103 protein-coding genes (1 of these 103 cut by a window edge) are annotated in these 115,343 nt (G+C 44.2%); 34 read left to right on the top strand and 69 right to left on the bottom strand.

The features are described 5' to 3' along the window. Positions 1-303: the final stretch of an apolipoprotein N-acyltransferase gene (lnt, locus tag AC0VYG_RS08395; protein ID WP_475431860.1), read on the top strand. It extends 1,266 nt beyond the left edge of the window; 303 of the gene's 1,569 nt are visible here — the last part of the coding sequence; the start codon falls outside the window, past its left edge; it ends in the stop codon at positions 301-303. 128 nt (positions 304-431) lie between these two features. On the opposite strand, the gene AC0VYG_RS08390 is transcribed toward lnt, so the two are convergent. After that, positions 432-869: a hypothetical protein gene (locus tag AC0VYG_RS08390; protein ID WP_139063128.1), complete on the bottom strand. Its 438-nt coding sequence runs from the start codon at positions 867-869 to the stop codon at positions 432-434. 176 nt (positions 870-1,045) lie between these two features. Between AC0VYG_RS08390 and leuS the strand changes: the two genes are divergently transcribed. The 3 genes from leuS (at position 1,046) to holA (ending at position 5,146) form a co-directional block, all read left to right on the top strand. Further along, positions 1,046-3,493, top strand: a complete 2,448-nt coding sequence (gene leuS, locus AC0VYG_RS08385; protein WP_475431859.1) for a leucine--tRNA ligase — start codon at positions 1,046-1,048, stop codon at positions 3,491-3,493. A gap of 66 nt (positions 3,494-3,559) precedes the next feature. Beyond that, entirely contained in the window at positions 3,560-4,078 is a 519-nt protein-coding gene (locus AC0VYG_RS08380) for an LPS-assembly lipoprotein LptE (RefSeq protein ID WP_475431858.1), read from the top strand. Positions 4,079-4,111: 33 nt separating this feature from the next. Beyond that, positions 4,112-5,146 carry a DNA polymerase III subunit delta gene (gene holA / locus AC0VYG_RS08375; RefSeq protein WP_475431857.1) on the top strand — a complete coding sequence of 345 codons (1,035 nt, stop codon included), beginning with the start codon at positions 4,112-4,114 and terminating at the stop codon, positions 5,144-5,146. 41 nt (positions 5,147-5,187) lie between these two features. Here holA and AC0VYG_RS08370 read toward each other — a convergent pair whose 3' ends face one another. Beyond that, positions 5,188-6,612, bottom strand: a complete 1,425-nt coding sequence (locus AC0VYG_RS08370; protein ID WP_475431856.1) for an MFS transporter — start codon at positions 6,610-6,612, stop codon at positions 5,188-5,190. Positions 6,613-6,775: 163 nt separating this feature from the next. Here AC0VYG_RS08370 and AC0VYG_RS08365 point away from each other — a divergent pair, with 163 nt between their 5' ends. Then, the gene (locus AC0VYG_RS08365; protein WP_475431855.1) at positions 6,776-7,705 is read left to right on the top strand and encodes a LysR family transcriptional regulator; all 930 of its coding nucleotides are present in this window, start codon (positions 6,776-6,778) and stop codon (positions 7,703-7,705) included. Between the two features lie 237 nt (positions 7,706-7,942). Continuing rightward, positions 7,943-8,599 carry a TIGR02466 family protein gene (locus AC0VYG_RS08360; protein WP_475431854.1) on the top strand — a complete coding sequence of 219 codons (657 nt, stop codon included), beginning with the start codon at positions 7,943-7,945 and terminating at the stop codon, positions 8,597-8,599. Positions 8,600-8,645: 46 nt separating this feature from the next. On the opposite strand, the gene AC0VYG_RS08355 is transcribed toward AC0VYG_RS08360, so the two are convergent. The 3 genes from AC0VYG_RS08355 to AC0VYG_RS08345 all read right to left on the bottom strand — a co-directional run bounded on the left by AC0VYG_RS08355 (position 8,646) and on the right by AC0VYG_RS08345 (position 13,428). After that, positions 8,646-10,166, bottom strand: coding sequence for a SpoVR family protein (locus AC0VYG_RS08355; RefSeq protein ID WP_475431853.1), 1,521 nt, complete (start codon positions 10,164-10,166; stop codon positions 8,646-8,648). Beyond that, positions 10,147-11,439 carry a YeaH/YhbH family protein gene (locus AC0VYG_RS08350; RefSeq protein WP_475431852.1) on the bottom strand — a complete coding sequence of 431 codons (1,293 nt, stop codon included), beginning with the start codon at positions 11,437-11,439 and terminating at the stop codon, positions 10,147-10,149. The genes AC0VYG_RS08355 and AC0VYG_RS08350 overlap by 20 nt, the downstream gene beginning before the upstream one ends. A 66-nt stretch (positions 11,440-11,505) precedes the next feature. Next, positions 11,506-13,428: a PrkA family serine protein kinase gene (locus AC0VYG_RS08345; RefSeq protein ID WP_475431851.1), complete on the bottom strand. Its 1,923-nt coding sequence runs from the start codon at positions 13,426-13,428 to the stop codon at positions 11,506-11,508. 612 nt (positions 13,429-14,040) lie between these two features. On the opposite strand from AC0VYG_RS08345, the gene AC0VYG_RS08340 reads away from it, so the two are divergent. The 3 genes from AC0VYG_RS08340 to AC0VYG_RS08330 all read left to right on the top strand — a co-directional run bounded on the left by AC0VYG_RS08340 (position 14,041) and on the right by AC0VYG_RS08330 (position 18,355). Further along, positions 14,041-14,649: a flavin reductase family protein gene (locus AC0VYG_RS08340; protein WP_475431850.1), complete on the top strand. Its 609-nt coding sequence runs from the start codon at positions 14,041-14,043 to the stop codon at positions 14,647-14,649. Positions 14,650-14,674: 25 nt separating this feature from the next. Further along, the gene (locus AC0VYG_RS08335) at positions 14,675-17,287 is read left to right on the top strand and encodes a GDSL-type esterase/lipase family protein (RefSeq protein WP_475431849.1); all 2,613 of its coding nucleotides are present in this window, start codon (positions 14,675-14,677) and stop codon (positions 17,285-17,287) included. A gap of 135 nt (positions 17,288-17,422) precedes the next feature. Further along, positions 17,423-18,355 (top strand): exopolyphosphatase, encoded by a 933-nt coding sequence (locus AC0VYG_RS08330; protein WP_475431848.1) that lies wholly within the window; start codon positions 17,423-17,425, stop codon positions 18,353-18,355. A gap of 82 nt (positions 18,356-18,437) precedes the next feature. Here the strand turns inward: AC0VYG_RS08330 and AC0VYG_RS08325 are convergent, their stop codons facing one another. Together AC0VYG_RS08325 and AC0VYG_RS08320 are read right to left on the bottom strand one after the other, a co-directional pair. Continuing rightward, entirely contained in the window at positions 18,438-19,049 is a 612-nt protein-coding gene (locus tag AC0VYG_RS08325) for a LysE family translocator (protein WP_475431847.1), read from the bottom strand. Between the two features lie 53 nt (positions 19,050-19,102). Next, the gene (locus AC0VYG_RS08320) at positions 19,103-21,727 is read right to left on the bottom strand and encodes a sensor domain-containing protein (protein ID WP_475431846.1); all 2,625 of its coding nucleotides are present in this window, start codon (positions 21,725-21,727) and stop codon (positions 19,103-19,105) included. A 434-nt stretch (positions 21,728-22,161) separates the two neighbouring features. Between AC0VYG_RS08320 and dapA the strand changes: the two genes are divergently transcribed. Next, a complete protein-coding gene (gene dapA / locus AC0VYG_RS08315; RefSeq protein ID WP_475431845.1) occupies positions 22,162-23,034 on the top strand; it encodes a 4-hydroxy-tetrahydrodipicolinate synthase in 873 nt (290 codons plus the stop codon). Positions 23,035-23,259: 225 nt separating this feature from the next. Next, positions 23,260-23,943, top strand: coding sequence for a P-loop NTPase family protein (locus AC0VYG_RS08310; RefSeq protein WP_475431844.1), 684 nt, complete (start codon positions 23,260-23,262; stop codon positions 23,941-23,943). Between the two features lie 279 nt (positions 23,944-24,222). Here AC0VYG_RS08310 and AC0VYG_RS08305 read toward each other — a convergent pair whose 3' ends face one another. The 9 genes from AC0VYG_RS08305 to AC0VYG_RS08265 form a co-directional block, all read right to left on the bottom strand. Beyond that, positions 24,223-25,818 (bottom strand): APC family permease, encoded by a 1,596-nt coding sequence (locus tag AC0VYG_RS08305; protein WP_475431843.1) that lies wholly within the window; start codon positions 25,816-25,818, stop codon positions 24,223-24,225. Positions 25,819-26,415: 597 nt separating this feature from the next. Continuing rightward, entirely contained in the window at positions 26,416-27,423 is a 1,008-nt protein-coding gene (locus tag AC0VYG_RS08300) for a TIGR03842 family LLM class F420-dependent oxidoreductase (protein ID WP_475431842.1), read from the bottom strand. A 191-nt stretch (positions 27,424-27,614) separates the two neighbouring features. After that, complete coding sequence (npdG, locus tag AC0VYG_RS08295) at positions 27,615-28,349, bottom strand: NADPH-dependent F420 reductase (protein WP_475431841.1); 735 nt, start codon at positions 28,347-28,349, stop codon at positions 27,615-27,617. Further along, positions 28,346-29,176, bottom strand: a complete 831-nt coding sequence (gene cofE, locus AC0VYG_RS08290; RefSeq protein ID WP_475431840.1) for a coenzyme F420-0:L-glutamate ligase — start codon at positions 29,174-29,176, stop codon at positions 28,346-28,348. Before cofE ends, npdG begins: the two co-directional genes overlap by 4 nt. Then, positions 29,169-29,834, bottom strand: a complete 666-nt coding sequence (cofC, locus tag AC0VYG_RS08285) for a 2-phospho-L-lactate guanylyltransferase (RefSeq protein WP_475431839.1) — start codon at positions 29,832-29,834, stop codon at positions 29,169-29,171. The genes cofE and cofC overlap by 8 nt, the downstream gene beginning before the upstream one ends. Next, entirely contained in the window at positions 29,834-30,793 is a 960-nt protein-coding gene (cofD, locus tag AC0VYG_RS08280; protein WP_475431838.1) for a 2-phospho-L-lactate transferase, read from the bottom strand. Before cofD ends, cofC begins: the two co-directional genes overlap by 1 nt. Then, positions 30,793-32,013 carry a 5-amino-6-(D-ribitylamino)uracil--L-tyrosine 4-hydroxyphenyl transferase CofH gene (gene cofH / locus AC0VYG_RS08275; protein WP_475431837.1) on the bottom strand — a complete coding sequence of 407 codons (1,221 nt, stop codon included), beginning with the start codon at positions 32,011-32,013 and terminating at the stop codon, positions 30,793-30,795. The genes cofD and cofH overlap by 1 nt, the downstream gene beginning before the upstream one ends. Next, the gene (gene cofG, locus AC0VYG_RS08270) at positions 32,010-33,152 is read right to left on the bottom strand and encodes a 7,8-didemethyl-8-hydroxy-5-deazariboflavin synthase CofG (RefSeq protein ID WP_475431836.1); all 1,143 of its coding nucleotides are present in this window, start codon (positions 33,150-33,152) and stop codon (positions 32,010-32,012) included. Before cofG ends, cofH begins: the two co-directional genes overlap by 4 nt. 260 nt (positions 33,153-33,412) lie before the next feature. Next, complete coding sequence (locus AC0VYG_RS08265; protein WP_475431835.1) at positions 33,413-34,060, bottom strand: TetR family transcriptional regulator C-terminal domain-containing protein; 648 nt, start codon at positions 34,058-34,060, stop codon at positions 33,413-33,415. 288 nt (positions 34,061-34,348) lie between these two features. On the opposite strand from AC0VYG_RS08265, the gene AC0VYG_RS08260 reads away from it, so the two are divergent. From AC0VYG_RS08260 to hydA, 3 genes are all read left to right on the top strand, one after another. Further along, positions 34,349-35,587 carry an allantoate amidohydrolase gene (locus AC0VYG_RS08260; RefSeq protein ID WP_475431834.1) on the top strand — a complete coding sequence of 413 codons (1,239 nt, stop codon included), beginning with the start codon at positions 34,349-34,351 and terminating at the stop codon, positions 35,585-35,587. A gap of 66 nt (positions 35,588-35,653) precedes the next feature. Continuing rightward, on the top strand, positions 35,654-37,138 hold the full coding sequence (locus tag AC0VYG_RS08255) for an NCS1 family nucleobase:cation symporter-1 (protein ID WP_475431833.1): 1,485 nt from the start codon (positions 35,654-35,656) through the stop codon (positions 37,136-37,138). A gap of 186 nt (positions 37,139-37,324) precedes the next feature. Next, entirely contained in the window at positions 37,325-38,764 is a 1,440-nt protein-coding gene (hydA, locus tag AC0VYG_RS08250) for a dihydropyrimidinase (RefSeq protein ID WP_475431832.1), read from the top strand. Positions 38,765-38,865: 101 nt separating this feature from the next. Here the strand turns inward: hydA and AC0VYG_RS08245 are convergent, their stop codons facing one another. From AC0VYG_RS08245 to AC0VYG_RS08215, 7 genes are all read right to left on the bottom strand, one after another. Then, positions 38,866-39,591: an aspartate/glutamate racemase family protein gene (locus AC0VYG_RS08245; protein WP_475431831.1), complete on the bottom strand. Its 726-nt coding sequence runs from the start codon at positions 39,589-39,591 to the stop codon at positions 38,866-38,868. Between the two features lie 290 nt (positions 39,592-39,881). Further along, entirely contained in the window at positions 39,882-41,171 is a 1,290-nt protein-coding gene (gene guaD / locus AC0VYG_RS08240) for a guanine deaminase (RefSeq protein WP_475431830.1), read from the bottom strand. Positions 41,172-41,174: 3 nt separating this feature from the next. Continuing rightward, a complete protein-coding gene (locus tag AC0VYG_RS08235; protein ID WP_475431829.1) occupies positions 41,175-41,978 on the bottom strand; it encodes an ABC transporter permease in 804 nt (267 codons plus the stop codon). Beyond that, positions 41,975-42,877, bottom strand: coding sequence for an ABC transporter ATP-binding protein (locus AC0VYG_RS08230; RefSeq protein WP_475431828.1), 903 nt, complete (start codon positions 42,875-42,877; stop codon positions 41,975-41,977). Before AC0VYG_RS08230 ends, AC0VYG_RS08235 begins: the two co-directional genes overlap by 4 nt. 64 nt (positions 42,878-42,941) lie before the next feature. Further along, positions 42,942-43,940 carry an ABC transporter substrate-binding protein gene (locus tag AC0VYG_RS08225; RefSeq protein ID WP_475431827.1) on the bottom strand — a complete coding sequence of 333 codons (999 nt, stop codon included), beginning with the start codon at positions 43,938-43,940 and terminating at the stop codon, positions 42,942-42,944. 92 nt (positions 43,941-44,032) lie between these two features. Continuing rightward, positions 44,033-44,689, bottom strand: a complete 657-nt coding sequence (wrbA, locus tag AC0VYG_RS08220; protein ID WP_475431826.1) for an NAD(P)H:quinone oxidoreductase — start codon at positions 44,687-44,689, stop codon at positions 44,033-44,035. Between the two features lie 81 nt (positions 44,690-44,770). Then, positions 44,771-45,769 carry an isopenicillin N synthase family dioxygenase gene (locus AC0VYG_RS08215; protein ID WP_475431825.1) on the bottom strand — a complete coding sequence of 333 codons (999 nt, stop codon included), beginning with the start codon at positions 45,767-45,769 and terminating at the stop codon, positions 44,771-44,773. 614 nt (positions 45,770-46,383) lie between these two features. Between AC0VYG_RS08215 and AC0VYG_RS08210 the strand changes: the two genes are divergently transcribed. Further along, positions 46,384-47,739, top strand: coding sequence for an amidohydrolase family protein (locus tag AC0VYG_RS08210; protein ID WP_475431824.1), 1,356 nt, complete (start codon positions 46,384-46,386; stop codon positions 47,737-47,739). A gap of 54 nt (positions 47,740-47,793) precedes the next feature. On the opposite strand, the gene AC0VYG_RS08205 is transcribed toward AC0VYG_RS08210, so the two are convergent. From AC0VYG_RS08205 to AC0VYG_RS08180, 6 genes are all read right to left on the bottom strand, one after another. Beyond that, positions 47,794-48,618 (bottom strand): phosphodiesterase, encoded by an 825-nt coding sequence (locus tag AC0VYG_RS08205; RefSeq protein WP_475431823.1) that lies wholly within the window; start codon positions 48,616-48,618, stop codon positions 47,794-47,796. A 5-nt stretch (positions 48,619-48,623) separates the two neighbouring features. Beyond that, positions 48,624-49,706: an ABC transporter ATP-binding protein gene (locus AC0VYG_RS08200; RefSeq protein ID WP_475431822.1), complete on the bottom strand. Its 1,083-nt coding sequence runs from the start codon at positions 49,704-49,706 to the stop codon at positions 48,624-48,626. Between the two features lie 44 nt (positions 49,707-49,750). Continuing rightward, positions 49,751-50,539, bottom strand: a complete 789-nt coding sequence (locus AC0VYG_RS08195; protein WP_475431821.1) for an ABC transporter permease — start codon at positions 50,537-50,539, stop codon at positions 49,751-49,753. A gap of 1 nt (position 50,540) precedes the next feature. Then, a complete protein-coding gene (locus tag AC0VYG_RS08190) occupies positions 50,541-51,353 on the bottom strand; it encodes an ABC transporter permease (RefSeq protein ID WP_067342553.1) in 813 nt (270 codons plus the stop codon). 102 nt (positions 51,354-51,455) lie between these two features. Continuing rightward, positions 51,456-52,463: an ABC transporter substrate-binding protein gene (locus AC0VYG_RS08185; protein ID WP_475431820.1), complete on the bottom strand. Its 1,008-nt coding sequence runs from the start codon at positions 52,461-52,463 to the stop codon at positions 51,456-51,458. Between the two features lie 32 nt (positions 52,464-52,495). Continuing rightward, a complete protein-coding gene (locus tag AC0VYG_RS08180) occupies positions 52,496-53,518 on the bottom strand; it encodes a substrate-binding domain-containing protein (RefSeq protein ID WP_475431819.1) in 1,023 nt (340 codons plus the stop codon). A gap of 388 nt (positions 53,519-53,906) precedes the next feature. On the opposite strand from AC0VYG_RS08180, the gene AC0VYG_RS08175 reads away from it, so the two are divergent. Beyond that, a complete protein-coding gene (locus AC0VYG_RS08175) occupies positions 53,907-55,937 on the top strand; it encodes a methyl-accepting chemotaxis protein (RefSeq protein ID WP_475431818.1) in 2,031 nt (676 codons plus the stop codon). A gap of 130 nt (positions 55,938-56,067) precedes the next feature. Here the strand turns inward: AC0VYG_RS08175 and AC0VYG_RS08170 are convergent, their stop codons facing one another. From AC0VYG_RS08170 to AC0VYG_RS08160, 3 genes are all read right to left on the bottom strand, one after another. Further along, positions 56,068-56,931 (bottom strand): isocitrate lyase/PEP mutase family protein, encoded by an 864-nt coding sequence (locus AC0VYG_RS08170; RefSeq protein ID WP_475431817.1) that lies wholly within the window; start codon positions 56,929-56,931, stop codon positions 56,068-56,070. A gap of 475 nt (positions 56,932-57,406) precedes the next feature. Beyond that, complete coding sequence (locus AC0VYG_RS08165) at positions 57,407-58,237, bottom strand: SPOR domain-containing protein (protein WP_475431816.1); 831 nt, start codon at positions 58,235-58,237, stop codon at positions 57,407-57,409. A 9-nt stretch (positions 58,238-58,246) separates the two neighbouring features. Then, a complete protein-coding gene (locus tag AC0VYG_RS08160; protein WP_475431815.1) occupies positions 58,247-58,678 on the bottom strand; it encodes a YqaA family protein in 432 nt (143 codons plus the stop codon). A 139-nt stretch (positions 58,679-58,817) separates the two neighbouring features. Between AC0VYG_RS08160 and AC0VYG_RS08155 the strand changes: the two genes are divergently transcribed. The 4 genes from AC0VYG_RS08155 to glgX all read left to right on the top strand — a co-directional run bounded on the left by AC0VYG_RS08155 (position 58,818) and on the right by glgX (position 68,239). Next, positions 58,818-60,416, top strand: coding sequence for a methyl-accepting chemotaxis protein (locus AC0VYG_RS08155; protein WP_475431814.1), 1,599 nt, complete (start codon positions 58,818-58,820; stop codon positions 60,414-60,416). 392 nt (positions 60,417-60,808) lie between these two features. Then, positions 60,809-63,952: a phosphorylase b kinase regulatory subunit alpha/beta gene (locus AC0VYG_RS08150; protein ID WP_475431813.1), complete on the top strand. Its 3,144-nt coding sequence runs from the start codon at positions 60,809-60,811 to the stop codon at positions 63,950-63,952. 41 nt (positions 63,953-63,993) lie between these two features. Continuing rightward, entirely contained in the window at positions 63,994-66,201 is a 2,208-nt protein-coding gene (gene glgB / locus AC0VYG_RS08145) for a 1,4-alpha-glucan branching protein GlgB (RefSeq protein WP_475431812.1), read from the top strand. A 13-nt stretch (positions 66,202-66,214) separates the two neighbouring features. After that, positions 66,215-68,239: a glycogen debranching protein GlgX gene (gene glgX / locus AC0VYG_RS08140; RefSeq protein WP_475431811.1), complete on the top strand. Its 2,025-nt coding sequence runs from the start codon at positions 66,215-66,217 to the stop codon at positions 68,237-68,239. A gap of 28 nt (positions 68,240-68,267) precedes the next feature. On the opposite strand, the gene AC0VYG_RS08135 is transcribed toward glgX, so the two are convergent. Then, positions 68,268-68,720: a protein tyrosine phosphatase family protein gene (locus tag AC0VYG_RS08135; RefSeq protein WP_475431810.1), complete on the bottom strand. Its 453-nt coding sequence runs from the start codon at positions 68,718-68,720 to the stop codon at positions 68,268-68,270. A 227-nt stretch (positions 68,721-68,947) separates the two neighbouring features. On the opposite strand from AC0VYG_RS08135, the gene AC0VYG_RS08130 reads away from it, so the two are divergent. The 6 genes from AC0VYG_RS08130 to AC0VYG_RS08105 all read left to right on the top strand — a co-directional run bounded on the left by AC0VYG_RS08130 (position 68,948) and on the right by AC0VYG_RS08105 (position 75,778). After that, positions 68,948-70,777, top strand: a complete 1,830-nt coding sequence (locus tag AC0VYG_RS08130; protein WP_475431809.1) for an ABC transporter permease — start codon at positions 68,948-68,950, stop codon at positions 70,775-70,777. A 1-nt stretch (position 70,778) separates the two neighbouring features. After that, positions 70,779-71,969, top strand: coding sequence for an ABC transporter ATP-binding protein (locus tag AC0VYG_RS08125; RefSeq protein WP_475431808.1), 1,191 nt, complete (start codon positions 70,779-70,781; stop codon positions 71,967-71,969). Between the two features lie 29 nt (positions 71,970-71,998). Then, the gene (locus tag AC0VYG_RS08120; RefSeq protein WP_475431807.1) at positions 71,999-73,117 is read left to right on the top strand and encodes an ABC transporter substrate-binding protein; all 1,119 of its coding nucleotides are present in this window, start codon (positions 71,999-72,001) and stop codon (positions 73,115-73,117) included. Positions 73,118-73,184: 67 nt separating this feature from the next. After that, positions 73,185-73,982, top strand: a complete 798-nt coding sequence (locus AC0VYG_RS08115; protein WP_475431806.1) for an inositol monophosphatase family protein — start codon at positions 73,185-73,187, stop codon at positions 73,980-73,982. A gap of 71 nt (positions 73,983-74,053) precedes the next feature. Next, positions 74,054-74,704: a dual specificity protein phosphatase family protein gene (locus AC0VYG_RS08110; protein WP_475431805.1), complete on the top strand. Its 651-nt coding sequence runs from the start codon at positions 74,054-74,056 to the stop codon at positions 74,702-74,704. A 42-nt stretch (positions 74,705-74,746) separates the two neighbouring features. Next, on the top strand, positions 74,747-75,778 hold the full coding sequence (locus AC0VYG_RS08105) for a LacI family DNA-binding transcriptional regulator (RefSeq protein ID WP_475431804.1): 1,032 nt from the start codon (positions 74,747-74,749) through the stop codon (positions 75,776-75,778). Between the two features lie 100 nt (positions 75,779-75,878). Here the strand turns inward: AC0VYG_RS08105 and AC0VYG_RS08100 are convergent, their stop codons facing one another. Then, positions 75,879-76,619, bottom strand: coding sequence for a class I SAM-dependent methyltransferase (locus AC0VYG_RS08100; protein WP_475431803.1), 741 nt, complete (start codon positions 76,617-76,619; stop codon positions 75,879-75,881). A gap of 96 nt (positions 76,620-76,715) precedes the next feature. After that, on the bottom strand, positions 76,716-77,342 hold the full coding sequence (locus AC0VYG_RS08095; RefSeq protein ID WP_475449903.1) for an HAD family hydrolase: 627 nt from the start codon (positions 77,340-77,342) through the stop codon (positions 76,716-76,718). A 134-nt stretch (positions 77,343-77,476) separates the two neighbouring features. Here AC0VYG_RS08095 and AC0VYG_RS08090 point away from each other — a divergent pair, with 134 nt between their 5' ends. The 3 genes from AC0VYG_RS08090 to AC0VYG_RS08080 all read left to right on the top strand — a co-directional run bounded on the left by AC0VYG_RS08090 (position 77,477) and on the right by AC0VYG_RS08080 (position 81,821). Next, the gene (locus tag AC0VYG_RS08090) at positions 77,477-78,502 is read left to right on the top strand and encodes a TAXI family TRAP transporter solute-binding subunit (RefSeq protein ID WP_475431802.1); all 1,026 of its coding nucleotides are present in this window, start codon (positions 77,477-77,479) and stop codon (positions 78,500-78,502) included. Positions 78,503-78,674: 172 nt separating this feature from the next. Beyond that, complete coding sequence (locus tag AC0VYG_RS08085; RefSeq protein WP_475431801.1) at positions 78,675-80,822, top strand: TRAP transporter permease; 2,148 nt, start codon at positions 78,675-78,677, stop codon at positions 80,820-80,822. Positions 80,823-81,125: 303 nt separating this feature from the next. Continuing rightward, positions 81,126-81,821: a 2'-5' RNA ligase family protein gene (locus tag AC0VYG_RS08080; protein WP_475431800.1), complete on the top strand. Its 696-nt coding sequence runs from the start codon at positions 81,126-81,128 to the stop codon at positions 81,819-81,821. 143 nt (positions 81,822-81,964) lie between these two features. On the opposite strand, the gene AC0VYG_RS08075 is transcribed toward AC0VYG_RS08080, so the two are convergent. From AC0VYG_RS08075 to AC0VYG_RS08060, 4 genes are all read right to left on the bottom strand, one after another. Continuing rightward, positions 81,965-82,714 carry a carbon-nitrogen hydrolase family protein gene (locus AC0VYG_RS08075; protein WP_475431799.1) on the bottom strand — a complete coding sequence of 250 codons (750 nt, stop codon included), beginning with the start codon at positions 82,712-82,714 and terminating at the stop codon, positions 81,965-81,967. Positions 82,715-82,723: 9 nt separating this feature from the next. Then, positions 82,724-83,725 carry a porphobilinogen synthase gene (gene hemB / locus AC0VYG_RS08070; protein ID WP_475431798.1) on the bottom strand — a complete coding sequence of 334 codons (1,002 nt, stop codon included), beginning with the start codon at positions 83,723-83,725 and terminating at the stop codon, positions 82,724-82,726. Between the two features lie 115 nt (positions 83,726-83,840). Then, positions 83,841-84,557, bottom strand: a complete 717-nt coding sequence (locus AC0VYG_RS08065; protein ID WP_475431797.1) for an SDR family oxidoreductase — start codon at positions 84,555-84,557, stop codon at positions 83,841-83,843. A 26-nt stretch (positions 84,558-84,583) separates the two neighbouring features. Beyond that, the gene (locus AC0VYG_RS08060; RefSeq protein ID WP_475431796.1) at positions 84,584-85,243 is read right to left on the bottom strand and encodes an NADPH-dependent FMN reductase; all 660 of its coding nucleotides are present in this window, start codon (positions 85,241-85,243) and stop codon (positions 84,584-84,586) included. A 229-nt stretch (positions 85,244-85,472) separates the two neighbouring features. Here AC0VYG_RS08060 and AC0VYG_RS08055 point away from each other — a divergent pair, with 229 nt between their 5' ends. Next, positions 85,473-86,534, top strand: coding sequence for a TQO small subunit DoxD (locus AC0VYG_RS08055; RefSeq protein WP_475431795.1), 1,062 nt, complete (start codon positions 85,473-85,475; stop codon positions 86,532-86,534). 30 nt (positions 86,535-86,564) lie between these two features. On the opposite strand, the gene AC0VYG_RS08050 is transcribed toward AC0VYG_RS08055, so the two are convergent. The 3 genes from AC0VYG_RS08050 to AC0VYG_RS08040 are packed head-to-tail and all read right to left on the bottom strand — an operon-like array spanning position 86,565 to position 89,299. Continuing rightward, on the bottom strand, positions 86,565-87,023 hold the full coding sequence (locus AC0VYG_RS08050) for an N-acetyltransferase family protein (RefSeq protein WP_475431794.1): 459 nt from the start codon (positions 87,021-87,023) through the stop codon (positions 86,565-86,567). A gap of 7 nt (positions 87,024-87,030) precedes the next feature. Further along, a complete protein-coding gene (locus AC0VYG_RS08045) occupies positions 87,031-87,318 on the bottom strand; it encodes a GNAT family N-acetyltransferase (RefSeq protein WP_475431793.1) in 288 nt (95 codons plus the stop codon). Between the two features lie 7 nt (positions 87,319-87,325). After that, positions 87,326-89,299 carry a sigma-54-dependent Fis family transcriptional regulator gene (locus tag AC0VYG_RS08040; RefSeq protein WP_475431792.1) on the bottom strand — a complete coding sequence of 658 codons (1,974 nt, stop codon included), beginning with the start codon at positions 89,297-89,299 and terminating at the stop codon, positions 87,326-87,328. Between the two features lie 414 nt (positions 89,300-89,713). Here AC0VYG_RS08040 and AC0VYG_RS08035 point away from each other — a divergent pair, with 414 nt between their 5' ends. Continuing rightward, positions 89,714-91,531, top strand: coding sequence for a flavin-containing monooxygenase (locus tag AC0VYG_RS08035; protein WP_475431791.1), 1,818 nt, complete (start codon positions 89,714-89,716; stop codon positions 91,529-91,531). A 238-nt stretch (positions 91,532-91,769) separates the two neighbouring features. On the opposite strand, the gene AC0VYG_RS08030 is transcribed toward AC0VYG_RS08035, so the two are convergent. From AC0VYG_RS08030 to AC0VYG_RS08020, 3 genes are all read right to left on the bottom strand, one after another. Beyond that, entirely contained in the window at positions 91,770-92,240 is a 471-nt protein-coding gene (locus AC0VYG_RS08030; protein WP_199477222.1) for a Dps family protein, read from the bottom strand. A gap of 234 nt (positions 92,241-92,474) precedes the next feature. Further along, positions 92,475-92,870 carry a DUF3465 domain-containing protein gene (locus tag AC0VYG_RS08025; RefSeq protein ID WP_475431790.1) on the bottom strand — a complete coding sequence of 132 codons (396 nt, stop codon included), beginning with the start codon at positions 92,868-92,870 and terminating at the stop codon, positions 92,475-92,477. 102 nt (positions 92,871-92,972) lie between these two features. After that, a complete protein-coding gene (locus tag AC0VYG_RS08020) occupies positions 92,973-93,164 on the bottom strand; it encodes a DUF3185 family protein (protein WP_199477220.1) in 192 nt (63 codons plus the stop codon). A gap of 175 nt (positions 93,165-93,339) precedes the next feature. Here AC0VYG_RS08020 and AC0VYG_RS08015 point away from each other — a divergent pair, with 175 nt between their 5' ends. Further along, positions 93,340-93,711, top strand: coding sequence for a glutathione S-transferase N-terminal domain-containing protein (locus tag AC0VYG_RS08015; protein ID WP_475431789.1), 372 nt, complete (start codon positions 93,340-93,342; stop codon positions 93,709-93,711). Positions 93,712-93,782: 71 nt separating this feature from the next. On the opposite strand, the gene AC0VYG_RS08010 is transcribed toward AC0VYG_RS08015, so the two are convergent. The 14 genes from AC0VYG_RS08010 to AC0VYG_RS07945 form a co-directional block, all read right to left on the bottom strand. Further along, positions 93,783-94,691 carry an NAD-dependent epimerase/dehydratase family protein gene (locus AC0VYG_RS08010; protein WP_475431788.1) on the bottom strand — a complete coding sequence of 303 codons (909 nt, stop codon included), beginning with the start codon at positions 94,689-94,691 and terminating at the stop codon, positions 93,783-93,785. A 19-nt stretch (positions 94,692-94,710) separates the two neighbouring features. Further along, positions 94,711-95,415 (bottom strand): pseudouridine synthase, encoded by a 705-nt coding sequence (locus tag AC0VYG_RS08005; RefSeq protein WP_475431787.1) that lies wholly within the window; start codon positions 95,413-95,415, stop codon positions 94,711-94,713. A 288-nt stretch (positions 95,416-95,703) separates the two neighbouring features. After that, positions 95,704-96,297, bottom strand: coding sequence for a hypothetical protein (locus AC0VYG_RS08000; protein WP_475449902.1), 594 nt, complete (start codon positions 96,295-96,297; stop codon positions 95,704-95,706). Between the two features lie 93 nt (positions 96,298-96,390). Next, positions 96,391-97,395 carry a S66 family peptidase gene (locus tag AC0VYG_RS07995; protein ID WP_475431785.1) on the bottom strand — a complete coding sequence of 335 codons (1,005 nt, stop codon included), beginning with the start codon at positions 97,393-97,395 and terminating at the stop codon, positions 96,391-96,393. Positions 97,396-97,868: 473 nt separating this feature from the next. Beyond that, positions 97,869-98,471 carry an HAD family hydrolase gene (locus AC0VYG_RS07990; protein WP_475431784.1) on the bottom strand — a complete coding sequence of 201 codons (603 nt, stop codon included), beginning with the start codon at positions 98,469-98,471 and terminating at the stop codon, positions 97,869-97,871. Between the two features lie 134 nt (positions 98,472-98,605). Then, a complete protein-coding gene (locus AC0VYG_RS07985; protein ID WP_475431783.1) occupies positions 98,606-99,124 on the bottom strand; it encodes a GNAT family N-acetyltransferase in 519 nt (172 codons plus the stop codon). An 88-nt stretch (positions 99,125-99,212) separates the two neighbouring features. Further along, positions 99,213-99,734, bottom strand: coding sequence for a DUF3916 domain-containing protein (locus AC0VYG_RS07980; RefSeq protein ID WP_475431782.1), 522 nt, complete (start codon positions 99,732-99,734; stop codon positions 99,213-99,215). A gap of 123 nt (positions 99,735-99,857) precedes the next feature. Further along, positions 99,858-100,415, bottom strand: a complete 558-nt coding sequence (locus AC0VYG_RS07975; RefSeq protein WP_475431781.1) for a hypothetical protein — start codon at positions 100,413-100,415, stop codon at positions 99,858-99,860. A 516-nt stretch (positions 100,416-100,931) separates the two neighbouring features. Beyond that, the gene (locus tag AC0VYG_RS07970) at positions 100,932-101,465 is read right to left on the bottom strand and encodes a hypothetical protein (protein WP_475431780.1); all 534 of its coding nucleotides are present in this window, start codon (positions 101,463-101,465) and stop codon (positions 100,932-100,934) included. A gap of 54 nt (positions 101,466-101,519) precedes the next feature. After that, on the bottom strand, positions 101,520-102,011 hold the full coding sequence (locus tag AC0VYG_RS07965) for a GNAT family N-acetyltransferase (RefSeq protein WP_475431779.1): 492 nt from the start codon (positions 102,009-102,011) through the stop codon (positions 101,520-101,522). A gap of 81 nt (positions 102,012-102,092) precedes the next feature. Continuing rightward, entirely contained in the window at positions 102,093-102,641 is a 549-nt protein-coding gene (locus AC0VYG_RS07960; RefSeq protein ID WP_475431778.1) for a DUF6624 domain-containing protein, read from the bottom strand. 96 nt (positions 102,642-102,737) lie between these two features. Beyond that, a complete protein-coding gene (locus AC0VYG_RS07955; RefSeq protein WP_475431777.1) occupies positions 102,738-103,193 on the bottom strand; it encodes a hypothetical protein in 456 nt (151 codons plus the stop codon). Positions 103,194-103,319: 126 nt separating this feature from the next. Further along, positions 103,320-103,838 (bottom strand): GNAT family N-acetyltransferase, encoded by a 519-nt coding sequence (locus AC0VYG_RS07950; RefSeq protein ID WP_475431776.1) that lies wholly within the window; start codon positions 103,836-103,838, stop codon positions 103,320-103,322. 65 nt (positions 103,839-103,903) lie between these two features. Beyond that, positions 103,904-104,446, bottom strand: a complete 543-nt coding sequence (locus AC0VYG_RS07945) for a GNAT family N-acetyltransferase (RefSeq protein ID WP_475431775.1) — start codon at positions 104,444-104,446, stop codon at positions 103,904-103,906. A 477-nt stretch (positions 104,447-104,923) separates the two neighbouring features. Between AC0VYG_RS07945 and AC0VYG_RS07940 the strand changes: the two genes are divergently transcribed. Continuing rightward, on the top strand, positions 104,924-107,215 hold the full coding sequence (locus tag AC0VYG_RS07940) for a methyl-accepting chemotaxis protein (protein WP_475431774.1): 2,292 nt from the start codon (positions 104,924-104,926) through the stop codon (positions 107,213-107,215). A gap of 65 nt (positions 107,216-107,280) precedes the next feature. On the opposite strand, the gene AC0VYG_RS07935 is transcribed toward AC0VYG_RS07940, so the two are convergent. Further along, positions 107,281-107,385, bottom strand: a complete 105-nt coding sequence (locus AC0VYG_RS07935; protein WP_475432531.1) for a hypothetical protein — start codon at positions 107,383-107,385, stop codon at positions 107,281-107,283. 496 nt (positions 107,386-107,881) lie between these two features. Then, on the bottom strand, positions 107,882-108,160 hold the full coding sequence (locus tag AC0VYG_RS07930) for a hypothetical protein (protein ID WP_475431773.1): 279 nt from the start codon (positions 108,158-108,160) through the stop codon (positions 107,882-107,884). A 367-nt stretch (positions 108,161-108,527) separates the two neighbouring features. Here AC0VYG_RS07930 and AC0VYG_RS07925 point away from each other — a divergent pair, with 367 nt between their 5' ends. Beyond that, positions 108,528-110,507, top strand: coding sequence for a putative bifunctional diguanylate cyclase/phosphodiesterase (locus AC0VYG_RS07925; protein ID WP_475431772.1), 1,980 nt, complete (start codon positions 108,528-108,530; stop codon positions 110,505-110,507). A gap of 246 nt (positions 110,508-110,753) precedes the next feature. Here AC0VYG_RS07925 and AC0VYG_RS07920 read toward each other — a convergent pair whose 3' ends face one another. The 8 genes from AC0VYG_RS07920 to AC0VYG_RS07885 all read right to left on the bottom strand — a co-directional run bounded on the left by AC0VYG_RS07920 (position 110,754) and on the right by AC0VYG_RS07885 (position 115,186). Continuing rightward, a complete protein-coding gene (locus tag AC0VYG_RS07920) occupies positions 110,754-111,131 on the bottom strand; it encodes a hypothetical protein (protein ID WP_475431771.1) in 378 nt (125 codons plus the stop codon). Between the two features lie 113 nt (positions 111,132-111,244). Continuing rightward, entirely contained in the window at positions 111,245-111,625 is a 381-nt protein-coding gene (locus tag AC0VYG_RS07915) for a nuclear transport factor 2 family protein (protein ID WP_475431770.1), read from the bottom strand. Positions 111,626-111,651: 26 nt separating this feature from the next. Beyond that, positions 111,652-112,311, bottom strand: coding sequence for a hypothetical protein (locus AC0VYG_RS07910; RefSeq protein WP_475431769.1), 660 nt, complete (start codon positions 112,309-112,311; stop codon positions 111,652-111,654). Between the two features lie 67 nt (positions 112,312-112,378). Next, positions 112,379-113,023 (bottom strand): hypothetical protein, encoded by a 645-nt coding sequence (locus AC0VYG_RS07905; protein WP_475431768.1) that lies wholly within the window; start codon positions 113,021-113,023, stop codon positions 112,379-112,381. Between the two features lie 89 nt (positions 113,024-113,112). Further along, positions 113,113-113,508 (bottom strand): DUF2750 domain-containing protein, encoded by a 396-nt coding sequence (locus tag AC0VYG_RS07900; protein WP_475431767.1) that lies wholly within the window; start codon positions 113,506-113,508, stop codon positions 113,113-113,115. Between the two features lie 70 nt (positions 113,509-113,578). Next, a complete protein-coding gene (locus tag AC0VYG_RS07895; RefSeq protein WP_475431766.1) occupies positions 113,579-114,298 on the bottom strand; it encodes a class I SAM-dependent methyltransferase in 720 nt (239 codons plus the stop codon). Between the two features lie 21 nt (positions 114,299-114,319). Then, entirely contained in the window at positions 114,320-114,739 is a 420-nt protein-coding gene (locus AC0VYG_RS07890) for a GNAT family N-acetyltransferase (protein WP_475431765.1), read from the bottom strand. Positions 114,740-114,847: 108 nt separating this feature from the next. Further along, complete coding sequence (locus AC0VYG_RS07885) at positions 114,848-115,186, bottom strand: NIPSNAP family protein (protein ID WP_475431764.1); 339 nt, start codon at positions 115,184-115,186, stop codon at positions 114,848-114,850. Positions 115,187-115,343 lie beyond the last annotated feature (157 nt).

The raw sequence follows: 115,343 nt of genomic DNA, 5'->3' as shown, positions 1-115,343 counted from the left end.
TTTGGCGCTTCTATCGGTCCATGGCAACACTTGCAAATAGCCCAGTTTAGAGCAAAAGAAACGGGGCGCTATTTAGTTCGCGCGACGAACACAGGGCTCACCGTGGTGGTAAATGAAAATGGAAAAATCACCGATGAAGCGCCGCAATTTAAGCGTACTACCATGACGACAACGGTAAAAACCTTTAGTGGATCAACACCCTATGTCAAATGGGGAGAATGGCCCGTTGTACTATTAATGATCCTCTGCTTGGTATTATCTTACGGTATAAATCGAGGCTCTAAGCCGTCGGATAAGCGATAAATAGCCAAACGAAAAAAGCCACGTTATTTAACATCCCGTGGCTTTTTTCATTATGCTGCCCACCCCTCTTAACAAAACACAGGAATTAGAACATCAGAGCAAGACGAGTATAGAGAGCCTCCCCTGCTCTAGTCGTCTTTTTCTTGGTGAGTCGACATCAAACCGTAGTGGCACACTTCACAGGGTTCCAGAGTGCCGTCTTCTGCTTTGATGTTATCGTGCCCACATGCCATACAGTGATAAACACCCGCTTTGGCTTCTTGGCCAGCGACATGACATTCTTCTAAAGGGACGGGATTATTATTGGCATGGTTAATCAGCCATAATAATGCGGCATCTTCTTTTGCATCCAACTCTTTGGTCAGTTCTTCCCCTTCTTCTAGAACCAAATGCCAATTGGCATCAATCCAAGCTTCGGTGTATCCCATTTTATCGTGCCAGTAAGCTTTCATTAAAGATACGTCGTCTAGAAACCAATCCTTCGCCCCTTTTAAAATTTGGCGCGCTTCTTCGACAAGATCGGTGTTGTTTTGTTCATTTATCGGATCTTTTTTCATTGATTTCATAACTCCTCTTCTATGTGCCTTCTCATTAGAGCCTCATCTCTATAAAATAGCGAATATTCTTAGTTTCTGTTGGGCTCTACACAAGTTTCCTGTCGATTCAGCTATGTTTCCTCACTTGGGTGGCTTTTTGTGTAGTTCAATCCAACCTAACGCCTATTATGGGATCATTAAACATCATGCAAGAACAATACAATCCTCAGCAGATTGAACAAGCAGCTCAGTTATTTTGGGATGAAAACAAAGTATTTAAAGCCGTAGCAGACGCCAGCAAAGAAAAATTCTACTGCCTCTCTATGTTCCCTTACCCAAGTGGCCGTTTACACATGGGGCATGTGCGTAACTATACCATTGGTGACGTTATTTCCCGTTACCAGCGTATGCAAGGCAAAAATGTCATGCAACCCATGGGATGGGATGCCTTTGGCTTACCAGCAGAAAACGCCGCCATCAAAAATAAAACGGCCCCCGCAAAATGGACCCATGAAAACATTGCCTACATGAAAGGCCAGTTAAAAGAATTGGGCTTTGCTTATGACTGGGACCGTGAAATTGCCACTTGTACCCCCGAATACTACAAATGGGAACAATGGTTCTTTACTCAATTAGTCGAAAAAGGTTTAGCTTACAAAAAAACCTCTGCGGTTAACTGGTGCCCTAATGACCAAACCGTGTTAGCGAACGAACAAGTAGAAGACGGTGGCTGCTGGCGCTGTGGCACGACCGTTGAGAAAAAAGAAATCCCTCAATGGTTCATCCGCATCACGGCCTATGCAGAAGAATTGCTTAACGATCTTGATCAACTTGATGGCTGGCCCGAAAAAGTGAAAGCCATGCAGCGTAACTGGATTGGCCGCTCTGAAGGCTTAGAATTCAGCTTCTCAGTGGCAGACAAAGAGGAGCGTCTATCTGTTTACACCACGCGCCCTGATACGATTATGGGAGTCACTTACGTTGCCGTTGCTACGCAACATCCTCTGTCTTTGGAAGCCGCCCAAAACAATGCCAAGCTTGCTGAATTCATCGAAGAAAGCAAGAAAATGTCGACCACCGAAGCGGACATGGCAATGGTTGACAAAAAAGGCATCGACACCGGTTTCAAAGCCATTCACCCCATTACAGGGGACGCTGTCCCTATTTATGCGGCTAACTTCGTGTTGATGGATTACGGCTCCGGTGCGGTGATGTCGGTTCCCGCTCACGACCAGCGCGATTTTGAATTCGCGAAAAAGTATTCACTGCCCATCAAACAAGTGGTGAAACCTGCAGGTGATGAAAGCATCGATCTAGAAAAAGAAGCCTTCACCGAAAAAGGGATACTCTGCAACTCTGGTGAGTTTGATGGACTGTCTTTTAAAGACGCCTTCGATACCATTTCTGCGTGGATGGTTGATCGCAACTTAGGCGAAATAAAAGTCAATTACCGCCTAAGAGACTGGGGCGTCAGCCGCCAACGCTATTGGGGGACTCCAATCCCAACGATCAATTTAAAAGATGGCTCCGTCGTACCCGTTCCAAAAGATCAATTACCCGTTGAATTACCCACGGATGTTATTATGGATGGCGTCAACTCGCCCATCAAAAACAACCCTGGCTTCTCTACAATCACTTACAACGGGGAAGAAGCAGAACGTGAAACCGATACCTTTGATACCTTTATGGAATCTTCTTGGTACTTTGCACGTTACTGTTGTCCAGACGCAACGGATACCATGCTAACCGAAGAAGCAAACTACTGGCTTCCTGTTGACCAATACGTGGGGGGCGTTGAACACGCTATACTTCACCTTTTGTACTCACGTTTTTTCCACAAACTGTTACGTGATGCGGGTCTTGTTAACTCTGACGAACCGTTCAAACGTCTATTAACCCAAGGGATGGTGAACAAAGACGGTACGAAAATGTCTAAATCCAAGGGTAACACCGTTGACCCTCAGGAAATGATTGAGCGTTATGGCGCAGATACGGTTCGTCTATTCGTCATGTTCACTGCGCCACCAGAGCAATCTCTTGAGTGGAATGATGCGGGTGTTGATGGTGCCTCTCGCTTCCTACGTCGACTTTGGTCGTTAGCGTATCGTCATACAGAAGCCGGCGTGCCTAGCGAGCTAATGATTGATGAGTTAAATGGTGAACAAAAGTCGCTACGTCGTAAAACGCACGAAACCATCCAAAAAGTGACTGATGATATTGAGCGTCGTCAAACCTTCAACACCGCCATTGCTGCAGTCATGGAGCTGTGTAATGAAATCAGCAAGTTTGAAGACCAATCCCCCCTTGGTTTGGCTGTTGAACATGAAGCATTAGAAGCAGCGATACTCCTTCTATCACCCATCGTTCCGCACATTGCCCATCAACTGTGGATTGAGCTTGGCCATGCGGATAACGTTGTGAATACCCCTTGGCCCGTCCTTGATGAAGCCGCTCTTGTGAAGGATGAATTAACCATTGTGGTTCAAGTACTAGGTAAAAAACGTGCAGAAGTCATTGTTTCTGCTAATGCGGATAATAAAACCATCGAAGCGGCGGCACTTGCTCATCCGAACGTGACGAAATTCCTTGAAGGGAAAACCGTCCGTAAAGTGATTGTCGTACCAGGTCGATTGGTCAATATCGTCGCGAACTAACGTGCCAAATTAGGGATGGCCAAGTGGCCTCCCTAATTTTCTTTTATCGCTTTAGAGATCATGGATATGATAATACCATTGAATAAAACAGCCCGCTTTTTGTTACTCATTGTCCTATCGTTTAGTGTCGTCGCTTGTGGTTTCCATCTACGTGGACAAGTCGCCATTCCCGAAAGCTTAAAACGATTGGTATTAACCTCTGATTCTGGCTCTCCGACCTTTGATACCGCATTACGCATTGCGTTAACACGCGCTGGCGTTAAAGTTGTGGACTCAAAAAATGCGGGTGATGATGTACTTGAGTTAAAAGTTAACCACCTTAAAACGTCCGATACGGTCCTTGCTCGCAATAGCTCAAACGATGTGACTCAAATACAGCGTGAATTAAGTGGTGTTTACTTTATTCGCCAAAAAGATGGTAAATCCATCTATGGCCCTCGCAACTTCAGTACGACCCAAGTTCTGTCGAATCAAAATGCGGAAGAAAGCACAAAATCAGCGTATAACCAAACAGAAATGCAATCAATGGCAAATGATCTTGCCAATCAGCTGGTTTCTGATCTTGCTTATGCGCCCGTTAAATAGCGGCCTTAATAACGCATTGATAATAAGATTGCTATGAAAGTTAGAGCAGATCAACTGCCACAACAGCTCAACAAAACCCTCGCCCCCATTTATATTATCTCTGGGGACGAGGTGTTATTGTGCCAAGAAGCCGCTGACAGTGTGCGCAAAGCGGTATTCAACAATGGCATTAACGAACGTTTACGCTATGTAGCAGATGCTCAATTTGATTGGCAAGATGTGATTAATGAAAACCAAAGCCTGTCGCTTTTCTCTAATCAGCGATTGTTTGATATTCAAATAGACAAAATGGGGGAAAAACATACCAAGGCACTGGCACAATTATCTCAGTCATTAAGTGATGATAATGTTATCTTGCTGACCTTACCTAAAATAGATGCTCGCTCACAAAAAGCGAAATGGTTTTCTCAGCTTGAGAGCAAAGGAGTCTTTGTTCAAATCTGGCCAATCGATGCTAATCGCTTACCGGCTTGGGTTCAACAACGGGCCCAAGCTCTTGATCTTTCACTAAGTCGAGATGCGGCCAGCATGATTTGTGAACGCGGCGAAGGTAACTTACTCGCTCTTTCACAAGAACTGGAAAAACTGGCATTGCTACATGGTGCAGGCAGTAAAATTGATGCAGAAAAAGTCGCTGATTCGGTAGCTGACAGTAGTCGCTATTCCATTTACGATTTAAGTGATCGATTACTGATGGGCAAAACCAAAGAAGCCATGCATTGCTTAAACCAGTTAGTAGGAGAAGGGGTAGAATCCAGCATTATTCTCTGGCTGTTTAACCGCGAAATACAGACACTTAGTTCGCTTTTTAAAGCCATGCAATCGTCCGGTCTAAGACAAGCCTGTCAGTCTCAAAAAATTTGGGATAAGCGAATCCCCTTTTATGAAAGTGCTCTAAGCCGACATAACCACATCACTCTTCCCTACTTGCAAAACTATCTGGCATTGATGGACAAGCGCATCAAAGGGCTAGAAGGACCTGACATAGACACGGGGTTTCGCAATCTCGTGATGATGTTTTGTGGCTTCAAACCCGTGGCCACAGAACTGGATCTGCCAGTCCACTAAAATAATGCCATAGCAAAAAGTCAGACCCACCCCAGTCTCTTCTAAGCCTGCCCTCGCTGCTGACGACTGACACTAATGAAGATAGCCAATACGGCTGTGACAGCAGCAACCCAGAGACTTACCTGGATACCTTGGTCTTCTAATAAAGTATTACTTCCTGATTGTCCATAAAAGGATAAAACCACGCCAACCAGAGCAGCGCCCAAACACTGCCCAAACGTTCGAACAATCGCCAATACACCCGAGGCATAGCCACTTTTCTCTCGGGAAACGTTCGATAGCATTTCGCGATTATTAGGACTCTGAAAACAACCAAAACCAATACCACACAACAAACTGCGCAAACAAATATCCCATACAGAAGGCTGATCAGGCAGTAAGGCGAGTAGTATGACTCCCAAAGCAAATAAACAGGAGCCTATAACCGAGATGACGGCAGCGGAATAACGGTCTGACAGTTTGCCAGCATTTGATGCGGCTAAAATAATGCCTATGGGCCAAGGCGTAAAAAGCAGTGCCGAGTCAAACACACTGTATCCATAAACGGTTTGGAATAAAAATGGCAATGCAATAAACACGATCCCTTGACTGATAAAAGACGCTAAAGACGTCAAGGCCGCAAGCGAAAATCGCATAGACAAAAAGATCTCCAGAGGTAACAACGGCTTGGGAGCAACACGCTGACGCTTAATAAATAGCCACCCAGCCACAATCGCCGCCACACCATAGGTTGTGGCGATGATGAGCGTTTCAGAATAAAGGGCACCGTGACTGAGTTGAGAGAAGGTATTCGCCGTCATAATCAACGACCCTAACATCACAGCGGATAACAACCCACCAAGAATATCAAACGGTTCACGACGGATACTGTCAATACGAGGAACCGCCCGCAACGTAAACAGAACCGCCATGATACCCAATGGAATGTTGATGGCAAATAACCATTGCCACCCCAAAGTCGACAACAAGGTTCCACCAAAAATGGGGGCCACCGCCGTAATAGAGCCTATCAACAAAGCATTCAAGCCTAATATTCGCCCCAATAATCGATTAGGAAAAACGGAACGTAAAATCGCTGGTGAAATGCTCAACGTAGCGGCACCACCAATGCCTTGCAATAAACGCATTAAAATAAGCATTTCAAGCGACGATGACAAAGCACAACCTAAAGACGCCAAGGTAAAAACCACCAAGCCAATGGTGAACTGCAGGCGAAAACCAATGCGTGTCGCCAGTGCTGAAAATATCGCCAACGTCATGGCAGCCGTTAACAAATAACCATTAGACACCCATACTGCGTGACTCGCTGACACTCCTAGTGTTTGAGCGATTTTGGGCAACGCAATGTTTACCATGGAGCCATCAAAGACGGCCATGGTCGTTGCTGTCATCGTGGCCACCATTGCTAAACGACGTTCGGATCCTACCAATCCATCGTCACCTGGCTCATCGGAAAATAATATCATGTAATAAAGATACCTCTTATGTAATAAAGACTCTTTGACATAGAGAACTCGCAAAGTATAGGCTTGCTGTTAACATAGCGGAAGGCGCATCAATGATACTTATAAACTGCACATAACGCCTCATCTATTACCAATCACATTATCAACTAGGTAATTACACTGTATGGCTGAACCAGACCTAAATCTATTAGTTGCACTTGATGCCCTACTGACGGAAGAGAGTGTTGCAGGTGCCGCAAGACGGCTTAAACTAAGTCCTTCAGCAATGAGCCGAACCCTGAACAGGCTTCGAGTTGCCACGAAAGACCCATTACTAGTAAGAGCCGGACGTCATATGGTATTAACCCCTTATGCGCAAGAGATACGAAATCGTACTCGCGATGCGGTCTTCGAAGCTCGTAATATACTCAATCCCCTTTCATCCCCTCTCAATTTATCGACATTAAAGCGAACCTTTACCATTCGAGCGAATGATGGCTTTATTGAAGCGTTTGCCGCATCACTTATCTCGACAGTCGCCGTATCCGCACCACTCGTTCGCTTACGCTTTGCCTCCAAATCAGAGAAAAACGTCAAATATCTTAGAGAGGGGCAAGCGGATCTTGAAATAGGAGTACTAGACGACACAATGGGGCCAGAAATACGCTTACAAGCCCTGTTTAGAGACAGATTTAGTGGTGTGGTCAGAAAAAACCACCCACTCTACAAAACAGACAGCATAACACCTGAACAATATGTATCTTACAGCCATGTCATTGCTTCACGTCGTGGCCTGACAAAAGGCCCTGTGGACGATGCCCTGACGGCACTAGGTCTAGAACGAAACATAGCGGCTATTGTTCCAAGCTTTCCCGCCGTCCTTACGGTCATACAGACTTCTGACCTAGTTGGACTAGTGCCAGACTCATTTTTAAACAATCACAAAAAGCTGAATGACCATGAAATGAGCCCTTTTCATACCTTTGAACTCCCTGTAAAAACGGACGCCATCACCATATCCCAAATGTGGCACCCTCGGCTAGATAAAGATCTCGCTCATCGTTGGTTACGCACATTAGTACTGGATGTTTGTCAGCAGAAAATGCCAAATTAACCTGTCAATCAAACCATTACCGAGATGGCAAACCGAGTCTCTGAGATAGATAAAGAAGTCAGCGAGATTGAACGCCTTAAATTAGCCAATAATTTATCGTTCATCATCTAGCCCAGCCGCCTGACATCCATATAAAAAAACACGACCTTTTATTGATAAGCCTTTTTTTCTGTTGTCAGGCTGGTACTATCTCGGCGAGTATATTCACCTTCTATTTTAGCGCCAGGTTGTACCTTGATGAATAACACCACTAGCATTGAAGAAATGAGCGTTTGGACAACACCAATATTTAGTGCCCAACTGCCTGACCATGAATTTCTAAAAGACGCCCTTCTTGATATCGTCTATCAACAAAAAGCAGCCCAATCCACAGCCATCGAAAGCCTGATCGCACCATCGGCAAAACATGCTCTGCACGAAAGCACACTGGACTTCTTAGACCTACAAGACGCCACCATTATGGAGGTCAAACGCACCTTAGAAGAGCTGATTTTAGAAGTGGTCAGTAGCTTAAACCTAGCCTATTGGCCCGAACACACTCAAGCTGAAGCCCATATTATTGAGTCTTGGTATCACGTAACGCAAACGGGTGGCTATCATGACACACACTCCCATCCAAACTGTTCTTGGTGCGGAATTTATTATTTAGAACCAGGTGACGCGGCCACAAAAGGCAAGGGAGGAGTCAACCGTTTTTACGACCCAAGAGTCAATGCAGAACACTATTCTGACCCTGGCACAGCCTACTTGTCGAATCAAGGGGTATGGGATTTCTTACCAACAGAAGGGCAAGTGGTGGTTTTTCCGTCTTATTTAAAACACTCGGCCCTACCCTATTTTGGAGAGAAAGACCGAGTGGTTATCGCATTTAACAGTGCTATTGATCTGTATTAATTGCAATGGTATTTAGGTGGTCGCCTTCATCTTTGTGCTGCTATGATTATTCATCAGGAGCACAAGTGTAAGTTTGTACCAACCCATTTTTCCCCCAAGACTCCAAGCGCACATCAAACCCCCATAAACGCCTAAAGTGCTTAATCACTTCAACGGTATCATCATTGAGAGGTCGGTCACCATCCATAACATGACGCAACACTAAACTACGATCACCGTTAATGTTTACCTTCTGCACCTGAATATTGGGTTCACGATAACTAAGATTGTATTGCTGCGACAAACGCTCCCTAAGTTTTTGAAAACCTTCGTCATTGTGGATCTCTTTAATTTCGACAAAAGGGTCTAGTACATCATTTTCCATACCGAAAAACCGGAAATCACGCATCAACTTAGGCGACAAATATTGCAGGATAAAACTTTCATCTTTGAAGTTACGCATAGCGAAATCCAGCACTTCTACCCAAGGCTTACCAACAATATCAGGAAACCATTCTCTGTCTTCTTGAGTTGGGTTTTCACACATGCGCTTGATGTCTGAATACATTGCAAAACCCAAAGCATAGGGGTTTATTCCTGAGTAATAGGGTGAGTCAAAGCTTGGTTGATACACCACATTCGTGTGGGATTGCAAAAATTCTAAAATAAACCCATCATCCACTTTACCCTTATCGTACAAGGTGTTCATTAAGGTGTAGTGCCAAAATGATGCCCACCCTTCGTTCATCACTTGAGTTTGGCGTTGTGGGTAAAAATACTGTGCCATTTTACGCACAATACGAATCAGCTCTCGCTGCCAAGGACGCAATAATGGCGCATGTTTCTCTAAAAAATAGAGTAAATTCTCCTGCGGCTCCGAGGGGAAAACACGTTCTTTCTTGGCCGCTTCTTCATCCTTTTCGGTAACTGGAATGGTCCGCCATAAGTCATTTACCTGTTGCTGAAGAATTTGCTCGCGCTCATCTTGGCGAAACTGTTCTTCTTGAGCTGAAAGCGGTACAGGACGCTTATAACGATCCACCCCAAAGTTCATCAAAGCGTGACAAGAATCCAGCGTTAATTCCACTTCCTCCACGCCGTATTTCTCTTCGCACTCTTGTACGTATTTCTTGGCGAAAACCAGATAATCAATAATCGCCGTCGCATCCGTCCACGTTTTGAATAAATAATTGCCTTTAAAGAAGGAGTTATGACCATAACAAGCATGGGCAATAACCAACGCCTGCATCATCATATTGTTCTCTTCCATCAGATAAGCAATACACGGTGAGGAGTTAATCACAATTTCATAAGCCAAGCCCATGCGGCCACGCTTATAATTTTGCTCTACTTCTAGAAATTGCTTTCCGTAGGACCAGTGATGATAACCCAACGGCATGCCAACAGACGCGTAAGCATCCATCATCTGTTCAGAACTGATGATTTCAATTTGATTCGGGTAAGTATCTAACCCATATTCCCTGGCAATTTTACCAATCTCTTCATCGTATTTTTGAATCAACTCGAATGACCACTCAGGCCCTTCGGACAAAAACTGACGCTTCTTCTTACTGGCCACTTGACTCATTTTGCCTCCTTTGGAACAAGTCCCGGAAAACAGGATAAATATCGCCGACATCCGTGATATGCCGCATCGAAAAATACCTTGGATGGGCTGCTTGAACCTGCTCGTAGGAATACCACAGACTTTGGTGATCGCGAGGAGTGATCTCGATGTAGGTAAAGTATTGAACCTTATCGACAATGTCTTCTTCAAGAATCTTCCGACAGATCATTGAGTCATCATCCCAGTTATCGCCATCAGAAGCTTGTGCCGCGTAAATATTCCAAGAATCAGACGGGTAACGTTCCTCAATAATTTTATTCATTAATTTTAAGGCACTGGAAACAATGGTCCCCCCGGTCTCCCGTGAATAGAAGAACTCTTCTTCCGACACTTCCTTAGCACTGGTATGGTGGCGAATGAAAATGACGTCGATCTTTTCGTAGTTACGGCGCAAGAATAAATACAGCAAAATAAAAAACCGCTTTGCGATGTTTTTGGTCTCTTGTGTCATAGAACCCGATACATCCATTACACAAAACATAACCGCCTGTGAACTGGGTTTGGGCTCCTTCACATGGTGGTTATAACGTAAATCGTATGTATCTAAAAACGGTGTACTGCTAATTTTTTGCTCTAGTAGCGCCTTCTGCTCCTCCAATTCAGCAAGACGATGATCGTCCCTAAGCACCGAGTCTTGAGCCAATAAACGCGCGATTTCCGCTTCAACCTCCTTAAGCTGACGTCGCGAACCACCACTCATCACCATACGGCGCGCATAGGCATTGCGCATAGAACGCACGATATTTAATTTAGAGGGTGTGCCATCGCTTACCACACCAGCATGGCGTAAGCTAAACTCTTTAATTTCTTTCAGTTCTTTTTTGAGTAAATTAGGCAACGCAAGGTCTTCAAAGACATAGTCGAGAAACTCTTCTTGAGAAATCTGAAACACAAAATCGTCTTCCCCTTCTCCTGAATCACTCGCATCACCATTGCCAGAGCCACTACCCGATCCCCCTTTCGGTTTGGGTATACGGTCTCCAGTTATAAATTCCTTATTACCAGGGTGGACAATGGAGCCAGTCCCACCCTGTCCATGTCCAAAGCTGGGCTCATGAATGTCTTTTTGAGGTATGGTAATTCGTTCACCACGATCTAAGTCTTTGATACTCCTTTCATTGACCGCTTCTTCAACGGCTTTTCGAATATGTTCACGATAGCGACGTAAAAATCGCTGGCGATTCACGCTGCTCTTATGTTTACCGTTTAGGCGGCGGTCAACTATGTATGACATACCCACCTCCTTTTACTGATCAGACAAAACAACCTAGTCTTACTCATAGACGCTTACTCCAATACGCTATTGAGACTTACGCACTCGTAAGTACCACTCAGACAGCAAGCGAACTTGTTTTTCGGTATAGCCACGCTCCACCATGCGTTTTACAAATTCATTGTGCTTCTTCTTATCTTCACTGGACGATTTCGCACTGAAAGAGATAACCGGAAGCAAGTCCTCAGTGTTAGAGAACATTTTTCGCTCAATCACTACACGAAGTTTTTCATAGCTTAACCAGCTAGGATTTTTACCATTATTGTTGGCTTTCGCACGCAGTACGAAATTCACCACCTCATTACGGAAGTCTTTAGGATTGCTGATGCCGGCGGGTTTTTCGATTTTTTCCAACTCATCATTGATAGAAGAGCGATCCAAAATATCACCGGTTTCAGGATCACGATATTCTTGATCTTGAATCCAAAAATCTGCGTAGGTCACATAACGGTCAAAGATATTCTGCCCGTATTCAGAGTATGACTCTAAATACGCCGTCTGAATCTCTTTACCAATAAATTCCACATAGCGAGGCGCTAAGTATTCTTTCAAAATCCGTAGATATCGGTCATGACGGTCTTGATCAAACTGTTCCTGCTCAATTTGTTGTTCAAGTACATACATAAGATGTACAGGGTTAGCCGCAACTTCTGTTGGATCAAAGTTAAACACCCGCGATAAGATCTTAAAGGCAAAACGCGTTGATAACCCGTCCATGCCTTCATTCACGCCCGCAGCATCTTTATACTCCTGAAGCGACTTCGCTTTTGGATCCACATCTTTTAGTGATTCCCCATCGTAAATGCGCATTTTCGAGAACAAACTGGAGTTTTCTGGCTCTTTCAAGCGAGATAAGACGGAAAACTGGGCGAGCATTTTTAATGTATCTGGCGCACAAGGCGCGTGGTTCAATGAACTGTGCTCCAACAGCTTCTGATAAATAGAAATTTCTTCTGTCACACGAGTACAATAAGGCACTTTCACGGTGTAAACACGGTCAATAAAGGCTTCATTGGTTTTGTTGTTTTTGAACGTTTGCCACTCTGATTCGTTTGAGTGAGCAAGAATCAAGCCATCAAATGGAATACCGCCAAGCCCCTCGGTTCCATTGTAGTTCCCCTCTTGAGTTGCGGTTAACAAAGGATGCAATACTTTGATTGGCGCTTTGAACATTTCCACAAACTCCATGATGCCTCGGTTACCCCGACATAAGCCGCCAGAATAACTGTAGGCATCCGCATCATTTTGTTCAAAAAATTCAAGCTTACGAATATCCACCTTACCCACCAAGGCGGAAATATCTTGGTTATTTTCATCGCCCGGTTCGGTTTTCGAAATCGCCACTTGATTGAGAGCTGACGGATAAACTTTTACCACACGAAATTCTTCAATATTCCCATTGAACTCCTTCAGGCGTTTGGTGGCCCAAGGCGACATGGACGTTTTTAAATAACGTTTTGGAATGCCATATTCTTCTTCTAAGATGTCACCATCTTCGGCGATATCAAACAAGGATAAAGGAGACTCAAAAACTGGTGACCCTTTAATCGCGTAGAACGGCACGGATTGCATCAACTCTTTGAGCTTTTCCGCCAAGGACGATTTACCGCCACCAACAGGTCCTAGGAGATAAAGAACTTGTTTCGACTCCTCCAAACCTTGGGAGGCATGGGTCAAAAAAGCTACAATTCTTTCGATCGCCTCTTCCATGCCATAAAAGTGCTCAAACGATGGATAGCGTTTGATTAATTTATTCGAAAAAATACGACTCATCCGTGTGTCTTTAGAAGTATCTATAACCTCTGGGTCACCAATGGCCATAAGGAGGCGCTCTGCCGGAGACGCATAAGCAGACTTATCTTGTTTACATAAAGTTAGATACTCATCGAGAGACATTTCTTCGTCTTTTTGAGCGTCATAGCGAGATTGGACATGATCAAAAATACTCATTTACAGCATCCTCTCAAAATCAGTGTGGCTAGGCTTGTAGCAAAAATGACCCATAGATTTTTTGGTCAAATCACCAGAAAAATTTATCAGGTTCACTCTTTATATTTAGCATAGTCTGGCTGGTACTCAAGCCTGATAACGTAAAATAAAAAAGTTAAGGGCACATACAATATGCCCAACAAAACAACAAATTAGAAGAATAAGTGACTGAAAAGTAAGCGCTTTAAGGAGTATATTCACCCTCCTTATAAACAAGAAAAATTCACATTTAGATACAAAAATACTCTTTTTCTGTTCAAAAAACACTCACTCTTTATAGATATATTTTCATTAAGAAAAAATAAAGACGTCTATTCCCCTGCTATACATTACCAATAATTACCACAAGTTCTTCATAAGGCATTCACAATCTATTGATATATGTAGTAATTTAGGTAGTAATTTACCAACGAGGTACATAACCTAGGTACATTATCGAAGAAAGACACAGGCAGATTGCTTGTCTCGGCAATCGCGTTTACATTGCTCTATGGGCCTACGTAGACATCCGAGGTGTAACAAATGTCTTCCTCTCTTTCTTAAGCCTTTTCAACGTCATCAACAGGTAATCATATGATTTTTGATTTTCAGCAAACGAATCCATTAGACCGTTACCACCTCATGACACAGACAGTGACTCCCAGGCCCATTGCGTGGATCTTGACCAAGAACGACAATAAAACGTATAACTTGGCTCCCTTTTCTTTTTTCTCCGTTATTTCTCCTGATCCCGCTTTACTGGTTGTGTCCATCGGCAACAAATCCGATAGTATTCAGAAAGACACTAAGAACAATCTTATCCGTGAACAGGAATGTGTCTTGCATATTCCAAGTTTGGAACAGATTCATGCGGTCAATGATAGCGCTGCCACTATGGAGTACGGTGTATCTGAACTGGAGAATGCAGCGTTGAGCCTAACGTCTTTCGCGCCATCGCTGCCACGCCTAAAAGAAGCCAAAGTGGCCATGTATTGTCGTTTATTTGAGTTGCATAACGTTGGAAACTCGCCCTTTGGTGCGTGCTACCTAGAGATACTCAGTCTGCACGTGGATGATGACATCATCAAACAAGAAGGTGACCGAAATATTATTAATAACGCACAACTCAACCCAATTAGCCGACTGGGCGGAAGTGATTATGCCGTTATTGGAAAAACACTGACGATCAAACGCCCCAATTAAGGGCATACAGAATCGAGGTAATAAAATGGATGTCATAAAACACGTAGATGCCCTTCCATTTATGGAAAACGTGGACGACGAATTGCGTCAGTCATTAATCGAATTGTTCAGCATCAGAACACTCGACGCAGGTGATATACTCGCGAAACAGTTTGAAATTGGTCAATATCTATACTTTTTACTGGACGGTGAAATCGCCATCTCTATTCCTTTACGAGAGCAAGGAAAAACCTACAATGTGGGGCTAATTAATAGTTTATTTGCCCCTATTGGTTGGTCAGCATTTCGCCAGCCTTCTCGTTATGCCACCACCTTTACAGCGACCAAATCAACGAGCTTGCTTGCTTTACCGATTGTTGAGTTGCAAAAACACCTAAACGCCAATTTAGCCTTTGCCAATTGCTTTTTGCAGTTTGTGTATGAAGAGTCTTTGCCCGTTCTGACAACCATTCAAAACCAAACTCGTCCCTTCTTTTCCAATGAGTCTTTGGCATTTGAAACCACTCGACCACTGTTGAACCCAGATACCCAAGTACAATCATTAAAAGATTCTATTGAGTTACTCAATTATGCTCAGTTCTGCCAAACCTTTACCCAAGCGGAAATCCACACCTTAGCGAAACAGGCATCCATCCTCCTCGCTCACCAAGGTGATATTATCAGTCAACAGGATCAAGACCCCGATGGTCTGTATTTTCTGGTGAAAGGTAAAGCGATCATGAGCTACCAGACTGACAATGGTGAGCTCATTACTACACGCTCTATTTCTCGCGCGGGTACTGTTTTATCTTGGTGCACACCAGACAGTCGCTTACGTAATCGAGCTTCTATTATCTCTTCACGAGATAGCAGTATTTTATTCATTCCAAAAGAAGCACTAGCAACCGTGTTTGAGGAATCACCAAAATTTGCCATCAAATATCGGTATCGGTTAATTTGGTTGGTCGGCACGCATTTACTCTCCGCCCGTATGCGTTATTTATCACAAATATCAAATGATGAAGCGTTAGCGGTTAATAATGTCATTGAGCAAAATGCGGCCATTCTTCCCGTCAGTTCGCCTCTTTACAAAGTAGCCGAATTACTGAAAAGCGTCATCACGACAGACGAAGCGTTCGGTGTATTGTATAAATGTCTCCACTTTGGTGCTCCCCTAGAACGTACTATTTCAGGTATGTGTTTAGACATACTAAAAGACCTACAACGGGAAAATGCCTTTTATCGTCACTTGCAAACAACCTATGACACCATCAATAGCCTTCCTAAAGACACCCCAGCTCTTGATGCAAGACGATTTGGCACTGAACAATTTAAACAAGCCTTTAAGCAAGTTCCCTACGTGATTAAAGGGCTAGAGAATTTACCCAAAAAAGCAGGCAGTCTTTTTATCTACAATCACCTTCTAGGCTCGCAAACCAATCGTCTGCCTAATGGCTTTCGTTTCTCAGTCGATGCGCAATTCATCAGCGCCATGATCATTGATAAAGAGTATGGCATTTCCGGGCAACGAGTTGTTCGCCGCAGCGCGGAGAGTGAATATTGGCGTGATGACTACTACGAACGCTTTGGCAATATTTTTGTGAGTAGTTGGGAAAATCTAGGTAAAAACCCCGCAGAACACGATGCTTTTATCAAAGAATCTCAAGAGACTTTACGTCAAAATTTTCCACTGATGATCTCGCCAGAAGGCATGAGTTACTCGACACAAGACTCGCCCGGTAAGTTCCTACCTTATGCATTCGAACTGGCCCGCTCGATGGAACAAGATGAACCCTGGATCGTTCCCATTGTCGCGGTCAACTTCGATCAAAGGGCGGATCATAATCTCTATACCGTTGTCATCAAACCGGCCTTTAAACTATCCGATCGAGTTGATTCGGACGACCCGAGTGCCTTGCAGACTTTCTTAGTTGACTATCAAGAAGAATATCGTGGGTATGTGGCTGAAGCGATTGAGCTGGCCCGTGAAATTCGACAGTACCCTATATTAAGTGGTCGAAATGGCTACCGCTCAAATGTCATGAGTTTAAATCAGCTGGATGTGGAGTTTGAATCCGATGTTCGGGAACTGGAGTTCCGTCTCGCCAGCCGCCACAGTAAAAAGCGCCCAGTCGCTTTTTACGGCTCTTCCACTATGCGCTTATGGGAAGACATTGATGACAAATTATCCCATAAAGACGCGATCAATCTTGGCTTTGGTGGCGCCACCCTTGAAGCTTGTGTTTATTACTTTGAGCGTATTGTACTACCCTATAATCCGCGTTCTTTAGTCGTTTATGCCGGTGACAACGACGTTGGAAATCATAAGGACAGCAACAAAGTCATTGAGCTCTATATCGACCTTTTGCAGAAAATTGACCAGCACTTGCCCGGTATTCCTGTGACATTAATCAGCATAAAATGCAGTCCAGCGCGATCAAGCATGCGAAAAACCATCGAAGAAGCTAACTTTCAAATTGAACGTTTAGCCAAAACCCGACCCAATACACAATATATTGATCTATTCTCAGGGCTAATCGACAAAAATGGTGCCATTAAGGACACCCTCTTTGAAGGAGACAAACTACACTTAAACAAAAAAGGCTATGACATTTGGTTAAAAAGCTTATTAGAGTTAGAAGAGTTTATTTTTCCTTAATAGCACTCAATGCCCATAATGATAGACAACGAAATGCATTGTCATCTCTCTATCATTATGGGGTGGCATATTGGTAGACATTTCACACTCTGTGACTCGTCGTATGTACTGTATTTTGAATGGATATAGAGAAACATGACTGATAGTAAATTTCGTCTAGTAACAAGAAGTGACTTCGATGGATTGGTCTGCGCCGTTTTACTGAAATACCTTGATGTCATCGATGATATCGTATTTGTGCATCCCAAAGATATGCAAGATGGCAAAATTGATATCGGCCCCAAAGACATAACAACCAACCTTCCGTATGTCTCAGGTTGTCACATGGCCTTTGATCATCATTTGAGCGAAACCGTTCGTAATAAGGGCAATATTAAGAACCATATTATTGACCCTGAAGCCCCTTCTGCCGCTCGTGTTGTCTATGATTATTACGGTGGAGCCCGTAAATTTCTCAATATCTCCAGTGAAATGATGGACGCCGTCGACAAAGCCGACTCTGCTCAATTTAGCAAGGAAGACATCCTCAATCCGAAGCGCTGGGTTTTGTTAAGCTTCATTATGGATGCGCGAACAGGCTTAGGACGCTTTCGAAACTTTCGCATTTCAAACTATCAACTCATGATGAAATTAATTGACTACTGTCGCAATCACTCAATTGATGAGATTCTCGCTTTAGAAGATGTCCAAGAACGGGTCACGATTTACCAAGAACATGATGAACTGGCTAAAAAACAAATCCAGCGATGCGCAACCGTCCACGACAATCTTGTGGTGTTGGATCTTATGAATGAAGATTTAATCTATGCCACAAACCGCTTTGTTATCTATGCGCTGTTCCCCGAATGCAACATTTCTATTCATAAAATGTGGGGGCTTAAAAAGCAAAATACGGTCTTCGCTGTCGGTAAGTCTATTCTCGACCGATCCTCACAAACGAATATTGGCGAACTATGTTTACGCTATGGCGGTGGCGGTCACCTAAACGCTGGCACCTGCCAGGTAACGAATGATCAAGCAGAACGAGTACTGGACGAGTTAATTGAATCGATTAATCAAGATGGCTAAGGAAAGGGGTGAATAACGCCTTATCATGAGAACTCTTTCTAAAATATTTAGCCTCTTACTCGCCCAAAAGCGTGTTAAGGGGCTAGCGTAAAAAGATACTTAACCCCAAACCGATTAATAAACACCCCATCATACGGTCTACCCACACTCTATTACGTTTTAACCAACGCAATAAAGGGCCACCGGCCAGCAACAAGGCAACTAATAAATACCAAACCGTATCGATGGCAAACACCATGCCCCAAAGTTGCATTTTTAAAACCGCCCCCATATTGCTGTTAATATATTGACTGAACAAAGCGAGAAAAAATAATGCCGCTTTTGGGTTCATCAAAGCAATAGCCAACCCATCACGAGCCGATTGCCAATAGGACACACTTGTAACAACGCTCTGCTCTTGGCTGCCCTGGCCTGCAAAGCGCAAAGCCTTAATCCCTAGCCAAGCAAGATATAAACCACCAAGCATTGCTATAACATGAAAAGCAGAAGGATAATGAACCATTAAAATGGCCAAACCCTGCATGGTAAATAGTGCCCACAAACCAATGCCAAAACCATGAGCAAGTGCGGCAACCGCACCATGGTAGGAGGATTGGGAAAGTGTCACCCTAAGAATAACCGCCAGACTTGGGCCAGGAGAAATCGCGCCCATCACACAAATTGTCGCAAGGGAAAAAAACGTAGCAGTATCCATATTGTTATTATTTATCCTTTATCAAGAAACAGAGCATTAGAGGGATTTCAACACTATGATAGAATGGAAGATTCTTGCAAACGATGCTTCAAAATATGCGTCATGCACGCGACGGTTAATGGTCTCGAAAAATAAAACCCCTGTAGATACTGACAGCCAAATTCACGCAATAAATCCCATTGCGCCTTGGTTTCGATGCCTTCCGCCACCACTTCCATTGACATGCTATTAGCCAAAGCAATGATGGCTTTGGCCACATCGCGATCATAGAAATCCGTCGTAATTCCATTGATAAAGCTACGATCTATTTTTAAGGTATTGGCATTCAATTTCTTTAAATAGCCAAGCGATGTGTAGCCGGAGCCAAAGTCATCTACCGAGGATTTCACCCCCATTTCCAATAAACTGTTTAAAGACAAGGTTGCTTGATCTGGGTTCGCCATAATGGCGGTTTCAGTCAGTTCAATTTCCATATAATTAGCAAGATACGGATGCAGTGCTAATATGTCTGCAAACAGCGTGACCAATTCATGACGACTAGCGTGAGTAGCAGAGACATTAATCGAAACGGGTAACAATTCAAAGCCCGCCGCTCGCCATTCGGCCTGTTGTTGTGCGACAGCACGAATCACCCACCGATCCAACTCAATAATCAAGTTGGTTTCTTCCGCAATGGAAATGAATTGATCAGGATAAAGCAATCCCAATCTCGGATGTTGCCATCGTACCAGGGCCTCTAGACCACAGTGCTGTCCTGTCTCCGCCTCTACTTTTGGCTGATAATGAAGCTCTAACTCTCCATTCTCGATCCCTTTGCGAAGTTCAGATTCTAAACGCATTCTTTCCGGCGCCACATCAGTCAAATATTCACTTTGCCAGAAACGATAGCACCCTTTACCAGCACTTTTCGCCTTATACAGGGAAATGTCCGCGTAACGCATGGCAGTTACCATATCAGAAGTATGTTTGGGCAACTCGACAACCCCCAAACTGGCACCGACATAGACAGGGTTATCGTCAATCATAAAAACACTAGACAGAGCACTGACAATTGTTTCGCAACGTTGGGTAATTCCATTATGATTCAAATGACCCGACAGGATTAATACAAACTCATCGCCCCCCTGACGAGCAATCATCAACGCATCAGGAACACTTTCACGAAGCCGCTCTCCAACCAAAGTTAATAAAGCATCTCCGGCGTGATGACCTAACGAATCATTCACATATTTGAAGCGATCTAAATCCAAGTAGATCAGCGCTAATGGCTCTTTCGTAAAAGCCATTGAGCGCAATTTTTGACTTAAAAAACGTTCAAACTGAAGACGGTTGGGTAGCCTAGTTTGAGAATCAAAATACGCAATCTGATGAAGTTTTTCTTGTGTCTTTTTCGATTCTGTAATGTCGTTAACAATCGCAATAAAATTGACAATTTTGCCATGGCTATTTTTATGCGCTTCGAGCGATAACCATAATATTTTGTCTGATAGATCTGAACTTGAGAAGTATACCTCTCCCGACCAGCTACCGTGCTCAATAACATAACTCCACATACCTGAAACAGACATATTAGCGGTCCAAGCACTTCTCAAGCACGACATAATGCCAGAAGCAAACTCACTACGTTCTAAATGAAAAATCTCGCAAGCCACATCATTAAAATCAATGATATTACGCCGACGATCCAACAGGATATTGCCCTGCAAAGATGACTGAAAAAAGCGTGACGACAACTTTATCTGCTCAGAAGTATGGTAGCTATCGGAAACGTCCTGCAACACCCCCAATAAACAAGTACATGAGTCACTCTGCTTAAAGCCGCCACGAATCACAACATGTCGTTCTTCTTCATCCGCTAAATAAAAGATTGTCTCGATTTTAAAAGACTGCTTATTGGATGCAGCATCACTAAATAGCTGCATGATCTTAACTTTGTCTTGAGGAGACACTAAGCTGAAAAACGTATTAGAAGAAATTCGTGCCTTATCACATGACATGTCAAGCAAGGTCAATAATTCTGCAGACAAGCGAAACTCTTGACGATCAATATCGTATGTCCACGCGCCCATTTTGGCTAATCGGTGGGCTAATCTTAAATCATGAGCAGAGGCCTCTAAGGCTTTTTTATCCAGCTTACGCTCAGTAATGTCCGTCATCATCCACAAACGACCAATATGATTACCAAGCTGCTCGCTAATGCGGCATTCATACTCTATATAGCGGCCATCTTTTAGTTGGATTTCACCCACTACATCCTGGTCATTATGGATAATGGCATTAAAGATATGTTGGAAAGTATCAAGATCGTCAAACGCTGGCTGCATGAATTGTTGCAAACTGGATGGAGTAATTTCATAACCATAAGAAGCAGGCAAACGCCACATACTGGCAAATAATTGATTATAGCGAATACAATTATCATCGTTCTGAGCGATGATAAGCATGGCATCTTTTGCCGCGTGGAAGGTCGCATCAAACAGCTCTTGACTCATATTAAGGTAATCACGACCTTGATATAACTCATTGGAAGCAAGCTCTAAAGAACGTTCTAACAACTGAATTTGCTGTTGCTGTTGCTGCATTGCTTGAGAAATCTCTTCAATGAAAGAAGCAACATCAGAGTCTAATGTGCGCCCTTTCAAATGTCGTTCCATCAGTGTATGAAGCATATCCAGCATAGTTTTCTCACACAATTACCCCCCGACCAGACACACCTTTTGGGCATTTGGCTCCATGGAAATCGGAAGGTTTTTTTATTTGGGAATATGTTAACAAGGCCATACTAATTAATAGCTTGGACGAATATTAACCGATTGCTGAGGTAATTACTAACAAGTTTCAGCGCTTTTTGACTATTGACCTTTATGAATAAAACAGTCAGCATACAGAGATATTGATAAGCATAGATTAATAACATGATATTTTTGTTCTTAACTCCTGCAAAAAAACGCCACGGTGATAAACGTAAGGTAAAAACACCTTGTGTTGCTGACGTGCGGATTTAAGAAAACGTTTCCCCGGCAGCTTCATCGCTGACGGGCTCATATACTCCTCAGCGACAAGCCTCCGGTTACTTTAGTCAAATATAAATAACAACCATTGAGGTAATAGTATGTTCCATGGTGCCATCACCGCATTAATCACCCCATTTCGTGACGGACAGCTTGATGAAGTCGCATTGCGTAATATTGTTCGTTGGCAAATAGATCAAGGCATCAACGGGCTGGTTCCAGTGGGTACCACAGGGGAATCCCCTACCTTAAGCGAAGCGGAACATAAGCGTGTCATTGAGATCACAGTGGAAGAAACCAATAAAGCGGTGCCCATCCTCGCTGGAGCAGGTTCTAATAATCCGGTGGAAGCCGTTACCTATTCAGACTATGCCTACAAAGCGGGAGCCGATGCCACGTTACATGTCGCCGGTTACTACAATCGCCCCAATCAAGCGGGCTTGTATCAGCATTACAAACATGTCCATGACAACACCCAACTCCCGATCATCATCTATAACATTCCACCGAGAAGTATTGTCGGTGTAGAGGTTAATACACTCGCCCAATTAGCCGAATTGCCTCGCATTATTGGTGTCAAAGACTCCACTGGGGACCTCACGCGCCCTATTCGTGAACGCGCGCTCATCCATAAACCTTTTTGCTTCTTAAGTGGTGATGATGTTAACAGCGTCGCCTACAACGTTGGCGGAGGAAATGGCTGTATTTCGGTTTCGTCCAACGTTGCACCAAAACAAATTGTCGAACTGCAGCAGCTCTGCGCAGAAGGTAAATTCACCGATGCTATGCATCTACAAGACAAGCTGTTTGCCCTTCACAGTGCATTATTTCTGGAACCCAATCCCGCAGGTGCCAAGTACGCTATGTCATTGCTAGGTTTATGTAGCGATGAGTGCCGTCTGCCGATTACCGCATTGCAGGACAGTAGCAAAGCAGCCATCCGCCACGCTATGGAATCACTAGGTTTATTATAAGTTTTATTTATCTTAAAACCACCTGCCAGCTAACTTGATGGAACGACAAGCCAACTGTTTTAATAATTGGCTTGTCTTTTCAGATAAAAATAATTATTTGTCATGTTTTATTGCTACAGTAGAAACCCTAAATCCTTTTTTCTTTTGTCTATGTTAGATACTGGAACAAAAGAAAAAGACACGATCAATCTGAACACTTAAACCTCCAGTCATAGGGAGATATCAATGGCTAAAGTACATTTTGTTGGTGGTGAAAAAGGCGGTGTGGGTAAGTCCATGACGGCTCGAGTATTAGCACAATTTTATATTGATAATGAGAAACCCTTTTTAGGTTTTGACTGTGATGCTTCTCATGCTACTTTTTCTCGTTTTTACAGTGATTTCGCTTCGCCCATTATTGTGGGCGAAGAAGACAGCTTAGATGGTATGCTTGCCGCCATAGAAGAGTACCCAGAGCGTGATTTAATTGTTGATTTAGCGGCACAAACAGCCGAACCACTAGGAAAGTGGATAGAAGAAACTGATGTCTTTGGTCTGCTTGATGAAATGGGCTACCAAGTCTGTCTTTGGCATGTCATGGACGATGGAGCCGATACCATTACCCTACTTGATCAACTCCTAGAGCGCTATCCACAAGAGTCGGTGGACTTTGTCATCGTACAAAACTATGGCCGAGGCAATGACTTCTCTCGTTTCCAAAAGTCTGACACCTATAAAAAGGCAGTAGAACGCGATGCATTGATCATTGAGCTGCCTAGATTGCAAACGAAGTTAACACAGAAGATCGACTTTAATAACAGCAGTTTCTGGGCTGTCGCCAATGACCGTAGCATCATGAATATTGCCGAACGCCAGCGTATGAAAGTCTGGTTACGCAATACTTATGAGCAGCTAAATCAGCTTGGTTAACCTTTTTACCGTTACAGCAGAATAAAGCAATATTATAACGCCAAGGCCGATTCCACTTATGAATCAAAGCCTTGGCTTTTTTATGGGAGCCATAAAGACACTTAGGCCTGGAGAGAATATTTTATGTCTTAATCCCCGCTATCAGCGTCCAGATAAAGGTTTCTTAATTCAACGCATCTTAAGGTTTTTCGATCACTAAATAAAAATGCCCCTCTAACACAGCAGCTGTGTTAGAGGGGCATTTAGACGCTAATAATAGCGAATAATTACACTATCATGTTAAGCCGTTTTTGCTTCCGCCCCTTCATGATATTCAACCTGATGTTCATCGTCTTCATCAGGAATAACGGGAGTTTCATAGCTAGAGGCGATACCCCAGAAATAAGTCACCAGAGCAATTATCACAAGAATAATGATATCCACGGGTGAACTAATGTAGTCTTTACCACCGAAGCTACCAACGTAGGATAAGATGAAAAGAGCGACGTAATAAGCAAGCAACCAAACGGCACGTTTAACATCACCTTGACCTTGATCGTTCTTAGCAAATAAAGCATACCCTACCCACGCTATCATCAGCACAGGTAGTAGCAATTCATTGACTCCCCAACTACTCCAGTAAATCAACAAAGTACTCGCAATAAAGGCCAATGGACTAATAATCGCAAAAGCAGGTAATAAAAACGGACGCTTCAAATTTGGAAGACGCTTACGGAAAACCGCTGCACTGACAGGACCAGGCATATAAGTTAACACGTTAGCCGATGTCACCGCCGCAATCAAACCACCCCAAACTTGGAATTCAGAAGGTAGCGTCCAAGCAATGGCTAAGATCAAAGATAACCATAATGCACCACGAGGTACACCAGACTTCTCATCAACCTTACCCAGCGATTTAAACAAACGACCATTTTTTGCCCAAGCAAACAAGATACGACTTGCACCCGCCAAATAAATATTCCCCGTACCTGCTGGCGAAATAACCGCATCCACAAGAATTAAGTTAATCAACCAAGCAAGTCCTAGTGAGCGAGCCAAATCCGCGTAAGGCGAATTAAACACATTCTCAAGGCCATGCCAGCCATGGGCTTTCAATAAATCTGATGGCACGGCTCCCATAAATGAGAACTGCAACAGAATATAGATAATAAAACTGGCACCTAGCGCCAACATAATGGCAATTGGAATATTTCGTTGTGGGTTCTTCGCCTCACCCGCAAAGTCCACTGCTTGGCGAAAACCAAGGTAAGCGAAAACAATCCCGGCTCCAGTTAACGAGGCAAACACCCCATGCACTCCACCTGGGTGAGTTGCAGGAACCTGCAGGTTCGCACTTTTGAAGTAACCAAAAAAGGTAACAATAGCCACTAAAGGGACAATGAACTTAATCGCCGTAACAATCGTATTGATACGACCAAAAACATTCACACTCCAATAGTTTAATGCGAAGAAAAATACCAATAAGAGGATCTGCATAAAGAAGCCAAGATCTGTTGGACTGCCGTCAGGCTGACCCAACGCAGGCCACCAATACATGGCATATTGACGAACCGCCTCCACTTCAACACCTGCTGTACTGGTATAAGCCAATAACGCACTGATACCAATAACAAAACCAACAAGATTACCATGCGTGAAATTTGGATAACGAACAAACCCACCAGCACGTGGCACACTTGCCCCTAATTCGGCGAACACCAAGCCAATAAACAGCACCATAATGGCACCTAACGCCCAGGCATAGCCGGACCACGCACCTGCAAAACCGGAGCTTCTTAGCGCGGCATAAAGCCAGCCAGAGCCGATCATGGAACCGATCCCGAGCAGCGTTAAATCTAACAACCCTAATTTTTTCTTAAGTTTACCATTAGCCATAGCCGTTCCCCTACGAAAGCAAAAGGTTAGAAAAGTGAACTATATTATTATTTTCATTTAAAGATGCTTATTTCTTTAAATCATTAGGTACTGATTTATCACTATTTTTCTAAAATGTGTCAACTATTTGAAAAGGATGAGCTTATTGATTTAAAACAGCAAAACCAAACTCAAGGCAAATTAGCAAAAAACCGCCAAGGTAAACGAAAGTGAAGAGAAAATTTGTTTTTTATAAATGTAAGATATTGTTTTTAATGTGATTTTTATCGATTTCGGAACATGTTTATTAATTGAACATGCATAAAAAAGACAAATAAATGCCAATTAGCGACATTCAAACCTCCCCCATTATGAAAATAAAAATCAAATATGGTGCAAAAATATAGACCATATAAAAATTTAAATGACTTTTTTGAAAAGGAAAATGATTTGTAAAAATAGTGAAATAAATACAACCCACACAAAAAATAACCAACCCTATACATTATTGCTAGAGTTCATTCACATTAACGTTTCTTAACAGTAGACAAAAATGAAAGCCAGCGTTCAAATAATGAACACTGGCTTTCTATTGTTATGAAAAAGCGCATATCATGATTAAGATTGTTTAAATACTGGGATGATATGTTGGCCGTAGTTAGCGATGATTTCTTCCTCATCCCCGCTGTCTAAATAGATATTGAACTGAGTTGTACCCGCTTCTTCGAGTGCCTTCACCTTGCTAATGTGATCCTCAACGGTTCCCAGCACACAAAAGCTTTTCACTATGTCTTCGGTAATAAAGTCTAAGTAGGGATTATCACTTTGACCGTGCTTTGAGTAATCATAGCCACGGCGTTTTTCAATGTAGTCCGTCAAGCTTTTGGGTACCAAACCGGAGTCACTACCGTATTTTTCAACGATATCTGCCACATGGTTACCCACCATCGCTGGAAACCATTTGGTATGTTCAATACAGTAATCCATATCGCCAAAATAAGCAGGAGCAGCCGCTTGTATCTTAAAGTTAGACATATCACGCCCAGCTTCTTGACCCGCACTAATGGCTTGATCCTTAAACCAAGTCACCAAACTGGGATCACCAATTTGTAAAATCAAACCATCGCCCACTTGCCCTGCCGTAGCCAATGCCTTTGGTCCATACGCACCAATCCAAACAGGTAGCTCATATCCCACTGACCATGGCAATTTAACTGGTTCTGGGCATTCTCCATATTCCACCTCTTCACCGCGCACCATGGCTTTCACTTTCGTGGTGAATTCAGCAAGGCGTGCCAAGGTGGCAGGTTTTTTCCCCATCACTCGCATGGAAGAATCCCCACGACCAAGGCCAATGTCAAAACGACCATTACTTTGCAATGCAAGGCTGGCGTATAAGCTTGCCGATAATGACCAATCACGGATATTAGGATTCGTCACACAAGGGCCAAAACGCATGGTTTTGGTATGCTCCATGCACATGGCCATGGCAACGAATGACTCGCGCCATAAAATGTGTGAGTCATAGAACCAACAATAATCAAACCCAGCCTCTTCCGCTTGACGCACCAAACGACGTGCTCGGTCAGGGCTCACAAAGCCTTTAAACGTAATACCAAATTCCATAATATGTTCCTCTTGTGATTATGCTTTTTTAATATTTTTCAAAGTTTGAATCTGTTCTAAACAACTTTCCACGATGTACTGAGCAAAACCAAGACGAGGCAAAAACAGACGAAAAAGAGGAGTCTATAAGTTATAAATGAGCATTTTGAGTCTGTTTTTAACAAAGTATTGGTGAGTTAAGTAATCGAAACCTAATGATCTGGTGGACAAATGCGAACCCCGGCATGGCTAAAAGGCACGTCTTTTGAGATATTCAAACGGATCAAAATGGGCGTCAGCGCCTCTATACAACGAGCACTTTCGGCTAATCCTGCGTTATAAGCCTTGGTACCCATCCTTTCGATAAGCGACATCACGCTTTTTTTCGCCGCTAAATCATTACCACATACGAGAATATCGCAGTTGATGGAGCGCGATAGATCATTCAGCGTGACAGCTGACACATTATGCAACGCACCAACAACGGCAATACTTTCTCCCAGCAATGCCTGTGCCGATTCGGTAACCGAACCCACTTCAGGCATAACAACGGCTTTAGGGTTACCCGGCGCGAGAGGCACTACAATGTCGATTAATATTTTGCCTTCCAATAAAGGCTTTAATGTCGCCAAGGTGGCATCATGTCCGCTGTATGGCACGGACAACACCACCATTTGATCGGCAGCCTTGGTGGCTTCTTCCATGGACATGCCCGTAATATCAGCATCGCCTTTCCATTCAGGTAAGTCCCATTCAGACAAGGTCGTAATAAGCTGTTGGGCCGTTTCTTGTGCTTTGTCCGGATCACGAGACCCAAGCACAACGCTCACACCAGCCATGGCTAAACGTAACGCTAACCCTTTTCCTTGTGGTCCCGTGCCACCAATAATGGCGACTTTGCGGGTCTCTTCTTTCATCTCTGCGGTATTCATCGCTACTTTACTCATCGAAAAAGGTCCTCATTGTGGGAACGAATAAGATCTCGGCTGCTACTGTCGGTTTTCGGCCAATCAAGACCTCGAAAAACAATCACCGGGGCTTTGGCACTTTTTTCCATTAATAGTCCAGACGCGGCCGCCAACTCATCGCCAAACGCAGGCGCGGTGACACTTAAAGGTCGACCAAAAGCGTCCACTTCCCCCGCCATATTCATAACGCCTGGCACATTGGCCAGGCCAATCGCCACATTGGTTTGCCCTAACCGCCAGGGGCGACCAAAGGTATCGCTGATAACCACCCCTAAGTTGCAGTTAAAATGAGACTCCAACGCACAGCACAGTTGTCGAGCGCTTTTGTCTGGATCGTCCGGCAGTAAAATAAGCTGCCCAGGGTGATCCGCATTGGATTCATCTACTGCCGCATTGGCACAAATGTAGCCATTTTTATGCTCTGCAATCAGTACACCTTCTTGCTGCTCGGAACGCTTCACCGCGCGGACAATGCGTTTTGATTGAGAGAGAATCACTTCGACTTTTCGCGGATCCTTGTTGACTGTTTTGGCTAATGTAATGGCATCATCGCTGGGAGTGATTTGATCTAAAAAGGCACACGCCCCTTCGGTTTTCGATACCACTTTATGGGCAATCACTAAGATGTCGCCTTCAAGCAAGGTTTGTTGATTCAACGCAAGCGTATCGATAATGCTTTGCGCTAAATCATCTCCTTGCTGAAAGTCGGGTAAGCCACGTAAACGAAACATCGACATAGCATCCGAAGAGGCAAACACAGAAGAAGACGTCATAGGAAAAGAAGCAACAGCAAGTGAATCAGACATAAGACCGCTCCTTCGATTGCGGCGCTAGTCGCCATGTTTTAAAACGATTTGGTTGTTGCTGTGTTGCCTGTTCTAAATCATCGCTTTGATCAATATCCAAGGACAAATGAGGTAACTGCAAGGAACAGCAACGTAACCCCCGTTGTGCCGCATGTTGGTGATGAGACAAGGCCGAATGCACACCATAGTGAAATGCAATGGCACTCGGTGGCGTGGTTAATAACGCGTTGGTACCACCATCTTTCGCCTCCGCAATCACCACGTCTGATTCCCTTGCAGTCATTAATAGGGTGTGAATTTCTTGTTTATCCAACCAAGCAATATCACTGGGAATAATCAGCTGATGAGCGTAGCCCAAAGAAGTGACTTTTTGACAAGCACGGTCTAGTGCGCCATTAAGCCCTAAGCCACCTTCATCAAATAGACACAAGGCACCATGCCGTTGTGCCAAGGCTAATATCTCCCTTGAATCACTCACCACCAACACATCCAGACTGGCAAATTCATGCCGAAAAAACACCAAAGTGCTTTCAAACAAATTCAATGCCAGCTTTTCTCGAGATGCATCTGACAAACAACTCGCTAAACGCTGCTTAGCACGACGGGGCGATTTCATAGGAATCACCACACAGAGCTTTTTCAACAGAGGTTGTTCCATTATGCCGCCCTCAGATTACGTCGAGACTGAGCAAATTCAATCACCTTGGTCATGAGCCCTTGCTTGTCTTGAGTGCTTTTCATAAAAGTGTTCGTCACCAAGACATCCACCCCCTCATCATGCAACCAAGGCACATCGTTTCGGTCGGCATCATCTATTACCAAAGCGTGCAAAAAAGAGGAATAACACTGATAAATGCCTTTTGAATCGATGCTTTTCCCTGCACTTTCCAACATTTTGTCTGCTGGCCCTTTAATTGTTTTTCCGCCAATCAAAGGTGAAACAGCGATCACATAGGCCCCGCTTTTTGCAATGGCTTCTTGAATTCCGGACACCGCAAGAATGGCACCGATACTGACAATAGGGTTACTCGGTGCAATTACAATTACATCGCTTTTGGTGAGCTGAGATAGGGCTTCCGGCGTCGCTTTGGCTATGTTGGCACCACTGTATTCAATAGCTGACACTTCTGGCTGGCAGCGCTCACGTACAAAATATTCTTGAAACGACAACCAACCCTGCTTCGTTTGCACTCGTGTCTGCACTACATCGTCGGTAGGTAATAAAATCGGTAGCGTAACCCCATGGCGCGTCGCTAAACGCTGAGTAATATAGGTCGGGCGGACGCCTTGTTTGCGTAATTCCGTTCGATAAATATGGGTCGCAAGATCCAAATCCCCCAAGGTCATCCAAGTCTCTTTACCAAGGGCATTCAGCTCACTTAAAACTTGGTGTGTTTCATTTTTTCGCCCCCAACCTTGCTGGCGATCAATCTGATCACCAAGGGAATAAATCAAAGTATCAATATCGGGCGAGACCCAAAGTCCGTGAAACTCTTCATCATCGGCCACATTACCAATGATTTGTGTCGCGTTCGCATATTGGCTCGCGGCTAGGCCTTCGGCGGCTTTTGCACCGCCCACACCACCAGCGAGTAAGGTAATGGTTAATTCTGACATTAGGCGACTCCTTGAATAGCAATGCGTTTTTCCATCGCAGGAGCGGATCCATAATCTTTTACCATGCCATAACTTGTGTTGCGTTGAATTGCTTTAAGGCCCGCTGCATGAATATTGGCCACCATGTCTTCAGGCATCACTTCTTGGCCATGAGTCGCGCCTGCCGCTCGGGAAATGCTCTCGTTCATCAAGGTGCCACCCAAATCATTCGCGCCTGAACGTAACATGGCCGCGGCCACATCGGGGCCCATTTTTACCCACGATGCTTGGATGTTATCAATGTGGCCTTGCAGCATTAAACGAGCAATAGCGTGCATTTTAAAATGCTCATCACGGGTTGGCCCTGGACGAACCGTGTCAGGATTGTCTTTGTACAAGCGTGTTTCGTAGTGAATAAATCCCAGTGGCACAAACTCGGTAAAGCCGCCCGTTTCTTTTTGAATATCACGCAACCGTTTTAAATGATTGGCCCAATGGACGGGCTGATCCACATGCCCATACATAATGGTCGAGGTGGTTTTCACGCCAACGGAATGGGCGGCTTTGATAATACGAATCCACTCTTCTGTGGTGAGCTTATTTTTCGTGAGTTTTTTGCGCACCTCGGTATCCAAGATTTCAGCGGCCGTACCTGGCATAGTGCCAAGCCCTAATGCCTTTAATTCGGCTAGAAAGACCTCTGGCGCTAATTTCGCTTTTTTGCAGCCATACCAAATTTCAAATGGTGAAAACGCATGGATATGGATATCTGGGACTCGCTTTTTCACAGCGATCACCAAATTTCGATAGTAATCCGCATTAATCTCAGGATGTAACCCACCTTGAATACAAACTTCTGTAGCCCCTCGATGCCAAGCTTCTTCGGCACGGTCAGCCACTTGCTCCACAGTGAGAAATTCTGCCTCTTTATCACCTTTTTCTTTCGCAAAATTACAAAAGCGACACCCCATATAACAAACATTGGTAAAGTTGATATTACGGGTGATCACAAAGCTGCCCGTATTGCCGACGCGCTTTTCGCGCACTTTATCGGCAGTGTCCAGTACCGCCTGGCTTTCGACGCCCTGCGTGTCGAATAACACACATGCTTCTTCGACACTGAGTTCGTTGCCCGCCAAGGCTTTATTTAAAATATTACGTACCCTTGAGCCCACTTGATTTAACTGTGGTGTAAATGAATCTGCAGCAGGTGCCAATAAATAGGATGATAATGAGTTCATGCGACCACCTCTTCTTTAAGAAAATAATTCGAATGAGTCGCTTGTCCCGATAAGTCAGCCACTCGATGGGTTAAGTTTGCGGTGAGATAACGGCTCTCTTGCTCTTGGAAGCGGGCGTAAATCGTCAAGCGCTCCTCTAGGGAATAACCCAGCCCTTGACAGGCCTTCGCCACATTATCGATCTGTGGCCAAGCCCGCTCTGGATTAATAAAATCTTTCGTCAGCGGCGAGATTCCGCCCCAATCATTAATACCTGCGTGGATATAACTCCCGTATTCTTCTTGTAAATTCGGCGGAGCTTGTACACTGATTTCTGCAGGTAACAGCAAACGCGCCAGGGCGATGGTTCGCTTCATGTCATCAAGGCTAGGTTCCATACAAGCCGCCATGGCGGTTCCAGGTTTCGCGCGGAAATTTTGAATAATGACTTCTTGAATATGACCATAAGACAAATGACGTTCACGAATGGCAAGCAAACTATCAATACGATCTTGCCAACTTTCACCGATACCGATCAAAATCCCCGTCGTAAAGGCGATATCAAGGCGACCCGCTTGCTCTAAAGTATTAAGCCGACGCTTCGGCGTTTTATCTGGACACGCATGATGCGCTTGGCCTTTTTTTAATAGCGTATTAGAGACCGTTTCTAACATCATCCCCATACTCGCCGCGACGGGTTTGAGATGCTTTAATTCATCGTAAGATAGAGCGCCCGCATTAATATGCGGCAGCAAAGTGGTTTCAAGTAACACATTTTCACACTGGTCATGAAGGTAATCTAAGGTATGGGTATAGCCAAGATGGCTCAGTAAATCCCGTGCCTTTTGATGGCGCTCTTCAGGACGCTCCCCCAAGCTAAACAAGGCTTCTTTGCAATCCAGTACTTGGCCTTCTCGTGCCGTTTTCAACACTTGTTCAGGTGTCATGTAATTCGCATCGGGAGAATCAGGCCCTTGCACAAAGGTGCAGTAGCCACAGGCATCACGACACATATTGGTCAGAGGAATAAACACTTTTTTCGAGTACGTTAGTCGCTTTCCCCAATGTTCATCACGTATTCTGGCTGCGTGTTGGCATAATGCGAACAGATCAGGACCACTGGCAAATTCATAAGATTGCGCTTCTGAAATAGAAATCATATTCACTCCAACCAACAGGATTAAATTAATTTTTTACCATTTGGTATAAAAATTAATAACACGGTTTTTTTAGCGGAGTAAATTGTTTTTTTTAGTGCAGAATGTGCACCATTTTAGAGATAGGAAATTTAACTAAAGATAAATAAACAGTTAACCAAAGGGTTAAGATTATGAAAAATTTGATTTTTTGGTTGACCTTATCCAACAAAAAATGAAGTCAACCAAGCAGAATTAATAAAGAAAACATTGTGAAAATAAAGTTAATTATTTTTTTTGGCACCAAGAGCGCGCACAACAAACTCAGTGACAGCGTCTTCGGCTCGTTGAAAATCCTCTTCTTCTAGAGCATTTTTGCCCAGCAACACTTCCATTTGTACCGAAAAATCGGCATAAGTTTGTGTCGCCGCCCAAATAGTGAAGAACAAATGCTCGGGGTCGATACAATCAATTAATCCCTTATTTATCCAAGACTTAACCAAAATAACATCGCGCTCAAATTGAGGTTTTAAATGACTAATAAGATACTCTTTAAGCACTGGCGCCCCACTGATAATCTCGTGGGCAAACACTTTTGAGCCATTGGGATACTGTCGTGAAAGCGCCATTTTTTCACTGACATAGCGCCGAATTATCGCCTCAGGTGTATCACCTTGAACTTCTAAAAAAGACAGTTTCTCTATCCAAATATCCAACATCTCCTTTAATACTCTTCTATATAGTAAGTCTTTGTTTGGAAAGTAATAAATTAGATTTTGTTTGGAGATTTTTGCGATTTCAGCAATACGTTCCATGGAGGAACCACTAAACCCTTTTGACGCAAAAACAATTTCTGCAGCACGTAGGATACGCGATTCTAATACTTCCCTATTCACTGACTGCTTCGTCCGTTTTTCTTTTTTATCCAGCAAGCTTCACCTCAAACTATAAGACACTGTTTTTATTTAATTTTTCGACATTACATTTTCAAAATATCATAACAATTATACGCCTACGAGAAAATCATTTCTCACAATCATTTAAAAGTTGGCCTATTTGTTGCTGACCGAAAAGACAGCATCGATTTTTTTGAAAAAAGCAAGTCATTCTTATCATTTGGCATGAACATCATGTTTGGTAAGTTTTCTGTGCGATCAACTTTTACCTTTTGGTAAATTTTATTTTTCATACTGATTTATTGAGTTATAGGGGAGAACATCATGCAGGATCTTCGTATTAACAAACAACGCCTTTGGGACACACTAATGGAAATGGGAGACATTGGCGGAACAAAGAAAGGCGGTTGCAACCGTTTAGCAGGAACGGATTTAGACAAACAGGCTCGCGATCTTTTTGTCTCTTGGTGCAAAGAGGCAGGCTGCGATATTTCCATCGACAAAATTGGCAACATCTTTGCTCGTAGACCGGGTAAGAACAATGACCTCCCTGCCGTAGGAACAGGCAGCCATCTTGATACACAGCCAACTGGTGGTAAATTTGACGGCGTCTTCGGCGTTTTATCTGGGGTCGAGGTACTGCGTACCCTCCACGAAAATAACATTGAAACCCCAACGGCAATGGAATTCTCCGTCTGGACTAACGAAGAAGGCTCCCGCTTTCAACCAGCAATGCAAGGCTCGGGAACCTATGTAGGTCGTTTTGATTTAGAAACCGAACTCAACAAAACCGATGTAAATGGCATCCGCCTTGGCGATGAGCTAGAGCGAATTGGTTACTTGGGGGATATGGAACTGGGCAGTCGACATATGGGGGCCTTCTTTGAAGCCCACATAGAACAAGGACCCATTCTCGAAGACGAAGAGAAAATGATTGGTATCGTTCGGCTCGGTCAAGGGATTCGCTGGTATAACATTGAAGTCATTGGCCGCCCTTCTCATTCTGGCACCACCCCCATGCACTTGCGCAAAGATGCCATGCTCGCTGCCTCACTGATAGTGGCAGAAATGAAAGCCATTGCCGACCGCCATGAAAATGGTTTGGGAACCGTTGGTTTTATGCAAGTCTGGCCAAACTCTCGTAACACCATTCCTGGCAATGTGAAGTTCAGTGCCGATCTGCGTAATCCCAAACCCGATGTATTACTGGCAATGCACGAAGAACTGTTGGCCTTCTGCAAAAAAATCTCCATCGACCATGGTCTTGAAGTCAATGTGGACCCTTTCTGGTATTTCGCTCCCGTGGAATTTAATGCTTCCGATGATGTAAAAGCCGCCACAGAAAAGCTGGGGTACAGCCATATGGATATCTATGCCGGTGCGGGACACGATGCCTGCTACATGGCAGACCTTGTTCCCACAGGTATGATTTTTACGCCTTGTCTGAATGGCATCAGTCATAACGAAGCCGAATACAGCTCCCCAGAAGAATGTGCAGCGGGCGCCAACGTATTACTTCATACCATGCTGGAAGCCAGTGAACGCATTGCGAAGGAACATTAGTCCACTTAAGAAACGGACAAAATACCCTCAAACCACTCTTAAATAATCACATGACAGAGGTGAATCATGACCAGCAAATCTATAAAAAAGGGCGACTTCTACGAATTAGAAGTTGATAGCGACCTCCAATATAGCACGGCCTATAACGATGACCTTGCACCAACAAAATTGAGTGAACGCACCTGGAGCAAATGGAACATTGCTGCGTTATGGGTTGGGATGGCCATTTGTGTTCCCTCTTATACATTAGGGGGAGTGCTAACGGCTTATTTTGGTTTATCCGTCATGGAAGCCTTATTCACCATTTTGATCGCCAACTTAATCCTACTGATTCCTCTGACACTAAACGCTTACCCTGGTACCAAATTCGGCATTCCGTTCCCGGTGTTACTTCGTTCCTCTTTTGGTATGGTCGGCTCAAATATTCCCTGTTTAATCCGTGGTTTAGTTGCCTGTGGTTGGTTTGGTATTCAAACGATGTTTGGTGGTATGGCCGTCCATCTGTTCCTATCTGCGATTTCCAGCAGCTGGGCCAGCTTAGGAGGCACCGGTGAAGTGCTTGGCTTTTTCATATTCTGGGCATTGAACATGTATGTGGTGATTCGTGGCTCAGAATCCATTAAGTGGATGGAAACACTCGCGGCCCCCCTTTTACTCGCCGTTTCAATAGGCCTGCTTGTTTGGGCAAGTGGCAAAGTCTCTCTTGTTGAAGTGTTATCCACCCCTGCGACACGAGCTGTCGGATCTAGCTTTTGGGGGTATTTCTTTGGTGGATTAACCGCCATGGTGGGATTTTGGGCAACGCTGTCGCTTAATATTCCCGACTTTAGCCGTTATGCAAAATCCCAAAAAGATCAAGTCATCGGACAAATTATTGGTTTGCCATTGACCATGTTCTTGTTTGCATCACTTGGGGTTATTCTAACCGCCGCGTCACCAACGCTTGTTGGGGCAACCGTTTCCGATCCCATTTCGCTAATCGGCAAAATCCACAGCCCTTTCTGGGTGGCCATTGCTATGGTGCTGATCGTCATTGCGACTCTGTCTACTAACACGGCCGCCAATGTCGTATCTCCCACCAACGATTTTCAAAATATCGCCCCTAAATACATTAATCAAACCCGTGGCGCTTTATTAACAGGTTTTATTGGTATTGCTCTAATGAGCTGGGAGCTATTGAAAAAACTCGGTTGGGTTCAATCCGATGTCAGTGTAGAAGGCATGTACTCCAACTGGCTTCTGGGCTACTCAAGCCTACTTGGCCCGATTGCAGGCATCATGATTGTCGATTACTTCTTAATCAAGCGCCAGCATTTAGACTTAGTTGCCCTGTACACCCCAAACAGCCTTTACCCTAACTTTAATAGCTCAGGTTTGATTGCTTTTGCTTTGCCAGTGGTCATTACGCTGATTGCCGTTAATACCCCAGCCATTGGCTGGTTCTACCACTACGGCTGGTTTACCGGGGCGGCCACTGGTGCCATTGTGTATTTCTTCTTAGCCAGTGCCAAACAAAGCCCCTCTCGCCAAGCAAAGGCGGTGCAATCTTAATCGCAGTTCAATCAGGGTCTTTTCGTTAACCACAAAGTAACCATAAGCACCAAAGTCACCCTTGGTGTTTATGGTGACAATATCCTTTTCACGGTACAAGGTGCAGCGGTCCAACATGACCTTATACACAATGTTCCGTGGGTAAACTTCTAATAATAGTGAACATCTAACAATAAGGACGTCATTATGAGTCTACTGATCAAAGGGGGGACGATTGTCACCCATGAAGAATCGTTTCAAGCTGACATTTTATGTAAAGACAATAAGATTATTGAAATTGGTGAGATCAACAGCATACCTGACGATACCAAGGTCATCGATGCCACAGGCAAGCTGATCATGCCTGGGGGAATTGACCCTCATACCCACATGCAATTGCCTTTTATGGGTACGGTCGCCAAAGACGACTTTGCCTCCGGTACCGTCGCTGCTCTTGCTGGCGGTACAACGAGTATTATCGATTTTGTCATTCCTAGCCCTCAACAATCGCTCTTAGAGGCTTATCAGCAGTGGCGTCAGTGGTCCCAAAAATCCTATGCGAATTACACCTTTCACGTGGCGATTACCTGGTGGGATGACAGTGTCGGAGAAGAGATGGCAACGCTCGTCAACGAACACGGGGTAAACAGTTTCAAACACTTTATGGCTTATAAAAACGCCATCATGGCAACGGATGACATTCTTGTCTCCAGCTTCACGAAATGCCTTGAACTAGGTGCCATCCCCACCGTCCATGCTGAGAATGGCGAATTGGTGTATCACCTACAAAATAAGCTTATGGAACAAGGTTTAACCGGGCCGGAAGCCCATCCATTATCACGGCCTTCTTCTGTGGAAGGCGAAGCGGCGAATCGTGCTATTAGTATTGCCAACACACTCGGTGCTCCCCTTTATTTGGTGCATGTGTCTACCGAAGAAGCTGTCGATGCCATTCGCTATGCCAAAGACCATGGTTATACGATTTTCGGCGAAGTATTAGCTGGGCACTTAACCGTCGACGATAGCGTCTACCAAAACCCAGACTGGGCCACCGCTGCTGCCCACGTCATGAGCCCGCCATTTAGACCAAAACAGCATCAAGACGCCCTTTGGAAAGGGGTTCAGGGTGGAACATTACAAACCACAGCCACCGATCACTGCGCTTTTTGTGCGGAACAAAAAGCCATGGGGAAAGACAACTTTACACAAATACCCAATGGCACCGCTGGAGTGGAAGAGCGCATGATGGTGTTATGGGAAAAAGGCGTCAATGCAGGCAAAATCACCGCCAATGAGTTCGTCGCGCTCACCTCAACCAATACCGCGAAAATCTTTAATATTTACCCAAATAAAGGCTGTGTTCGTGTTGGCTCGGATGCTGATTTGGTGATTTGGAACCCTGCCACCACTCGAACACTGTCAGCGAAAACCCATCAATCCATGATTGAACACAGCATTTTCGAGGGTATGGAAATACACGGCGTGCCTGAAACCACCATCTGCAATGGTAAAGTAGCATGGCATCAAGGTGAATTACTGTCTCGTTCAGGCGATGGCAAATACATTAAGCGTCCCGCCTATGCGCCTTATTACGAAGCACTTAAAAAGCGTCAATCATTAAATCAACCCAAAGCGGTTTCACGTTAATATTTAATGATCATAAAAAGCACACTTTAAAAATAAGGGCGCCAAGGCGCCCTTATTTTGGGATGATGTAAACGCATTTTAAACAGAATTTTTTTATTATATTAACGTGGTGCCAAAAATTGAATAGCTCGTTCAACGCCTATTCTAGGGCTGCTAATCACGGGGATTGAAAGCTCAACGCCATCAACCACTCCCGCCATAGAGGATTGAGCAAGCATAATTAAATCGTAGTCCTGTTCTTTTTCTCTCAAAACTTTGGCGATGTCTTCATAATAACCTTTTTCATTACCTGACAAAAAATGTTCCCAGGCGTCATCAACATATTGAAGCGTCACTGTGGGTTTCACTCCAAAGTGATTCATGGAAGATTTCAATAGCTCACGGGTCGGCTTTAGCGTACTTTGTAACGCGGTTAAGACCAATATATTATTCGCGCGCTCTACCGCAAAATCCGCCATCGCTCGATCAATGCTTTCAATATGGCTATCATTAAGCATACCGATACTTTCTGCCACTTGCCCAATATACGAACAAGTGACAACTACCACTTTCGATTTTTGGCTCAGCGCTTCGATGGCGGCCGTCACATCCCCCTCTAATACTCTGTCTATGCCATTGGCGTGAGCTCGGCTCAAAAAGTGGGGTCTCACTTCATGTTTGACGGATAATTGCGGCGCAAGTTCCGCCATAATGGCATCAAAGCTTTTGACACATAAAGCAGAAGTATGCAAAAAAGCAATATCGTATTTTTTTGTGGCTACTCTTCGTTTAACGGAAGTGTTTACCGGTGTCATATTAAGTGTGAATGTTTCTGTTATCGCAGTCATAATCATCCCTCGAATACATAAAACGACTTATTTATAATAAGCCATATATAAATATAACGAACTTAACGTTACTATCTTTAGCTTCTTTTTTAAAAAGCTTCTAATATAATTTATAGTGGTTTTTGTTTTAATATTCTAGGAGGCAATCGCTTCATCCTTATAGTTTTTTCATTCATAAAAAAACTGACATAGAAGGTTTATTTGTATATAAAGAGACAGTAAAACCCTCACCTCTATTAAGGATAGTAAAGATATATAGAAAGCGTTATTTATCAGGTAAGCCTTGACGCTCAATTTTTAAAACACTGACGCTTTCCCGCAATAAAGGTCGACTGCACGGCCCTATCGTCCCCCAAAATCATCAAAGCAAAGAGTATTTCTTCAATGCTCTGACATAAGGTTTGCCGACGTTTCATTAAGGGTGTGCAAGCAAGGTTATAAATGACAAAGTCCGCCTCTTTACCACTCTCAAAATTGCCAATCTGATGATCTAGACTCAAGACTCTCGCATTGCCTAAGGTTGCCATATAAAAAGCACGTATAGGCGACAAGCATGTACCATTGATCTGACAAATTTTATACGCCTCACTCAAGGTCGCTAACATCGAAAAGCTGGTGCCCGCTCCAACATCCGTTGCGATTCCCGTTTGAACCATTTTGCTTGTTTTATCTAAATGGAATAAGCCGCTACCGAGAAACAGGTTGGATGTGGGACAAAATGCAATACGACTATCGCTGTCTTTAAGGCGCACCAATTCCGCTTCAGACAAGTGGATACCGTGACCAAACAAACTGCGCGGTCCCAATAATCCATGATGATCAAACACATCGACGTAATCACGACGCTCTGGAAACATTTCTTTTACTAGGGTCACTTCCGCGAGGTTTTCGGCTAAATGTGTTTGCATATAAAGATCTGGAAATTCTTCCATTAACGTGCGGATGTGCGCAAATTGCGCCGGTGTTGACGTCACCACAAAGCGCAATGTCGCAGCATACAATTGCCGTCCATTATGATGCCAACGCTCAATCAACTGGCGAGTCTGCTGATAGGAAGCTTCCGTGGTTTCACTTAGAGCATCTGGCGTATTTCGATCCATCATCGACTTACCCATGATCATACGTGTATTGCGTTTTTCGCTCGCGCAAAAAAAGGCCTCCGCAGCGGAAGCATGGACACTGCCAAATACTGCCGCCGTTGTCGTGCCATTTCTGAGTAATTCCTCTAAGAAAAACTCAGCCGTTTCTTGAGCCTGTTCAGAGTCCGAAAACCTAGCTTCCGTAGGGAAAGTATATTGATCAAGCCACGCCAGAAGTTGCTCTCCATGGGAGGCAATCACATCTACCTGTGGGTAGTGAACATGCGTGTCTATCAGGCCCGGCATAATCAGGGCATCTTGATAATAAAATACCGTGGCCTGTGGGTACTGCTTAAGTAATGCATCACGATTTCCGACGTCTGCAATGCGTCCTGAGCAGGTGTCTACCAACAAAAGGCCATCGGAAAAATACTCGTATTTATCTTGACCAAGAAAATGCAAAACAGACCCACAATGGGCTTGCAACGATGTTGTTGACATGGATTAGTTTTCCGTTTTTACGGCACTGTCATGCCAATTACGTAAGGCTAAATTCGATAACCAAACCATCAAAGCAAACAATAAAATCCCCGTTGCCGTAATCAAAAATAAGGCAGCAAACATTTTGGGAATTTGTAAGTTATAACTGGACTGCAAAATCATATACGCCAAACCCGCTTTTGCACCGCCCGTGCCGGCTACAAACTCAGCGACCACAGCACCGATCAGCGCTAGCCCAGAACTGATGCGCAAGCCTCCAAAGAAATATGGCAGAGCCCCTGGAATACGCAACCGCACTAGCTCTTGCCATCGGCTAGCACGATACATGCGAAACATATTTAATAGATTAGGATCCACACTGCGCAGGCCCAAGGTGGTGTTAGAAATAACGGGGAATATCGCCATAATAACCGCACAAACAACCAAGGCCCACGTGGTGTCGTTAATCCAAATAATGATTAAAGGCGCAATCGCTACGATGGGGGTGACCTGCATCAAAATAGCGTAGGGAAAGAAACTGACTTCAATCCATTTGCTCTGAATAAACAGAAGGGAACAAGCGACCCCCAACACTACGGATATCGCAAAAGCAAAAAACGTCACCGTTAAAGTGACCCAGAGTGCATGAAACAAAACACCCCAATTATTCACTAGAGCCTCAAAGATAGCCACTGGATCCGGCAGTATATAAGGCGCGATTCCTAAAGCGCGAACGATCAACTCCCACAACAGCAGAAATATCACCCCTACGGCGATAGGCGCCGCAACTTGAACAAACCCTTCGTTTTTAATCAGTGGTGTTTTCATACCTTGCCCTCCTGACCCATGGCACTGGCTTTTTCTAAAGCGAAGGAGACCTGTTTGCAATATTGTGCAAAGCTCTGAGAGACCCGAAAATCAGAGTGACGAGGAAATGGCTCATCAATGATAATGTCCTCCACAATACGTCCAGGACGCGCCGCCATCACTACGACTCGACTGGACAAATACACGGCTTCATAGACACTGTGTGTGACGAAAACAATCGTCCAACCATTCTCCTGCCATAATCTCAGCACATCATCATTCAGCTTATTGCGTGTCATCTCATCCAAAGCACCAAAAGGCTCATCCATCAGCAATAGATTCGGCTGAGTCACCAGTGCCCGCGCAATGGACGCCCGCATCTGCATACCACCTGAAAGTTCTCTAGGGTAAGCATCAGCAAAACGGCTTAAACCAACCATATCAAGGGCTTGCTCGACTCTCTTGTCGACATCTCCCGCGACGTATTTTTCCAAATCCAAGGGCAAGCGCACATTGCCTCGCACTTTCGCCCAGGGCATTAACGTGGCGTTTTGAAAGACAAACGCTAACTTACGCCCTTTTTCTCCGACCACATCATAATCTTGCTCCCACCACTTAATGGTGCCGCGTGATGCCTCACCAAGACCGGCCATAATCCGCAACAAGGTACTTTTGCCACAACCGGAAGGCCCCAGCAGACTAACAAACTCGCCTTGCTTAATGTCTATGGTGGCGTCTTTTAGAGCAGTGGTACCATTGCCGTAGACCTTATCGACATTACGTGCCTGAATAACAGGACGACGGGAACGCTTATCCCCTGTTGGGGCCACCTTATTGCTAACATCGACATCCTCCCTGTTCGAAACCCTTTCCGTGGTGTCCATTGTCGTACCAGAAAACTCTCTTATCATTGTCATCATCGTGCTCCAATGTACACGGGAGAAAGTACCAATCGGTTACATCATTCCCCCGTGATGCAGTGTATTATTTGGACATTAAAACAGGGGGTTTAGGCAGATAATCAAGGGAGTAGACATCTTTAATATTGATGTCTTTCGTCAACAATTTCTCTTTTTTCATTAAATCGTATAGCTGGGTCCAACGAGCATTAGTCATGACGCCAATGCCGCCTTTTTTGGCATCACCACCATCAAGCAAATGGTACTTTTTCATCATGGCAATACTAAAGGCGAGCTGAGCATCCGTCATTTGAGGATTGGCCTTTTTGATCAAGGCATTCCCCGGTGCAGGGTCTTTCATATAACTTGCCCATCCTTCCATTGTCGCTTTGACAAACCGTCTTACCACATCAGGATGTTGCTTGAGCATTTTTTGAGTGGTTTCAATGGTTTCAGCATATGGAGGGTAGCCATAATCCGCCATCAAAAAGATGGATGGCTTCACGCCACCTTTCTCTATCGCAAAGGGTTCTGAGGTTATATAGCCTTGTTGTGCAACCCCTTTATTCGCTAAAAAGGGAGCAACACTGAACGTGTATGGCCGCGCCATGCTGTCCGTGAACCCGTAATTAGCCTTTAACCAAGGGTAAAAACTGGTATAAGCCGATGTCGCGACATAAACAGGCAGCTTTTTGTCGGCAATTTCTTTTAAAGACTTAATATTGGGATGAGCAATAATGGCTTGAGGGTCTTTTTGAAATACGGCTGCCACCGTGACGACAGGCAAACCTTGAGACACAGCGTTCACACTGGACATGGGATAGCCCATTAACATATCAATACGTCCGGCCACCAAAAGTTGCATTCCGTTAACTTGTGGACCGCCCATCTTGATGTCGACATCTAGGCCGTATTTTTTATAAATCCCCATCGCTTTGGCTTGATAAAAACCGCCATGTTCCGCTTCAGCGAACCAATTTGTTCCGAAGGTTACCTTGTATAACGCTTTCGCCATGGTTGCCGAACTAAAGACAGCCATTCCGGTGACAGCAATAAAATAAAGCAGTATTTGTTTCAATCTCATAATGAGCACTCCAAATCCTATATAAAAGTAGTTGAACGCTTTGAACACGTGTTCTACTGGGTGTCATGACACCAAGCAGAAAGACACTCTATTTATTGCGCTAAGACCGCCGCCAGTTCCACAGAAGCAGGCTCTGCCTCAACTTGCCGCGCCAAACGAGCAACACGAGCTCCCAAGGTTGACGCGATGGTTAACTCAATCTCATCCACACCCAGCGAACCATCAAAGCCCGTGACAGCAGAGGCACCATAAGGAGAGCCCCCTTTACGAGTTTGAATCAACGCAGGTTCGCTATGGGGCACCCCACAAAGAATCATGCCATGCTGTAAAAATGGCAGCATAAGCGACAGCAAAGTCATTTCATTACCTGAATGCATGCCGCCAGTAGAGGTAAACACGGCACCAATTTTGCCGATGAGAGCCCCCTCTCTCCATAACGGCGCAATCTCATCAATAAAGGAACGTAGCGGTGCGCTCATAAGCCCATAGCGTGTTGGTGAGCCCCAAATAATGCCATCGGCCCAAACCAAGTCATCAGAACAAGCTTGTGGCAATTCTCGGTATTCCTGTTGTGCGGCAATAAAATCGGCTCGTTTTGTATCCACACTAAACTCCGGCTCTTGGATCGCCACACGGCGTACACGCACATGGGCACCTTCTTCTTGAGCCCCATCAGCAATGGCTTTCGCTAACGCCAGCGTGGAGCCATAACGCGAATCCACAATGACCGTCACCTTGGCTGTTTTCATGACCCTTCTCCTAAAAACACTCAAATCAAATGGCGTACTTGCTTGACGTTTTGCGTTGTACGCCGTCACGAGCAAAAACCGTTACTTTTTACCTGCAAAGTTGGCGTTAATGCGCTGCAATAAGTAGTCTCGAGCGGTTATCGGGGCATATTTTTCTTCAGGCCCTTGGATCAGCTGATCCTTATTGGCTTGACAGAAAAACGCCATACTGTATCGAGAGTGATTCGCCTCAGTGGCCGTTGGCATACGCACACGGTGTAACGTGGACAGAAGCTTGTCATCACTCCAGCGCATCAGCATGTCGCCAATATTGCAAGTGATGATCCCTTCCTCAGGTTCGACATTGCTCCACTCTTGGCGATTCGTCTCTTTGGCTTCTTTGCCAGGACACACCTGCAAACCGTCCTGCCCTGTTTTTTGAAAGACCATGGTTAAACAATCAAAATCCGTATGCGCGCCTGCTCGCCATAATCCAGATTGTTTTTCAACATTCTCTAAGGGCAAATAGTGCAGTAAGCGTAAGGTGCTTTGGTATTCTTGAGAGGTACGATCATGGGCCTGAGTAAAAAAGTCTTCGACAAAACCAAGCTTGTTGGCAAAACAAGACAACACTTTCATCCCCAACCGCCAAGCTTGATACTCAAAGGAGAGCATAATGCGCTGAAACTCTGGCACGGCCATTTGACTCGGCCATAAACCTGTCATGTGAGGTAAGGTAATCTGATAGGATTCTTTTTGATCTGGTGTGCCTGTCGAGGGACGCACTTGCGCTTTAAATTCCCAACCGACATTCAGGCCGTCTTTTAATGCATAGTGTGCTTTCTCTTCCTGAGACTGAGCAAAGAAACGCTCAGAAGCCTCAAAGGCTGTTTGAATCTCCTCGCGGGTAAGGCCGTGATTGACCAGCTGAAAAAAGCCAACGTTCGTTGCGGCTTGCCAAAGCTGCTCGGTTATTTCTTCTCGACGTTCGTCAAACGCACTTAGATCGATTAGTGAAATCTGGCGTTGATGATTTTCGACGCCCAGCCCCCCAATCGTCTTTTCAAAATCCAATTCATTCAAACCATAAGATGTGTCCATAGACTCTCCCAATAACCCATTATGTTATTGGAGCAATGCCCGACGATATTAACCGTCTGCCGCTTCTACTCCCCTGATTCTACTCACTGATATAAAGCGAGCTAAGGAGTGCGTGATTGAAAAGACGTCTAAGGTCAATCACCACGCGACCCGCTACCATACGCCTAAGACGAATGCTTGCCCGACCCCGTGAGCAATGACCCAGTTATCATCAACCTGTCAGCTTCTACTCATGGAAAATACACCCAATCGATGTACCACACCCTCAGCAATGCTTATGCCAACTGAAAAAAAGGGTTAAAGATCAATCATCTAAAAAACTATTAGAGAGCATTCCTCTTCATGGTATGCACTAGGAAGAGTCAACCCAATTCTAAAAAGCACAATAAACGCACCACTGGGCAAGGATTTTATTCAGTAAGGACATGACCAAAACGCCACTTCGCCAGCATTCATCAAGTTGGACAGCTTTTTGCTTGTTGGTTATAACCAAATGGTTAGCAGGAAAGAGTAGAAGCAGGCAGATACATCATCGGGTCATTGCTCTTGCCACATCAGCAACCGTACAAAGCCATTCACACTACTTTGTGCAACTGACGATCAGGAGCTTGTCTATGTCTTACCTCATTCAAAATACACGCGCCATTTTCGATTCTCCCAACAATACAGATATTCGTATTCGTGATGGCATCATTGCCGAGTTAGGCAACAACTTACAACCGGCGCCAGATGAGACGCTAATTAACGGCAAAGGCTGCGTTGCCTATCCTGGCATGGTCAATACCCATCACCATTTGGCGCAATCCGTGTTAAAAGGCATTCCTGAAGGGCTGAACCATCGCCTTGATGACTGGCTTGTCTCCGTCCCCTTTCGCTTTTGGCCAAGTATTTCCCCTGATTTAATGTACCACGCTGCCAAATTAGGCTTATATGAATTGCTTCGTTCTGGTGCAACCACCTGTGCAGATCATCATTATCTTTACCATGCTGGCTCAACAACGGAGATAGAAGACGCGGTATGGCAAGCAGCCGACGACTTAGGTATTCGTCTTGTTCTCTGTCGAGGCAGCACCACAAGTCGAGGTAGCCATCGTGGCATGCAATCTTCACCTATCCAGCCAGAAACGCTCGACCAAGTCATCGCACGCATGGACAAAACGCGTGTTCGGTATCATCAAGACAGCCCTATGGCGATGCGCCGCTTGGTAGTGGCACCAACCAGCCTTATCCACTCTTCAGAACCAACCACCCTTCGTGCCTTAGCCGCCTACGCCAGACAACACCAACTTAAGCTGCATTCCCATTTATTAGAAGTGGAATACGACGAAATACAAGCACAGCAAAGATACGGTATGAGTGCCATTGATTACGCTGAACACTGTGATTTTCTTGGCAGTGATGTCTGGTTTGCCCACCTTGTCTGGTCTGATGAGTATGCCATTGCCAAACTCGCCCAAACCGGAACCGGTATTGCTCACTGCCCCACCTCCAACTGTCGTTTGGGCAGCGGCATTGCTCCAGCCATTGCCATGCAAAATGCAGGCATCAAGATCACACTAGGCGTGGATGGGTCTGCTTCAGCAGAATCTGGCTCAATGATTCAAGAGGCCAACCTTGCTTGGTTACTCCACCGCGCGGCGAATAAAAACCCAGAAGTTACCACAGTCGACGAAACCCTCCGCTGGGCCAGCCGTAACGGCGCCAAGTTATTGGGATTAGATGGAGTGGGGGAAATCAAAGTGGGCATGGCCGCCGACATCGTTTTATACGATATCGATCAACCTCGCTTTGCTGGTGTGCATTCTACGCTATTCGCACCACTGCTCTGCGGTGAACCTGTTTCAGTCAAATACAGCTTTATCCAAGGCAAGCCAGTCATCAGTAATAACCAAGTGAAAAACCTCGATGAGAAAGAACTATTGGCCAATGTAAAAGAAGGCGTGGCGGCATTGTTAAAAAAGGTGAGTTGAAAACAAGGTCAATAAAAAAAGCAGAAAGCCTTAAAGCGCTTTCTGCTTCCTATTTTAGTCAATCAGTTTGTTATTCTCATCAAAAAAAGGAAATGGACCAGCGGACTTTTCACCCGCTTCTATGTAACTAATATGACTCACAATACTATCCGGCGCCAGCTTGAACAACTGGATAGCTGGCGGTTCGAGGGAGAATCTTGATGGCGCATTGGGGTTTAAATCCAGCGTCACCGCATGGCTATGAGAGGGTCCAACCCACACAGGCAGACCATTCCATGTGGCGTATATAGCACGATGTAAGTGCCCTGCTATTAGCCCTTTCACCTGTTTATAAGGCTCAAGTACTTGCCATAACTCATCATCATTGAGGAGTTTTTGCACATCCATATGGTCAATTCCCACCTTCATTGGCGGATGATGAAGAAAAATTAAGGTTGGCAAGTCACACTTGTCGGCCAACTGAGTCGACAACCACTCTAATGAATCGGGGGTTAAATGTCCGTATGGCTTACCCAATACAGAAGAGTCCAGCCCTATCAAATGATAGCCATCCGCGACATGGGAAAAATGGCAATAATCTGCATGATCAAAACTTGAAAAACCCTCAAAGGCAGCACGAAGGTATGCTCTATGGTCGTGATTCCCAGGTATCACTTTAACGGGAGCCTGCAGTTTTTTTAGCTCTGGTACCAACACATCGTATTCTTCTGGCGTACCAAAATCCCCTAAGTCGCCTGTTACCACCACCCAATCTGGCTGGGGAGAGAGACCATTAATGTGCGTCACCGCCTGTTTAAGACACTGTAACGTATCCACTTTTTGATAGGCGATTTTGCCTTGTTTTTTTATATGAAGGTCGGTTAGTTGGGCAATCAGCATAGCGCTTACTCCATACCACTATTGGGTAACAGAACAAGACGTGACGGTGGAATCATTAAGCCCACCCGATCCCCTATCCTATAGCGCTTACGCTCAAAACAATCCGCATGCACAGGCTCTTGCAGCCCTTCAACATCGACTAAAACCCTTGTTCTGTCCCCTAAAAACACGCTGTGAGACACAGCCCCTTTGACAGTGGCCTCGTCAAGCGCCATTAAACGCACATCTTCAGGACGAGCCATACAGCGAAGACGCTTACCTTCGGAGCAGGATTGATAAAGCGATGGAGACAGTGGTAAAAACTGCTTCCCAAAAGACAAAGCTTGGCCTTGTAACAAACCATCAAAATGGTTCATTTGACCAATAAAGTTAGCCACGAACTCATTGTTAGGTGACAAATAAATCTCTTCAGCTGTGCCTATTTGGGCGATCTCGCCATGATCCAAAATAGCAATGCGATCTCCCATCGCCATGGCTTCTTCTTGGTCGTGCGTCACGTACACAGCCGTAATGCCGAGACGCTTTAATAAAGCGTTAATGTCGGTCCGTAAGCGTTTTTTCAACAAAGCATCTAAAGCGGATAATGGCTCGTCGAGTAAGAGTACTTCTGGCTCGGTAATGATGGCACGAGCCAAAGCCACTCGCTGACGCTGACCTCCAGATAGCTGATCGATCGCACGTTGGGCATAGGGTTGTAAGTCAAACAGCTCTAGCATTTCGTTTACTTTTTCCCGTTGCGTGGTTTTGCTTTCTCCACGCACCCGCAAACCGTAAGCAATATTTTCACTCACATCCATATTGGGAAACAGTGCATAGGACTGAAAGACCATACCAACACGACGCTGTTCGATGGCTATCTGAGTGACATTCCGCTCACCAAACAGAATTTGACCACCCTGATCACAAAACTCTAAGCCAGCAATAAGACGCAAAGTGGTGGTTTTGCCACAACCGGATGGCCCTAATAAAACTAAAATTTCACCCTGTTCAATATGAAGGTCTAAAGGCTTCAAGGCCAGTGTGCCATCAGAAAAGGTTTTCTGAACCTGCTTTAATGTAATCGCCACACTCGTTGATGCATTTTTCATTGTGTTACTCATCTTATTCATTCATAAAGGCTGTTTAATGCGAACTACGCGCTACGCTTGGGTCGACGGTTCAGAAATTGCGCGGCAATCAATAAAGGCAAAATCATGCCAAGGAAAATCAAGGTGTAAGCAGAGCTGACTTCCAACCGCATAGACGCATAAGAATCCGCCAAGCCAACGGGCAAGGTTTTCGTCAATGGTGTGTGCAACATCCAGGTTAAATTAAACTCCCCTGCAGACAAGGTCAGGGTCATCAAGATGCCGCTTACGATACCCGTTTTGCAATTGGGCACGATGACATGAAAAAAACGCTGCCAAAAGCTCGCCCCTAAACTGGCGGCCCCTTCTTCCAATACGCGAAAATTAATGCTTTGCAAAACCGCTAAGACAGACTTCACCATAAAGGGCAAAGTAAAAATCACATGACCCACTAAAATAAACGACCAGCTCATGCGAAACTCAGTGATACCGCCATATACAGAAATCAGCCCCAGCGCAATTGCCATACCTGGGATGGCAATGGGTAAGGTTAAACACTCATCTAAAAAGGCCGATAATTTGCTTCGAGTGCGCGCCAGATAGTAGGCACAAGGCACACCCACACAAAGATTCACTAGAGTCGTTACCAAGGCAATTTTCATGGTCAGCCAAATGGTATTGGAATACATACTCCATACCTGCTCGACCCAGCGAAAGGTCAAGCCACTTTTAATGCCAACAAAATAGTTATTGGTCAGCCCCGCCGTGATGGACATAAAAACGGGCACAATTAAGAAAGCACAAATCAATAGAGTGAAGGCCAATTGCAAATAAAAAAACACGCCCTTTTTCATATTAACCTCCCATCCCTAACGACGAACCACCTTGACGCCGCGCAATGGTCAAACATACCCAAGTAATAAAGCCAAGAATTAAACTCAATGCGGCCGCCATAGCGAAATTCGCATTTAAGGTAAATTCGGTATAGATCGTCATCGGCAAGACATTGAGATTGGTTGCCAAGGTAAAAGCGGTCCCAAACGCCCCCATGGAAGTAGCAAAACAAATAGAGCCAGACGAAATTAAACCTGGAGTCAATGCGGGTAACGTCACATCCCGGAGTAACTGCCAACGATTTGCCCCTAATGAACGCCCCGCTTCGATCAAATTATCATCCAACTTCTCCGCCGCGCCCATTACCGTCAGCACCACGCGAGGAATAGAGAAATACAAATAACCAATAAAAAGGCCCGAAATAGAATAAGCGAGCGTCCACCGTTCGTCTGTTAATGCAAGACTCAACTCAGCGAGCAAACCTTGTCGCCCTGCCAACATAATGACAAAAAAGCCAATGACAACCCCAGGGAACACCAAAGGAAAGCTCAACATAGCAACCAATATAGATTTGCCTTTGAAGTCATGGCGAGTCAAAAACAAACCAACAATGGTGGCAATGATCAAACTGGCTAGGGTAACCACGGCAGACAGCCAAAAGGTTGACCACAAACTGCTTAAATACATTGGTTTAGTCAAAATGTACCAATAACTGATGCCATGCTGTTTCGCAAAAGACAGCCATACCAGCTTCGCCATTGGCAGCAAAAAAAACGCTAAGCTGACAACCAGCGCAGGAATCATCAATAAAATATATTGCCTATTTTTCTTCATAAAAACGCTTCGTTGCGAGATAGTTCAAGAAAATGAAATAAAAAGAGCGGGTAATACTAGATTTAACCACAAGAGACAAAACCCGCTCTTTTCATGGTGGGCTTAATGCACTGCGTTTAAATAACGCTGAGCAAACCCATTCTGGGCCGCAGCCATTTTCTCGAAGTTGACAGGTTTCGCGCGTTTGTAATCTGACGCGGGTAAGAATTTTTTCTCGATTTCAGGTGTCATAGCTGAGGCAATGACAGGACGGAGATAGGCCTCAGCCCATAGACGCTGCCCTTTATTGGACAAAACAAAGTCTAAGATTTTATGGGCCAATTTAGGATGCGGTGCATTCTTGACTTCACTCATCACATAAGGGACTTCAATAGTACCTTCCTTTGGAATCACAAATTGAACATTCGCGCCATCTTTATACTTCGCACGGTAGGCATTGAAGTCATAATCCAGAAGAATCGGAATCTCACCAGAAATCACGCGAGCATAAGCTGTTTGTTTAGGAACAATCGGATCGTTCTTAGCCAGTTTTTTAAAGTAATCAATGGCGGGGGTAAAATTACTCATATTGCCGCCAAACGCCTGATTGATCGCCACAGCGCTGGCATACCCCACAAACGCACTGGTCGGATCAAGATAACCAACCATACCTTTATATTCTGGTTTCAAAAGGTCTTTCCAAGATTGCGGAACAGGACGACCATCTAAGGCATCTTTGTTAACAAAAAAGCCAATGGTTCCAGAATGGATGGCGAACCAACGTCCCTTAGGGTCTTTCAAGCCTTTGGGAATTTTGTCCCAATTTTTCGGTTTATATGATGCAACAACCCCCTTTTCAGCGGCTTTGATACCAAACGACACGCCGTAATAAACCACATCGGCCACAGGGCTGTTTTTTTCAGCCACCAATTGTGATAACGCCTGACCTGAGTTTTTATTATCCATTGGGATAGAAATCCCCAAATCTTTTTTGATCAACTGTAACTGACCACCCCAATTGGCCCATTCAGGGGGACAGTTATAACAAATCGCATCCGCTGCGTAAGACGCTCCTGCGGTCAACCCCAAAGATAGAACCGCCAGTTTAGTAAACTGCTTTAAGATACTCATCAACTTTCTCCTTCTCTTTAAAAGAATGTTTCTTATTGAACGCTTCGCATGTTGGATGACTGATGACGCTCAGCCACGGTTCCCACAAAGTGGGTTTGGTAATCTAACTGCCTTGCTAAAGGAAACGCCGTTTTGTGCTTGGCGTTAAACAGCAAATCCACTGCACACAACCCCATATCGTGGTGTGGCACTTGAATCGTTGCTAATGGTGGATAAAGAATCTGCCCCAATGCCATGCCGTCAAATCCCACTACTGACACTGCTTCTGGTACCGCCACGCCTTTAGACTTGAGATGATTCACTAGCTTTAACGCCAACAAATCGTTACTGCAAAACCAGGCGGTTGGAGAACTTGGGGAGACAAAAAAAGACGCTTGAGTTTGATCAAAAGGTGTCAGTGCATACTGATCCACTTCGATCAATTGCACGGAAATCGAGGTTGACTGTTCTTGCAGAAAATCGGTAAACCCTAAGTAACGCTGCTTAGCCCGATCAGAAGACAGAAAACGGCCAGCCACCATGCCAATCTTTGTATGCCCAAGACTTAGCAAATGTTCAGCAACGTCCCGGCCTGCTTGGTAATTATCCACAAAGACGCAAGGCTCATTTGATGATTGATTATGAACAAGACAAAAAGGGAAGCGAAACTCCCTTAGTAAAGATAAGGCATCATTATCATCCACCGATGTCGTCGTCAGAATCACGCCTGCAACACGTTGACGAATGAGGTCGATAATGGCTTGCTTTTCTAGACGACGCTCATATTGCGTATCCACAACGATGACAGAATAACCAAAATGTCGAGCTCGCTTTTGAATGCCCGCAACAATTTCAGAAAACACAGGATTTAATAAGCTAGGAATCATGACACCAATAGTCGGGTTTTGATTCCATTCAACCTGCTTCGATGTTCGGCCCGTATCATACCCTGTCAATGCCACAACTTTTTCAATACGAGCGCGAGTTGCCTTGCTCATCGGACCTGTATTGTTCAAACATCGCGACACACTGGCAGGAGACACTCCTGCTAATGCCGCCACATCTTTGATATTCATGGTAATGGACCTTCTTTCATCCTCCTAGATGCAGCGCAGTATAAAAACCCTCGATGACAAATTTGTGACAGATAAAGGCCATTAATCCGAAATTAAAAGATTTTAACTACAACTTATTGAGTTTTTAGTGAACTTTATCGACAGAAACACATTTGTTTCATAGCAAAAACCAACACAAAACAGAACAAAAAATAATCAAACTATTTTTCAATACGCCATCCATTCCCAGCAAAAGTCGCTTTGTTCTGACATGCACACAACGCTCAACCTCGCCTTTTCACAACAAACGCGATGCAATTCTGGCAATAACTTATTGCCTTTCTATGGCTGTTTTCCATTTTTGGTCTATGGTTAATGATAAAATGGCTGTATAAGGGATTATTAAGTTATGCGAACACAATCGATTCGAATCAAAATGATGCTCCCCATCGTCGTCCTATCTTTGATTCTCGCTGGTTTATTTGCGTTTAACGCAATCATAAGCAGTTATCAAAAAAGCGTATTAAAAAAACAAACCAGTCACTATTTTGAGGCCATGTCGGTGGTATTAAATGCCGATCGAGACATTTACCAGGCACGCTTAGCGCAAGAACAACTTTTTTTTAATCAAGGCAACGCTCAAAAGAATCGCGATACCTTTACAGAAAATGCTCAACAAGTATTTGATCGATTTCAAAAGTACCGTGAATACCTCGCTGATGAGCCCAAAGCAGTGCTAGCACCCTTTGCAGATTTTGACCGCCTCTATAAAGAGTGGCTAGAGGCCAGCCAACGACTGTTGAATACCCATCAATCTGCCACACCATCCCCGATGGTAGAGATAGACAAACAATTTATTAAGCTGCGTAATACGCTCGATAAAGCAGGCGAAAGCCTCCATGATTTCGCTAGTAACACAGAAAATGTGCAAAGTCTTAGTGCACTGAGCTTAGAACGTTACTTAGAAGCCATCACAGAAGTATTAAGTGCTGACCGAGATCTTTATCAGGCCCGCTTGGCCCAACAAAAAATCATCAACCGCATTGGCGAATATCAAGAAAATAAAGTTGAGTTTCAAAACAATGCAAAACAGGTGATTCAACGCTTTAACACCTATCGCACCTATCTTAAAAACGAGCCAAATCTCACAAAGCCTTTCGGTAATTTTGATGTGCAATTTAGTCAGTGGCTGGCTGACAGTACAGACTTAATCAATACTTACTCAGCAAGCAACTACACAGAGCCAAAGCAATTCAAACAAATGGAAGAAAAATTTTCTGCCATTCGTGATTTGTTAGACAAGGCAGGAGAATCCGTAAGAGAACGCTCCCACGAACTACAAGTCGATGTAGAGCAAAAAATTCAAGAATACCAAAACATTGCGAAGGTCATTCTGTTGATTTCCTTCGCCATTGCTCTCGTTGTCGGTTACGTCATTCCTCTAAGACTGACAAAAAACGTTGAAAGCATCACTCAACGAATTAAAGAGATTGCCGAAGGGGATGGCGACTTAACCCAGCGCATTCACTCATCCTCCAAAGATGAGCTGGGGGATCTGTCTAATGAGTTCGATAGTTTCCTAGAGAAATTACGCACTATCATTAGTCATATTCAAAAAGAATCCTTTGCCTTGGGAGACACCACCAGCGAACTGAATACCGTCTCCGATAAAACAGGGAGTATTACCGACGCGTTAGTCGCGGCGTCAGAGTCCATTGTCAGCGCAGGTCACGAAATGAATATGTCTAATCGGTCGATGGAGGAGATTGCAAGTACCACAGCCGCAGAGGCGAAAACCTCAAACCAATTAACGAAAAATGGCCTCAAAGCGGTCAATGATTCTCAAAACGCCATGTCCAATTTAGTAAAAGACATTGCCGAAGACTTATCCCGCTCCAACGAACTTGAAAAAAGCTCGGAAGCTATTGCCTCGGTTTTGGAAGTCATCCGCAGCATTGCAGAGCAAACTAACTTATTGGCCTTAAATGCTGCTATCGAAGCCGCTCGCGCAGGCGAGCAAGGCCGTGGATTTGCCGTCGTTGCCGACGAGGTTCGAACACTTGCGACCCGCACACAAGACAGTACAAACGAAATTGAAACCATGATCGCTCAACTTCGAGAAAACGTACACAAATCGTCTCAATCTATTCAAAACAGTCAGTCTAATGCCAACCATACCGCAGACAACTTTAATGAGGTCACCAAGGTCTTCAATGCCTTGACGGAATCGTTCAACAAAGTTCAGGATATGGCTTCGCAAACGGCTCAAGCCACACAGGAGCAATCCGCCGTCGCCAACGAAATTAACCAAAACTTAGCCTCACTGCAAGAGCAGACCGACAGCATTCAAGAGGTCTCTCAGCTCATTCGCAGCCAATCAACACGAATTTCCAGTCTCTACAATGGGTTGAAGGAACAAGTAGGCAGCTTTAAGGTTTAAATTTTAGGGAGGGGAAACGAACAGGCTAGAAAAGAACAAAAAGCGCCCAATGGCGCTTTTTGTTCAAATTCATTGCTATTCAATGAGCAATACGGATAGCCCATCTACAAAAGATGGCACACTGGCGATATTATTCTTGCACATCCATATATTTGCTTGCCCATACTCGGTTTTCTTCTAGAGTCGAATAACGAGTAGACAATTCAGAGGCATTCAACTTACCTTCCGCTATACCACGTTGTTCACGCAGGCAATCATATGTCGCCTTAATAGCCGCAAAATAAGCCGCGTGCCCATTTACCACAACACGAACGCCAAGCTCAGCCAAACGCTCACGGTCTTCTAATTCAGGATTACCATAGGCAATCAACATTAACGGAATAGACACATGTTGGCTGATTTTTTCTAAATGATCGAAGTCACGAATCCCTACCATACAAATACCATCAACACCCTCAGCCTCATAGGCTTTCACACGCTCGATGGTATGCTCATCGCTCAATTGCCCCGCATTGGTACGCGCGATAATACACATAGCAGGATCAATACGCGCCTCAAGCGCTGCACGAATCTTACCAACCGCCTCTTCCTGAGGGATTAAATCCGTCGATTTACGACCGTATTGAGCAGGTAGCAAAGTGTCTTCGATCGTCAAGGCGGCAACACCAGCACGCTCAAGCTCTGTGATGGTACGCATCACATTCAAAGCATTACCATAGCCATGATCCGCATCCGCAATAATTGGCAAACGGGCAACACGACCAATGCGTGTCGCTTGTTCTGTGAACTCACTTAATGTAATCAATGCAAAATCAGGAGCAGCAAGTACTTGAAGAGACGCAACAGAACCACCTAGTATACCGACTTCAAAGCCTAGGTCTGCTGCAATACGCGCTGACATAGGATCAAAGGTCGAAGCAGTGTAGTAGCATTTTTTCGTTGCTAATAATGCGCGAAAGTCATTTCGCAAATCATGTTGGGAAGGTGTTGCCATCAATCTACTCCTAAAATCTATAGTCAGTTTACATGGTGCGATGGCAGGTCATTATACCCACCTAGCATAGAGGCTTCATCAGATTTTAACTGATCGGTTAGTTTTGAAGCTAAAGAAAGTATAAGGAGAATTATGACAAAAAATCTCTTGTATACCGTTCCATCAAAACACGCATCCACCTAAAGTATTGGCTTGGCCCTGGACTTGTTGTATGGAGCGGATTCTAGCAAAAACATCTGGATAAAATTCACAACATTTGTGTATGAATCATTAGCTGTGCTTATACCGACTATTCATCGAACAAGGATATCAGCCAAAAAACACCTTGCTTATGGTTAAAATTCACATCACAAACTATGTCAATTAAGGTCGATTCTTGCCCTATAAAAACGCCTCTTACCTTTATAAAAGGTAAGAGGCGTTTTTATAGGCGGATGTTCCGTCACTGAATCAAGAAGCAAGTTGCATAAAAAACTTACAATGGCTCACCATCAAATTTTTTAACGATGCAGTCTTTGCCTTTTTGTTTCAGCATATTACAGAAACCAACACTGTACGCACGGTCTAAAAATGGCCCCACTTTTAACTGGTACATGGTTCGGCCATTAATAACAGTTTTATTAATACGTGGAGTAAGGTTCACATAGACATCTGAGCTATTTTTACTCAACCTCTTCCATCCATTCACTGCTTCTTGACGGCTTGTGTAAGCCGCAAGCTGAACACCGTATTGGTTATGTTCACTTGACGTTTTTGTCGTTGTTTTTGCAACAGAAGGCTTATTATTATAATTAGGCGTTACGGCTTTGGGCTCAGAAGACGTCATTGGCGCAGCTTGCACTGAAGACGACTGGGAGGAAGCGGTTTGTGCAGAGTTTTGTGCAGGAGAAGACTGAGCAGGTGCCATTTGCTGACTTTGATTATTCGCAACAGGGGTTACCTGAGGCGCGACACTGGGCGCCGCTTGCGTTTCACTCTCAGACAACCCTAAACCATCGCTGTTGGATTGAGAGGTTGCATTATTAGATTGTGACGCAGAATCAGCAGCCGTCGATTTATTTGCACTGTCAGACTGTTTGAGTTGCGCAAGCTGATCTTGTACCGCTTTTATTTCGGCATCGTGTTCTCTTACCTTTGTCTGCAAGTCCTGATAGGTCATAAAGGTATTTTTACCTTCAAACATTGAACACGCACTTAATGATAACGCCGCTGCAACAACCAGCAGTTTTTGTGTGACACCCATTAAAATTCCTCCATGTACACCAAATAAGGCAAAACCCGCTAAAGAAAGCGTAATCAAGAACATTACCACGCTCTAACCATTTAAGAGCCAGCTTTGCCCCCACAGTATAAACCCATATCTTGCCGCCTTCCCAGCAAAAACGAAAGGTAAAAAATACTTTATTTTCGTATGAAATACACCTGCAATTAATGAAATCCCATCACCAATGACAGGAAGCCAAGTAAATAACAAGCTCCAGTAGCCGTATTTGTGAAACACTCGCTCAGCACGTTGACGCGAAGTGGCGCTCACTGGAAACCATTTTTTTGTCTCAAAATGAGAGATAAAACGGCCGAGATACCAGTTAGTCAACGCACCTAAGGTATTACCTACACTGGCGAAAAACCATAGCCATACAACGGAGGATACTGCATCGCTTGCATAGTAAAGTAAAAAGGCTTCAGAACCCAAGGGCAAAATAGTAGCGGACAAAAATGCTGTACCAAAGACGATTAAATAGCTCAATTTTTATTCCTACTGGCCGCTATAAAGCCTGCGCTATACATACTTTATTTGTGAATATTATGATATATATCAAAGTGTAAGTTCGAGTTCGTACTATTACCACAGTAGAATGCGCCAGGGATCACATCGGGAGTAATGCATGCTAGGAAAAATTAATGATATAAAAATACGCTATAAACTCTGGGCAATTATTGGCTTAATGTCGTTAGGAACCACGGCATTAATCCTAGTATCATTAACGACACTGTTTCACAGTGAAGTGAAGGACCGAGAAAATCAAACGCGAGATGTACTCAGTATTGCCCATTCTATTATCGCCCCTCTCTACGAAAAACAAAAGCAAGGACAACTGACCGCTGACCAAGCCAAACGACAGGCGATCCAAGCCCTTTCACTTATTCACTATGGCAGCCATCAAAAAATATGGTTATTAGACAGTCACCAGAAGCTACTAAATGCTCCCAGTCTGGATAAAGATGACCAAACGCCGCCGAACTCTCTTATTACCGGACTACAGACCCATACCGAAAATCAAGCTTGGCGCTTTCAATATCAAGATGCAAGTGGCCAACAACACAGCATGATTGCTAGCAGCACAACGTTTGCCCCTTGGCAATTAACCTTAGTCACCACCTCCTCTATGGACGAAGTGATCAACCTATTTTTGGACACTTTAATTAACTATGCCATTCTGGTGGGGGTGTTAACCATCGTCATTGGCGGTTCTGCTTTGTTCATTATTCACTTAGTCACCACCCGCATCAGCACCTTGTGCAACACTATGACATCAGTGAAAAAATCCGGCAATTTGACTCGTCGTGTCGAGTTTGATGGAACGGATGAAATGGGGGAAATGGCCGATGCTTTCAACAGTATGATGAGCGATTTTCAATCGATCGTCCGCAACGTCAGTCACTCCAGCGAAACCTTAGACAACATTGTTGGCCATACGAACCAATCTACCGAAAAAACGGTTAGTGGTGTGACGACGCAATTAAGAGACACTGAGCAAGCCACACAGCTCATGCAAGACATGATAGCGTCAGTAGATGAAACACAAGACATTGCCGAGCGCGCGAGCCGAACCGCCACAGAGTTAGGTCAGCATTCACAGCAAGGTTTAAGTGTCATGAATAATGCGAATCAAGACATTCAGCGCCTGTCCCATGAAGTGGGTGATGCGACAAAAAAAATTCACCAGCTCCGAGAAGACGTTACCAATATCAATGAGCGACTCGGTATTATTTCCGAAGTCGCCGACCAAACCAATTTATTGGCTCTAAATGCAGCGATTGAAGCCGCCCGAGCAGGTGAACAGGGCCGAGGCTTTGCGGTGGTGGCGGATGAAGTTCGCCAGTTAGCTCAGCGCTCACAAATGGCAGCTACGGATATTGGCGGTTTGATCGATGAACTGACTCAACAAACGCTTACCACAGTGGAAGTCATGGAAAATGCACAAACCACGGCGAACCAAGGTGCTGAGCAAACATCCGAAGCAGGAAAAACCTTTAAAGAGATCGCCAGTGGCGTCCTATCCATCTCTAAGCTCAATACGCAAATTACAGAAGCGACCAATCGCCAGCATGCTTCTTCGCAAACCGTCAGTGCCGCCTTGGACAATATTGCTAATATATGTGGCACAACCACGGTCAATTCTAATGAGATCCATGAATCGGTCGAGAAGCTAACCCAGTGTGCCTCTCAATTACGCACTCTTGTGAACCAGTTTAGTACATAAAGAAATTAGAATTGAACTGTCTTTCATTTCCCTCCGCGCTCACCATACAGCCTGTTTCCATAAGACGGGCTGTATTACATCACCGTTGGTTTATCCACCCACTTCCCATAGCCTTTCTCTTATCGACTTATTTGTGCATCTGTTATGCTACGGAGTCATGGCGGCATTCTTTTTGCTAATTATTTTCCTCTGCATTCTAAGCCATTAGGTACAACCCAAAGAAGCGCCTACCCTATAATGGTAGATTAACTAAATCGAATCGATAAGAAGTTTGCTTTACTGCTTTATCTTAGTAGCAACTCACCATATGCTTAAGGCAGTACATACATATAAGTAAACGAATCCAGCATCCAGACAACTGATTTTATGTTTTACGTTCTGAGGAAAGGAATATGGCGTTTGATACCCAAGAAAAGCTAGACTCTCTATACAAACACATTCAGGCGGTGATCCTCTCTCGGCAACACCCTGTTACTGGACTTTTTCCAGCGAGTACCAGCATCAATAATCACGGCAACTACACTGATGCTTGGGTACGAGACAACGTTTATAGCATTCAAGCCGTGTGGGCTCTCCATCTCGCCTACAAACGAGCGTCGAACCCTGGCAAACGCTCCCATGAATTAGAGTATTCTTGCATCAAAATGATGCGTGGTTTGTTGTATGCCATGATGCGCCAATCCCATAAAGTCGAGGCGTTTAAACATAGCCTCGACCCGAAGGACGCACTGCATGCAAAATATGACACCAAAACAGGGTTAGAAGCGGTCGCAGACGATGCTTGGGGCCATTTGCAAATCGATGCCACCAGTTTCTACTTATTGACATTGGCCCAAATGACCAAAGCTGGCAGCAAACTCATCTTCACTCACGATGAAGCCAATTTTATTCAGAATCTCGTCTATTACATTTCTCGCACCTACCGTACCCAAGATTACGGCATTTGGGAGCGAGGCAACAAAGTGAATAACGGCAAAGCGGAAATCAACGCCAGTTCAGTCGGCATGGCCAAAGCCGCAATGGAAGCCTTGGACGGCTTAAATTTGTTTGGTACGGATGGGCCTGAATGGGCAGTGATCCACTCTTTTGCAGACGCCGTGGCCAGAGCAGGTTCCGTATTACAATCTCTCCTGCCGAAAGAGTCTCGCTCAAAAGAGGTGGACAGTGCGCTATTAAGCATCATTAGTTTTCCCGCCTTTGCAGTGAACGACGAGAAACTTACCCAAAAAACTCGTGATGAAATCCTCAGCAAACTGGGTGGTGAATATGGATGTAAACGCTTCTTATTAGATGGGCATCAGTCGGTTCTGGAAGATCAAAGCCGAATCTACTACGAATACAATGAGCTGATTAACTTTGAGCATATTGAATCTGAATGGCCACTCTTTTTCACCTATTTATACATCGGCCGACTCTTTGCACGAGACTGGGAAAGCGCAAACTTTTATCGCCATAAACTCGAAACACTGATGATCGAGAAAGACGGCGAGATGTTACTGCCCGAACTGTACTATGTTCCACAAGAGAGCATCTTGGCAGAAAAAGAAAATCCCGGTTCACAAAAGCGCCTTCCCAATGACAACCTGCCTCTTGTCTGGGCTCAGAGCTTATATTTGGTGGGTAAAATGCTCGATGATGAACTGATTCGAACGGATGACCTCGACCCTCTCGGATTACACCGCATTCAGCATCGACCGAATGTGGTCACCACCTCCATGGTAATTCTCGCACAAAACGACGTGGTGAAAGAAAAACTGCTGGAGGCAGGCTGTCTTTGTCAAACCATCGATGAAATCGCCCCCTTCAAAGCCATTAGCGCCGTACAGCTTGTGGAAACCTACCGACACTTAGGTGCCTCACCCGCACTAGGACTCAGCGGGCGCCCTAATAGAGCATTAAACAGCTTGGCTACCTCTCAGCCCTTTTGCATTAACGATGAAAACTACTTATGTTTATCTTGGATTCAGAATGAAGACAAAGATTACCGCAAAGTCGACCCCAGACTATTTCAAGCCCATATTTGTAATGAATTGAGCATCATTGAAGGTCATTGGTATTACCCTGCCAATGCCGTCTTTGCTATTTTGATTGATGAAGCCTTAAGCGAAATGCCCGGCTGCGATGAGTTATTTGAATTTATCCGTAAGCTACAAAACCAAGAAGTTGAAGAATTTAGAGTGATTGCTCAATCTGCCAAGAATGCTTTTAAATCAGGCAATCGTCGAGCCATCACAATTGTATCACCTGAATCCCAGGAGCTTGGTGCAACGTTACCATTACACGAGAAACCTTGGCCATTAGAAAAGGGCAATCCACCTTACGATACGCAAAAAATTCATGAAATAGGCACGGATACATTATTGGCACGCTTAAACCAAAAACCAAGCTTATCTGAAGCCATTGACTCTTTGATTGAGCTGGGTGCACGACGAGCGCTGATGAACACCATCCCCGGGTCAACACCCGCCGTTACCGCCTATAAAGTATTGGATTCCGTCTACACTCAAGCGCTTCTCACAGAGAATTGGCAAGCCTCTAGGCAACTGTTTTCTTTGATGCTGAAGCCAACAACGGATCTTGCCACTTATATCGCAGATATTACCGTTCGTCAGCGCCTATTAGTCGTCGGCGATGCTCTGGAAAACGAAACAGATATCACCTTACCATTGCACCAAGATGAGATTATGGAACTGTTAAAGTCGACCTCATCATCGGCCGTGTCTTTAGTTATTTGTCATGAGCTGATTGCCATTGCGGGTACGCTAATCAAAGTCCACCCAGAGTTTTTTTCCGGGGTGCGAACCATTCGTCTTCACAGTTTGGCCTTGCTCTGTGCCAGACACATAAACCCCGATGAAAACGTGCCAGTGTTCGAAACCTTATCAAAACTTTCACCTAGTTTACTTTACGACACCTTAAAACAAGTGTTACAACAGAAGCACGAAGATTTTAACCATGTGGTAAACCACGTTCGTTATCACCATCACCACAAAGTAGATAACGATAACAGTAAGATGAAAGATATGGACTGGTTTGACTGGCGTATAGAGCAAGGCATCATCACCAAACTACCAGAATCCATGCTAAAAGAGTTATGGGAAAGCCTAAGCCATGTGGATGCCATTGTTTTTGGTGATATGCAAAGTAATACCACGCTAAACTGCAAACACACATTAAGCTCGATGACACCTGGGGAAGACACTTTTGCTATTTTAATCGAAAGTCTTACCTCAGACATTCATCCCGTTTGGTATAAAAGTCTGATTTTTGAAGGGTTATACGCCTTTATCCAATTTTGTCAGCAGCATAAAAACTGTCACTTTGATCAAGAGATTAATTTGCCCGTTTTAGTTTCTCGTGCGGCAATGGATCATGTTAAACAACACCAAGTAGATCATCCTGAAAAGGACCTAACTGAGGCAGCATTAGATGAATTTGCCCAGTTAACACCAAATAGAGTGAATCAATATCTGCGTTGGGCAGTCAGCAAATTGCACAGTCGACAACGCCAAAAAGCAACGGAAAAGAAACACTAAATTAATATTATAAATACACTAACCCTTCTTTGGAGAAGTGAATGGTTCCGCTTAAAAATGTTCTAATTAACGATATATTGAACGCACGTTGTGCCGACCCATTTGGCTGTTTAGGCTTACAAAAATCAAAGACTTCCAGTGGCTTCACCCTCACGGTTTGGCGCCCTACCGCAACCGCCATCACGGTAATATCACTGACGGATGATACCGTTTTAGGTAAGATGAACTGCCTGCATAAAGACGGACTATTTGAATTATCTTTTCCTAAAGCGAAAGCCCCTTTTTACTATCGTATTAACGTCACCTATGGCGATAATACCTATACCATTGTTGATCCTTACCAGTTTTCAGAGACCACTTTTCACGACCCTGAGCACCATCAAGCTAACCTCTACAAAAGTCAGGGGGCGATACGTCGCGGGGCTTACATTAACGAGCAACTGACCATTAATGGCACACGGTTCGCCGTATATGCTCCTGCAGCGCGTTCTGTCTCGGTGGTTGGCGATTTTAATGCATGGGATGGACGACTTCATCCCATGTCGAGTAATGGTGATGGCATCTGGCGATTGTTCATTCCAGACGTTAATCATGGTGCGCGCTATAAATTTGAAATTCGGGCGAACAATGGTGACATTCTGCCACACCGCAGCGACCCTTTTGCCCAGCGCATTGAGCAATATCCATCTTTTGCAAGCGTAGTCTGCTTTGATGACAAGCATCAATGGCAAGATACCCAATGGACCCAGCGCCCACTTACCGATATTTACGAAACCCCCATGAGTATCTATGAACTTCACCTTGGTTCATGGCGTCGCAAAGAAGATAACCAGCCTCTCACTTACTTAGAGCTGAAAGACGAATTGGTTCCTTACTTGCAAAAAATGGGCTATACCCACGTGGAATTGCTGCCCATTAGCGAATACCCATTTGACGGCTCTTGGGGCTATCAACCCGTTGGTTTATATGCTGTGACCTCCCGCTATGGTTCGCCAGAAGAATTCAAGATGTTAGTCGACGCACTCCATCAGGCAAACATTGGTGTTATCATGGACTGGGTACCCGCTCACTTCCCCGCCGATAGCCATGGTTTAGCCAACTTTGATGGTAGCAAACAATATGAATACCCCGACCCGAAAAAGGGCTGGCATCCGGAATGGAACTCACTGATTTACGACTTTGGCAAAGATCATGTCGTCAACTACCTCATCAGTAACGCGGTTTTCTGGCTTGAAGAATTCCATATAGATGGCCTACGTGTGGACGCTGTCGCCTCAATGCTTTACCTTGATTATTCACGGGAAGAGGGAGAATGGATTCCTAATCAGGATGGCGGCAACCACAATTACGAAGCCATTGCTTTTCTACGTCGGCTGAACGAAACCGTCTACTTAAATCATCCTCGTTGTTTTACCGTGGCAGAGGAGTCAACCGCCTTCCCTGGTGTGTCGAAACCCACCTATATGGATGGTCTGGGTTTTGGCTTTAAATGGAACATGGGCTGGATGAACGACTCATTAGAGTACATTAAAAAAGACCCTGTACATCGCAAATACCATCAAGGTGAACTCACCTTTAGCATGGTCTATGCGTTCGACGAACAGTTTGTTTTGCCTATATCACACGATGAAGTTGTCCACGGCAAGGGGTCCATGATCGAAAAAATGCCCGGCGATCCATGGCAAAAATTCGCGAACTTACGCGTTTTTTCCGCTTACATGTATTTTCACCCAGGCAAAAAACTCAACTTTATGGGCAACGAATTTGCTCAAGGTCAAGAATGGAGCCACCAACGCTCTCTTGATTGGCATTTGCTGGACATTGATTACCACCAAGGGCAACATCGTTTAACGCAAGATTTAAACCATTTATATAAAAATGAACTGGCCCTGCATCTCGATCACTCAGGCCATGGTTTTGAATGGATCAGTTATGATGATAGTGCTAACAGTATCTTAGTCTTTGTTCGAAAAGCCAAAGAGTATACCGCCCATGGTATCGCTATCACTAACTTTACACCTGTGCCTCAAGCAAACTACCGTATCGGTGTACCAGAGCCGGGCCGCTATCAAGTGATCTTCAATTCCGATGATGGACGCTACGCGGGAAGTGATTACCTATTAAGCCAAGGCTGCCAAAAAAATCACATCTATCAAACTGAGGCCATCACCAGCCACGACAAAGCCAATAGCATTGAAATCAAAGTGCCACCTCTCAGCGGTGTCTTTTTAAAGTGGCTAGGTGAATAAAAAGGAACCTTTCATGAGTGATACTTACACGGTTAATCTTGGCCATCCTTTTCCCCTCGGGGCTCAAATCACCGAAAATGGTGTTAATTTCGCGGTCGCCTCCGAAGAGGCCAGCACCATTTTTTTGTGCCTCTTTGACGACAAAGGAAACGAACTAGAACGCTTGCCTTTTATTGCTAAGCGTCGTGGTATATGGCACATGGAAGTGTTTGGCTTAACAGAGGGCCAACACTATGGGTTTCGTGCACAAGGCCCTTTTGACCCCGAGTCACAACGACTATTTAACGAAAACAAGCTGCTTATCGACCCTTATGCGACAGCATTAACCGGTAAACTCGAATGGCATGAGGATCAAGCCGCCATCACCAAAGACGGGGGACAACATCTTGTAGACTCCGCCTATTGTGTGCCCAAATCCATCGTTAGACGTGTTAGTGCCCCATCGACTCGCCCTAAACGTGTCCATGTGCCACACGCCCAACGCGCCTTATACGAACTGCATGTCAAAGGATTCAGTCAGAACTTACCCATTGATGATGCACTTAAAGGTACCTATCTTGGAGTCATCTCCAAACCTGGCATTAAACATCTAAAATCCCTTGGCATTACCACCATTCAGTTAATGCCTTGCTTCAGTTTTGCCACAGAGAGACACTTACAACACCTTAAACTCAACAACTACTGGGGCTATAACCCCATCAGCTTTTTTGTCCCAGAACCCTCTTATGCTCAAAAAGACGCTATTAGCGAATTTCAAACCATGATAGATGGGCTTCGTGAAGCTGGTTTTGAGGTTATTCTCGACGTGGTGTACAACCACACAGCCGAAAGTGAGATGGATCAGTCTAGTGTCTGCTTTCGTGGTTTGGATAATGCCCAATATTATCGCCACAAAGAGGGCCAATACCTTAATTATACTGGCTGTGGCAACTGTCTGGACACCTATAGTCCAAGCACTATTCGCCTTATTTGCGATAGCATGCGCTATTGGATAAATGTCATGGGAGTCGATGGATTCCGCTTTGATTTAGGCGTGGATTTGGGCAGAACCGATCATGATTTTTCACCTAAAGCACCATTATTACAAGCCATCTTACAAGACCCAGTGCTAAGCGAAGCCTGTTTGGTCATGGAGCCTTGGGATATTGGTCCAAACGGTTACCAATTAGGTCAATTTCCCAGAGGGTTCTTAGAGTGTAACGACCAATATCGTGATACGGTACGGCGTTTTTGGCGTGGTGATGAAGGTTTGACTTCTCAATTGGCCACACGCCTGATGGGGTCAAGAGACATCTTCCATAAAGGTCAAAAAAGTGCGTTGCATTCTGTCAACTACATCACCTACCATGATGGCTACACAATGCATGATTTGGTCTCTTACCATCGCCGCCATAATATGGCAAACATGGAAAACAACCGAGATGGCCACGGCGACAATATTAGCCAAAACTTTGGTGTCGAAGGTGAAACAGACAACGCCGAGATCTTGCAACGCCGCTTAAATCAACAACTTTGCTTTATCGCAACCTTACTCCTTAGTCAGGGTACTCCCCACATTCTTGGTGGCGATGAGCTATCTCACACACAGCAAGGAAACAATAACGCCTACTGCCAGGACAACGACATAACATGGATTAAGTGGGAAGAAAGTGAGGCCAGAACCACATTACAGGAGGCCGTTTCGAGCTTAATGGCGATACGAAAAGCCTACCCCATTTTGGCGGAAATCTATTTAGAAGACGACCCATTATATCAACACCACTCCGCCGACCAAATTGAATGGTTGAATGAGCACAGCCAACCCATGACTAACGACGACTGGGAACAGAAAGAACGCGATTATTTATCAGCTATTCTTACTCCAGCGGATTTATCAACACGTCTTTGGCTTGTATTCTATCGTGAAGACCACCCTTTAAGCGTGCCCTTACCAAAAGCCACCACACAACTAGACGTGCTTTATAAAACACCAGGAATAGAGTTGGATAAAACGCACATCCACTGCCATTACCGTGGAGTCATGATCGCAAAGCTCTAACAGAGCCAGCCTGAGACAACTCAGGCTGTTAACAAGCCAAACCAAGATCTTCAGCTGACCATTGCAACATCTCTTGCCACACAGGATTAATATCCCAACGCTCGAACATAATGGATTTGGAAGCATGTTCGGAGCGTTTTTCAATCTTAGTAAAATAGTGATACATAAACGCTGAAACACGATAATTCATAATACAATGTACAAATACTTTCTGGGTGTTTAGCGAAGACAGCAATTGGCAGAAGAACGCCACTTGTTTTTTAGACGGCGCATCAAATTTTACCGGAATATGAATATAACTCATCCCTAATTCGCTGACTAACCGATCCTCTTCTAAGACCGCGTCTGGATGATCAAGCATCCCAAGGTTAATAACATAGTCATAACCCTGTTCTGCGATTTTCGAAAACTGTTCGGCCTGTGGTTGTCCTCCCGTCGCAATAAGTGGTGTCAACTGAACAAAGTTTTTAATTATCTCCATCAATCCTCTCCCTTATAACAGTCACTCCCGTGAGTCAAAATATAATAAAAAGTTCACAAAAGGCCAAAAAACGCTATAAGTAAATGATTTTTAAATTTTTTTCCCTTATTCGCTCATATATATGACCCGCTATTTCGATCATTTTGCACATAGGCGCAAAAACGTCACCGCTTTGTAACATAATCTCTCTATGGTGATTCCCGCAGATAAGCAATAAGGAAAACACCATGCCATTGTCGGTTGAAACACATCATAATCTAAAGCCAGACTGGTGGCTAAGAGCACGCCATTCCATCGCAGTCAGTAGACATGAACCAGCTAACCTCATCGCCTTTATATTAGCCGTTTGCTTTGCCTATTTAATTCTAGCGCCTGTTATCTCCATATTACTTGATGCCATTTTTGTTCACTCAGGCGATGCAGGACGAACTCATCAAGACGAAGGCGCGTTCACTCTCTACTATCTGACGCGTGCTTTTATGTCACGTATGTCTGAAATTATTCTTTGGACCCCTCTGTATAACACCCTCACGATCGCTATTGGTACTGTAGCATGTTCTTTAACCTTGGGAGTAACACTGGCTTGGTTGATCAATCGAACCAATATGGCAGGCCGTAGGTGGTTTGCCAGCGCCTTGATTGTCCCTTTCATGCTCCCGTCATGGACATTTGCCATGGCATGGACAACCATCTTTAAAAACCGCACGATCGGCGGACAGCCTGGGTGGCTCGAGGCATTAGGATTTCATACCTCAAACTGGCTCGCTTATGGCTTTTTCCCAATTGTCGTTATTTTAATTTTACACTATACCCCACTGGTCATTTTAATTGTTGGCAATGCGTTAACTCGTTTAGATGTACAAATGGAAGACTGTGCCCGCATTTTAGGTGCACCTCGTCGCACCATTGCTTTTTCCATCATTTTACCCTTAGTGCGTCCAGCGCTTATGTCCGCTGGCTTGCTGATTTTTGCCGACTGCATTGGCGAATTTGCTGTGCCATACCTCCTAGGATTACCCGTCAATTACGACACGCTGTCAACGGGCCTGTATCGCTCCCTTGACTCTCGACAAAATGGCGTTGCGGCGGTTCTAGCCGCCGTCATTATGATCATTGGTGTTATCACCTTGCTCATCGATATGCGCATGATGCGTGAGGCACGCCGTTTTGTGACCGTGGGCGGTAAAGGCAATATGGATCGCCAAACCTCCCTTGGCAAATTCCGCGTGATCGCGGCCAGTATTCCCATGGCGTTTATGCTCATCGGCATGGTGATCCCACTGATCACCTTATTTTTATCAACCATCATGACTCTGCCTGGCCGCTTCACCCTAAGCAATTTCACCTTTGATTATTGGATAGGACACCATTTAACGACCGTTGCCCTGCGCAATGGTATTTTGTTCACCCCAGAATTTTGGCAAGCCACTTGGAATACCATCTTCATTGTAGGTATTGCTTCTCTATGTTCTGGCATTTTAGGCTTGCTGGTGGGGTATGCCGTAACACGCTGTTCATTTCGTGGTGTCAGCGGCTTTTTACGCCACATTACCTTTATGCCCTATTTGGTTCCAGGGATCGCTTTTGCGGCCGCCTTTTTATCACTGTTTGCTGTCGCACGGGGGCCGATTCCTGCCCTTTACGGCACCCCTATATTGCTTATCATCGCACTTATTGCGGAAAAAATGCCCTTTGCCAGTCGTTCCGGAATCGCGGCAATGACACAACTCGGTAAAGAGCCTGAAGAAGCCGCTCGCATCGCCGGAGCGAGCTGGTTCACTCGCATGCGTAAAATCATCGTTCCCATTCAAGCAGGACCATTAGCAACTGGCATTCTTTTACCTTTTATATCCGGTATTAAAGGCGTCAGTCTGTTTATTATTCTAGCGGTTCCTTCGACCGATGTTCTTACCACCTATTCCCTTCGCTTACTCGATTACAACTATGACCAAGCGGCCAATGCCGTCGTCTTCATGATTGCCCTGATTGCTTGGTTTGGCACCCTATTGATCCAACGGATCTCTGGTACCCACTTGGCCCAAGGTCTGGAGAGCTAATATGCCAACTATTGAACTAAAAAACCTAACAAAAACCTATGGAAAGAATGCTGCACCAGCAGTCAACAACATCAATATCACCATCGCTGATGGCGAGTTTATGTGCTTACTTGGCCCTTCTGGTTGTGGCAAAACCACGATTTTACGTATGATCGCAGGCATTGAGCATGCCAGCTCAGGGGAAATCGTACTAGGAGGTTCAGTCGTTGACTCCGTCAATAAGTCGCACTTTACGCCTCCCGAACAACGCCAGATTGGTTTAGTGTTCCAAAACTACGCACTGTGGCCTCATATGACCGTGGAACGCAATGTGGACTTTGGCCTGCGTATACAGAAGATACCAGCAGAAGAACGCCATGCTCGCTGCCAAGATGTTATGGAAAAACTGCGTATCGCGGAATACGCAAACCGTTACCCATCACAGCTTTCTGGGGGCCAACAGCAACGTGTTGCCTTAGCACGTATGTTAGCGGTGAACCCAGGTATCTTGCTATTAGATGAGCCTCTTTCTAATTTAGACGCCACATTGCGCCTAGAAATGCGAGCCGAATTGCGCCGTATTCATGAGACATTTGGTACCACCATTGTGTTCGTCAGTCACGACCAGTGGGAAGCCATGACCTTAGCCAATACCATCGCCGTGATGAACAAAGGCACACTACAGCAAATTGGCACGCCCGATGAAATCTACGCAACACCGCAAAACCGCTTTGTTGCCGAATTTATCGGGAACCCCAAGATCAATATGATCGAGCTTAGCAAAGCAACCGATTCCCTCGACAAAGTGGCGGATCATATCCTCGCACGACTCCCTGAATGCGCTCATGCTGACACCTGCTGCATCCGCCCAGAAGAAATTATCTTAAGTGACAGACCACATAGCCATACTATTCCGATGATCATAGAAAATATCATGCCAACAGGTGGTAGCTGGGTGATTGAGCTAAGTTACGGTTCCAGTCGTCTGTTCCACTCGACACAACAGCGCCCGTATTGGCGCACACAGGAACAGATTAACGCTTTTTTACCAGCACAAGCGCTACATTTTTTTGATCAAAACCATCATCGACTGACAATAGACACACTCCAAGATGAGCCCCTCAAACGGTTAATGCAAACCAGTCAGTCCGGCTCAAACCATATGTTTGAAGCGAACCAATCACTTAACCAGCCAGCAAATAACAGGGTATAGACCTTCAACCTTAGACCTAGGAGATGACCATGAAATTATCAACAAAAAACGGACTGACCGCCTTGATCGCCTGCACGCTGTCAGTCTCTTCTGTTTGCGCGTTTGCTGCGGACTCATTTGACTTGCAAGCCTTGGTCAAAGCAGCCAAACAAGAGCCCCCTCTTATCGTGTATGCCTCAACAGGGAAGATTGTTAAACAAGCCAAAGCGTTTGACAAAAAGTATGGTCTTCATGCCACTGGGGTCAAAGCGAAGGCGCCACAGATATTGGAAATCGTCTCCCGTGAAGCCAGAGCTCATAACGTCAAAACTGGCGTCATATTGTTAGAGGATGCACCAGCGGGCATCGAACAACTGCTCTCTAAAGGCTATGTAGAAAGCTGGGTACCCCCCGACCTAGCGAAAAACATTCCGGCTAACTATCAACACCCTCTGACAGTGGTTCTTGCCCCCAATGTCTGGGCGTACAATACCAAACTGTATAAAACCTGCCCAATCACCAATATATGGCAATTAACCGAACCTAAGTGGCGCGGTAAAGTTGCCATGCAAGACCCATTGGGCAAACCCGCTTATACCGACTGGTTTAACCAAATGGCCACCCATCATGATAAGGCTATCGCCGCCGCCTATCAGGCAGAATTTGGTAAACCATTAAAAACCGATGAGAGCAGTGCGACGGCCGCCTTTGTTAAAGCCCTCGCAGAAAATGGTCCCCTATTAACCAGCTCAGACACCGCTGCCGCTGCGGCCATTGGTGCACCAGATGTCACCAACAGTTTTGTCGGTTTAATCAGTACGGCTAAGTTTCGTAAAAACAAAGATGGTATGAAACTGGGTATATGTAAAAATATGGTTCCTTTTAGTGGCTGGAGTTACCCAACCCTAGGACTCATTGTCAAAGGCTCTCAAAGCCCAAATGCTGCCAAACTCTTTATTCATTATGTGATGACGGCACAAGGCATCGCACCACAAAGTATCGATGGCAAAATGTCGACCAACCAAACCGTTAGCTTGCCCAAAAATGAACCATCTGGTGTTGGTAAGATACGTAATCAAATCATGGGGTACGAGACTTCCAGTGCCAATTCGGATTGGCAGAGTCGCCAGGATTGGCAAGATCTTTGGAGTTTAAACTACCGCAAATAATTATTCCATGAGAATGGGGGGGACCCCCATTCTCTTTATTCTAGGCGTCATTAAGGACAAGAACGAAATGATAGACGATATAACAACACGAGAATCCGCGCTAAAAAGCATCATCCTAAAAGCGGGCAATTTGGCTCTACAACATTTCAAAAGCCGCCGCCAAGGAGATTTCACCCTAAAAGGCCAACAAGACTTTCTAACGGAAGCCGATGCCTTAGTAGAAGAATACATTCGTGATGCCCTGTTCTGCCAATTCCCGAACGACGGACTGTTTGGCGAAGAAACGGGAGGGTCTATTGAAACACCATCGCTTTGGGTCGTCGACCCCATCGACGGCACCGCCAATTTTGCTCGTGGCATTGAGCACTTTTGCGTGTCTATTGCGTTCGTTCATCGAGGCATCACCCACCTAGGCGCCATCTATAACCCCGTCAGCAACGAACTCTATCGTGTGCGTCGTGGTCACTATGTCACCAAAAATGATCAACCTTTACGCGTCTCAAACATGCAAAATATGACAAGTGCTACCATCGAACTAGGCTGGTCTAATCGTATCTCCACACAAACGTTTCTCGATATAACCAACTCACTGCTTCAACAGGGGGTCAATATTCGTCGGGGAGCCTCTGGTGCCCTCGGCCTTGCTTGGGTTGCCGAAGGTCGAACAGATGGATATGTCGAAAAACATATGGCCGCTTGGGACTGCTTGGCCGGACTGCTCATGGTGGAAGAAGCGGGGGGTAGAATTGGTAAATTCCCTGAAAGCCATGAAGAGATTGCCAATGGTGGCCCCATTATAGCGACAACCAACACATTGGCTGACGCTATTTCCAAAGCAAGCAATATTGAACTAAGAACGTATTAACCCCCCCCCTCCCCCTTAAATAAGGGGGAGGGAACTGGAAATGCCTCAGTAAAAGGCTCAAGAGACAACACATGACAACACTAGACAACACGCAAAAAGCGAAGAAGAAAGCACCTCATTACCCACGCCCGCCAATAAGCTTAATTGAAAGCAATATCCCGGGCTGGGGGATCGATGTCTATATTGGTGGTTCAACGGGAGTAGCTGATCCCCTATTACTCGAAAAACATAATATTAAAGTTGTGCTTAACTGCGCCGTCAATCTAGACATTAACATGGTGCACTATACGGAAGATGGTATTCCAGAGCACTTGCATCAATATGGCTCCAGCCAAGTACGTTACTATAAAGTCGGCTTAATTGATGGGCCAGGTAATCCAGACACCTTAATGTTAGCGGCGTATTACTTAATGCGCTCGTCTTTACAACAAGTCTTACCAGTTAAACCATCCTACAAGGTTCGAGAAAAAGGCAATATTTTGGTTAACTGCCGTGGTGGTCGTAGTCGCTCCGTCACAGTTGTCGCCCTATTTTTGCATTTAGAAATGCCGGAACGCTACCCAACCTTGGAGGCTGCTATCAAACACATTCGTGAGAAGCGTGAACTTCACCCTGATGAATGGTATGAAACCCCTAAACCGGAACTCATTCGCTTGGCGGAACGCGCCGTAAAAATGGAAACACGGCTTAGGGAGATCGATTTTGATACCAGTGACGACTAAATTAAACAGAATGATCAAAATCAATAACGGTTAATTTCTATTATGTCTGTTAAAAATATTGCCAACGCAACACAAGTTGCTAAATTAGCGGGCGTGTCCCGCTCTGCGGTCTCCCGCACATTCACACCAGGGGCCAGCGTGTCGGCGGCAACTCGGGAGCGAGTGCTAAAAGCAGCAAAAGAATTGAACTATCATGTCAATCATTTGGCCCGTGGTTTATCCCATGAACGCAGCCGTCCTGTCTGTATTTTAGGAGCAGATTTAAAAGCACCTTATCAGGCTAGCCTATTGAATGCGATAACAAAACGCCTACAAGAGGCAGGTCGAGCGGTCATGGTAATTAACAGTTCCAGTGACCAAGCTAGCTCCGAGGCCGCCATTCGACAAACACTCAATTATCGAGCCTCCGCGACCATTGTTCTGTCTGGCACCCCACCCGCTTCATTAATTGAAACCTGCCTTCAGGCAGGGCAGCACGTTATATTGGTTAATCGTGAGGGGCAATTCGAAGGCCCAGACCACATTACGGTCAATATTCAATCTAGCATCATCAAAGCTCATCAATTAATGTCTGAGGCAGGCTGTCAAAACTTTGCCGTCGTCTCATCGACAATACAATCGCCAAGTTTGGTTAAACGAGAGAATGTCTTTATTCAAGCGACAAAAGACTCAGGACAAGTTTGTGAATTACGACGTGATGGCCCCACCAGTTATGAAACAGGTGCTCAGTCTGCCAGACAATTGTTGTCTAGGGATACGCCTATAGACGGCGTATTTTGTGTCACGGATTTGATTGCCTGTGGGTTTATGGACGTTGCTCGCCACGAATTTGGACTGAGAATCCCTGAGGATTTGTGTGTATTAGGCTTCGATAACATCGAGCAAGCTGGCTGGTACGGTTATCAATTAACCACCTTTTCACAACCACTTGGTAAAATGGCCGATGCCATTACCGAATTATTAGAAAGTGCATTAGACAACCATCGAAAAGCAGAAACCCGCACCTTCGATGCTCCCTTAACGTGGCGTAATAGTATCCGTCATCGAAACAGCACTCATAACCAGTACTCATAGTTAACCAATATTAAAAATGCTTTTACGACGATGTCACACTTAACCAACAATATCTTCAAAAACCTAAAGGCTGCCTCAATAGGTTATATAGATTTACCCGTTATTTAATTCTTCCCGCTTTAACAAAAAAAGGTAAGGTGATGCGTTTCTTTTGGGTGGGGTTTTGCCAGACGGTGGATAGAACTTGGTTAGCCTCGACCAAAAAGTCATCACCCTTGTCTTGAATACGTAATTGTGACGCCGTCCAAGTGCGCATAAAATCCATGGTTTGAGACATGGTCCAATTGCACTGTAAATCAAATGAAGGGGGTTCAATGGGCTCATAGGGGAAATGAATATCTTTATACTGATCCCAAAGTAAACGACTTTCTTGTGGCCAATAAGACGTAAGATGAGGCAGCACATGCTGAGCAATCACCGCATCCTCCTGCTCTCCGACTCGGAGCCAGTTATATCCCCAACAAACGAATAATCCACCGGGTTTCATTACCCTTTTCACTTCTTGCCAGAACGTCTCAAGGTGAAACCAATGCAGAGCATGACCGACACAAATCGCATCAAAATAGTTATCTGGATAATGGGTTTTTTCAGAGGGGAACACCTGATAATTGACTTTACGATGGGGAGTGGCTTCCGCAATTTGCGACTCACTGATATCGGAAGCTTCCACACGATTAAAATACGCTGCAAGGTCAATGGCTGCTTGCCCTGTACCGCATGCTGAATCCCAAACGATATCGGTATTCTTAACCTGTTGAGATAACCAATAGTACAACTCCGCAGGGTACGTCGGTCGAGAGCGAGAATAGATACCAGAAGATCGTCCGTCAAAAGTTCGCATAAAAACACCCAATTAAAATTATTATTTTACCCTACACCAGACGACTTGTTCCAGAAAAAGGGAAGAGAGGCACTTCGGCTACCAATAGCATAATAGTTATTGCTCCAATAATACATTATAGGAACTCAAAATTGATTTCGCCTCTTCAACGCCTCGAGTCAAATGTGCCTGTATACCTAAGGCATTCGCCGCATCAACGTTTACCTGGTTATCATCCACAAATACGATGCTCTCGGGCGAGACTTGTAACGCATTTAAAACATGCTGATAAATACTAGGCTCTGGCTTCACTTTGCCAATCAAGTGGGACGCAAAGTAGCTATGAAAATGCCCTGCCAACCCCATTTCATTCATCAACCTCGGCCAATGGGCAGCATTTGTATTCGACAAAATCGCCCTATGGTAATGGGGTTTGACCGAATCAACCAAAGCAAGGGCACCATCGAATAATTGCTTAGGCCACGCTTTAAAACGCGCCTTAAAAGTCTCTTTATCCATTTCCGTACCGACCTCTTTAGGAAGTCGCTCAGCAAACTCATCAAAAGAAATCCGGCCAGAATCAAACGCAGCAACCGCTGGAGACCTCAGCCACTTCAACCAAACCTCTGTAAGGTCCCCTTGAGTATTCAGCATACTATACATCTGATCGATACTACCAAGGTCCACAAGAACATTCCCTAAATCAAACATCACTACATTTATATCTTGATTTTTAACCCGCAAACGTCATACCCTCTTTAAAGAAATCGCAAACAATACGTAAAAACTAATAAAAAAGAAAGATTACTAACCCGGCGGTTGTCTACAAAGTTAGTAATAGATTAATCGATTCAACGCTTTAATTGGAGAATAATAAGATGAAATTAGCTTTCGCATCAAAAGCCCTATTAACTGCGTCTGCTCTTGCTACGCTTACCTTCGGAGCAATGAACGCCTCTGCATCCAATAAAGACTACATACTTGCCACGGCATCTACAGGAGGAACCTATTACCCTGTCGGTGTGGCGATTGCCACGTTGAGTAAAGTGAAACTCGAACCTAAACATCACTTCTCATTGTCTGCTATCAGCTCCGCTGGCTCAGGTGAAAACATCAAGTTAATGGGCGAAAACCAAGCTCAGTTCGGTATTTTACAAGGTTTATACGGTGCTTGGGCATGGAACGGTGAAGGCCCATACAAAAAAATTGGTAAGCAAAAGGAGCTGCGCTCTGTCACGATGCTGTGGCAGAATGTTGAGCACTTTGTCCTAAGAAGCAATCTGACGAAAACGGGCACGGTCAGTGATTTAAAAAGCCTTGAAAATACCAACCATAAATTTTCTATTGGTAGCAAAAACTCCGGTACCGAAGGCTCTGGCCGCCAGATTTTAAAAGGGCTTGGTATCGATCCAGATAAGTTTAGCCTAGCTTATATGGGCTACGGCTCCAGTGCGGATGCCATCCAGAATGGCACCATTGATGGAATGAACACCCCGGCGGGTGTACCAGTGAGCGCAGTAACTCGTCTCTTTGCCGCTATGGGTGATAAAGTTACTGTGCTTAATTTCACTGACAAACAGATGAAAGAAGCCAATGGTCGCTATAACTTATGGACGCGCTACATCATCCCCGCAAACACCTACCCAAGCCAAAGCAAACCGATTAATACCATTGCTCAGCCTAATTTTTTGGCAACACGAGCGGATGTATCGGAAGAGGATATCTACAATCTAACCAAATCCTTGTATGAAAATTTAGCTTATCTCAGCGCCATCCATAAAGCGACCAAGGTCATGGCGATAGAGAAAGCCATTGCGGGCTTACCTGTTCCATTACACCCAGGGGCTGCTCGCTACTATCGTGAGCAAGGAATTAAGATCCCTGCTGAACTCATTGCTAATTAATAAGCGTCATTACGCTAAAATCAGATCAAGATGATAAACACACACTGCCTAACTTGCGAACCAACCGTTAGACAGTGTGTTTTTTTTACCAGAGAGCCCTACTGTCTTTTATAAGCACGAATAAAAGTGCGAACAAAGACCTGATCCTGTTTGCAACAAAGGTAACTGTTTTATGTCTGTTTCCTCTAACGCCAGCTCACCAACGCCTTCATCACCTGACAATGAAATCAATTTAGACGATTTTGAAACCCAACACCGTTCGGGTCATTGGCTCAACCGTGTTGTTTTTACGTTAAGTATTTTTCTCGCCGTAGCACACATTTACATCAACACCATCGGCACCCTGCCCGAACTCTGGGTATCTTCCTTTCACTTTGCTGGCTTTGGAGCATTATGTGCATTATTAGTGCCCGCTCGCCCCAAATGGCGAGATAGCAAGCTGGCTCTTTTTTTCGATACTTTGATGGTACTGGCCTTGATTGGCATGGTGCTCTATATCGTGTTTTTTGAAGATGCCCTTTACGCCCGTGGAGTGACCTTTGATACGGGCGACTGGATCGTTTCTAGTATTTCAATATTGATGGCATTAGAACTCATTCGGCGCACCACTGGTTGGTTTATTCCTTTGTTAATTCTCGTCGCTCTCACCTATGTTGTTTGGTGGGGGAAATGGCTGTCAGGCCCATTTTCGTTTCCAGGGCTCAGCGTTGAAACGCTGTTATATCGCAGTTTCTTTAGTACAGATGGTATGTTCGGCCCAATCTCACGGATATCATGGAGTTTCGTCTTTATGTTTATCTTGTTCGGGGCCTTTCTTGTCAAATCTGGGGCTGGCGACTTTATCATCGATCTATCTCGCTCTTTGGCCAGCAAAATGATTGGTGGCCCTGGCTTTGTTGCAGTACTAGGCTCTGGACTAATGGGATCAGTATCCGGGTCCTCTGTTGCCAATACCGTTTCCACTGGGGTCATCACCATTCCTTTGATGCGAAAAGCGGGTTTCCCTGCACGTTTCGCCGCAGGCATCGAAGCCGCCTCCTCGACGGGCGGACAGCTTATGCCTCCAGTGATGGGAGCAGGCGCCTTTATTATGGCTTCTTATACTCAAGTGCCCTACGTCACCATCATTGGTGTTGCCGCCATTCCTGCCCTACTCTACTTTTTATCAGTGGGCTTTTTCGTGCGGGTTGAAGCCAAACGTAGCAAAGTAACCAGCACACCGGACGTTGGTATACCTGTCTCTCAGGTGCTAAAAGAAGGTTGGCATCATATCGTTCCCCTGGGTGTATTAGTCACCCTCTTAATCAAGGGCTATACACCCACCTACGCTGCAGGGCTGGGGATTCTTGCAGTGATTGCCGCTTCTTGGTTATCCAAAACACACCGTATGGGACCGATACGTATTCTTGATGCCATGGCCCAAGGTGCAAAAAACATGTCCACAACGGCCGTGTTGCTGATAGGTATTGGCTTAGTGGTCAATGTTATTAGCACCACAGGTGTGGGCAATACCTTCTCTCTCCTCATTTCAGACTGGGCTGGTGGGAGCTTGTTATTGACTATCATATTAGTCGCCATCGCGTCCTTAGTACTAGGAATGGGCTTACCCGTCACCGCGTCCTATATTGTACTGGGCACACTGTCTGCGCCCGCTATCTTTAACTTGATCGCCCAAAGCCAGCTACTAGATATGATTAGCAACGGCACCTTACCGCAAGCCGCCCATGCGGTCTTTATGCTGGTGGATCCAACATCGATCAGCAAACTGACTGAAGGCATGCCGATGGATCAAGCCTCTGCGTTATTAGCGCAAGTCCCTGCTGACTTTAAGGGCATGCTGATGGATCAAGCACTCGGTGCCAATACCGTCGCGATGACGCTGTTAACGGCTCATATGATCATTTTTTGGTTATCACAAGACAGTAATGTCACGCCACCTGTTTGTTTGACCGCCTTTGCCGCCGCAGCCATTGCCAAAACACCACCCATGCGGACGGGGATAACCGCATGGAAGTTAGCAAAAGGTTTGTATATCGTGCCGCTCTTGATGGCCTATACCCCATTAATTGGCGGTGATACAGAAACACTTATCAGGCTAACGATCTTTGCTATCTTCGGCATGTATGCTCTCGTTGCTGCCATGGAAGGCTATTTGGAAGACAGGCTGTCGATTCCCACTAGAGTATTAGCACTTATTGCCTCTATTCTAATGCTTTGGCCGCATTTCTCACTTTGGTTACAACTCATTGGTCTCGTTATTTTTCTGGCCTTGTTTGTCATGGGGAATAAGACCTACGCTAAAAACAATGCGCCCGCCTAACTTTATTTAAACTGCCCTCTCTCTACGCAACCCTCTTTTGATGACTTATCAAAAGAGGGTTGTCTGCGAGAATAATGGCATTACTATTTGCTAACGTCATCCAGTCTTCATCATAATAGTGTTTACTAATAAAAAAGCGTTCTTCATTCCATGAAGGGAAGGTACGAACAAGCCCTCTTGCCTCGGCAATTGCTCCGGCATAGCCCTAATGACCTACATCCATGTAGGCCGCATACGGGGCTTAGACGACTTATTTGCACCTTTCCAAGATTTGGTCCTATCTATTCACTACAAGGAATCGACATGTTTAAAAACAAGCACATTATGAAACGAACACTGGGACAAATCGCTCTGATCGGGGCCGTCAGCTTATCCACCAGCGCTTTCGCAGACAGCATCAGTATGGATGTCTTTGCGATTCCCTCTAAACCCATTACTGAGCTGGTCAAGCACACCAGTGACGCCTTGAAAAAAGAAGGCATCACCACCTTTTACGAAAAAGGCATGCCAGTACATGCCACACTTTACCTAACCAATTTTCCAGAAGGCGCAAAATCTGCTATCGAAAAAGCGGTTAAACAGATATCAACACAGTATCGCCCTTTTCCGATCAAAGCGAATGGACTGACGGTCACGAAAGGCAACTGGGCCTTTATCAATCTAGATGACTCAAGCAAACTTCAACGTCTTGCAGACGAAGTGACACTCGCCATTGAACCATTGCGAGATAAGCATGCGCCTCTACCAGGCTGGGTAAAAAACTACCCTAACAAGCTTGCTGCGTTCCAACGCTATGGCAGCCCAAACGTTTTCCAAAACTTCCAGCCTCATTTAACTCTACTAGCGAACGAAAAAAGCCCAAAACTGGCCAGTTTCAATATGAAAATGAAGAAGCATCCGCCAGAAGCTCAAGGTGAAATTGTGGGCATTGGCATCGGTATTGCCGATGAATGGGGTCAACAAAAAGAAATCATCGCTCGCTACTATTTTAAAAAATAGCAAACAGCTAAGCCAAGAACAGATCATTGATTGAGCGTTTGTTCTTGGCTTGACCTCTAACAGAAAAATTCACTTAACAATCCATATTCAAATAGAGTCAGGATTAGAAACAAAACATCTTTTGTATTTTGAACACTTTCTTTTTAGGCGATAACATAGCCTGTTATCTCACTTGTGTTAAGCGTACACAAAAGCAAACAAGCTTCTTTACTATTAGATGAAACAGCCAGCTGACCAGACGAATCCCAAGCTGCATTGTGACCAAATGTCTGCCAACCACCCGTTTGAGAAATATGATTTGAGAGCATAACAGGCATCTGATACTGAGCCGCAATGTGAGACAAAATCTTAGCATCCGCCTCATAGCCAGATTCTGAAATCAATGCACTGGCGACATACAGATCCGCCAATTTTTCAGCCGCCCTCGCAGGGTGACGAGCATCCGAAAAATCCGCACAAATCCCTAAGGACACTCGGTAATTCCCAACTAAGAACACATAATCCTTAGTGCCAATAGAACAATATTGATCTTCTCCATCGTGCAAATACTGCTTAGCGTAATGCTCAATCCGACCATCAGGAAAACAAATCACAGCACCGATGGTTGGCTTATCCTTTTCCACCGCGCAAGGGCAGCCTGCGATCACAATAATATTGTTCTCGATAGACGCTTTAGATAACACAGCAAACTCCGGTGCATGAGCATGAAAAGCAAGACCAGCGGCCAATTCTAGCTCGTATCCTGTCAGTGATAACTCAGGAAACACCACCAAATCTGCACCAGTCGCCGCAGACCTAGCGATAGCGAAAAGGTGTGTTGTAAGGTTTTCTTCAACCGCTCCTTTAACAACAGGAATTTGCGCCAAACTGACGGTTATAGACTGGGAACTCATCGCTTTCCTCTATTTTACAAGTCGATCAGTTGCCAGCCATTGTGCAACCTGTTTGGCATAGTAGCTAACAATAAACTCCGCCCCGGCTCGCTTAAAGCCCACGAGAGTTTCAAATACCGTTTGCTGTTCATTCAGCGCACCCGCTAACGCAGCAAACTTAATACCCGCGTATTCGCCACCCACTTGATAAGCGGCCAATGGAAGATGTGTTTCTCGGCGTAAATTGGCTAAAACATCCAAGTAAGGAGTTCCTGGTTTCACCATCAGAACGTCCGCGCCTTCTTGCTCATCCAGTAAGGCTTCTTGCAACGCCTGACGACCATTAGCGCAATCCAATTGGTATGACTTTCTGTCACCATTCAATTCACTTTCAACCGCTTCACGAAATGGTCCGTAAAAAGACGAGGCAAATTTCGCGGAATGGGCCAAGATGCCCACTTGCTTAAAGCCCGCGTCATCCAGACCTTGGCGAATGGCCAACACTTGACCGTCCATCATAGCCGAAGGCGCTAACATATCGGCTCCTGCCCGCGCTGCCGTAATGCATTGCTTCACTAAGTTTTTGACGCTTTCATCGTTATCCACATCACCATGATGCACGACACCACAATGACCGTGATCTGTGTATTCGCAAAAGCAAATATCTGGAATCACAATCATCTCAGGACACGCTTCTTTTATGGTCAAAATCATCCGCGCCAGTAAACCATTGTCATCCCAGGTATCGCTACCTATGGCGTCTTTTTTATGGCTAATACCAAACGGCATCACATAGCGGATGCCTAAAGCAAATAAGTCTTTTGTTTCTTGGGCCAAAGCCGTTTCTGGTAAACGCTCTATGCCTGGCAACTTAGTGAGTGGGATGGCTTTATCGATGCTCTCTTCGATAAAAAGAGGATAAATCAGATCATTGAGAGAAAAATCATGCTCTTTAACCAAGTCACGCATGGCTTGCGTTCCCCGAAGGCGACGTAAGCGACGTAAAGGACCGGTAGACGTTGAAGATGACATAATCTATTTCCTTATAATAAAACGTTAAAACACAAAGACTAATGCGAAGAAGATTACACCCAAGCCATTACCGTCAGCTATAAAGAGACAGGGGGTTCCTCATAAAAAGCACATTTCATCTACCACCTAAACTTCCACCACCATCCACAGCAAGCACCTGCCCAGTGATAAAACTCGCCTCTTCTGATAAAAGAAAGCAAACGGCAGAAGCCACTTCTTTAGGTTGACCAAGCCGACGCATTGGAATGCTTGAAATCGCCGCCACTTCAGATGAACTACCGACAGAATGTGCTTTACGAAATAACTCAGTCTCAGTCGGACCCGGTGCGACAGCATTCACCGTGATACCATATTCCGCGAACTCAAGCGCCCATGTTTGTGTGCAACCAACCAATGCACTTTTCGCTGCTGAATACGCAGTTCTATTTCGAGAACCATAGATAGCTCGACTGCATATATTCACAATACGACCAAATTTTTCCTGCTTCATTTGCTCTATAAAAAATTGAGTTACCTGAACAGCGCTTCTAACATTCAAATCAAAGACCTTTTCTAACGCTGATAGATCCACTGACTCTAAAGACTGTGGCATTGCAATGCCCACATTATTCACAATACCGATGATCTGAAATTCTTGATCTATCTTTTGCAAAACATCCTCCACCTGCATAACGTCCATTAAATCACAGGCAAATAACATCCCTGGAAAGTCAATGTCTTGAGTGTGCCGAGCCACACCAATCACATGATGGCCGTCCTCGGATAATCTCTTCGCAATAGCAAAGCCAATTCCTTTTGATGCTCCTGTTACCAGAAAAGCCAACTTTTTCATTTAAAGTACCTCTTACTATAAAGACATTAAGGCGCATTCCGTTGTGAGGGATCCGTCAAAAAGCTCTTAATCATCTTGTGAGGATCCACTTTTGCTCGATGATCTGTCGTTGCTTGGGCCCACCATACTAGCTGTTGAAACGTACGAGCAAAATAACCAAACCACTCTGACGGTTCGGCAACACCCTTGATCTCACCATATTCGTCAAAAACCTCCTGTGCTTTTGGAATATGGATCATTGAGGAAACGGGCAAACAGCCCAGTTCAGAAAGAAAGGTTCGCATACCAATGGCCGCACGCATTCCCCCCCACTGACCAGCCGAATAAGTCACAATGGCACTGGGCTTATAAGAGAACAAAGAACTACCAAAATGATTAAGTAAGTTGGCAAGTGCCGGGCTCATTGAATGGTTATATTCTGGGCTCACCATGATATAGCCATCCGCCCATTCTATCTTTTGGGCTAATTCTTCTAACAGAATTGGCACCTGACTCTTCGAATAAGAAAAATGCGGTTTAAAAACAGGCTCTAACGCATAATCCAACGCATCAACTAACGCTATCTCATGCTCTGGGAAATGCGCTTTAAAACAAGCAATACAGGACTTCGCAACACGCTCACCTAAGCGAGCAGGTCGTGGTGGTGTGCTGTCTCTTACCGAGCCAAGAAAAATTAAAAACTTCATATTGACCTCACCTTGATTAAAGAATATTTTAGAATAACCTAATGTCTATTAGTTATATTATTAGGTACCTAAGTCGAACCGCTCGTAAAAGCAGTAAAGCCACAAACAATAGCACTGTTTTTTATAGTGTTTATTTTGATTTTAATTATTAAAAACTATTAAAAATAACAGTTCAACAGCCTTTACCCTATTCGATCAAATGATAACTTCTTATAAATGGAGCTGTGTAATGCAAGTTAATCAAGAAAAAAATGATAGTAATATGTTGCTATCTCCCATGTTTTGGCAAATGGCAGGTGTCATGGCACTTGCTATTCGACTCGTCTCTGGTTGGATATATTGGGGCGGAGCCAGTCGTCGATTAATTTATGACCCAGTAAAATTAGACCCAACATCCCATGCCTATTTAGCGAACAAACTGGTGCATGCTGCCCCTGGTGCAGCCTTTGACCTGACGGGGGTAATGCATTGGTTGCTGGCCCATGGCACGCTACTTCATACCGCAATTATCTTTTTCACATTGGTCGAACTTGTCGTTGGTGTCGGATTAATTATTGGTTTTGCAACACGGCTATTGTCTTTCATTAGTCTTGGCTTAGCCTGTACTTTAATGATTATTTTTGGCTGGATGGGAACAACCTGCTTGGATGAATGGACAATGGCTGCACTGGGATTTTCCACCGGATCTGTTACCCTCATTACTGGTGGCGGTAAATTCGCAGTTGACCAGCTATTTCAAAAGCAACTTGAGAATAAACCTTGGGTTCGCTGGTTAACCAGCGGTCCTTTGCCACTGTCTATCGGCCAATTGAAAAAATTCTCAGTTGTGATGGGAAGTTTATCTATTCTGTTTGCTGTCGGCTTCTACGGTTATAATTACGGTGCTATTGTCACACCACTGGGTAAACGCATCGACAGTACTAAACATTCAGTCGCTTTATCTCAAGCTCTTATCAAAAACGATAAACTGGATGTAAACACCTATGTTGACACGGGTCCTGATACTGAAGGCGCTTATATAACGCAAGTAAATTTAGTCCAAAATGGCACGGTACTAACCTCTTATCAAGCAACTCAATTAAAAGATCCAAACATCGTGACCATTAAAAACCAATTTGCGCCTTGGTCTATCTGTAAAGCCATGGCTTTCGCGGTACGCTGCCAATTAGGCTCAAAAGCCACTTGGTCCTTAGCATTGCCAAAAGGGATCAAAGTCAACGCAACACAACCGGTCTCTTTACAATTTGTCAGCGTGGAAGGAAAAGTGTTTAAAACCACTGTTCAGCAATAGTCCTAACCTCTCTCTAGAAAAAGTGAGAAACTAATCCTTTCTCACTTTTTTAAAATAGCGCTTGTACTGAGCGTTTTCGAGATACCCCAATTTTTCGTATAACGATTGAGCGACATGATTATCAAGCGATGTTTCTAGCTCAACGCCTTTGGAATGTGTCTGCACCGCATAGTCGTCCACCTTAGCCATCAACAAGGTACCTACCCCTAAACCACGGGCATCGCTCGTCACATACAAATCATTCAAGATCCAATATTTTTGCAAAGACACCGAGCTAAACCCTTTATACAAGGTCGCAAAGCCGAATAGCCGACCCTCCTTTATTGCCAATAAAAACGTCGCATCATCATTGGTTAAACAGTCCGTTACCCACTTTTTAGATTCCTCAAATCCCGCCGTATTATCCAAACTGACAGAAAGTTGTCTGTAGTCGTGAAAGAGTGGTGATAAGAGATCGACATCGGATAACTTAGCTTTTCTTAACTCCATATTTCTTTTACTCACCATTAGGGTTTATTAACGAAGTAAGCACATGATCTTCCCAGTTGCCAGCAATTTTCAAGTATTTACGAGCGTAACCTTCTCGTTCAAAACCCAGCTTCTCAAGCACTCGACCACTGGCTTTATTGGCAGGCATATAACTCGCCATCACTCGGTTTAAACCCACCGTTTCAAACATATAAGCAATAGACACCTGCAAAATTTCTGTCATCAGTCCTTTGCCTTGATGTTGCTGCCCAATGGAGTAACCAAGAAAACAGGCCTGAAAAGGACCTCGAACCACCAGTGAATCATCGATTTTTTGGCTGAACTATTTGATGTTTTTTCATACGCCGATATATCGTGGGTCTTGACACCCCTAATTGTTTCGCAACGGCGGATATATTCCAACACTGCTGCCGTAATAAATCCAATAAATAACGCTGCTCTGAATCGTTTATCGGTGATTTTTGCGGATTCACATAAGTCGGTGCAACAGGCTGGATCGGTATGAATGGCTCTGCTACGTCATATTGCTGAACAAAAAACTCTTCAGGTAGATGTTGTATAGAGATTTCATCGGTTTCGCAGATGGCTTCTGCAAAGGTCAGCGTGTTAACGAGTTGGCGAATATTACCCGGCCACTCGTAAGCCAATAATGCACTCATCGCATCTGCTCGCAACCTCACAACTGGATTGATTTTTTTTAATAGCATTTGAATAAGATACGATTTATCGGCACGTGCTTTGAGTGTAGGCAGATTTAATGTCGCGCCATTCAGTCGATAAAAAAGATCCTCTCTGAAATGCCCTTCTTTAATAAGCTGAGTGAGATTGCAATGGGTGGCTGCCAACACGCGAATATCAACATCGATGGCTTGTTGCGCCCCCAATGGCATGACTTGTCTTTCCGCCAGTACACGAAGTAAACGGGTCTGCAAATGCAGAGGCATATCGCCAATTTCATCGAGAAAAAGAGTGCCAGAACTCGCCTGCTGAATTAATCCTTTTGCCCCTTTTGCGCGCCCTCCCGTAAAAGTTCCAGGCACATAACCAAAAAGTTCACTCTCAATTAATGACTCAGGAATCGCGGCACAATTCACGGCAATAAAAGGTGACGTTGCACGATGACTACTATCATGAATCGCTCGCGCTAATACTTCTTTCCCCGTCCCTGTCTCACCTAAAATCAGTACATTAATATCCCGATGACGTAGCCGTTTTGCCAAACTAATTGTTTTACGCATGGCGGGGTCATCCGCACTCAAGTCATCAAGCTGAGGGACAACTTCTTCTTGAGTCGTCAATATTTTTGAAACATGAGATTGATAAGACACATTAATAATAGGTTCAATCAGCATGCCAAACAGCGTTTGTTGTGTGCCTGATAAACGAAAGGCTCGAATACCATCTTTGCTTTCATAATTGATGGCGACAATATCTCGCCACTGGCATTCCAGTAGCGTGGGTAATGAGACTGTCGGCAAATTAATAAGGTGGCATTGCGATAATAAACGACGACCAGCAGTGTTTGCTGCCAGTACCTCACCTTCTTCACTTAAAGCGAATAAGAACTGCCCATTTACTTGGACCAATTCACGAGACTGATCGCACTTAAAAATCAGGCTACGCCGATGACGTCTCAAAAAATACGCATCCTCTATTAGTCGAGCGTAGAGCTGAGTTAAATGCAAAGCAAAATTTTGACTATCCGGTGTCTGTGACGAATCAAGCGCTGAAATATCCAACACTGCCAATAATTGCCCTGATGGGTCTTTAATGGGGGCCGCGGTGCAAGTCAGACCAATATGGGAGCTATCAAAATGATCCACACGATGACACGTCAGTGCTTGCTGTTCATGAATACAAGTCCCGACAGCACAAGTACCCGCATATTGTTCACTCCAATCGGCACCTAAATACAGACCAGCTCGATGCAAACGCTCATCGTCATTTTTACTTCCTAAAAATTGAACCGTAATACCACGATAATCACTCAGTAATAGAACGTAGCCCAAGCCAGCTATTTGCGTATAAAGCTGCTCTACCCCCGCTCTTGCGACGTTCAAAAACTCATCCACTGAATCTTGATGCTCACGAAGAATTTGATGCGTCACAATGCGAGCAGGTCTCGGTTGGCTTGGATCCAAACCATATTCACTAAGACATCGCTGCCAAGAACGTCCGATTAATTCATGGGGGAAGTAATGCTTATCCAGAGCTTGGCGGCCACCGTAGCGGAGTATTGTATCGATATGGCGGCGCTGCTGGCTTGTATTCGTCATACAAACTCCTCTCTTGTCTATTATTGTTATTTTAAGATGCCTTCGAGTTTACTCTGGAAAAAGCAGGCTTTCTATATTCCTTACAACGATTATTTTTTGACCGTCTCATCTAGAAATACTATCTGTAACACTCGCTCTATTCTTGTCACAGTGAACGTTACACCTGTATCAGAAACCATCACAAGTGTAACCATGATTAAGCGCATGAATATCTTAAAAATGATCTCAAACTAGTGACTATCTCTTGAAAAAATCGAGAAAAATCAAATGAGTAAAATTAAAAGAACAATAAAAGCACTCTATTGGCATGCATGCTGCTATTTCCTTACAACCAATAACATTCGGATAAGATCCTCGAATCTGAGCTTGGTATGAGCGCAGTAATAAAAATAATAATCTGCATGGGAGATAGATATGACCAACCAATCCGCATTGAATACAACGCATCAACCCAATATAGCCGTCATGAATTGGCTAGAAAAATTAGCGAATACGCTTAGTTCAAATACCCCCACCGATGCTGCTTTACTGTTTGAAGAAAATGGTTACTGGCGAGACTTAGTCGCTTTCACATGGAACATTAAAACCCTTGAAGGTCAATCCGCCATCAGCGACATGATTGCCGAAACCATGAGTCGAGTTCGTCCAACAAACTGGCAATTAGAAGAAGATGCCACTGAAGCGGACGGTGTAATTGATGCTTGGATTACCTTCGAAACATCGGTTGCCAAAGGACGTGCCTACCTACGATTACGCAATGATCTTGCTTGGACTTTCCTGACAACCATGACGGAGCTTAAAGACTACCCAGAAAAACGTAACAAACTGCGTCCAAAAGGGGCTGAACATGGCGCCAATAAAGACCGCCAAACATGGCTTGAAAAACGCCAACATGAAGAAGCAACACTAGGTTACACAGAACAACCCTATTGCCTCATTATCGGCGGAGGACAAGGCGGCATAGGTCTAGCGGCTCGTCTACGCCAACTTGACGTTCCAACAATTGTTATTGATAGCCTACCAAAACCTGGAGACACATGGCGCAACCGTTATAAATCACTCTCATTACACGATCCCATATGGTATGACCATATGCCTTATCTTCCTTTCCCTGAAAACTGGCCTGTCTTCACTCCGAAAGACAAAATTGGCGATTGGTTAGAAATGTACACCAAAGTGATGGAGATAAACTATTGGGGTTCTACACACTGTACACATGCAGAATTCGATGAAGAAAAACAAGAATGGCGGGTAAATGTCGATAGGAATGGCGAAAAGCTCACCATTTATCCTAAGCAGCTCATTCTAGCTACTGGCATGTCTGGCATTCCCAACATGCCCAACATTCCTGGAATGGACAGCTTTGAAGGAGAACAGCACCACTCAAGCCAACATCCTGGAGGGGAAGCTTATAAAGGTAAAAAATGCGTTGTACTTGGTGGTAACAACTCAGCCCATGATATCTGTTGTGCCCTGTGGGAAAACGATGCGGATGTCACTATGATCCAACGTTCATCCACTCATATCATCAAGTCTGACTCATTAATGGAACTCGTTCTAGGCGGTTTATATTCAGAAGAAGCCGTCGAAAATGGCATGACTACCTACAAGGCAGATTTAACCTTCGCATCCATCCCCTTTAAAGTGATGCCACAATTTCATATTCCTGCTTATCAAGCGGTTGCAGAAAAAGATAAAGACTTCTACCAACGCTTAACGGATGCGGGATTCCTGCTCGATTTTGGTGAAGATGGCTCTGGGCTATTCATGAAATATCTTCGTCGTGGCTCGGGTTATTACATAGATGTGGGCGCTTCAGAACTTGTCGCCAACGGTGATATCAAGCTTAAATCAGGTGTCTCTATTGACCACATTAAACCCAAGTCAGTAGTACTCACGGATGGTACGGAACTAGAAGCTGATTTAATCGTATACGCTACAGGGTTTGGATCTATGAACGGTTGGGCGGCTAAAATCATCTCTCAAGAGGTCGCCGACAAAGTCGGCAAATGCTGGGGGATGGGATCGAACACAGCGAAAGATCCAGGCCCATGGGAAGGAGAACTTCGCAACATGTGGAAACCGACGCATCAAGAAGCCCTCTGGTTCCATGGTGGTAATTTACATCAATCGAGACACTACTCTCAGTATCTATCACTGCAATTAAAAGCTCGCATGGAAGGAATAGACACCCCCGTATACGGAATGGAGCCAGTCCATCACCTTAGCTAACGCTTTTGTGCCAGACCGTTCATTGAAAATGGATAAGGCTGCAATCCTATCAGCCTTATCCAATCCATTTAACCATACTTACAATTGCTAAAGGCAATGCTATAGAAGTTCATAAGTTAGACGACCAAAAGTCACGTAACTTGTTGTTTAATAATATTTTATCTAGCTAACACATACACAAAAGCCAGCGAAAAACAAACCGCTGGCTCTGTATCTAGCTTTAGAAGTGCAATAGAGATTAAGCTTGGGTTGCTCTTAGCATCCACGCCGTTTTTTCGTGCACTCGCATACGATCGGATACCAATGATGCAGAGGATTCATCATCCGCCTCTTGTGCTACTTTTAAGACTTTACGGGCAGTTTTCACCACCTGCTCATGACCCTTAGTTAACAATTTCACCATATCCGCTGAGCTCGGTATGCCATCAACTTCTTTCACAGAACTTAACTCTGCGAAGGCTTTATAAGTGCCGGGAGCGGGAACATCAAGGGTACGAATACGTTCTGCAATGTCATCCACCGCTAACGCAAGCTCTTGATATTGCTCTTCAAACATTAGATGCAATTCACGGAACTGAGGGCCCGTAACATTCCAGTGAAAATTATGGGTTTGAAGGTACAAAGTATAAGAATCCGCCAATAGGCACTTTAGCCCTTCTGAAATTTCGGATCTATTTTCTTTATTAATACCAATATCGATATCTGTCATGTTGTTACCTCCTGTTTAGAATCGTGCTCAACCAGCTGATCAATCAGTCATAAGCCTTGCAAACATACAACGAATCCATACAAGATTTACTGACCGCTATCAGCTTCATTCCAAGTATTCCCCTATATTGTGACAGAAAAAAAGAGCCGTCCGAAACCATCTAAAACTTATAAAATAAGGAGATAATAAGAGAACATCACAACAAAAAACCAATCAGGTTTCATTCGCTACTGGCTACTGATAAGTACGGCCATTGTGTTTAAGCCAACCATTCACATGACGATGATGAGGGTCGCGATGGGTCCAATGCACTACGCCACCTTTGCGATTCCATTCATATTCACCATAGAACTCAACCGTATCGCCTTTTTTCAAATCCATAATTTTGGGCGCTAAATCAATGTTATGTGCTACTAACAGAGTCTGACCACTGGGAAGTTTCAGAATGAAGCGCTGATGTTTTATTCCTTTGGTGTCGTCTTTCAGTATACGAACCACACGCCCTGTCCCTTCCACTTGGAGGCCACTCTGATGTAATTCAAAGGCCTGCTGTATACGACTATCATCCGCCAGCGAAAGTGTTGGCAGCCAACTGACAAAACATACCAGTAAAATGAAAATAAACTTCACACGATCACCCTGCTCATTTTATAGACAAACACATATTAAGCGGATATTAAGAGTCAGATAAAACCTCTCTTCTAATCCGATCTTTCACCATCGAATGCTTTTTCAACGCATTCTAGACAAACCAAACACCACGCAGATGGCGCCACCAACCATACCCACCCACGCCTTCATCGGCGTGTCACCACTTAACGCGCGAGCCACTTGAGAGGTGGCGGCATCATAAATGTTGTAACCCCATACGGCTAAAGCGGCACCGGCAACAATCAAAATCAGTCCAATCAGTTTGTTATTCATATATGTACTCCAATAGATTCAAAATGTCAGTGCATAAGCAAGCCATAATGACACAGATAACAAGAAGACTTAAAAAAACATTCGCTTCGAGCACTTAAATAATCACCCGTTTACCGCTAGAATGGCCGAACTTGATCCCTCTCTTTATTGATCAGACAACAAGCGAGTCATTTCCATGAAAATAGTTATTAACTTAATTCGTAACCTACTAGGCTACATCATTATCGCTCTTGATCTTGTTACCCGCGGCGCAAAGAAAAAACGCGCCCCAGAACAGCAACAAGAAGTAAACAATGATCTGAAACATTTCGCGCTCTATCAGTTCGCAGCCTGCCCATTTTGCACCAAAACGCGCAGAGCGATGTACAAGTTGAATCTTCCTATCGAAAAACGCAATGCCCCAGAAGGATCAAAGCACCGTCAAGAATTACTTGAAGGAGGCGGCAAAGTGAAAGTGCCATGCTTACGTATTGAAAAAGAAGGAACGGTTGAATGGATGTACGAATCCTCTGAGATTATTCGCTATTTAGAAAAGCGCTTTGCCTAATCTTATTATTCAGGCTGACCTTCTTCAAAGCACGGTGTCTAGCAATAGACGCCATGCTTTGTCTACCCGCTCTACTCTTCGGGCACACTCACGTACTGACGCCAATTATGCTGTTCTTTAAACCCCAGCACTTCTCGAATTTTACGATTCGAAAACAAGGCTTCGTGCTCTCCCATTTCTCGAGTGAATGGCACGCCAGGAAAAAAGCGTTCGGCTAACTCTTTTGTTGGGATAATCGCCCCATTATGATCATTACCCGCATTAAACACCTGAAAACCTAAGCCGCCTTTTTGCAAACACAAATCCACAATTTGCCCGAGGTCGCGAGCATCTATATAGCAAAACGCATTTCGGCGGCGCACTTCAGGGTGTTTAAAATAATGCGGAAACAGTTCCGCGTATTCATGGGGCTCAATCACATTACCAATGCGCAGCGCGTAAATATCAAAACCTGAACGGCGCTGGAAGCTACGAGCCGTTTTCTCATTCACCACCTTAGACAACCCGTAACTGTCCATAGGATCAACATCATAATCCTCCTCTAACGGCAAAGAATGCGGGTCGGTTTGACCATCCGAAAAGCAAAGACCATAGGTTGTTTCTGACGAAGCAATCACCACTTTTTTAATACCCAACTTCACGGCGGCTTCGATGACGTTATAAGTCCCCATGGTGTTAACCCGAAAAGTTTCATTATCAGGGTGAATTAAAATGCGTGGGATAGCGGCGAAATGCACGACGGCATCAAATTTTGGCACACCGAGACCGGGTTCCAGCTCATCAAATCCCGCATAAGCGCTCAAGGCATTGAATACTTGTCCAGAGTCCGTAATATCGGCAATCAAATTATCTACTCCTGGATGATCCAAAGGGACTAAATCCACATTCAGCACTCGATGGCCCTGTTCGAGAAGGTAGGGGATAACATGCTTTCCTGCTTTTCCCGATCCACCAGTAAATAATATGCGCTTTGTAGTCATAAGCTAACCTCCATGAATTCTAATTATTGTTGAAAGACTCTACTTCATTCTTAGATAAATAACGCCATTGCCCAACATCTAGGTCAAGGCAAACTTCGCCGATTTGTTCACGATGCAAGCCAACCACACGATTCCCTACGGCAGCGAACATTCGTTTTACCTGATGAAACTTGCCTTCGGTGATGGTTAACAGTACTTCTTTTGGAGTAATAATGTCTAATTTGGAAGGACGAGTTAACCCCAGCTCACCTTGCAGTTGTAAGCCTTGTTTAAACTGAGTGACAAGATCGCTACTCCGTTCTGCAGGAATGGCTTGGGACAATTGAACTCGATAGACTTTGCGGCAATCATTGCTCGGTAGAGTAATATGAAAAGACCAACGCCCATCATCCGTGATCAGAACCAGACCCGTCGTGTCCGCATCCAAGCGCCCTGCTATATGAAGTTCTGAGACCTTATCAACCTCTAAATAATTGAACAGAGACGGGTAAACTTCATCGATATTGGAACACACCATACCCGCTGGTTTATGCATCAAGATATAACGAAAGTCCCGCGCTTTCAGCCTAGCACCATGCAACAGTACGGTATTGTTTTCATGGACCTGAACCGCTTCATTCATCGTGACTTCGCCGTTAACACTCAACTCACCAGAGTGAATACATTGAATCGCTTCCTGTCGGGTTAGCTCGGTACTTTTACAAACAAATTTATCAAGGCGCATAGCAGGCAACGTTAACGGATGAAAGAGCCAGACATTATCCTTTCTAACTGACTGTTATCAACCTAACCAAAATCTTAATGCGTTAACTTTTTTAAAAAAACGTATTCGTGTAACTTCATCTTCCTAATCTATTGTAATGACTTGATTGCGTAGAGCCTTAGCATAATGATTTTTCTGCGTTTAACGTGACGTTGGCATTTCTAACGTCGCTAACACAGGCAACAGAAACGTAGTGTAGGCCGTCCAGTGCAATGCGTTTTTTGCATTGCACGATTGTGCTTGGCCTTGTTATGCATTTAAGAATACCAATAGAGCAACCAATGTTATAAAAGAGCCAAAAACCGCCCTCCAAAACCAATGTAGCTGCTCGAATTTTTTCAAAAATGCTGACTTTTGGTGCTGATCATTCTGAATTAGGAAGCTTAGATACCAGACAATGACGTTGTAAACAAAAACCACGAAAAGCAAAAGCGCAGAAGTAATGCCAAAAAGTCCCTGCTGCCACCATACTAATTGAGAGAAAGGTAGAAGACACCACTGCCCAACTAAAAGCCCAAATGTTAGGCAGCCAATAGCATAGGTATTCGATAGTATTTGCTTAGCAATCAGCGATGGTGTTTTGAATGATGAAAAAATCACTGCTACTCCAAAGGTAAAAAGACCGAATGAACCAATTGTGTTCCAAAGATTTGGACCGATACCTTCAGCTATAGCCTTTTTATAAAACTCTACTTCAGGGTGGTAGGTATTAGCCCACAATACAAACATAAAAGCAGGAACGGCCCACGCAAAAAATACACGTACAGCTTCCCAGCTCTGCTCTCTTGGGAGGAAGTCGCTTTTGTTAAAAATACTTAATTTTTCGGTAAGATAGTTTTTCATTCTCATACTGTGCATAACGTCGCGTTAAGGCGTGACACGATGCGTGCCATACTATGAAATGCCAAGCGTTGCGAATCGCTCTAAAATACCTTGTTATTTTGCTGATACCCACCGACTTTCAAGCCCAATAGTTTGGCTGTCAAAATCAATTGAAGCCTGTACCCCTAGTGGTGTAACCAACATGGGATGCGTATGACAACTGTCGAAACCATAAAGTATAGGGACGTTTTTACCATTTAACACTTCAAGCAAAACATCAAGCGGCGTACGCCCCGTTCCTTTGTCATTAAACAGTTCATGTTTGCCTAATACAATTGCACCAACCTTTTCAAACACACCACAGGCCATTAGATGGGCAAAAGAACGTTCGACAGTTTCTATACCTTTAAGAGAGTCTTCAAGCAGGAGGATGTCACCTGACTCTATCTCTGGCATATATTGGCTACCCCATATACCTGCCATAGTATTGAGATTACCACCAATTATACGGCCTCTAACTTGGCCACTACCTAAAAACTGCCATTCATTTATGTAAGTTGATTTTGGTGAATTTTGAGTTTCCCAGTCGTGCTTCACGTCTGTCCACGACGAAGGCATTGTGTACTGATACGAATCAGACTCCGAACACAAGATTTCCAGAAAGGATTGAAGCGTTTCCTCGACTAAGGGTGGAAACTCACCAAATGATGCAACCAGTGCTGGGCCATAAAATGTAATAAGACCTGTTTGAGCATAGATACCCAATAGCAAAGCCGTTACATCAGAATAGCCAATGATAATCTTGGGATCGTTCCTAAGTGCTTCATAATCGATGTAGGGCAATAGCGAATTACTATTGCTACCACCAATTGTAGACATGACACACCGTACATTAGGGTCACGGATTAATCGGTTAAACTCTTCTGCGCGTTCTAGAATTGAACCTGAGCGATATGAATCAGAACAGCCAGTGAGATGCCCCTCTATTAGCTCAAAGCCTTGAGATTCCAGATAAGACTTTGCTCGCTTGAAACGATTTGGCGCAAAAGCCGTTGCTGGTGATGACGGTGAAAAAAAGCCAATTTTATCACCAACTTTTAAAGCTTGTGGAAATATCACCTACCCCTATCCTCCATAATTCAAATAAACAAAATAACGCTTGAAATAAGCGGCGCGCGGCAGCGTGTTCAGCCCGCATGAAATCCGGGCGTACTTGATTGAATTGTTATGTATTTTTCTCATTATATTCACTCTCAAATTTAGCCCCACATTTCAGGCACAACTTAGCACTCCATGTCTTAAGTTGATTGCCACAGACAGGACAGAAACGAATTCTTTCCTTACACATCTCATATAAACCATGTTCTGCCCATGACTTTGCAACTTCTAGGGTTACATCCTCCAGCTCAACAAGGCTCCTGATGTAAGCGTCTTTGTTGCTTGTGTCATATTTATGAAGATTCTCTATTTTGATAGAGCGCCTATAAACTAACTCGCCACATCTAATGCATATCTGTTTTTCTATGTGTCTAGTCATATCAGCACATAACGTTTACAGCAAGTGCGCCTTTGGCGTCGCTTGCCATTGTTTGTTATGCGCATTTTTCCTCAATGAACTTCAGAGTTTCCTGAGTGTTCGAATGCAATAGACTTTCAATACCCAAAGACCTAGCTGCCTTCACATTTTTAGCAGAATCATCAATAAATACACATTCATCTTCACTTACACCAAGTTTCTTCAGTGCAATGTAAAAATAGTTCAATGCTGGCTTTGCAACTCCTATTTCAGATGAATTAATGACTTGGTCGAACTCACTATCTAAACCAACGAAGTGAAGGTCGTCATTTAGTCTACTTGTGGCATTAGTCACCAGAACAAGTTGCCCGAGAGAAAGATGACTACGAATTTTGGTTAGAAACTCGTAGTCAATTTCAGCCTCCAGAGAGTACCACTTATTTACTAACTCTCCAGCCACACCTTGCCCGTACTCTTTTGACAGATCGAAACGGACATTATCACACCATTCTTCGTGTGAAATCTCACCCGTAATAGCCGGTTGCAAATGTCTCTCAGAAAAAGCGCATGCAAACAAGGGATTGCGTTCTAGACCTAATGACGCTGCGTGCTTATCAAGTTCAGCACTCGACCAGTGACGTATAACACCGTCAAAATCAATCAAAACTGTATTTTTCACTTTGTTCCCCATTCGCATAACGCCCGCTTAAGTATTGAGCAACGCTACCTCGACACTAAATTATTACACCGTAAACACAAAAGCAGAATCAAACCAAAACCGCCATGCGTTGCGAATCCGTCTTGATGCGTTTGTTATGTAACAATATTTTCGATGCAATAAATATGATCAGCATACAGTTTCCCACCAATTTCGTAGGCATTCGGTACTACGGTTTTGAGAAAAAAACCGCATTTGACAAGTACTTTCTCTGAACCAACATTGCCCTCTGTGACTACTGCACTAAATTCCGTAATAGCTTGTTCATTGGAAGCCCAGTTGATTAATGCCTTCAATGACTCTGTACCAAACCCAAGACCATGGTATTGAGGGAGAATTAAATACCCAACGTTTGCAACACCATCGATAAGTTTAAAGCCAGTGATTCCAATTTTTTCACCAGTTTCCCGTACAGTCATTGTAAGGCATAGCCAATTTTCTGAAGTTTTAGACCACATAGGAAGCCTTGATTCAAATTTTTCTTTTATTTCAAAAGCCGATGGTTCATCGAAACATAAGCTAATAACAGCAGGATCACGATATATAGACTCAAATAATTCCCAATCGTTGTCCGCAATTTGAGTCATTTTCAGTCTATCCGTAAATATTTCCATGCTCGATCTTTCCTTGTTACCAACGCCTCAATAACCGGCGCAGCTTTACTGGGTCCAGCGCCTGAAAGGCGCGTAGTTAATTGACTTGTTATAGAGCTCTTTCATAAATTGTATAGCGTTCTTCACTGCACTCTATTGGTTCCCCGTTTTCGTCTTCGTCACTCCACTTAACGATGTAACTAGCTTCGATGAACTCTTTTGGACAAGAAATACCATACTTCTTCAAGATTGATTGATCACCTAGCTCAGAAGGAATAAAGCTATTCAGGTATTCTTTATCAAAGAATACAGTAACCTCGCTAGACCAAAGGTTAGGGTAGCAAAGTAAAACAGCTACCCATGACTCACCTTCCTCATTTTCAGGTCGGGAATTCTTTAAATTCTGCGCTGCTTGTAAGAGCTGTAAAATCGCTTCTTCTTTCCACTCGGACTTTGATTTAGGACCTTCAATCAATCTGTCCAAAGTCCATATTTTGAAATTCTGATATCGACTTCTATCTCTTTCAGGATAAAACCCTTCAAAGCCCTTTGCCCATCTCTTCAAAGCTCTAAGGTGCCTTTCAGGGTTCCGAACTTTTTCATTGGGTCTACTGAAACTTAATTTTCGCATAGTTACTACTTTGCCCTATAACACCCTCATAAGGGGCAGTAATACGTGAGCTAAAATCCGAGCGAAGCGACAGAGCCCACGTGTTACTGTCCCAGCGAGCCTGCGAGCGACTTAATGTGTTTGTTAGTGCTGATATTCCCAGCGCTTTCCAACAGCTTCCCAAGGAAGAGCTTTTTGCTTTTTTACTTTCCGTACTTTGCCATTTTGAATGTGATATGTTTCCATTAAATCAAATATCCGTCGATTCTTGCGCTTAAAACGAATAAGAATCAGCACTAGAGGTTCTTCAGCATCTCCCCACTGATCTAAGACTGCATTTAGATTATCGTCATGAAATCTATCATCAGAATATGAAACAAAGACGGAGAACTGACAAAATTCACGATTATTATGCAACTGTCTGACTTCATTGACTTTATCTGTAAATCTTGGCTCTCTCCATTCCCATTCTAGATTAGCAATAGTTTCTTCATTATTGTCTTTTATTACTGCGTCTGTTCTTCCACCGCTTTCAAAATATGTAAAATAACCTAGAAGGTCAGACGTAGCGCGCGTGCAAACACCTAAATGAATAGTCCACTCAGCTCTCGTACCTATCTCTTTAAAATTTTTTGCAAGAGGGAAATCTCGATACCAAAAAGCATTAAAGATCGAGATAAAATCTTTCGTAATAATCTTCATGTCTAACTACTTCAACAAAAGCGCTAACTACTAAGCGGTTATACAGTGGCGAAGCCATGGCTATAACCGTCTGATGAACGGCCGCGTTATCTATAGGGGATTTGCTTTTTCAGAATGGGCGACGTCCCTGTTAATATCGCAGTGCTTTTTCTCCCTTGCTAAGGGATATTCCCAAAATTTAGGCGGGGTTTACGTTTATTTTTTATCACAGTATGACTCTTTTTACTCGAATCCTAAGCATTAGGCAATACTCGATCCTCAGGCTCCATGACCTGATCCGCTTTCAAGGCAATGTATTTATGCCTGAGTCTGTTAACGACTATTCAAGCCCAACTGAGGGGAATATTTTATCTCCCCAAGATAAACCACATTAGGTTCACCACACGCTGGGCATCGACACCCCATTGGCGCAGTGTCCATCTCCACTTTTACAGACTTCTTGTTTCGTTCAACACCTGCAACAGCGGCCGAGCGTAGCGAGGTCCAGGCCCGAAGGGCCGATGCTGCTTGCACTTGTTACGTGTTTAGACTTGCTCGAAGCCGATTTAGTAATTTTAGTTGCTCTTTATAGAGCCTGTTCCCCTCAGGGTGATTTTCACATTTAATATTGATTCGATTTTCCTGCTCTGAGACGAACTTTTCGATTGACTCTATTTTATTTCGAAGAGCGACTATATCTTTGTACTGGTCGTTATTCGATGCTTGAGATATCTTTAGCAATCTTCGCAAATCGGTCTCGGATAACGCCTGAAACTCGTAGCTGACTTCTGCACAATTTATGATGATAGGCTTGTCGAACCCATATACCCATATTTGTACTTCACTTCCTTCGATTTCAACGCCATCAATTTCGTACTCTTGAGCTTTGACTTCCTCAAGTTCTACTTGGTTAGAGCTTGAGTAATCATACCCATAGAGATCAATGGCCAGCACCGGGGTGCAGCCTTCTTCAAAAGCATTCCATGACAGCAGCCGCATAGACAGGTCATTATCTTTTGATAAGAGGTCTACTAAATGGCCGCCAAAATTTCCTAGTTTATCAATACTCATGACACGTAACGTTCCTGCTCACGGGCTCACCTACGAGTCCCATGCAACGGTTTGTTAAGTACCAGCATTGAACTCGTAGAGGTTCCTAGACATATCATCAAGATATCGAACTAACTTGAAACCAACTCGTTCTAAAATTTTGTTTGATGCTACGTTTTCAGGATGTGCAAAAGCAACGATTTTGCTGAGCCCAATTACATTCGTAGCATAGCTCGTAGCAAAATTCGCTAACTCACTGGCATAACCTAATCCACTTTTCTCTGGGGCGATATAGTAAATCAGCTCAGGCCCCCAATGTGGGTCATCTTCATCGATGACAACACCACCCCACCCAATTACCTGGCCGGTTTTCTTTTCAGTAATCGTCCAACAACTATAACCTAACGTTTTCCATTGCTCAGCAAATCTCTTTATATATAAAGCGCACTTATCATATGAATCAAGGTTCACGCTATACTTCATATGTTCAGAATTGTTCATAATCCCGATTAGATGGGGAAGTGCCTCAACTGAAATTTGCCGATACGATAAAAATTGACTTTCCATAAAAGTACTTAATGCCGCAAATCATCGGAAGCAAAAAGCAATGCGAAGCGGCTCTTTTGCTGTCCGAGTGAATTTGCTTTGTTAGCCATTATTTTTACGACGATTGGCCACAGTTGTGTTATGTCTTTCTTGAATGCGTCTCGTAGCATCAGAAAGTGACTCAAGCCCTACTTCCTTGCGTAGCGTTTCAACATTTTCAGGCTCTTCAATTGGCAATGGATAGGCAATTCCATTTTCGTCAATATCATGCTGGGTGCCATATATTTGAGGCTTGCCAGACATTGTAAAAACCCTATCTTGAAGGTATGCCAAGCACCATCCCTCTGACTCACCCTGATTTATTGCATCTTGTAATAGGGGTAAGCATTTATCCATGAAATCTGTATCCAGAACCGCATGCTGAATTACTAACCAGGCAGCCTTTGAACCTTCTTTGCCGACTAGACTAAAACCCGGCCAACCATATTGGTTGATAATTTCTTTGATGCGTGCATTGTTCTTTTCATGAACTGCTTTCATTCTAGGGTGGTAATCATTGGTTCCCAATTCCCCACTATCAATTAATTCCTGCAAAACTCGTTGATCTTCCTGTTGCATCGACTGCAATTCATTTTTCAATTGCTGGTTCAATTCTACGATTCCTTTGATGGCTAACGCCGCGCTCTGCGGCAATTTTGGAGCGCAGCGGAAAAATTGTCCGACAGAAACGCCTTGTTAGCCGTGTGTTCATCTTGCACTCAAGTCGGTAGAAAGCTTTTCCCATATTTCATGTAAGACATTAAGATTATTGCCAGCAGAGAAAAGCCTAGCTTGATCATATGTGAACATTTCTATGTGAAAACCATTTGATTTCCCTTGGACTTTACCAATAACCATAAGGTCATCATCATAACTTTCTATGACGCCATGAACACACACATCTCGTATCTGAGCCGTTCCCTTTGTTAAATCAATAATTTCATCTATGCTCGGATTACACTCTATCGACTGCGGTAAGTTCCGTTTTATGAAGTCTAACTTTCGATTTAAGCTTAACGGCTTTTTGTCATTGTCTTTTGATGATAGCAAGAATACACATTGATCTATCCTGCGTTCGATAGGTGTCCACATTACCGTAAGTAAACCAATAACAGTCAACCATGGCTCTAATTGCTTCTGTTCCTTCAAAATATCTGAATTCATATTGACTGACTCCATACGGCTAACGCCTATCTACGTTCCTAACTTTTGTGAGACACCCATATAAATACCTAATTTAAACTGAAAATGCCACGCGTTACGAATCTGCCTTAAATGCTTGTTATACCGCTACTCGCAAGCCACCCAATACCTCGCCAATGGCTTCGGAAAAACTTTCCCCATAACCACTTTCTCAAACTGACCACCGTTAAATTCAATGACCTTACGCGATGCTATATTATCTTCATCCGCCGTAATAAGTGCTTGAGCGATACCCAGCATTTTTGCTTTGGGCAACGCTAACTTGAGCATCAATTTACCATGACCCATTCCGCGATAAGAAGGAGCAACATCATAGCCAATGTGACCTGCTTCTAAAGCCAAAAACTCATTGTCGATATTATGGCGAACACGAATTACACCCAGAATATTTCGATGATTGTCGATAAGCCAGAAATGATTACACGGCACATAGCCATCAGGTAAATTTAAGCCTTGCGCCTCATTTTGAAGTCGTTGAACGTATTGCGCGAAATCAGAAATGCCGTCACGGTAATAATCCGCATTTTCTACGTCATTTTCAGCAAAATCGTGGTAATACACCGAAAACTCAGATTCAAACTCTATCGAGGGTGAAACTAATTCCATATAGATTTTTCTCCTTGCGGCAACGCCTCAATCAGCGGCGAACCCCAAATTTAACGGAACGGAGGTTAGTCCGCCTGCATTGATTTGTTATGCAATGCCCAGTTTTTAAACTTCAGTCTATATAACCGCACCAGTCGGTTATGAAACTCCTGAACCGTGTAATCCCCAAATCCCGCCTTCTCGGCAACCCTGACAGATGAGGTATGTTCCGGCTCGATGATAACAACTATCGATTCACAGCGTTTTAGATCGAAGGCATAATTTATAACACCTTTTGCAGCTTCAGTCGCGAGCCCTTGATGCCAGTACCTACACGCCAATCGATAACCTAGATTAATTTCCTCAACTTCACCGACTAACTCAGGGCCAACACCGCAGAAGCCAATAAGGTCACCCGATTCTTTCTCAGACAAAGCCCATGGGCCGAGTCCGTGTGATGAATAACACCCAATGCACCAGTCTATAAATTTACGGGTGGCCTCCTCGTCGCAAACTCCACGAACGGAATACTTCATAACTTCCGGGTCACTTAGAATCTCAGCTAGCGCTGGAACGTCCTGGAGAGATAACTGCCTTGCGATCAATCTATCCGTTTCAAACAGTTGCACTAAATCCTCCCTATGCATAACAGTTATTATACAGATATAGCCTATATAAAATTGTGAGAAATTACAGATACCATTTAATTAACATACTGTTTTATAAGTCTTAAACTTCCCTGTACTCACAGATGTCTGTATAAGTTTTTCCACTAGATGCATACTCTGCTATTAGGAAAAATAGGTCAAGAACTAACATAAGACAGTGGTCAGGAACCTAGGTCCAATACATTTCGGGACACAAACTAATGATTACCTCACCGTTTTAATCATCAAAAACCTTCTCGCAAACAATACACCTACGATGCACCGGATGTGATTCAGTCCCGCGAGCTGTCCGGTGGTGTGGTGTTCTGCTGAGAGTTACAGGGATCACAGTTATAGAAAAAATATTGATTTGAATCATCTTATTGATAGAAAAAACTAATAGTTAGAATAAGTTATCTATAATTAAAGAAATGCAACCTGACTCACCTTGAGGTATTGATGAAACATCTCAGTTTACTTGCTCGTTTTAGTGCCGTAGGCTTTATATCGATTCTCTTGGTCTGCTTTTTATTTATCTGGGGCGCAGTGCGTCTAGCTCAGCAGTTATCGGATGACTTTATTTTTACAAAGATGGCCGGGCTGGAACAACAGGTACAGTTCCAAATCGACTCGATCCTGTCCAAAAGTCAGTTAGCGGTAGATACGATTGCCGCTTTGCCTGACGTCCAAAAGGCCGTCGCACAGCATGATAAGAGTAAATTGAGTCAGCTATTTGATTCGCAATGGCCACAGATCCAGGCATCGGGGGTCAGTCAGTTTCAATTCCACATTCCGCCAGCCTACTCACTCTATCGGGTCCATAAACCGGGGAAAAGTGGTGATGACTTATCGTCTTTTCGCCATACGGTGGTTGATGTCAATACTTCGCAGCGGTCTATCTCCGGAATTGAAGCGGGTGTTGCAGGGCTTGGTTTGCGTTATGTTGCCCCGATCCGTTTTGAAGGGAAACCTGTCGGTAGTGTCGAATTTGGGATGACACTAAACCGGGAGACCTTCGCGAATTTGCTCAGAGATAAACTGACGGATGTCGCGATTCGCGTTCAGAAAAATGATGGATTGAAGGATGTGGTCACTCCCCGGACGGGCGGTGTGCCGGTTTTGACACCGGAGCAATATCAGCAGGTTATTTCCGGTCAGACGATGGATATCCGTTCAGAGCAGCAAGGTCATGAAACAGCCATCAGAGTTTTCCCGCTGCAAGACTATTCCGGAAAAGCTATCGGGGTGGTTGAAGTCAGCTATCGTATCTCCCAGTTACAAGCGATGATTTGGTCTGATACCAGAATGATGATGATATTCGGGCTGCTCAGTGCGTTTGTCGTCGCAGCGGGATTGATATGGATGACCCGTTACTCAATCCGTCCGATGAAGGACATCGTTGATGCCATCGAAAAAGTGGTTGAAGGACAACAAGGCTTAGATGCCAGACTGGAAGAAGGTGGCCCTCGGGAGATCGCAAGCCTGACCCGGGTTTTCAATCGTTTTTGCGATAAATTGCAGGCGACTTTTTACCAAATGTCAGATGCGATCAATCATATGGTCGTCCAGTCCGATCATTTATCGAACGAATCGGTGATGACCGACAAAGGGATGAAGGAACAAAAAGATCAACTGACTTATGTGTCAACAGCGATGACGGAAATGACGGCAACGGTACATGATGTTACCCAGAATATTGTGCAGGCTGCCGACAGTACATCACAGGCAAATGATCAATCTCAGGTCAGTAAAGCCGTGCTGCAAAAAGCTATCAATCAGATGCTGCAACTGGACGAATCTATTCATCAGATCGGGGATCTGAGTTCTCAGGTCCATGAAGCCAGTACTTCAATCGCATCGATTCTCGAAGTCATACAAAATATTTCTGAACAGACGAATTTATTGGCACTGAATGCAGCAATTGAGGCCGCCCGTGCGGGAGAGCAGGGACGGGGGTTTGCTGTGGTTGCCGGTGAAGTGAGAAATCTGGCACAGAAAACGCAGGCATCAACGGAGGAGATCCGTCAGAAAATCACGATTCTGGAAAACAGTGTGAATGCTACGATTGTGGTGATTCAGTCCAGCCAAGAACAAGCGCGACAAAGTGTGGATAATGTTCAGGTTGCCGGTGGGGCAATCTCTGAGATGGAACATTCTGTCGGGCAGATTAATGAGATGACGACTCAGATAGCGGCCGCCTCGGAACAACAAGTTCAGGTCTCCGATGAAGTGAATGCGAACATCAGTAAAATTCATGAGTTAGCCGAGACGACTGCCAGCTCTTCACTTCTGACTGCGAAACTATCCGCGGAGATTGCCAATGATGTGGAACAACTGAATAAATACTGTACCAGTTTCGGCGGCGATTCTGATGCACAGAAATTGAAACAGGCAAAAACATCTCATCTGGCATGGAAAACGGTTATCCGCAGTTATCTGTCCGGATTAACGCAGATGAATCAGCAAGAAATCGTCTCTCATAAAGAGTGTCATTTTGGTCAGTGGTATGACGCGGTCGGTCGGCAAAAATTTAGCGACATTCCGGCTACGGCGGCAATTGATATGCCGCATAGTGAGATGCACGCAACCATCAAGAAAATTATTCAGGCCAAAGAAAGCGGTGACATGATGGAGGCTGATCGTTTATTTCAGGATATGGAAAAATATTCCGCTGATCTTATCGCACTGCTCGATGAAATTATTCTTCAGGTCGAGCAGCAGGAAACCGCTAAAAAGCAAAACATTTGTTGAGAATCCAGCACTTGCAATTTTGTAAGACATATATGGACGGCACCGGAGCGTCCATATATGTCTCATTAGTACAGTGCCTTAAAATCTTCTCCATCCTCAGAAAGCTGAAAGGAAATCGCTCTGAAAGATGGTGCAACCTCTCCCAATAATGCAGCTTGAGCATATTGCATTAACTGAATTTCGTATTGAGTTTTCATAAGCACTTAACGCCCAGCTAAGCCGCTGGAACGGAGTTGATTGTTTTTTGCGAGCGTAGCGAAAAAGCACAAAACAAACAACGCAGTGGAGGTCGGCTTGAGCTGTTTGTTAAGTGCTGACTTTTCCATACTGCTTCGTCCATGAATTCCAATTATCTTCGTTACGCAAGTATACCAATAATTGAAGGTGACCCATTTCTTTAGGATACGGAATTGATAGGTGTTCTTCACTGTAGCTACGGTGATTTTTAGAATAGTTCGACTTTTTGTGAGACACCCATATTAAATACCTAGCTACATCATACAAAACTATCTTCTTCACAGAAAGAATTTATATGGAATTCATCTTTTATCGTTTCGTTAAGGGATAACTAACTGCTAAAAAGGCGGGTTTTTGGGGTTTTTAGGCGAGTAAATTTACTAATACATGATTAGTATATAAAGAAAGACTATGAATGCTGGAATAAAGCTAAGCGAGTAGTCGGTTATGACTGGATCTTGGCTTTCTATTCAGCTTGTTTGAATCACAATAATGCACAATAGACTGTTCGACACCAGCAACAGCACCGGTTCTTGCGCCAAATTCTGTGGCAATACAAAGGCAATTTTCTGAGGATATATTGAGTCGTTGAAGAATCGGCAACAGAGAGGCATCTATAGCGCCACGTTTATCTTCTCGGATGATTCGCCCAGTCATATCAACCCATTCAAGGTAATCTGATAATTCAAAAGGTAGGCCATCCGACATGTTTTCTCTGGGGTTACCGACAAAAGGATAAAGCAATTTTAGTTGTGACCATTACAAAATACAACATTCGCTTTATATAGCGTTACAGTTGAACGTCAGTAAATCGCTTAGTATTGTGCTAGTGTTGTTTTTAGCGGTACTGATTTTTACCTTGTCGCCAAGGAAGGCAATAACATCTGAACACATTTGAAGGTCTAATGTGGATAAAACCCCTTGGTTTGTAATAGCAGGATTGCTCCTGATCGTGCTCACATGGCGCGCTATTCGATTGTTTTTAAACAAACGCAAGCAGACACATTCCCTTGATACATATCAGCCCACTTATCAACAATTTATCTCTCTTCTCAACGCTAATAACGCCCATCTTATGTGGCTTACAACCCAACAAGGCCATATCTTATATGCCAACAAAGCGCTTGCGGAATTACTTAATACGCCACAAGAAAAAGTGCTAGGAAGCGCTTCTGAGCTTCCATTATCAGACGCAACAAGAACGCGGCTTGCTGTATTGTTAGACTCTCCTATTGGAGAAAGAGAGGAATGGTTAATTCAAGAAAATGGAGCCCCTGTTTGCTACCTAGTAAAAAAGCATCTTCTTGATGACAATACTGTCGCTTGTTCAGCCTACCTGATCACCTCTTACAAAGAACGAGAAAATGCGCTGATTGAATCAGAGCTGCGCATGAATGAGGCATTAAAAGCTACCAGTATTGGTGCCTGGGAATGGGACGTACGAAACGATAAGTGGTTCGCAAACCCCTCTTACTTTTCTATGCTTGGCTACCCTCCTATAGAAGGGTTAGGAAACCGCCAAGCTGAAATCGAAAAAATACATCCCGATGACCGGCCGCTTGTCTTTGACACTATTCGAGCTCTTCTCGAAGGCAAGTCCCAATTAAACCAATATAATTATCAAGCAAGAATTCGCCATGCTAATGGCGAATATCGATGGATTGCCGTCCGCTGTACCGTAACGGAATTCGATGAAAACGATGTGCCAACTCGACTACTGGGTATCCGCATTGATATTGATGCCCTTAAAAAAGCGCAAGAACAAGTCGAGTGGCTCGCCAGCCACGACTCTCTCACTGGATTACCCAATCGCTCCTCTTTGTATAAGAGCTTTAATACACTCATCCAATCCAGCGAACTCAAAAAAACGGGCTTGGCTTTAATATTTGTAGACCTTGATCGCTTTAAAAATATCAACGACACCATGGGACACAACATAGGCGACAAGCTACTAATGTCCGTGGCTGAAAGAATGACCTCACTGATAAAAGAATCCGGCTTCGTTGCTCGTCAAGGTGGCGATGAGTTCATTATACTTTTGCCCTATGTAACCGAAGAGCAGGCAAAAGAAAAAGCGACCGAAATTAGCCAAGTGCTTTCACATCGCTACCAGATAGAACAACATCAATTTGTTATCACACCCTCTATTGGCATTAGTTTATTTTCCCGCGATGGCCGAGATTTTGACACCTTGTATAAACGCGCAGATACCGCCATGTACAGCGCCAAAAAAGAAGGTCGTAATCGATTAACGTTTTTCACGGCGGAAATGCAAAGCCACTCAGAAAGAGTATTGCTGCTTGAAAACGCACTCCACGACGTGATAGAAAAGCAAGAGCTCAGCTTGTTTTTTCAGCCTCAAATGGACCTAAAAACAGGCCAAGTCATCGCCGCTGAAGTGCTGCTAAGATGGCATAGCAAGGAACTAGGCACCGTCTCTCCAGCCGAGTTTATTCCCATTGCGGAAGATACTGGTCAGATTTTAATGATTGGTGAGTGGGTGTTACGCGAAACGATTAACCAACTGAAAAACTGGCAAGAACGAGGAATAACGCCAGTAAGACTGGCTGTAAACCTCTCACCTATCCAGTTTCAAGTCCAAAACCTGCCGGAAATCATCAAACATCGACTAGACGAGTTTCAAGTATCGGCTACGCTACTTGAAATGGAATTGACTGAACGAGGAGCAATGGCCGATCCGCAAAAAGCCATTGAGATGATGAAAGCGTTCCAACAGATAGGAGTACGCACCTCAATAGATGACTTTGGCACAGGCTATTCATCTTTAAACTATCTACAACAGTTCCCTATTTATAAGCTAAAAATAGATCAATCCTTCATTCGGGACATGACAACAGATACAAATGACTACGCAATTGTCAGTGCCATCATCAGCCTTGCTCAACAACTTGGCATAAAAACCATTGCCGAAGGCGTCGAAACTCAAGAGCAACTTACCATGCTGAAAGAGTTAGCATGCGATGAAATGCAAGGTTATTACCTTAGCAAACCTTTACCCTCAAAAGACTTTCAAAATAATTTCTTAGCACATTAACAACAGAGTAGCCTCAATCACTTAACTCTCATACCAGCTATTAATGAAGCAGTCGTCAAAGCCGCTAGAAAGTGATAAGGGATAGAGACTGGCAGGTTGTAGATATGTGCCTTGGTTTAACGTCCAATTAAGGTGTGAGGCACACGATACCAATGCTTCCGCAGAACACCTTAATCACTAAAACCAACGCATTGTGAAAATGCCACGCGTGCCGAATCACTCTTAAATTGTTTGTTATGCTGCTTTCTAATACGGTAACTCATCAGCTTCAATGCCAACATGATCAGGAGCTAGATATTGAGGAAACCTGACCGCTCGGATTGTATCGTGACCAAGTAACACTGCTTTACACACTCTGTGCATACCATCCATTACCCTACCTTTATGACACAGAATGATTGGGTATGATAAGTCAGCTTTTTGGATGAGTTTCGTGTGCTCTATAATATTTCTACAGGTTGGTTTTGCACCACTTAGCTCAAACCAAAATTCTTCGTCTAACTCACTGATGTCTGCTAGAGAGATTTCGATAACTGGCAAATCTTTAGCTAGTTCAATTAGCCGGAAAACATCCCACGATAACAGCCCTTCATCTGAGCTTCGAAAATGATACTGTTGTCTCATAATTCTCTTTGCTGCATAACGCTAAGCTCAATGGAGCACCCACTGAACTTTCAACAAATTCATCACCTTATACCAAAAACTGCGGACCGTAATGCTTCCATTGCAGCGCCTTGTTAAACAGTAATTAAACTCGAATGGGCAGCTATTACTTCCCAGTGATTACCTTCTGTATTTTGCCAAACTCGGGTGAACCTAAATGTTCCATTCGCTGGATTACCATCATAGTTACCATTGATTGTTACCTTGGCAAATACAACCGCTGTATCCTGTTGCAATTTTATCTGCTGGTCTTCGGCTGCAATATTAGATATATGCAACAAACCTGATTTATGTGCTTCTAAATCATCTTTTTTGCCAAGGATTTGACCTAAATGATTCGTAAAAATTAGATTGGAAGACAATAGCTTGTCTAAGCTAACGGTGTCAGACTCAAGCATTGCTTTACACAATAATTCTTCAGCTTCCAGAATTTGAACTTCTCTATTATTTTCCACCGTAGCTCCTTTTTACTGTTTAACGCTTAAAGCATGGGCGCGGCTTTTTCGCGTCCCTTGCCTTTACTTGTTACTTTTGACTTGATGTAAGCCTCAACGACATCAAATCCTGGCTTCTTAGTCAGAACTGTTTTCTCAATATTACGACAGTAATTACCAATAGCCATTGGAGAAGTTGCGTCTATGAAACTAACACCTTCATGCCCACCTGATAGCAACGATTCAAAGTATTCACGTTGAGGCTCTATCAAGCGAAAGTGCATATCAAAGTTACTTCTCTTTCGACTCTTATCGTTATCTTTCCTAGCTCGCAATTCATCAATACCAACATGCAATAAAACGTATGCATCGGGAAAATCTAGTAGGCCTTGCAGAAATGCTTTTGAATAAAAGTCTAAAACTTCATTCACAGGCTGAAAATTCAGATCATCGAATATCCAGTTATACCAAACTGGCTGCAAATGATCTCCATCCAAAATGGCTACTTTTCCTAACTCTGACTCTGTTTTCGCTAACTCCCAGCGCTTTACTTGCATCCGGAAATACCAATCATCTGGCTCATTGGATGAACGCTCAAACAACTCATTCACTTCAGGTATCCGGACATATCCGTACTCACTTTCCATAAATTTGGAAGCAGTACTCTTGCCAATTCCACTAGCGCCTTCAAGACATATTATGGTCATTTAACTTCCTTGAAAGTAACGCCAAGCTAAGCGGCGCGCGCCAGCGCGTCCTTGCTTGAGCGCCTTGTTAACTGCCTTTAATCGGATTAAAGCTCTCAAAATACTTTTGAATTTCTTCCCTTATTTCGTGAGCCGCCTCTTCAATTTGGGAAATACCACAACCCTCTTCATATAATCGTTCGTTGATTTTGTTATGAAACCAGTGATGATTCGATTCTAGGGTGTCCCAATACTTACCTTCTTTGAGGCCATCCTTATAGTTATCCAGCTCTTGCATGTATGCGGTGAACATTGTTTTTGTTCTTTTCTCAAGAAGAGATACAACCTTCTCACGTATTTGCCTTGGTATGAAGGGGTCTGACTTGAGCTTATTTAGAAAAATATCAAGCTCTTCAAATTTTGAAGGTAATCTTACCCCCGGAGGCATTTCCTTATTGGTAAGGATTTCATGTTTATAGGGGATTATTTTCTCATGGAGATCCTGCAAAACTTCCTTTGCCTGATCTTCCTTTGCCCAAAATTTATCTGATGTTCTGTCGAACTCATCATAAATCTCTGATGCCAACTGACTTAAACGCTCCATTACTTTTTTTTGATATTCCGTATTCACGGAATTAAGCAAACCATTCTTCGCCTTTATATAAGTCAATACAGCAATTGTTGATCCAATTATATAAAACAAGACTTGAAATATTTTTACGGCTATATCCACGAACTCTCCTTGGCAGTTAACGACAAGGGTAAACGGCGCGCGCTTTTTGCGCGTCCGAGCAAAGCGATTTTGACCCGCTTGTTATGTTTTTATTCATATTTTGCCATTTCATTTAATAGCTCTTCTTTTAGAGCATTTGGTTCTATACACCAAAAAGTCCATTTTTTATTAGGAAACACTGCAACTTTGACTTTATCTTTTTCAAATAATGGCAGCCAGTGCTCAAGTAGCTCTTCAAGGCTTATTTCAACTGCTTTGTGGCCAGGAAAGTTTCTATCTGCAATTTTTTGAGCATATTCCGGATGAGGCCATAATGGGAAATACTCAAATTCTTCAGGAGCAACAGGAACCAGCCACCCATCTTCACTTTTCACACCCCAGAGCTGTTCCCAATCAGCGACTTTGCCAATGAAATGAGAATAACGATCGAAGCTATCTAGCGCCAAAACTGCTTCAAATTGTTGTTCATTCATTTGGTAAGGCAAAGTCTTTCCTTGTAAACATAACGCTCGCGTAATAGGCGCGAGCTTGCGAGCGTCCTAATTGACGCGTTTGTTATGTACGTTTCACCGCGACCACGGAATATGTATGCCAATGCTTCATTTTACCCAATGAAGTCTTCGATTTTTCATCACGCTCAAAGAACCTGACAATTTCAAAATCCGAGAACAGCCCCTTGACCTCAGACTCCGTTAAAGGTGTTGTTGGACTACGATAATTATTAGCCCAACTGTCTTTGAAACCCATGAAGTCACCAGCAAACACCCCACCGACTTCAATTGAAGATTTAATGTTGCCCCAAGTCGATTCAAGTTTGCCTGGGTCAGCGAAGAACAAGCTTGAGTTTGCGATAACTACCCCAGATTTTGGATAGTCGAACAATTCAAAAGAAGACTCTACGATATTCACCAATGACTTTAACCCAAACCTGTCTCTACAGATAGCTACCGATTCAGGATTAATATCGAAGCCATGAACTTGAAAACCCTGTTGCTCTAAGTACTCGATATCACTGCCTGTTCCACACCCACAGTCAGTGGCTACTTTGAGGTTTGATTCATTGAGTTGGGCTGCAAGTTCAGTACGTTTTGAATGTGGGCGAGACAGTGCCTTTTCGTAGTACTGACGCCAAATTTCAGCATTTTCATCCATAATCTTATGATTTTCCGTAAAAGTACATAACGCCGCGTTAAGGGGTGAATGCCGCCCAAACCAGCTTTCCGCAAACCACTTCACCACCAAAACTAACTGCATACCAAAAATGCCACGCGGCATGAATCCCTCTTAAACGCATTGTTATGTGATTGATTTCTCATGACTAACGTGATGCTTATTTACAGACAAATAACCGCACGCTTCATAAAACTGACTGGCTCTTTGAGTATCGGTAAATAAGGTTACTCGCGAGAAATACTTGGATGCATGTTCCTCTAGGAATTTGAGCAATTCGCGTCCAACACCCAAGCGACGACACTTTTCACTTACATAGAATCGCCGCAACCGTGCTGAACTACCTTGACTGTTTATTCCACCGATAGCTGCTAACATCCCTTCAACTCTAACAAGTGCAAGGATTTCTCCAGTCTTATTAAACTGATTTACTCCGCTTGCGAAATCATTTTGAAGTCGGATTAAAAAGCGAAAACCTTCAGATTGGCTTTCAGCTATCAGAGCTTCAATATCACTTGGTAACTTTTCTACAGTCTCGATCTTCATAAATTCACATAACGTTGCAAATAATCGGTGCGGATGGAGCGCAGCGGAATTTGCATCCGAGTTAATTTGCTTTGTTATGCGTCATTGCTGGCTGTAATTTAGCCGACATTATGGCACCTGTATTGTTGATATAGGTGAGTATTCGATAGGATTAAGAATACGGCCTGTTGCTTGAAGGACTGGTTCACCAATATCAAGATCCATCTTTTTCTTAATATCTATCCACTCTTGATCTGCAAGGAATGCTTCCCATTGAAGCTTCATAGTCTCGATATCAGGCCAATCTAAGATATAGATGAACTCAAAATCATGTTCGGTAAATGACTCCCACATTGCGACTATACTAAACTCATATTTCTGCATAATGCGCATCGCATGATTCTTAAACCTGTCGTGAAACGCCTCACGTTTTTCAGGATTAACTTTGTAAATTCTCAGTTGATACATGATGCTCTCCTTTGGTGTCCACTTTCTCTGGGGCACACTGCGATATAACGCCTTTGTCAGTTGCGTTTTGGTTGTAGTGTAGTTTTGGCGTAAAGTGGCAAAGCCACGCCAAAACGGAGCGTAGACCAAAACGTCAATTGGACAAACTTGTTAGGCG

Source organism: Marinomonas sp. 63XJN7_7_ISO-PGPR-S23-202, from assembly GCF_056173505.1.
This window is presented reverse-complemented; position numbering and strand designations above follow the sequence as displayed.

Excerpts from the sequence above, each read along its gene's own strand:
- AC0VYG_RS08390 (WP_139063128.1), bottom strand. The coding sequence starts at position 869 with ATGAAATCAATGAAAAAAGATCCGATAAATGAACAAAACAACACCGAT.
- leuS (WP_475431859.1), top strand. The coding sequence starts at position 1,046 with ATGCAAGAACAATACAATCCTCAGCAGATTGAACAAGCAGCTCAGTTA.
- AC0VYG_RS08380 (WP_475431858.1), top strand. The coding sequence starts at position 3,560 with ATGATAATACCATTGAATAAAACAGCCCGCTTTTTGTTACTCATTGTC.
- holA (WP_475431857.1), top strand. The coding sequence starts at position 4,112 with ATGAAAGTTAGAGCAGATCAACTGCCACAACAGCTCAACAAAACCCTC.
- AC0VYG_RS08370 (WP_475431856.1), bottom strand. The coding sequence starts at position 6,612 with ATGATATTATTTTCCGATGAGCCAGGTGACGATGGATTGGTAGGATCC.
- AC0VYG_RS08365 (WP_475431855.1), top strand. The coding sequence starts at position 6,776 with ATGGCTGAACCAGACCTAAATCTATTAGTTGCACTTGATGCCCTACTG.
- AC0VYG_RS08360 (WP_475431854.1), top strand. The coding sequence starts at position 7,943 with ATGAATAACACCACTAGCATTGAAGAAATGAGCGTTTGGACAACACCA.
- AC0VYG_RS08355 (WP_475431853.1), bottom strand. The coding sequence starts at position 10,166 with ATGAGTCAAGTGGCCAGTAAGAAGAAGCGTCAGTTTTTGTCCGAAGGG.
- AC0VYG_RS08350 (WP_475431852.1), bottom strand. The coding sequence starts at position 11,439 with ATGTCATACATAGTTGACCGCCGCCTAAACGGTAAACATAAGAGCAGC.
- AC0VYG_RS08345 (WP_475431851.1), bottom strand. The coding sequence starts at position 13,428 with ATGAGTATTTTTGATCATGTCCAATCTCGCTATGACGCTCAAAAAGAC.
- AC0VYG_RS08340 (WP_475431850.1), top strand. The coding sequence starts at position 14,041 with ATGATTTTTGATTTTCAGCAAACGAATCCATTAGACCGTTACCACCTC.
- AC0VYG_RS08335 (WP_475431849.1), top strand. The coding sequence starts at position 14,675 with ATGGATGTCATAAAACACGTAGATGCCCTTCCATTTATGGAAAACGTG.
- AC0VYG_RS08330 (WP_475431848.1), top strand. The coding sequence starts at position 17,423 with ATGACTGATAGTAAATTTCGTCTAGTAACAAGAAGTGACTTCGATGGA.
- AC0VYG_RS08325 (WP_475431847.1), bottom strand. The coding sequence starts at position 19,049 with ATGGATACTGCTACGTTTTTTTCCCTTGCGACAATTTGTGTGATGGGC.
- AC0VYG_RS08320 (WP_475431846.1), bottom strand. The coding sequence starts at position 21,727 with ATGCTGGATATGCTTCATACACTGATGGAACGACATTTGAAAGGGCGC.
- dapA (WP_475431845.1), top strand. The coding sequence starts at position 22,162 with ATGTTCCATGGTGCCATCACCGCATTAATCACCCCATTTCGTGACGGA.
- AC0VYG_RS08310 (WP_475431844.1), top strand. The coding sequence starts at position 23,260 with ATGGCTAAAGTACATTTTGTTGGTGGTGAAAAAGGCGGTGTGGGTAAG.
- AC0VYG_RS08305 (WP_475431843.1), bottom strand. The coding sequence starts at position 25,818 with ATGGCTAATGGTAAACTTAAGAAAAAATTAGGGTTGTTAGATTTAACG.
- AC0VYG_RS08300 (WP_475431842.1), bottom strand. The coding sequence starts at position 27,423 with ATGGAATTTGGTATTACGTTTAAAGGCTTTGTGAGCCCTGACCGAGCA.
- npdG (WP_475431841.1), bottom strand. The coding sequence starts at position 28,349 with ATGAGTAAAGTAGCGATGAATACCGCAGAGATGAAAGAAGAGACCCGC.
- cofE (WP_475431840.1), bottom strand. The coding sequence starts at position 29,176 with ATGTCTGATTCACTTGCTGTTGCTTCTTTTCCTATGACGTCTTCTTCT.
- cofC (WP_475431839.1), bottom strand. The coding sequence starts at position 29,834 with ATGGAACAACCTCTGTTGAAAAAGCTCTGTGTGGTGATTCCTATGAAA.
- cofD (WP_475431838.1), bottom strand. The coding sequence starts at position 30,793 with ATGTCAGAATTAACCATTACCTTACTCGCTGGTGGTGTGGGCGGTGCA.
- cofH (WP_475431837.1), bottom strand. The coding sequence starts at position 32,013 with ATGAACTCATTATCATCCTATTTATTGGCACCTGCTGCAGATTCATTT.
- cofG (WP_475431836.1), bottom strand. The coding sequence starts at position 33,152 with ATGATTTCTATTTCAGAAGCGCAATCTTATGAATTTGCCAGTGGTCCT.
- AC0VYG_RS08260 (WP_475431834.1), top strand. The coding sequence starts at position 34,349 with ATGCAGGATCTTCGTATTAACAAACAACGCCTTTGGGACACACTAATG.
- AC0VYG_RS08255 (WP_475431833.1), top strand. The coding sequence starts at position 35,654 with ATGACCAGCAAATCTATAAAAAAGGGCGACTTCTACGAATTAGAAGTT.
- hydA (WP_475431832.1), top strand. The coding sequence starts at position 37,325 with ATGAGTCTACTGATCAAAGGGGGGACGATTGTCACCCATGAAGAATCG.
- AC0VYG_RS08245 (WP_475431831.1), bottom strand. The coding sequence starts at position 39,591 with ATGACTGCGATAACAGAAACATTCACACTTAATATGACACCGGTAAAC.
- guaD (WP_475431830.1), bottom strand. The coding sequence starts at position 41,171 with ATGTCAACAACATCGTTGCAAGCCCATTGTGGGTCTGTTTTGCATTTT.
- AC0VYG_RS08235 (WP_475431829.1), bottom strand. The coding sequence starts at position 41,978 with ATGAAAACACCACTGATTAAAAACGAAGGGTTTGTTCAAGTTGCGGCG.
- AC0VYG_RS08230 (WP_475431828.1), bottom strand. The coding sequence starts at position 42,877 with ATGATGACAATGATAAGAGAGTTTTCTGGTACGACAATGGACACCACG.
- AC0VYG_RS08225 (WP_475431827.1), bottom strand. The coding sequence starts at position 43,940 with ATGAGATTGAAACAAATACTGCTTTATTTTATTGCTGTCACCGGAATG.
- wrbA (WP_475431826.1), bottom strand. The coding sequence starts at position 44,689 with ATGAAAACAGCCAAGGTGACGGTCATTGTGGATTCGCGTTATGGCTCC.
- AC0VYG_RS08215 (WP_475431825.1), bottom strand. The coding sequence starts at position 45,769 with ATGGACACATCTTATGGTTTGAATGAATTGGATTTTGAAAAGACGATT.
- AC0VYG_RS08210 (WP_475431824.1), top strand. The coding sequence starts at position 46,384 with ATGTCTTACCTCATTCAAAATACACGCGCCATTTTCGATTCTCCCAAC.
- AC0VYG_RS08205 (WP_475431823.1), bottom strand. The coding sequence starts at position 48,618 with ATGCTGATTGCCCAACTAACCGACCTTCATATAAAAAAACAAGGCAAA.
- AC0VYG_RS08200 (WP_475431822.1), bottom strand. The coding sequence starts at position 49,706 with ATGAAAAATGCATCAACGAGTGTGGCGATTACATTAAAGCAGGTTCAG.
- AC0VYG_RS08195 (WP_475431821.1), bottom strand. The coding sequence starts at position 50,539 with ATGAAAAAGGGCGTGTTTTTTTATTTGCAATTGGCCTTCACTCTATTG.
- AC0VYG_RS08190 (WP_067342553.1), bottom strand. The coding sequence starts at position 51,353 with ATGAAGAAAAATAGGCAATATATTTTATTGATGATTCCTGCGCTGGTT.
- AC0VYG_RS08185 (WP_475431820.1), bottom strand. The coding sequence starts at position 52,463 with ATGAGTATCTTAAAGCAGTTTACTAAACTGGCGGTTCTATCTTTGGGG.
- AC0VYG_RS08180 (WP_475431819.1), bottom strand. The coding sequence starts at position 53,518 with ATGAATATCAAAGATGTGGCGGCATTAGCAGGAGTGTCTCCTGCCAGT.
- AC0VYG_RS08175 (WP_475431818.1), top strand. The coding sequence starts at position 53,907 with ATGCGAACACAATCGATTCGAATCAAAATGATGCTCCCCATCGTCGTC.
- AC0VYG_RS08170 (WP_475431817.1), bottom strand. The coding sequence starts at position 56,931 with ATGGCAACACCTTCCCAACATGATTTGCGAAATGACTTTCGCGCATTA.
- AC0VYG_RS08165 (WP_475431816.1), bottom strand. The coding sequence starts at position 58,237 with ATGTTCTTGATTACGCTTTCTTTAGCGGGTTTTGCCTTATTTGGTGTA.
- AC0VYG_RS08155 (WP_475431814.1), top strand. The coding sequence starts at position 58,818 with ATGCTAGGAAAAATTAATGATATAAAAATACGCTATAAACTCTGGGCA.
- AC0VYG_RS08150 (WP_475431813.1), top strand. The coding sequence starts at position 60,809 with ATGGCGTTTGATACCCAAGAAAAGCTAGACTCTCTATACAAACACATT.
- glgB (WP_475431812.1), top strand. The coding sequence starts at position 63,994 with ATGGTTCCGCTTAAAAATGTTCTAATTAACGATATATTGAACGCACGT.
- glgX (WP_475431811.1), top strand. The coding sequence starts at position 66,215 with ATGAGTGATACTTACACGGTTAATCTTGGCCATCCTTTTCCCCTCGGG.
- AC0VYG_RS08135 (WP_475431810.1), bottom strand. The coding sequence starts at position 68,720 with ATGGAGATAATTAAAAACTTTGTTCAGTTGACACCACTTATTGCGACG.
- AC0VYG_RS08130 (WP_475431809.1), top strand. The coding sequence starts at position 68,948 with ATGCCATTGTCGGTTGAAACACATCATAATCTAAAGCCAGACTGGTGG.
- AC0VYG_RS08125 (WP_475431808.1), top strand. The coding sequence starts at position 70,779 with ATGCCAACTATTGAACTAAAAAACCTAACAAAAACCTATGGAAAGAAT.
- AC0VYG_RS08120 (WP_475431807.1), top strand. The coding sequence starts at position 71,999 with ATGAAATTATCAACAAAAAACGGACTGACCGCCTTGATCGCCTGCACG.
- AC0VYG_RS08115 (WP_475431806.1), top strand. The coding sequence starts at position 73,185 with ATGATAGACGATATAACAACACGAGAATCCGCGCTAAAAAGCATCATC.
- AC0VYG_RS08110 (WP_475431805.1), top strand. The coding sequence starts at position 74,054 with ATGACAACACTAGACAACACGCAAAAAGCGAAGAAGAAAGCACCTCAT.
- AC0VYG_RS08105 (WP_475431804.1), top strand. The coding sequence starts at position 74,747 with ATGTCTGTTAAAAATATTGCCAACGCAACACAAGTTGCTAAATTAGCG.
- AC0VYG_RS08100 (WP_475431803.1), bottom strand. The coding sequence starts at position 76,619 with ATGCGAACTTTTGACGGACGATCTTCTGGTATCTATTCTCGCTCTCGA.
- AC0VYG_RS08090 (WP_475431802.1), top strand. The coding sequence starts at position 77,477 with ATGAAATTAGCTTTCGCATCAAAAGCCCTATTAACTGCGTCTGCTCTT.
- AC0VYG_RS08085 (WP_475431801.1), top strand. The coding sequence starts at position 78,675 with ATGTCTGTTTCCTCTAACGCCAGCTCACCAACGCCTTCATCACCTGAC.
- AC0VYG_RS08080 (WP_475431800.1), top strand. The coding sequence starts at position 81,126 with ATGTTTAAAAACAAGCACATTATGAAACGAACACTGGGACAAATCGCT.
- AC0VYG_RS08075 (WP_475431799.1), bottom strand. The coding sequence starts at position 82,714 with ATGAGTTCCCAGTCTATAACCGTCAGTTTGGCGCAAATTCCTGTTGTT.
- hemB (WP_475431798.1), bottom strand. The coding sequence starts at position 83,725 with ATGTCATCTTCAACGTCTACCGGTCCTTTACGTCGCTTACGTCGCCTT.
- AC0VYG_RS08065 (WP_475431797.1), bottom strand. The coding sequence starts at position 84,557 with ATGAAAAAGTTGGCTTTTCTGGTAACAGGAGCATCAAAAGGAATTGGC.
- AC0VYG_RS08060 (WP_475431796.1), bottom strand. The coding sequence starts at position 85,243 with ATGAAGTTTTTAATTTTTCTTGGCTCGGTAAGAGACAGCACACCACCA.
- AC0VYG_RS08055 (WP_475431795.1), top strand. The coding sequence starts at position 85,473 with ATGCAAGTTAATCAAGAAAAAAATGATAGTAATATGTTGCTATCTCCC.
- AC0VYG_RS08050 (WP_475431794.1), bottom strand. The coding sequence starts at position 87,023 with ATGGAGTTAAGAAAAGCTAAGTTATCCGATGTCGATCTCTTATCACCA.
- AC0VYG_RS08040 (WP_475431792.1), bottom strand. The coding sequence starts at position 89,299 with ATGACGAATACAAGCCAGCAGCGCCGCCATATCGATACAATACTCCGC.
- AC0VYG_RS08035 (WP_475431791.1), top strand. The coding sequence starts at position 89,714 with ATGACCAACCAATCCGCATTGAATACAACGCATCAACCCAATATAGCC.
- AC0VYG_RS08030 (WP_199477222.1), bottom strand. The coding sequence starts at position 92,240 with ATGACAGATATCGATATTGGTATTAATAAAGAAAATAGATCCGAAATT.
- AC0VYG_RS08020 (WP_199477220.1), bottom strand. The coding sequence starts at position 93,164 with ATGAATAACAAACTGATTGGACTGATTTTGATTGTTGCCGGTGCCGCT.
- AC0VYG_RS08015 (WP_475431789.1), top strand. The coding sequence starts at position 93,340 with ATGAAAATAGTTATTAACTTAATTCGTAACCTACTAGGCTACATCATT.
- AC0VYG_RS08010 (WP_475431788.1), bottom strand. The coding sequence starts at position 94,691 with ATGACTACAAAGCGCATATTATTTACTGGTGGATCGGGAAAAGCAGGA.
- AC0VYG_RS08005 (WP_475431787.1), bottom strand. The coding sequence starts at position 95,415 with ATGCGCCTTGATAAATTTGTTTGTAAAAGTACCGAGCTAACCCGACAG.
- AC0VYG_RS08000 (WP_475449902.1), bottom strand. The coding sequence starts at position 96,297 with ATGAAAAACTATCTTACCGAAAAATTAAGTATTTTTAACAAAAGCGAC.
- AC0VYG_RS07985 (WP_475431783.1), bottom strand. The coding sequence starts at position 99,124 with ATGGAAATATTTACGGATAGACTGAAAATGACTCAAATTGCGGACAAC.
- AC0VYG_RS07980 (WP_475431782.1), bottom strand. The coding sequence starts at position 99,734 with ATGCGAAAATTAAGTTTCAGTAGACCCAATGAAAAAGTTCGGAACCCT.
- AC0VYG_RS07975 (WP_475431781.1), bottom strand. The coding sequence starts at position 100,415 with ATGAAGATTATTACGAAAGATTTTATCTCGATCTTTAATGCTTTTTGG.
- AC0VYG_RS07970 (WP_475431780.1), bottom strand. The coding sequence starts at position 101,465 with ATGAGTATTGATAAACTAGGAAATTTTGGCGGCCATTTAGTAGACCTC.
- AC0VYG_RS07965 (WP_475431779.1), bottom strand. The coding sequence starts at position 102,011 with ATGGAAAGTCAATTTTTATCGTATCGGCAAATTTCAGTTGAGGCACTT.
- AC0VYG_RS07955 (WP_475431777.1), bottom strand. The coding sequence starts at position 103,193 with ATGAATTCAGATATTTTGAAGGAACAGAAGCAATTAGAGCCATGGTTG.
- AC0VYG_RS07950 (WP_475431776.1), bottom strand. The coding sequence starts at position 103,838 with ATGGAATTAGTTTCACCCTCGATAGAGTTTGAATCTGAGTTTTCGGTG.
- AC0VYG_RS07940 (WP_475431774.1), top strand. The coding sequence starts at position 104,924 with ATGAAACATCTCAGTTTACTTGCTCGTTTTAGTGCCGTAGGCTTTATA.
- AC0VYG_RS07935 (WP_475432531.1), bottom strand. The coding sequence starts at position 107,385 with ATGCAATATGCTCAAGCTGCATTATTGGGAGAGGTTGCACCATCTTTC.
- AC0VYG_RS07930 (WP_475431773.1), bottom strand. The coding sequence starts at position 108,160 with ATGTCGGATGGCCTACCTTTTGAATTATCAGATTACCTTGAATGGGTT.
- AC0VYG_RS07925 (WP_475431772.1), top strand. The coding sequence starts at position 108,528 with ATGTGGCTTACAACCCAACAAGGCCATATCTTATATGCCAACAAAGCG.
- AC0VYG_RS07920 (WP_475431771.1), bottom strand. The coding sequence starts at position 111,131 with ATGAGACAACAGTATCATTTTCGAAGCTCAGATGAAGGGCTGTTATCG.
- AC0VYG_RS07910 (WP_475431769.1), bottom strand. The coding sequence starts at position 112,311 with ATGACCATAATATGTCTTGAAGGCGCTAGTGGAATTGGCAAGAGTACT.
- AC0VYG_RS07895 (WP_475431766.1), bottom strand. The coding sequence starts at position 114,298 with ATGCCGCGTGGCATTTTTGGTATGCAGTTAGTTTTGGTGGTGAAGTGG.
- AC0VYG_RS07890 (WP_475431765.1), bottom strand. The coding sequence starts at position 114,739 with ATGAAGATCGAGACTGTAGAAAAGTTACCAAGTGATATTGAAGCTCTG.
- AC0VYG_RS07885 (WP_475431764.1), bottom strand. The coding sequence starts at position 115,186 with ATGTATCAACTGAGAATTTACAAAGTTAATCCTGAAAAACGTGAGGCG.